This is a genomic window from Bradyrhizobium cosmicum, from assembly GCF_032290525.1.
Classification (GTDB): Bacteria; Pseudomonadota; Alphaproteobacteria; order Rhizobiales; family Xanthobacteraceae; genus Bradyrhizobium; species Bradyrhizobium cosmicum_A.
In genome coordinates this window covers 1-107,731 of record NZ_JASXTA010000024.1, presented here as the reverse complement: position 1 = coordinate 107,731, position 107,731 = coordinate 1, and the positions used below count along the sequence as shown (strand labels likewise).

At 59.2% G+C, this 107,731-nt stretch carries 85 protein-coding genes and 12 pseudogenes; 71 read left to right on the top strand and 26 right to left on the bottom strand.

The genetic code is table 11. The annotated features are described in order from the left end of the window. Positions 1-232 precede the first annotated feature (232 nt). A pseudogene (gene glmS / locus QSV46_RS32560) lies at positions 233-1,966 on the bottom strand (glutamine--fructose-6-phosphate transaminase (isomerizing)). A 321-nt stretch (positions 1,967-2,287) separates the two neighbouring features. Between glmS and QSV46_RS32555 the strand changes: the two are divergent. The 7 genes and pseudogenes from QSV46_RS32555 to QSV46_RS32525 all read left to right on the top strand — a co-directional run bounded on the left by QSV46_RS32555 (position 2,288) and on the right by QSV46_RS32525 (position 12,292). Next, positions 2,288-2,767 (top strand): hypothetical protein, encoded by a 480-nt coding sequence (locus QSV46_RS32555; protein ID WP_314961095.1) that lies wholly within the window; start codon positions 2,288-2,290, stop codon positions 2,765-2,767. Positions 2,768-3,349: 582 nt separating this feature from the next. After that, positions 3,350-3,673 carry a hypothetical protein gene (locus tag QSV46_RS32550; RefSeq protein WP_314961093.1) on the top strand — a complete coding sequence of 108 codons (324 nt, stop codon included), beginning with the start codon at positions 3,350-3,352 and terminating at the stop codon, positions 3,671-3,673. A gap of 273 nt (positions 3,674-3,946) precedes the next feature. Further along, the gene (locus QSV46_RS32545) at positions 3,947-4,720 is read left to right on the top strand and encodes a class I SAM-dependent methyltransferase (protein WP_314961091.1); all 774 of its coding nucleotides are present in this window, start codon (positions 3,947-3,949) and stop codon (positions 4,718-4,720) included. 416 nt (positions 4,721-5,136) lie between these two features. Then, positions 5,137-5,880, top strand: coding sequence for a peptidogalycan biosysnthesis protein (locus tag QSV46_RS32540; protein WP_314961089.1), 744 nt, complete (start codon positions 5,137-5,139; stop codon positions 5,878-5,880). 743 nt (positions 5,881-6,623) lie between these two features. Next, a pseudogene (locus tag QSV46_RS32535) lies at positions 6,624-7,103 on the top strand (IS701 family transposase); the annotation flags it as partial. A gap of 1,308 nt (positions 7,104-8,411) precedes the next feature. Beyond that, positions 8,412-8,807 (top strand): hypothetical protein, encoded by a 396-nt coding sequence (locus tag QSV46_RS32530; RefSeq protein WP_314961087.1) that lies wholly within the window; start codon positions 8,412-8,414, stop codon positions 8,805-8,807. Between the two features lie 338 nt (positions 8,808-9,145). Continuing rightward, positions 9,146-12,292, top strand: coding sequence for a Ulp1 family isopeptidase (locus tag QSV46_RS32525; protein ID WP_314961085.1), 3,147 nt, complete (start codon positions 9,146-9,148; stop codon positions 12,290-12,292). Between the two features lie 545 nt (positions 12,293-12,837). Here QSV46_RS32525 and QSV46_RS41500 read toward each other — a convergent pair. Both QSV46_RS41500 and QSV46_RS32515 read right to left on the bottom strand, forming a co-directional pair. Then, the gene (locus QSV46_RS41500) at positions 12,838-13,089 is read right to left on the bottom strand and encodes a hypothetical protein (protein WP_409997235.1); all 252 of its coding nucleotides are present in this window, start codon (positions 13,087-13,089) and stop codon (positions 12,838-12,840) included. 674 nt (positions 13,090-13,763) lie between these two features. Next, positions 13,764-14,621, bottom strand: a complete 858-nt coding sequence (locus tag QSV46_RS32515; RefSeq protein ID WP_314961083.1) for a host specificity protein — start codon at positions 14,619-14,621, stop codon at positions 13,764-13,766. A gap of 998 nt (positions 14,622-15,619) precedes the next feature. Here QSV46_RS32515 and QSV46_RS32510 point away from each other — a divergent pair. Together QSV46_RS32510 and QSV46_RS32505 are read left to right on the top strand one after the other, a co-directional pair. Further along, complete coding sequence (locus QSV46_RS32510; RefSeq protein WP_314961081.1) at positions 15,620-15,994, top strand: autoinducer binding domain-containing protein; 375 nt, start codon at positions 15,620-15,622, stop codon at positions 15,992-15,994. Between the two features lie 332 nt (positions 15,995-16,326). Further along, a pseudogene (locus QSV46_RS32505) lies at positions 16,327-16,661 on the top strand (HU family DNA-binding protein). 38 nt (positions 16,662-16,699) lie between these two features. Here the strand turns inward: QSV46_RS32505 and QSV46_RS32500 are convergent. Continuing rightward, entirely contained in the window at positions 16,700-17,389 is a 690-nt protein-coding gene (locus QSV46_RS32500; protein ID WP_314961080.1) for a methyltransferase, read from the bottom strand. Between the two features lie 658 nt (positions 17,390-18,047). Here QSV46_RS32500 and QSV46_RS32495 point away from each other — a divergent pair. After that, positions 18,048-18,506 carry a hypothetical protein gene (locus QSV46_RS32495; RefSeq protein WP_314961078.1) on the top strand — a complete coding sequence of 153 codons (459 nt, stop codon included), beginning with the start codon at positions 18,048-18,050 and terminating at the stop codon, positions 18,504-18,506. Positions 18,507-19,100: 594 nt separating this feature from the next. Here the strand turns inward: QSV46_RS32495 and QSV46_RS32490 are convergent. The 3 genes from QSV46_RS32490 to QSV46_RS32480 all read right to left on the bottom strand — a co-directional run bounded on the left by QSV46_RS32490 (position 19,101) and on the right by QSV46_RS32480 (position 20,931). Then, a complete protein-coding gene (locus QSV46_RS32490; RefSeq protein WP_314961076.1) occupies positions 19,101-19,817 on the bottom strand; it encodes a hypothetical protein in 717 nt (238 codons plus the stop codon). 66 nt (positions 19,818-19,883) lie between these two features. After that, the gene (locus QSV46_RS32485; protein ID WP_314961075.1) at positions 19,884-20,342 is read right to left on the bottom strand and encodes a hypothetical protein; all 459 of its coding nucleotides are present in this window, start codon (positions 20,340-20,342) and stop codon (positions 19,884-19,886) included. A gap of 49 nt (positions 20,343-20,391) precedes the next feature. Then, complete coding sequence (locus QSV46_RS32480; RefSeq protein ID WP_314961073.1) at positions 20,392-20,931, bottom strand: hypothetical protein; 540 nt, start codon at positions 20,929-20,931, stop codon at positions 20,392-20,394. Between the two features lie 900 nt (positions 20,932-21,831). Between QSV46_RS32480 and QSV46_RS32475 the strand changes: the two genes are divergently transcribed. The 14 genes and pseudogenes from QSV46_RS32475 to QSV46_RS32405 all read left to right on the top strand — a co-directional run. Further along, positions 21,832-22,005 carry an MATE family efflux transporter gene (locus tag QSV46_RS32475; protein ID WP_314961072.1) on the top strand — a complete coding sequence of 58 codons (174 nt, stop codon included), beginning with the start codon at positions 21,832-21,834 and terminating at the stop codon, positions 22,003-22,005. Positions 22,006-23,128: 1,123 nt separating this feature from the next. Continuing rightward, a complete protein-coding gene (locus tag QSV46_RS32470; RefSeq protein ID WP_314961071.1) occupies positions 23,129-24,343 on the top strand; it encodes an EAL domain-containing response regulator in 1,215 nt (404 codons plus the stop codon). 601 nt (positions 24,344-24,944) lie between these two features. Continuing rightward, positions 24,945-25,148, top strand: coding sequence for a 4Fe-4S dicluster domain-containing protein (locus QSV46_RS32465; protein ID WP_283018080.1), 204 nt, complete (start codon positions 24,945-24,947; stop codon positions 25,146-25,148). Positions 25,149-26,011: 863 nt separating this feature from the next. Further along, on the top strand, positions 26,012-26,263 hold the full coding sequence (locus QSV46_RS41495) for a hypothetical protein (RefSeq protein ID WP_409997238.1): 252 nt from the start codon (positions 26,012-26,014) through the stop codon (positions 26,261-26,263). A 252-nt stretch (positions 26,264-26,515) separates the two neighbouring features. After that, on the top strand, positions 26,516-26,788 hold the full coding sequence (locus QSV46_RS32455; RefSeq protein ID WP_314961069.1) for a hypothetical protein: 273 nt from the start codon (positions 26,516-26,518) through the stop codon (positions 26,786-26,788). Positions 26,789-27,396: 608 nt separating this feature from the next. Then, positions 27,397-29,634, top strand: coding sequence for a hypothetical protein (locus QSV46_RS32445; protein WP_314961067.1), 2,238 nt, complete (start codon positions 27,397-27,399; stop codon positions 29,632-29,634). Positions 29,635-30,280: 646 nt separating this feature from the next. After that, positions 30,281-30,403 (top strand): annotated as a pseudogene (locus QSV46_RS32440) (IS6 family transposase); the annotation flags it as partial. Between the two features lie 86 nt (positions 30,404-30,489). Further along, positions 30,490-30,837 carry a hypothetical protein gene (locus QSV46_RS32435; RefSeq protein ID WP_314961066.1) on the top strand — a complete coding sequence of 116 codons (348 nt, stop codon included), beginning with the start codon at positions 30,490-30,492 and terminating at the stop codon, positions 30,835-30,837. A gap of 78 nt (positions 30,838-30,915) precedes the next feature. Then, positions 30,916-31,938 carry a tyrosine-type recombinase/integrase gene (locus tag QSV46_RS32430; protein ID WP_314961065.1) on the top strand — a complete coding sequence of 341 codons (1,023 nt, stop codon included), beginning with the start codon at positions 30,916-30,918 and terminating at the stop codon, positions 31,936-31,938. Continuing rightward, positions 31,935-32,180 carry a hypothetical protein gene (locus QSV46_RS32425; protein ID WP_314961064.1) on the top strand — a complete coding sequence of 82 codons (246 nt, stop codon included), beginning with the start codon at positions 31,935-31,937 and terminating at the stop codon, positions 32,178-32,180. The genes QSV46_RS32430 and QSV46_RS32425 overlap by 4 nt, the downstream gene beginning before the upstream one ends. Positions 32,181-32,355: 175 nt before the next feature. Then, positions 32,356-32,760, top strand: a complete 405-nt coding sequence (locus QSV46_RS32420) for a tyrosine-type recombinase/integrase (RefSeq protein ID WP_409997234.1) — start codon at positions 32,356-32,358, stop codon at positions 32,758-32,760. Positions 32,761-34,432: 1,672 nt separating this feature from the next. Then, a complete protein-coding gene (locus QSV46_RS32415) occupies positions 34,433-34,744 on the top strand; it encodes a hypothetical protein (RefSeq protein ID WP_314961061.1) in 312 nt (103 codons plus the stop codon). Positions 34,745-35,161: 417 nt separating this feature from the next. Then, positions 35,162-35,299 carry an XRE family transcriptional regulator gene (locus QSV46_RS32410; RefSeq protein WP_314961060.1) on the top strand — a complete coding sequence of 46 codons (138 nt, stop codon included), beginning with the start codon at positions 35,162-35,164 and terminating at the stop codon, positions 35,297-35,299. Between the two features lie 101 nt (positions 35,300-35,400). Beyond that, positions 35,401-36,619: pseudogene (locus QSV46_RS32405) on the top strand (IS701 family transposase); the annotation flags it as partial. A gap of 309 nt (positions 36,620-36,928) precedes the next feature. Here QSV46_RS32405 and QSV46_RS32400 read toward each other — a convergent pair. After that, positions 36,929-37,213: a hypothetical protein gene (locus QSV46_RS32400; RefSeq protein ID WP_314961059.1), complete on the bottom strand. Its 285-nt coding sequence runs from the start codon at positions 37,211-37,213 to the stop codon at positions 36,929-36,931. A gap of 1,120 nt (positions 37,214-38,333) precedes the next feature. After that, positions 38,334-38,541 (bottom strand): annotated as a pseudogene (locus tag QSV46_RS32395) (IS630 family transposase); the annotation flags it as partial. Positions 38,542-39,319: 778 nt separating this feature from the next. Between QSV46_RS32395 and QSV46_RS32390 the strand changes: the two are divergent. The 17 genes and pseudogenes from QSV46_RS32390 to QSV46_RS32310 all read left to right on the top strand — a co-directional run bounded on the left by QSV46_RS32390 (position 39,320) and on the right by QSV46_RS32310 (position 63,868). Next, entirely contained in the window at positions 39,320-40,864 is a 1,545-nt protein-coding gene (locus tag QSV46_RS32390; protein ID WP_314961058.1) for a S10 family serine carboxypeptidase-like protein, read from the top strand. A 680-nt stretch (positions 40,865-41,544) separates the two neighbouring features. Continuing rightward, entirely contained in the window at positions 41,545-42,204 is a 660-nt protein-coding gene (locus tag QSV46_RS32385) for a B12-binding domain-containing radical SAM protein (protein WP_314961057.1), read from the top strand. Positions 42,205-42,485: 281 nt separating this feature from the next. Continuing rightward, on the top strand, positions 42,486-42,863 hold the full coding sequence (locus QSV46_RS32380) for a hypothetical protein (protein WP_314961055.1): 378 nt from the start codon (positions 42,486-42,488) through the stop codon (positions 42,861-42,863). A gap of 74 nt (positions 42,864-42,937) precedes the next feature. Continuing rightward, the gene (locus QSV46_RS32375) at positions 42,938-43,552 is read left to right on the top strand and encodes a radical SAM protein (RefSeq protein ID WP_314961054.1); all 615 of its coding nucleotides are present in this window, start codon (positions 42,938-42,940) and stop codon (positions 43,550-43,552) included. 647 nt (positions 43,553-44,199) lie between these two features. Then, positions 44,200-44,978: pseudogene (locus tag QSV46_RS32370) on the top strand (IS5/IS1182 family transposase); the annotation flags it as partial. A 1,786-nt stretch (positions 44,979-46,764) separates the two neighbouring features. Continuing rightward, entirely contained in the window at positions 46,765-48,267 is a 1,503-nt protein-coding gene (gene nifD, locus QSV46_RS32365) for a nitrogenase molybdenum-iron protein alpha chain (RefSeq protein ID WP_314961109.1), read from the top strand. 79 nt (positions 48,268-48,346) lie between these two features. Continuing rightward, entirely contained in the window at positions 48,347-49,906 is a 1,560-nt protein-coding gene (gene nifK, locus QSV46_RS32360) for a nitrogenase molybdenum-iron protein subunit beta (RefSeq protein WP_314961107.1), read from the top strand. A 117-nt stretch (positions 49,907-50,023) separates the two neighbouring features. Continuing rightward, positions 50,024-51,667: a nitrogenase iron-molybdenum cofactor biosynthesis protein NifE gene (gene nifE / locus QSV46_RS32355; RefSeq protein ID WP_314961053.1), complete on the top strand. Its 1,644-nt coding sequence runs from the start codon at positions 50,024-50,026 to the stop codon at positions 51,665-51,667. Positions 51,668-51,676: 9 nt separating this feature from the next. Next, positions 51,677-53,083, top strand: coding sequence for a nitrogenase iron-molybdenum cofactor biosynthesis protein NifN (gene nifN / locus QSV46_RS32350; RefSeq protein WP_314961051.1), 1,407 nt, complete (start codon positions 51,677-51,679; stop codon positions 53,081-53,083). Continuing rightward, on the top strand, positions 53,080-53,475 hold the full coding sequence (gene nifX / locus QSV46_RS32345) for a nitrogen fixation protein NifX (protein WP_314961049.1): 396 nt from the start codon (positions 53,080-53,082) through the stop codon (positions 53,473-53,475). The genes nifN and nifX overlap by 4 nt, the downstream gene beginning before the upstream one ends. 10 nt (positions 53,476-53,485) lie before the next feature. Next, positions 53,486-53,956 (top strand): NifX-associated nitrogen fixation protein, encoded by a 471-nt coding sequence (locus QSV46_RS32340; RefSeq protein WP_314961048.1) that lies wholly within the window; start codon positions 53,486-53,488, stop codon positions 53,954-53,956. A gap of 7 nt (positions 53,957-53,963) precedes the next feature. Next, positions 53,964-54,164 carry a CCE_0567 family metalloprotein gene (locus tag QSV46_RS32335; RefSeq protein WP_314961047.1) on the top strand — a complete coding sequence of 67 codons (201 nt, stop codon included), beginning with the start codon at positions 53,964-53,966 and terminating at the stop codon, positions 54,162-54,164. Between the two features lie 13 nt (positions 54,165-54,177). After that, positions 54,178-54,462 carry a ferredoxin III, nif-specific gene (gene fdxB, locus QSV46_RS32330; RefSeq protein ID WP_314961046.1) on the top strand — a complete coding sequence of 95 codons (285 nt, stop codon included), beginning with the start codon at positions 54,178-54,180 and terminating at the stop codon, positions 54,460-54,462. A gap of 138 nt (positions 54,463-54,600) precedes the next feature. Continuing rightward, on the top strand, positions 54,601-56,715 hold the full coding sequence (locus QSV46_RS32325; protein ID WP_314961044.1) for a prolyl oligopeptidase family serine peptidase: 2,115 nt from the start codon (positions 54,601-54,603) through the stop codon (positions 56,713-56,715). 669 nt (positions 56,716-57,384) lie between these two features. Further along, the gene (locus QSV46_RS32320) at positions 57,385-58,503 is read left to right on the top strand and encodes a TlpA disulfide reductase family protein (protein ID WP_314961042.1); all 1,119 of its coding nucleotides are present in this window, start codon (positions 57,385-57,387) and stop codon (positions 58,501-58,503) included. A 132-nt stretch (positions 58,504-58,635) separates the two neighbouring features. Beyond that, positions 58,636-63,345 carry a glutamate synthase large subunit gene (gene gltB, locus QSV46_RS32315; RefSeq protein WP_314961040.1) on the top strand — a complete coding sequence of 1,570 codons (4,710 nt, stop codon included), beginning with the start codon at positions 58,636-58,638 and terminating at the stop codon, positions 63,343-63,345. A gap of 301 nt (positions 63,346-63,646) precedes the next feature. Continuing rightward, on the top strand, positions 63,647-63,868 hold the full coding sequence (locus QSV46_RS32310) for a hypothetical protein (RefSeq protein WP_314961039.1): 222 nt from the start codon (positions 63,647-63,649) through the stop codon (positions 63,866-63,868). A gap of 82 nt (positions 63,869-63,950) precedes the next feature. Here QSV46_RS32310 and QSV46_RS32305 read toward each other — a convergent pair whose 3' ends face one another. Further along, entirely contained in the window at positions 63,951-64,088 is a 138-nt protein-coding gene (locus QSV46_RS32305) for a hypothetical protein (protein ID WP_314961111.1), read from the bottom strand. Positions 64,089-64,481: 393 nt separating this feature from the next. Then, the gene (locus QSV46_RS32300; RefSeq protein WP_314961038.1) at positions 64,482-65,072 is read right to left on the bottom strand and encodes a hypothetical protein; all 591 of its coding nucleotides are present in this window, start codon (positions 65,070-65,072) and stop codon (positions 64,482-64,484) included. Positions 65,073-65,390: 318 nt separating this feature from the next. Here QSV46_RS32300 and QSV46_RS32295 point away from each other — a divergent pair, with 318 nt between their 5' ends. The 4 genes from QSV46_RS32295 to nifT are packed head-to-tail and all read left to right on the top strand — an operon-like array spanning position 65,391 to position 67,475. Then, a complete protein-coding gene (locus QSV46_RS32295) occupies positions 65,391-65,711 on the top strand; it encodes an iron-sulfur cluster assembly accessory protein (protein ID WP_314961036.1) in 321 nt (106 codons plus the stop codon). Between the two features lie 40 nt (positions 65,712-65,751). Next, positions 65,752-66,045 carry a NifU family protein gene (locus QSV46_RS32290; protein ID WP_314961034.1) on the top strand — a complete coding sequence of 98 codons (294 nt, stop codon included), beginning with the start codon at positions 65,752-65,754 and terminating at the stop codon, positions 66,043-66,045. 18 nt (positions 66,046-66,063) lie between these two features. Beyond that, positions 66,064-67,257, top strand: a complete 1,194-nt coding sequence (gene nifS / locus QSV46_RS32285) for a cysteine desulfurase NifS (RefSeq protein WP_314961032.1) — start codon at positions 66,064-66,066, stop codon at positions 67,255-67,257. Then, positions 67,254-67,475 (top strand): putative nitrogen fixation protein NifT, encoded by a 222-nt coding sequence (gene nifT / locus QSV46_RS32280; protein WP_314961030.1) that lies wholly within the window; start codon positions 67,254-67,256, stop codon positions 67,473-67,475. The genes nifS and nifT overlap by 4 nt, the downstream gene beginning before the upstream one ends. A 979-nt stretch (positions 67,476-68,454) precedes the next feature. On the opposite strand, the gene QSV46_RS32275 is transcribed toward nifT, so the two are convergent. Further along, positions 68,455-68,835 (bottom strand): hypothetical protein, encoded by a 381-nt coding sequence (locus tag QSV46_RS32275; protein ID WP_314961028.1) that lies wholly within the window; start codon positions 68,833-68,835, stop codon positions 68,455-68,457. A 60-nt stretch (positions 68,836-68,895) separates the two neighbouring features. On the opposite strand from QSV46_RS32275, the gene QSV46_RS32270 reads away from it, so the two are divergent. The 13 genes and pseudogenes from QSV46_RS32270 to QSV46_RS32210 all read left to right on the top strand — a co-directional run bounded on the left by QSV46_RS32270 (position 68,896) and on the right by QSV46_RS32210 (position 79,924). Next, a complete protein-coding gene (locus QSV46_RS32270) occupies positions 68,896-69,075 on the top strand; it encodes a hypothetical protein (protein ID WP_314961027.1) in 180 nt (59 codons plus the stop codon). Positions 69,076-69,479: 404 nt separating this feature from the next. Beyond that, the gene (locus QSV46_RS32265; RefSeq protein WP_314961106.1) at positions 69,480-69,800 is read left to right on the top strand and encodes a prolyl oligopeptidase family serine peptidase; all 321 of its coding nucleotides are present in this window, start codon (positions 69,480-69,482) and stop codon (positions 69,798-69,800) included. Positions 69,801-70,510: 710 nt separating this feature from the next. After that, positions 70,511-72,060, top strand: a pseudogene (gene nifB, locus QSV46_RS32260) (nitrogenase cofactor biosynthesis protein NifB). Positions 72,061-72,076: 16 nt separating this feature from the next. Continuing rightward, positions 72,077-72,301 carry a 4Fe-4S binding protein gene (locus QSV46_RS32255; RefSeq protein WP_314961025.1) on the top strand — a complete coding sequence of 75 codons (225 nt, stop codon included), beginning with the start codon at positions 72,077-72,079 and terminating at the stop codon, positions 72,299-72,301. A gap of 10 nt (positions 72,302-72,311) precedes the next feature. Continuing rightward, positions 72,312-73,040 carry a hypothetical protein gene (locus QSV46_RS32250; protein WP_314961023.1) on the top strand — a complete coding sequence of 243 codons (729 nt, stop codon included), beginning with the start codon at positions 72,312-72,314 and terminating at the stop codon, positions 73,038-73,040. A gap of 373 nt (positions 73,041-73,413) precedes the next feature. Next, on the top strand, positions 73,414-73,731 hold the full coding sequence (locus tag QSV46_RS32245; RefSeq protein WP_314961022.1) for a nitrogen fixation protein NifZ: 318 nt from the start codon (positions 73,414-73,416) through the stop codon (positions 73,729-73,731). After that, the gene (locus QSV46_RS32240; RefSeq protein ID WP_314961020.1) at positions 73,731-73,985 is read left to right on the top strand and encodes a nitrogen fixation protein NifZ; all 255 of its coding nucleotides are present in this window, start codon (positions 73,731-73,733) and stop codon (positions 73,983-73,985) included. Before QSV46_RS32245 ends, QSV46_RS32240 begins: the two co-directional genes overlap by 1 nt. Then, on the top strand, positions 73,982-74,341 hold the full coding sequence (locus QSV46_RS32235) for a hypothetical protein (protein ID WP_283018119.1): 360 nt from the start codon (positions 73,982-73,984) through the stop codon (positions 74,339-74,341). Before QSV46_RS32240 ends, QSV46_RS32235 begins: the two co-directional genes overlap by 4 nt. A gap of 11 nt (positions 74,342-74,352) precedes the next feature. After that, positions 74,353-74,622, top strand: coding sequence for a hypothetical protein (locus tag QSV46_RS32230; protein WP_314961018.1), 270 nt, complete (start codon positions 74,353-74,355; stop codon positions 74,620-74,622). Between the two features lie 947 nt (positions 74,623-75,569). Continuing rightward, positions 75,570-76,699, top strand: a protein-coding gene (locus tag QSV46_RS32225; RefSeq protein WP_409997237.1) for an IS3 family transposase whose coding sequence is annotated in 2 segments (ribosomal slippage) — positions 75,570-75,792 and positions 75,792-76,699 — 1,131 coding nt in all. Because the reading frame shifts where the segments join, the coding sequence is not laid out codon by codon here. Positions 76,700-76,775: 76 nt separating this feature from the next. Beyond that, a protein-coding gene (locus QSV46_RS32220) for an IS3 family transposase (RefSeq protein WP_314961017.1) occupies positions 76,776-77,875 on the top strand; the annotation gives its coding sequence in 2 pieces (ribosomal slippage) (positions 76,776-77,028 and positions 77,028-77,875; 1,101 coding nt in all). 587 nt (positions 77,876-78,462) lie between these two features. Continuing rightward, positions 78,463-79,194 carry an IS5 family transposase gene (locus QSV46_RS32215; protein ID WP_314961015.1) on the top strand — a complete coding sequence of 244 codons (732 nt, stop codon included), beginning with the start codon at positions 78,463-78,465 and terminating at the stop codon, positions 79,192-79,194. Between the two features lie 355 nt (positions 79,195-79,549). Then, on the top strand, positions 79,550-79,924 hold the full coding sequence (locus tag QSV46_RS32210; protein WP_314961014.1) for a DUF4189 domain-containing protein: 375 nt from the start codon (positions 79,550-79,552) through the stop codon (positions 79,922-79,924). A gap of 244 nt (positions 79,925-80,168) precedes the next feature. Here QSV46_RS32210 and QSV46_RS32205 read toward each other — a convergent pair. Then, positions 80,169-80,413 (bottom strand): annotated as a pseudogene (locus tag QSV46_RS32205) (transposase); the annotation flags it as partial. On the opposite strand from QSV46_RS32205, the pseudogene QSV46_RS41490 reads away from it, so the two are divergent. The 3 pseudogenes from QSV46_RS41490 to QSV46_RS32195 form a co-directional block, all read left to right on the top strand. Further along, positions 80,378-80,575 (top strand): annotated as a pseudogene (locus tag QSV46_RS41490) (hypothetical protein); the annotation flags it as partial. The pseudogenes QSV46_RS32205 and QSV46_RS41490 sit on opposite strands and share 36 nt — an antisense overlap. Next, positions 80,526-81,998 (top strand): annotated as a pseudogene (gene trbL, locus QSV46_RS32200) (P-type conjugative transfer protein TrbL). The pseudogenes QSV46_RS41490 and trbL, both read left to right, overlap by 50 nt. 3 nt (positions 81,999-82,001) lie before the next feature. Continuing rightward, positions 82,002-82,276: pseudogene (locus tag QSV46_RS32195) on the top strand (VirB8/TrbF family protein); the annotation flags it as partial. A gap of 134 nt (positions 82,277-82,410) precedes the next feature. On the opposite strand, the gene QSV46_RS32190 reads toward QSV46_RS32195, so the two are convergent. From QSV46_RS32190 to QSV46_RS32155, 8 genes are all read right to left on the bottom strand, one after another. Continuing rightward, positions 82,411-83,040 carry a DUF1045 domain-containing protein gene (locus QSV46_RS32190; protein ID WP_314961012.1) on the bottom strand — a complete coding sequence of 210 codons (630 nt, stop codon included), beginning with the start codon at positions 83,038-83,040 and terminating at the stop codon, positions 82,411-82,413. 106 nt (positions 83,041-83,146) lie between these two features. Next, positions 83,147-83,881, bottom strand: a complete 735-nt coding sequence (gene phnL / locus QSV46_RS32185; RefSeq protein WP_314961011.1) for a phosphonate C-P lyase system protein PhnL — start codon at positions 83,879-83,881, stop codon at positions 83,147-83,149. Positions 83,882-83,894: 13 nt separating this feature from the next. Continuing rightward, positions 83,895-84,662 carry a phosphonate C-P lyase system protein PhnK gene (gene phnK, locus QSV46_RS32180; protein ID WP_314961102.1) on the bottom strand — a complete coding sequence of 256 codons (768 nt, stop codon included), beginning with the start codon at positions 84,660-84,662 and terminating at the stop codon, positions 83,895-83,897. Between the two features lie 8 nt (positions 84,663-84,670). After that, a complete protein-coding gene (locus tag QSV46_RS32175) occupies positions 84,671-85,477 on the bottom strand; it encodes an alpha-D-ribose 1-methylphosphonate 5-phosphate C-P-lyase PhnJ (protein WP_314961101.1) in 807 nt (268 codons plus the stop codon). A 49-nt stretch (positions 85,478-85,526) separates the two neighbouring features. Further along, positions 85,527-86,720: a carbon-phosphorus lyase complex subunit PhnI gene (locus QSV46_RS32170; protein ID WP_314961010.1), complete on the bottom strand. Its 1,194-nt coding sequence runs from the start codon at positions 86,718-86,720 to the stop codon at positions 85,527-85,529. Continuing rightward, complete coding sequence (phnH, locus tag QSV46_RS32165) at positions 86,717-87,313, bottom strand: phosphonate C-P lyase system protein PhnH (RefSeq protein ID WP_314961008.1); 597 nt, start codon at positions 87,311-87,313, stop codon at positions 86,717-86,719. The genes QSV46_RS32170 and phnH overlap by 4 nt, the downstream gene beginning before the upstream one ends. Next, positions 87,303-87,776, bottom strand: coding sequence for a phosphonate C-P lyase system protein PhnG (gene phnG, locus QSV46_RS32160; protein ID WP_314961006.1), 474 nt, complete (start codon positions 87,774-87,776; stop codon positions 87,303-87,305). The genes phnH and phnG overlap by 11 nt, the downstream gene beginning before the upstream one ends. A 15-nt stretch (positions 87,777-87,791) precedes the next feature. Further along, the gene (locus tag QSV46_RS32155; RefSeq protein WP_314961004.1) at positions 87,792-88,961 is read right to left on the bottom strand and encodes an alpha-D-ribose 1-methylphosphonate 5-triphosphate diphosphatase; all 1,170 of its coding nucleotides are present in this window, start codon (positions 88,959-88,961) and stop codon (positions 87,792-87,794) included. Between the two features lie 356 nt (positions 88,962-89,317). On the opposite strand from QSV46_RS32155, the gene QSV46_RS32150 reads away from it, so the two are divergent. The 9 genes from QSV46_RS32150 to QSV46_RS32110 all read left to right on the top strand — a co-directional run bounded on the left by QSV46_RS32150 (position 89,318) and on the right by QSV46_RS32110 (position 101,195). Continuing rightward, positions 89,318-90,589 (top strand): extracellular solute-binding protein, encoded by a 1,272-nt coding sequence (locus QSV46_RS32150; RefSeq protein WP_314961002.1) that lies wholly within the window; start codon positions 89,318-89,320, stop codon positions 90,587-90,589. 461 nt (positions 90,590-91,050) lie between these two features. Further along, entirely contained in the window at positions 91,051-92,229 is a 1,179-nt protein-coding gene (locus QSV46_RS32145; protein WP_314961001.1) for an ABC transporter ATP-binding protein, read from the top strand. A 50-nt stretch (positions 92,230-92,279) separates the two neighbouring features. Then, on the top strand, positions 92,280-93,170 hold the full coding sequence (locus tag QSV46_RS32140; protein WP_409997236.1) for a carbohydrate ABC transporter permease: 891 nt from the start codon (positions 92,280-92,282) through the stop codon (positions 93,168-93,170). After that, positions 93,167-94,000 (top strand): carbohydrate ABC transporter permease, encoded by an 834-nt coding sequence (locus QSV46_RS32135; RefSeq protein WP_314961000.1) that lies wholly within the window; start codon positions 93,167-93,169, stop codon positions 93,998-94,000. The genes QSV46_RS32140 and QSV46_RS32135 overlap by 4 nt, the downstream gene beginning before the upstream one ends. 368 nt (positions 94,001-94,368) lie before the next feature. Next, positions 94,369-95,121, top strand: a complete 753-nt coding sequence (gene phnF, locus QSV46_RS32130; protein ID WP_314960998.1) for a phosphonate metabolism transcriptional regulator PhnF — start codon at positions 94,369-94,371, stop codon at positions 95,119-95,121. A gap of 1,231 nt (positions 95,122-96,352) precedes the next feature. After that, positions 96,353-97,849, top strand: coding sequence for a porin (locus tag QSV46_RS32125; RefSeq protein ID WP_314961097.1), 1,497 nt, complete (start codon positions 96,353-96,355; stop codon positions 97,847-97,849). Positions 97,850-97,922: 73 nt separating this feature from the next. After that, positions 97,923-98,555 (top strand): HIT family protein, encoded by a 633-nt coding sequence (locus QSV46_RS32120; RefSeq protein ID WP_314960996.1) that lies wholly within the window; start codon positions 97,923-97,925, stop codon positions 98,553-98,555. 259 nt (positions 98,556-98,814) lie between these two features. Then, a complete protein-coding gene (locus QSV46_RS32115; protein WP_314960993.1) occupies positions 98,815-99,816 on the top strand; it encodes a succinylglutamate desuccinylase/aspartoacylase family protein in 1,002 nt (333 codons plus the stop codon). A 107-nt stretch (positions 99,817-99,923) separates the two neighbouring features. Beyond that, a complete protein-coding gene (locus tag QSV46_RS32110; protein ID WP_314960991.1) occupies positions 99,924-101,195 on the top strand; it encodes an extracellular solute-binding protein in 1,272 nt (423 codons plus the stop codon). An 813-nt stretch (positions 101,196-102,008) separates the two neighbouring features. On the opposite strand, the gene QSV46_RS32105 is transcribed toward QSV46_RS32110, so the two are convergent. From QSV46_RS32105 to QSV46_RS32085, 5 genes are read right to left on the bottom strand one after another with little or no spacing between them, the layout of a single operon-like run. Continuing rightward, positions 102,009-102,830 (bottom strand): class I SAM-dependent methyltransferase, encoded by an 822-nt coding sequence (locus QSV46_RS32105; RefSeq protein ID WP_314960990.1) that lies wholly within the window; start codon positions 102,828-102,830, stop codon positions 102,009-102,011. A gap of 26 nt (positions 102,831-102,856) precedes the next feature. Beyond that, on the bottom strand, positions 102,857-103,987 hold the full coding sequence (locus QSV46_RS32100; protein ID WP_314960988.1) for a PLP-dependent aminotransferase family protein: 1,131 nt from the start codon (positions 103,985-103,987) through the stop codon (positions 102,857-102,859). A 42-nt stretch (positions 103,988-104,029) separates the two neighbouring features. Then, positions 104,030-104,650 carry a CDP-alcohol phosphatidyltransferase family protein gene (locus tag QSV46_RS32095; protein WP_314960986.1) on the bottom strand — a complete coding sequence of 207 codons (621 nt, stop codon included), beginning with the start codon at positions 104,648-104,650 and terminating at the stop codon, positions 104,030-104,032. Beyond that, the gene (locus tag QSV46_RS32090; RefSeq protein ID WP_314960985.1) at positions 104,647-105,462 is read right to left on the bottom strand and encodes a phosphocholine cytidylyltransferase family protein; all 816 of its coding nucleotides are present in this window, start codon (positions 105,460-105,462) and stop codon (positions 104,647-104,649) included. Before QSV46_RS32090 ends, QSV46_RS32095 begins: the two co-directional genes overlap by 4 nt. After that, entirely contained in the window at positions 105,438-106,694 is a 1,257-nt protein-coding gene (locus QSV46_RS32085) for a pyridoxal phosphate-dependent aminotransferase (protein WP_314960983.1), read from the bottom strand. The genes QSV46_RS32090 and QSV46_RS32085 overlap by 25 nt, the downstream gene beginning before the upstream one ends. 631 nt (positions 106,695-107,325) lie before the next feature. On the opposite strand from QSV46_RS32085, the gene QSV46_RS32080 reads away from it, so the two are divergent. Continuing rightward, positions 107,326-107,652 (top strand): hypothetical protein, encoded by a 327-nt coding sequence (locus tag QSV46_RS32080; protein WP_314960981.1) that lies wholly within the window; start codon positions 107,326-107,328, stop codon positions 107,650-107,652. Positions 107,653-107,731: the final 79 nt, after the last annotated feature.

Below are 107,731 nucleotides of genomic sequence, written 5' to 3'. Positions count from 1 at the left end.
CCGCGGAAAGAACCATGAACCCGGCAGCGGATCATTTTTGTCTATCGGGCTTGACACCGTGCCCGCGATTAAAGAACGGACGACTAAAACGGATGCCTCTTGGACATCAGAGCAGGTTGATCGCAGCTTCTCCGTCACCAAGCCGCAATGTAGAGTTGTTATCCAACCGCCCGGCGAAGAGCGCATCGATATTTTCGTGGTGAGCGTTGGACTCGCGGAATATCCAGGGCCCCTATTCGACAGTGACCGATTTAGTAAGATTACGTGGCTGGTCGGCGTCTGTGCCCATCATCAATCCGGTGTGATACGCCAAAAGCTGCATCGGAATGTCATAAACTATCGGAGTAAAGTTTGTCGCCATGTCAGGCAGTACGACGGTCGCGAGCAAGTCCACAGTGGCCGCCTCGGCCCCCTTTGCATCGGTCATTAGGATGATATTGCCGCCTCTTGCTGCAACTTCTTGCATGTTTGAGACCACCTTTTCGAACAATAGGTCGCGAGGGGCGATCACGACTACAGGCATGCCATGGACGACCAGCGCAAGCGGGCCATGCTTGAGCTCACCCGCAGCATAGCCTTCGGCGTGGACATAGGCGATTTCTTTCAGCTTCAGCGCGCCTTCCAGCGCCAGCGGAAAGGAGCTGCCGCGGCCGATACAGAGTGCGCCACGCGACTTGGCGATCTCGCGCGCGAGATTCTCGATTTGCGGCTCGGTCGCAAGCGCTGCTGCAATCAGCCGAGGAACTTCGACCAACTCCTGCACGAGTCTGGCCTCGTCGGCGCGGGACAATTCACCGCGCGATCTCCCGGCGGTGATCGCAAGAGCCGCGAGCACCGTCAGTTGGCACGAGAAGGCCCTGGTCGACGGGACGCCGATTGAAGGCCCGGCGAGGGTCTGGAGCACGGTCTCGCTCTCACGCGCAATCGTCGAGGTCGGCACGTTGACCACGGAGAGCGTGTGCAGTCCCTGCGACTTCGCGCAGCGCAGCGCAGCGAGTGTGTCGGCCGTCTCGCCGGACTGCGAAATGAGGATGGCGAGATCGCGCTCACGCAGAGGGGGGTCGCGGTAGCGGAATTCGGAGGCAACATCGACCTCAACTGGGACCCGGGCCAGCCGCTCGAACCAATATTTGGCGACGTGGCCGGCATAGCTTGCGGTGCCGCAACCAGTGATCAAGATTCGGCCAAGGTCATTGAAGTCAAATGGGAGCTTCTGAGGCAATGCGACGCGCTGGGCCGCCACCTCAACATAGCGCGCCAGCGTATGTCCGACGACTTCCGGCTGTTCGTGGATTTCCCTGACCATGAAATGGCGGTAATTCGCTTTGGGAATGAGCACCGAGGACGCGCTACATTTCGGTACCTCGCGATGGGTTACCATGCCTCGCATGCCATAGATTACGACGGATTTGCGGGTCAGAACGGTCCTGTTGCCGTCCTCTAGGTAATGGTCTCCGCGAAAGGCGCAAGTGCAATCTCATCCGACGCCAGATACATTTCGCCGTTGCCATGGCCGATCGTAAGTGGTGAGCCATTGTGGAAGCCTATCAATATTTGAAAGGAAAGATCAGCGCGAACGCGCCGCGCGCGAAGCCTTCACCGCGTCCTGAGGCGAACAGCCCTTCAAACGAATTAGGCACCCTGCTGTTGCAGCTCGGCGCGTAGCGCAAGAAAAGTTTCAACAATGCCATTATGGACGACCGTCACATTGTCAGTCGCATGCGGATGAGCGTTATTCTCGGTCGGCTTTCTGTGGGTGGCCCAGCGGGTATGCCCCATTTCCGGAATGCCCCCAGAGCGGCACTGCGCGCAATCGGCTCTCTATCCAACTTGCCCGCGGCGCGCCGCCGATGGAGATGAGGACGTTCCAGCGTTGCAACGCCTCCGGAGTCATAGCCACCGAAAGGACCAATTGCTTCGAGACCGGCCGGCGTCCCAAAATGCCGACAATTCCGCACTTGCAGATTAATATGCCCCGCAGCTACCATTGAATCATGATGTCTTTCCAATTGTGGGCGGCAAGCTAAAGGCGTTGCCAGCTCAATGAGGCCTCCCATTTATTTGCGTGACCCAAAGCAGCAATTTGCATGCGAATAGCGAGCGACTTTACAATGCTCCGCTTTCGAAAAGGAGCTCTTGGCTATGCGACGCGTATCCGGTGCCCGACACGCTCTTCGGCGGATCTCGCCACGCTAGTCGATCATTCCGCACCGAGCAGGAAAGAATTGAAACAGCGCTTGGCTCCCCGCCGATCGTCCGGTGCTTGCCGTGCACTGAGGAGGACGGTTTGGATCGCGAACGCGCCGAAATCCGCACTAAGCGCCACGTCACAGTAAAATCCCCAAAAGGCTGTCCCGTCATAAGCCTAAAACCTCTGCTGCCTTCGAGCCTCCAACGCGGTTTGCCCTTCCTCATCCCCGCCGACTGGACCCCAGAGCAGGCTCTTGCCGTCTTCGAGCTGCTCGACGATCTCTTCGCCGTCATTACAGGCGCCTCTCGACGTAGACGATCCTCATCTTCGTACGATGCGTTCAAGCGGTACGCCGGTTCGGTCTGGCCGCGTCTGGAGCGTTTCGCGAAGCGTTTTGCGCTTTCATCTCATACTGCGCTGCAAAATTCGAACTTCGAGGAGCCTATCAAGAACCATATCTTGCCCCCCGGATCTCAAGAGCTGCAGTCGCCGCCACGTGGCCACCGCGTTGTCATATTCAGCCCTGTCTGGATCACGACGTATAAGGTGCGAAATTCGACAAGTCGGCACAAGTAGTCCGCCCATGCGTCGCGAAGTAGTTGTTTTGTCCGCTTCCAAGCAAGCTCGCATAAGGCGTTTGTGGCACGCAGTTTGCTGACTTCCGGTGGAAAACCATTTCGAATATGGCGGTCTCGCAGACAGCCCAGCCCGGAGCTTCACATGGCGCTTGCTCGATTGATTCAAATAAATGATCGACAAGCACGGTTGAGTGAGATTTCGCCAATTGAAATCCGGTCGGGTGCGTCGAAGGGACTTCTATCATTCGTGCTGTGTAGGACTTGGTCCTCATCACCTCTAGGGAGCGGCAGCGACGCTCATGACATGCGCCGTGCTTCAAAGGCTGCAATCGATAATCGTCGAGCGTGTGCCCACTTGTCACTCACGATATCAGGGGCAAACCCATCAAGTTCTTCCCTTCGGAGGCGAGGCGTTCCGCACGTTTTGCGCGCCCGTTTTCGCGGGGTCGATGTCCATCGGCCCAGGTGACCAGCGCTAAAGGAGCGCGCTGGAAGCGCACTGAGGCGATCCGTCGCTTGTGGTCTTGCTTCAGAGCTGGCCGCTTGAATTTGCTTCGCCACGATACGAGAAGGATCCAAAATGGCTGTTGTCCGATTTGTATTTGCCGCATTGAAGCCGGGTGTCAGCGGAGCCGACTATGAGCGTTTTGAGCGCGAGGTCGACTATATCGTCGCGGGCAAATTGAAGACTATTGTCAGCTATTGCACGCACCGCATCACCGAAACCGGCTCTGGTATATCAGGCGGACCGTGGGATTATATCGAGCGTATTGAGGTGACCGATCGCGCTGCCTATCAAGCCGAGCTGGCTGTGGTCGGCAAGGAAATGCTTGAGGAACTCTACGAGAAGTATCTCGACAGATCCAAGACGGTGTCGGTCTGGTCGAAACGGATCGAGCCATGAGGCTCGATGGTCACGGCTCACAGCAAAAGTGGCGTTGGTCGGCGGTTCTTCCCCGAACGCCGGAGCAGAAATTCCACATAAGTTCACGCGAGCTAGAGTGCACGGCGCCCTTCGCTATTGGGGGCAGATTTCGAAGGCTGTGTGGCGATTTGCGGTCTGGCATTCACGTGCAGCAAGACCCTTCCGCTGATTAAGTCCCGAACTGCCCCGTCACCCCAACACGCTGGGTTCGCGGCGACATTGGATATTGCAAATGGAGGAACCGGCGCTCTCATGTCCGACAATGCTGCTCAATTCGATGAATTTGCAAGTCTGCACGAGAACATGGCTCAGTGGCCCCTTCGAAAATACATTGAAGTGCCGAGTGTACTAGAGGCGATCGGCGACGTTGATGGCCTATCAATCCTCGATTTCGGGTGCGGCACGGGGGCAATTTCGCGAATGCTTAAGCAACGCGGAGCGCGCTGCGTTGTAGGATATGATCCGGCGCCAGGCATGCTGAACTACGCGCGGCGTCGGGCAGAGAAAGAGGCGTCCGATCTCTCCTTCATCGCCCATCTCTCTGCCAGCATGACAGCCCAATTCGACGTCGTACTTGCATCCTATGTGCTTCCCTATGCTGCCAACAAGACTGAGCTAGACAGCATGTGCGGCGAAATGGCCGGACTGTTACGTCCCGGCGGGCGCTTGGTATCGCTATCGACTCATCCGTCTTACAACCCACACTCAAATCACTACGAAGCCTGTGGGTTCAGGCTCGTTGTCGACGATCCTGAGAACCCGTATTTAGAAGGTCGACGCATCAGGATCGAGTTCTGCAAAAACGGAGAACAGGGCGGCGTATTCGCATGGCATTGGCCCGCTCCTTCTTTGGAAAGGGCATTAGGACAAGCCGGGTTCCGGTCGTTGAAATGGAGGGAATTGGGTGCTCCAGCATACTCCCATATAGAACAGCTCCCCAAAGAGCTGCGTGCATATCTCCAAAGCCCGCACGCGATCATCATTGAAGGTGTACTCGCCCGTGGACATGCGGAGCAAAACCCATGACGTTTCTCCCATTCAGGACGGAGTTGTCAGGCGTTCCGCACGCTCTATGCGGCCTAAATGAGCATGACTGGGATGCGCTAGTCAGTGATAACAATTTCTACAACAGCTACCGATGGCTACGAGCTCTCGAAAATTCATTCGGTACAACAGACGTACTCGCGGTCCACGGGCCGGCCGGACTCGTGGCCGCGTGTACGCTTTGGGAGGGAAGCCAATCAGCTGGGATGTTCTTCTTACCAGATTGCATGGGGGGTATTCCTGGCCCTTGGCAACAAACCTTTCTCTGGCTTGGGGGACGGCGCAACACCCATAACGAGATTCCCTGCGTCCAGGGCAGGCGAAGGCGTGAGGCTTTGACAGCGTTAGGACGCAGCGCTCTATACTATGCTCAGGAACGGCGATACGCCGGCTTTGTAATGCCGTACATGCCCTATCAGGCAGCAGTGGAATTTGCTGGGGTCATAGGGGGGGCAGTCGTTTTGCATTCTGCCGAAGCGTCACTGGAAGTGCCGGACACAGGGCTCCCCGGGATGATCGCGCACTCGTCCGCGCATAATCGTAATCAAAGTAAGTCTGAAATCTCGGCGTTCCAGCGAACGGGAGGCAAGATCGAATGGCTACCAGCCGAAGAACTTGATGACTCAATAGCCGCAGATTTGATAACCCAGAACAGGTCTAGGTACGGCAATGCCGATGATCGCGACTGGATGCAACGGATCCTCGCCGGGCAGAGGAAGGCGGGTGTCTCGCATTTTGGTGCCGTAGCGATTTCCAAGCGAAACAATGAGATAACCGGTATGGCCGTTTTCTATCGCTTCGGAACGGCACTTCACTTGCGCTACTTCGGGGCAGACTACAATCTCGATCTCAACGATTACAGATACTTCGTATTGTGCTATTATGAGCCTCTCGACTATGCTGCGGCGCGCGGCCTCAAGACGTTGCGGCTTTCTACCTCTGCGCTGCGCGCGAAGGTGAACCGCGGGGCAAAGATCGAGCCGCAAGCGATCGTCGTCAAATGTATTGGTGAACAGCACATCAGCCGCTCTGAGATCGAGCGGCACAATCGGTGTACGCTCAGGCACTATCAGGATCAATTCCCCGGCCATCTGAGCCGCGATTGGGAATTCGTCGAGGCTCATCGAGATCCTCCGGATTAAGTAACTGCGAGATCGGGCCAAAACCCGCGGAGACCTTAGGTGCGATGCCCCTCGACGCGGTGGCGGGACTTGGAGTAGGGGATGCTGCGCTGGTTCTGTTGTCGCCGGCATTTTCTCATTGATCAGAAGCTGATCAGACCGTGCCCCTGGTCCACGGGCGTCTAAGGTCGGTTGGGATGTCCTATTCATTGAGATCGGCCGCAATCTCGCCCTCGCTGCGACCTTCATGGACGAAAGCCTGATGGATATTGCGGGCTAGAACGACTGCTTCTGCGGGGCCGGGGTCGGCGCCGACTTCTTGCTCAATCTGATCGCCTACAACCTGATCCGCATACCCAAACTACTTGCTACATAGCCAGCCCGCGCCGGGGTAGCCCGACGCGAGGCCGAACACGAAATCCAACCTCCAGCGCGCCGCTCCGATAGCGACCGAACAAGAACAAGAAAATTCTCAACTTCATAGTTTTTGAGCAGACTGCTAGTCTTACTGCGTCATAAATTCCGATAGCCACTTTGACTGGAGATTGGCCTGGTGCAACAAGGGCATCGAGATAGTGTGGCGACGAGAGCAGCGCTTAATCTTCTTCGGACGGTCGCGATCGAATTTGGAACGTGCCGTTCAGGCCGCAATGGCGGATCCCCTCGGTCGATAATTTTCGGGAATAGTAGCTTCCTTGAAGATTTTGGTGGCGGCTGTTGCTGAGGGGGAAATCGTTTCTCGCTAGGCCAGCGCAAATGATCAAGTGCAATTGCCGGCTTGGCATGCGGGACGAGCCAAACCGCTTCGCGATTACTGTACAGGGCTGATGATGCCGTGCGACCGCAAGAGTGTCGAGCCGATGGCGGCGATGACGGCTCCTGAGCGGACAGCAGCGCAACATCAGGCATTGTTGCATCTTGTCGGTCAAGGCGACTGGTCGGATCAGCAGGTGTTGGCCAAGGTCCGTGAGTTAGTGCTGCCGGGCATCGAACGCCATGGAGAGATCGAAGCTTGGATCATCGATGATACCGGCTTTCCTAAGAAGGGCCGGCATTCGGTCGGGGTTGCACGGCAATATTGCGGTCAGTTGGGCAAGCAAGACAATTGTCAGGTTGCCGTGACGCTTTCGCTCGCGAGCCATCATGCGAGCTTGCCGGTGGCCTATCGGCTCTATCTACCAAGGGAGTGGGTGACGGACCGTGCACGTCGGCGCAAAGCCGGTGTCCCCAAGGAAATCACCTTCAAGATGTCCGATCACGCTCGCAAGGCCCTCAATGTACGCCGAAAACCGCGACGCTACGTCCCCCGAACTTGTCAGACCCATCTCAGTCTCCCACGCTGAAAAGTGAGTCTTCTCAAATATATGATTCCTGTCGACAAGGGCCGCGACACTCTGACTCAGTAAGACTAGTTCGCAGCAGATGCGACGCTCGCCTGAAGCAAGGAACGACTACTTGCGCTCAAAACGAGATTCGGGCCGCTCTGGCTAATCGAAGGAAATATCGAGCCTTCTCGATAAGTGCTACTCGGAACAGCTCGGCGTTGAATCGAGCGCGGGTCCGCTCCACTTCCTTGTGTCAGATCATTCTGCAGCAGCGCAAGGACGTGGTCACCTATCGAGTGCCCCTATTCTTCTCGTCTATTTTTATGTTGCGATCATGTCGAAGCGAGATGCGCCAGTTCCCGACAAAGCGCTGCCATATCTACTCAGAGTGGGTCGCGCGCTAATTCATAAAATATTGCAGAAGTCGCAGTCATCACAATATGTCATGAAGTTCCGCAAGTGCGGACGCTCGCATTCGAGACCATTGAGGCGTTTCCATCGCAACCGCTGGCGGCTGGCGCTCGTCTTCATCAGCGTGCTTTCTCTAAGTGGCTCTCCCATCATGAACCGCGAGATCGCGCAAGCCGTCAAACTAGGATGCACTGCTGTCCAAGATCGCGGGCCACTGCATGAAATGACTTGCGCGCTGAATTCCTCCCGAGCCTAGGGCCCGCTTCGGCGGCGCCTTGTTTCGTTCTCGCTAGAGAATTGATCTTGGACGCGCCAACTCGACCACGGGTGCCGAATGTGAAATCGGGACCGCAATGGTTAAGGCTCCAGAAGGCCGCTTTTATCTGAACGAAGACCCAAGCGTCCGGCCAGGTGCGCTCGTGAAATCGTAACCCCCACACGATCACAAATGCGTTTACGTGCTTGCAGCACTACCAGAGCAGATTGAACGGATGGTGATTGTCGGTAAGGGCATCCGCAATCATTTAGAGGCTGAATACTGGTTTGCTTCGACAAAGGGACGGACGTCGCATGACGCCCTGTGCCCTCCGGAAACACCAGTCGGTCCCGTCAGGTTTTCGAAAGGTTGTCCGAATAAAAACCTGTTACCACGAGAATCAGTTATGAGCACGTTCCCTCCGACGAGCAGAGTCTGGCCCAGCAGCGCGATGCGCTGGCCGGCGCTGCTGGCGCGGATACGACCGCTTTTCGGGAGCTTTAGCAGCCTACCCACCAGCCTCTGTCGCTGTTGACAGGAGGCGGGGAGGGATAATCAACTTGTACAGCGCAATCAGCAATAGCGGCGGTGGTCAACGTGTCTCTTTGTTTTCTGATGCTGGTCAACGCGATGAGATCGGAATGATGATTGTGTTGCCGAGGCGCGACACTTTGCGAATTATCGACATAAAGAGTTGCGGCCGATCCAGGTACAAAGGGATACGGACGGCTCTGGTCGACATCGCCGATTGGATTAGAGAGTCAGTGGGCCTTTCCAGTCTATCCCTCATTTCTATAGACGACGGGGCCTCCGTCTTTTTCTATAAGAACGGATTCCGATTCGCTGGAGAAGGGCAGGACGAGAAGAACTTTGAAATGGGGAAACATATTTCCGATCTAGGATCTCCGTTTCCTGACGACGTCATGCTTTCGGGCGATATGGAGCGCAGGGCTTAGCGCATTCTTGGCGGCTGTACTGGCCAGCCTCTGAGTGCAACCAATATCAGTTGAGGCTGAGTGCAAGCCGCGACGTGAATCCAGGCCTTTTTATGAAGGGATCGTCGTTGGCGCGCGCGGCCATCTGCTGCCGAGGAGGCCAGCGGGTTCGTCTGCGGCAGCTAAGGCTGGCGCTGGTGTGAGTAATGCGCGAACTCGGAGCGGCGCGCGACGACGGTCCTCTTGTTTTGGTTGCCGGTCTCGGCAATCGGCTTTCTGGAGCTGGAGTCTTTGTGGTCAGTGCACCCGAGTTTGGCTCTGGGCAGCTATGAAGAGTCATCTCATCTAGGGAGAGTGGTATGGAAACGAGCTATAACGATCCGAACTATTGGACGCATTGGTACGCTGACCAGCAAGAGCTGCAGCGTGCGCGGCAAGAGTCGGATAATGAGCCTGCGGGTCAAGTTGGCTTTGAGCAGCAGTTGGGCGAGCTGCAACTCGGCTCCCCTGATGAGAGCTCGGCTGAGCTAAGTTCGCCCGACACCCGACCCGCAAAGGCGCATGACAGTATCCAGCGCACTGACGTTGGCGGTTCGATGCGGATGCCGCCGCAGTCCAATCTTCAGGGTAACTCGTTCAACAGCACGCGCTACAGCGTAGATCTGCCTCGCGCTCACCTTGTTGGCTCAGCTGCTGGGGCATCGCAGTCTGACGTGCGTGACAGGCTATTCAGCAGCACGCGCTATACAGCACCATCGGAACCGGAGCCCGTCGCGCGGACAAGGGATAAGAAGAGCGGAGGACTGTTTTCTCGCGTTCAATCAGGGCTCGGCAAAGTCTTCGGAGGAAGTCGCGGTGAAAAGTCGTTCGGCGGCCCAGCGTCAGTTGTGGTCTATTCAGAGCTTCGTATCGATTGCTACAAGCGCAGCCGCGCATCCGAAGAGGACGCGCCCCTCCTTTCCGAGTTCGCGCGATGGGCTGCAGGCAGTTATGCTCCCAATAGCATTGAGAAGATGATGCAATATCTGGGCCGGTTCTGCGAGTTTTTAAAGTCCAACAACTTGACACTGGCTAGCCTGCTTGAAAACCCTATTCAGTTGAAGGCCCATGCGAATGAATTTGTGAATGCGGGGGGCACAAAGCGAGTGCATCGCGCATTGGAAGCGCTTCGGAAGTCCCGCGCCGGCGGTTCTCCTCCTTCTCCGCCGCCCCTTACCGGAGACGCGCTACTCATTCGCCAGTACGCGGCAGCAGCCCGGGCACATAATGTTCCCGACAGAACCTTCGGAAGGCATACGGATGTTCTTACGCACTTTGCTGAGTGGCTCACAACCAAACAGAAGCCATCCCTGACTTCTCGGTTTCGAACCGACGAATTAGCCGAGGACATCATGGCCTACGGCGAGGAGAATGACCACAGGGGCCGCCTCTTCGTTGCCCTGAATCATCTCCGAAGGCTTCAGCCTGACGGGGGAGGGTTCGAAACACTCGGACCGGGGCCACGCGTCATGGGGCGCCGTATTTTGGGTGCTTATGAGAGCGACGCCAGCATCATCGACGGCGCCACTGACGTAGCCGTGGGCAGGCTTGGACCTGAATCGACTGCCACAGAGAGGGCGCTTATCCTCAACGTCGCCAGCGGTCAGCGCAGGCTTAGTGAGTGGCTGAAAAGAGAGGGCAAGGAGACTATAGCGAGCCGACTCAACGGCAGTGAGGAGCAGGAGAAACAATTGGAGAAAGATATCTCGGAGTTCAAGCGAGACATTGGCTATCCGAAAATCAACTTGGGGATCAACGACCTTCGGAAGTACCTACGCGGCGAGCTCCAGCACGGGCTTCATCCTCTTGATCCTCGCCGGCTTCATCCTTATGCCGTCGACGCCAGCATCATCGATGGCTTGGCCAAGGACCAGCTAAGCAAGCTCGGATCCGACCCGGCTTCCCAATCGAAAAAGATATATGTGCGGAATACTGCTTCGGCGCAACGTAGCTTCAGTGATTGGCTCAAAACCACGGGTAAAGAGAGCATAGTGAGTCGAATCAACGGCAATGATCAGCAGCAACGGTCGTTGAACGTAGATTACCGGGAATTCACTCAAGCCAAACGGAACATCCGCCTGAGTTTGGACAGGCTACTCAGCCAGCTTGGGCCGTACCTACGGCTCGTCGAAGCAAACAGAGCGCTGGGAGTGGCCTTCCCTGAGCGGCCGAGGCAGGAATCGCCGCTTGCGGGGTCGAGCTTATCGTGGCCGCGAGTGCCGTCCGACTTCGACCCGAGCGAGTGGCTGCCGCTCGCGCCAGCTTGGTCGCCGCGAGGGCCGTCCCCGTCCGAATTCAGCCTCGGTGATTTGCCGACGCCGCCTGACTTCGGTCCAAGTGAGTGGCTGCCGCTGTCGTCCGACTATGGGGCGAGCATCCGGCCAATTCCGGATGCCGCGCCAGCTCGGTCGTCGGAGATCTACCGCGGTCTTGATTCTCTGGTTGATCTGCCGTCCACACCGCAGAATCGGACGTCAGAGATCTACCGCGGTCTTGATTCCCTGGTTGATCTGCCGTCTACGCCGCAGGAGATGCGTGACGATGCTCAGTCTGCGCTGGCGCCTAGCTCCGGCGTCAGATCGCCGTTCTTCATCGGGCCATCAGGCGCACCTCAGGAACTAGAGGATATCGGACATCTCGTCGGTAGGGATTGGCAGCATGGTACCCAGCCCGTCCCGGATTTCCTCGTTGATGTGCTGGACAACAGAATGCTGTTGCCGAATTTGCGCATCGTTCCACAGCCGGTCTCTATCAACGGTGAGACCTACTCGATCATGTTGGGACCGCGAGGGCGCCTCGATTCTCAATTTATCCATCATCCTCGTCCATCCTCGGCTCCGGATGCTCAGATCGGCGCGTTGGCTACGGGGGCCTCTTCTTCCCGCGACCGCAGCGGACGGGTGCTCGACGCCGAGCAATGGCTGGGTGACGAGCATATCCAGCGGGATTACGAGCTCCTAGCGCAGGAGCTGGGGCGGAGTGATCCGAATCTCGCCACCCGGACGCGGTTCGTGGATCCCCTGATAGCCTTTCAGCTGAGCCATGGCGCCGATACCGACGCGCTACGCGCGCTCCATCGCCTTGTCGATGATCGGAATGGTAACGATATAGTCGATTTCCTGTTCTTGCCAGTTAGCGATGCCAGCCCTACGGACCGCGCTCGCCGCGGCGAACATTGGTCGCTGCTGCTGGTTGATCGCCGCGATCGGGAGAGGCCGGTTGCCTATCACTACGACTCCGCCCGGGGATTCAATGATCGGCCTGCACAACGGCTCGCAGAACGGCTGGGCGCCAACCTGCAAGCCGCCAGCATGCGCCAGCAGAATAACGGTTATGATTGCGGCGTCTTCCTAGTGGATGGCACCCGGGCGCTGGTTGGGCGATTGGCGGTAAGACGGCAGGTAGACCTGAACCTTGACAATCTCGTCGTCGATCGGCGGGCACTGCAAAACCGACTGAGGGGCTGATGCCGGCTTCGACTGATCGTGCGCGCCCAGCTGGTTGGAGCGGCTTCTCGCCGACCCGACCAGAATGCGAATCAGCGCCTCGCAGAGCATCATGGTGGCTCACAATGTGGAGCGGATGCCGGACTAAGGCTGTTTTCGTAGACCGCGAAGGAGCCCGACGGGCGATTTCGGAGCCAACGTCTTCCGATGTTCTCACAGCCGTCATCAAGCTGTCCGGTATCATCGTTCCCCAAATGGCCGCAGTTAGGCCTGAAGACGCGGCTGCGCGCCAGGCGCGTGGAGATCTCGCGCCTGGGGCCGGCAATTCGGTCAGTGCACTGTCAATCGGCCCTTTAATTGCGGGTTGTTGTCAAGCTACCATTCTTTCTCTCCAGTGACACGCCGCAGCGATTGCTCCGTCGGAGCTGGTCGGTGTCATTCAGGGCCAGGATGGCGTTGGTCGGCTCGCGGCGCAAATTGCCCTCATACTTGGAAGAGGGCCCGACGGCTGTTAGCAGCTTGGGATCGGTTGTCGTCGCCCCGATTGCGCTGCGGATCTAGCGCATCTATTTGCGGACGGCATCGAGGAAGGCCAGACTGGCATTCTCCATCAGATGCCAACGATCTGCGACCTGTACCGCGTGCGGCACGGCCTTCGCCGCGGCTTCGCCATATCCTCCGCCACGATCACGGGCGACGATCGCGATGGTGGGATGAGCAGCGAGCCAGGCTGGGGTGGTCGCGGGCTGACTACCCTGCACTTTTCCAGATTGCGGATGATGCTGGGTGTCGGTGATTGCGACGCCAAGCCCAATCATCAATGCCGATAACCCTGAGAGGTCAGCTGGCCGACGGCTACGGTGTCGGAACACGCGCGGGAGCGTATCCTCACTCACCGGCAGCATCCGCCGTTTTGGGGGGCCTGCCGCCGGTCGTCGGCCGAGCGCCAGACCAAAGTGATGGACGATCGCGTCCAGCCTCGCGGTCCTTCGCGCCGATGGAGCCAGTACCCATTCAGCAAAGCGCTCAGTGAAGACCTGGCGCCCACATAGGACGGCGTTGCAGCGGAAGCGGCAGACGTCGCGAGCGCGACCGCCACGACGACCGGTTCTCCCAGCATTACCGACGGATGCACGCCAGCTCTACTTCTGATTGTCTCCCGCAGACTACGAAAGGACGGGCAGGATTCTAAACTAAGCTCGGCCGCCGCCGGCCCGGTTGTTACCCCAGAAGCGCTATCAAGCTCTAATTTGTTGGAGGCCGTCGCGGACAGGATCAAACGGGACGCCACCAGCACGCGCCATTCATCCGGCCGCTATGCAGATACTTATCTCCGAACATCGGAGCAGATCATCAAAGCGCTTCCTTCCGGCATATACGAAAAGGCGCTTCGGCGGGGAGCGCGCTTTCAGTGCGCTCCCGCTTCTCTATGCCCTTCGCGCCCGGCAAGGCGAGACACGATTTTGCTTTCGTGGCCTTCCGATTGAGCTTCTCAGTCGTCGCGTCCTCCGCGAAAAGTGAGCGCCCGCTCTAAGTACCAAGAAGGGTCATCGCCGGACGAATCTGTCTCGACAAACTGTTCGCTTTCGTCGCTACTTCCTTCAAGGGGATCCTCGCTCTCAGCTTGGAGATACAGTTGAGGCCTGTCGGCCCGCTGCCATTCACCGTTGCCATTCAGGGTCCACTTATCGCGATGACATTTGGGATCAAGCACAAACTCGTTTCCACCCACGTCAACAAAGCCCATCTGCTCCAGACGGGGCTTCAGCTCATCGTTAGCAGGACGCGACATGATCAACGGCTTCTTGCCGTCGAGCCGAAGTTGATGTTCGAGCAGAACATCGCCGGCATTCTCAACGAGGGGATGTGTTACTCGCAGAGCCACAACCGATGAGATGTTTTTTCGCTCGGGAAAGTGTTCTTCCTGCCAGTCTCTCCCTTTGATGCGGAATCCTGGATCCATTCTTAGGAGCCCGACACTCTTGTCGCCCAACCGGTAGCTGAAGTACGGCGAACCCGGCCTGTCTTCTGCGCTCGCGCCGACTCTAGCGAGCATTGCGCTGCGCTCGGCTTTTGAGGACACGAAATCCGAGTACTCTTGGGGATTTTCGGCTATGTGCTTGACATCATCGCCGTAGAAATTTCTCAGTTCTTGCTCGTACGTACCCCTGTCCATCTCAACGATAGGAGGGTTAGAGGTAAGAGAATAGGGCCGTGTCGTCGACGACGAAGCAGGCGCCGCCTCTGCGACAGCTCCCGCGAACGTCGGGTCATCTGCTAGCTGTCCCGATTCATAGGCTTCGCTGGCAGTTGTAGATTCGTTGGATGATCCGGTGATTCTGCTATACATGCGATCCGCTCTCATATCGACATAGCTGCGCCATAACTAATTTGGGTCTCCTCGAGATCCGGTAGCAGCTTAAGCGGGTCAGTTGACAACAAGCTGACGTAGAGAAATGTGCAAGAGCGCAGCCCCGATCTCGATCTGATCCAGGCTGGGCACATGGAGCGGTTATTTGGCCAGCGCAGCCGTCGATCTGGACGATATGCCCGTGATACCAACGTCACGCGAGCGCACCGAGCCCTTGCGCTGCTGCTATGGCTCGAGAAGAGCACGCAGACGAAATCCGGATGCCGATTGCCAAGCGGTACGGGCGCGACGTTCATCTTCGGAACCGGGGCGAGACGTCGCTGACGTCAGTTAATCCGGCCGGCCTGAAAAGTCGGCGGCGCGCAAGTTCAGTTCGAGGTTCGGAAGTTGGAGCACAATCACGGGCTGCCAGCTGCAGCCGATCGCGCCTTCGCACGAGCGCGTGCGGCGGTTTCTCTCCGTGCTAGGGGATAATCATCCAGTGCAAACTTGGAAGACATTTGCTCTCGGACCGAGCGCTGCAACCTTGATCGAGCGGCAATGTCGCCCGGGGCGGGAGGCTGGCCAAAGTGCAATATGTTAGGTCCCGCAATTGCTGATGCAGAATATCATCCCTCGCAATGCAACAACTTCGTCGCACTCGCGACGAAGTCGCAATTTCGACAATGATCCTCGCGCTGGCGTTAGCTGTCCGATCTCTTAAGCGCTTGCCCTATGCGGAGCTGGTACGACATTTCCTGGACGCTTTAGTCCGTCCGCTCCGCGAGAAGTGCATGTACAATTTTCGCTCTATCAAGCAAGGATCCGATCCGACGCAAATCAACATGCAGCGCGTGACAAGCCACTGTGATTGTCGCGTTCGGCCAAGGACCTTGCAGGCGAGACGAGGCCTAAAGTGGCACTGGACTCCCTCCGAGATAGGTTCAGTCAAACCACGCAGCACCGGCCTGCCTAAGTCGGCGGCGTGAGGCGCGAAAATGGACTTCTTCAGCTTCATCGAATGTGCAAAGCAAACGCGATCTCTGAAGGCGTTGTTCGATCCGCCTGTGATCTGTTCAAGCGAAAAGGGCTTCAGTCAAGTCGCTGACGGGGCACTGACGTACGCGGAGCCGCCTCGGCTGCCAGAGTATCTGCCAGCCTCGGTGACCGTGAACTCTCCTTCCGATTGGTGCCAGCGCTATTCTGAATTCAGGTACAATGCCATCGATGCCGTGGTTCGGCGGACGACAATGCTATTGGCACCGTTTCCGTGGGCTCAACTTCGCCTACCAGTATCACTAGATCCGAGTCGAGCGATTCCGTACCCTGAGTCCGAAAAGTCGGCCACTTCAGGACATCTTGTTGGCCAATGAAAAATGCAGCCCGCTGCGCCACTTTCTGCTTGGGCTAGCGAATGGCTCCGCAAGCGCGAGCCCACGGTCGGCCGGCTCGTCGCCGAGCGCCCCGCTTCGTCGGAACGCTGGAGCAAATCGCGGACGAACGCCTGCGCTGGCGAGAGACGGGCATCGGCGGCATCAGTTTGATCAACTGGACGATCCTCGGCTCCTACAAGGAGTTAACGGAGTACCTCCTGCCGTCCTGCGGCAGCGCCCATTCGCGAAGGCTGCCGACCTAAGTCGAATATTTGATCATTCGCGCAAGCGACCAAGCCGCGTCTTGACGTGGCTGCGATGCGCGCTCCTCTATGCTGAGGGCGCCAAGGCGGCGCGCAGCCGATTGCAACCGACATCCCCGAGGAAGTCACACCAAGACCACCGCAGCTGAAATCGCCGACGAGATCGCCAAGGCGTACAATCTGCCAAAGGCGCAAGCAAGGCCATCGTGGGCGGTATCTTCAACGCCGATGCAGCGGGGAGCGATGCTGAAACCAATGTGCCGGGCTTCGGCAAGTTCAAGGTGAAACACACCCCGGAGCGCGAAGGCCGCAACCCGTCGACTGGCGCGACGATCAAGATCGCGGCGGCGAAGAAGCTGACATTCGCCCCGGCCAACGCCCTCAAGGATGCGCTGAACGGCTAAAGGGAGGGGCGCGAGGCCAGGGCTCTTGTTGGTAGGCTTCACCGAACCGTCAGCTCCCAGATGATCCGGATGTGCCCTCCATGAATCGATGGTCGGGAAATATGCATATTTCTAACGCGCAGCTTACTGTCATCAATCAAGTTCACAACGCGCCCAATATCTCCCTGATCAGAAAAGACGACGTACATTCGGCCATTCGCATTGAGCCAGACACGTGCTCCCCCTAGAGCCGAGGCCATGACTCTATGATCTTCGTCAAAGCAAGAGCGCTCCAGGTCGTCCTTTGCTTTTCGATTCCAATACGGGGCAGCAAAAAGAATAAGGTCGAATCTTTCGTTAGGCTGCAGCGCAGAATAGATGTCACTGTGGCGCGCTTCTGCGCGCTCGGAATAACCTAACTGATCGATGTTTAGCTTTGTGGTGAGAACGGCTTGCGGATTAATATCGAGAGCCACTAGGCGTTCTGCTCCAGCCCGGAGTGCTGCCAGCCCCAACACACCTGATCCGCATCCCAGATCTAGCACTGTTGCTCCAGCTTCGATGTGCCACTTCGATATCAAGACATCGGGAGCGTGACTTAGGCGTGGTGACAGCACGCCAGGGAGAATGTGCAAGAGCATACCGCACACTTCCACATCGTGCGGATGTTCGCATGACCGCAGATCAGCGATCATTGCGTCCACATCGGTCGTTTGGCGCCGCGCCGATATGGCTAGGGGGGTGGTCATTCAACTCTCCAATTTTGTAGCGGGCTCGGCAGCTGCCGCACGCTCGGTGCTCTATACAGGGCGTGAAGTCTATGGGAATGGGAGCATGGTATGTCTTTGCGTGTCTGAATGCCATCGTCCTTCATAAGCTATCGTTGCCTCTCAATAGCAATGTCCGTGCCATCAGCATTCAAACGCGCTCGGCTGCTGAGTTTCCTCAAAGAGCGGCTGCCGGCAAGCCCAGAGCTGTTCTGCCGCCCAGCGTGTCGGCACCTCTGTCAGAAACCGAACACGAATAAGCGGATTTGGTACACGGTCGCGACTATCCTCGCGGCAGTCGAGCAGAAAGCAGAAATTGCGAGCTGCACTGAAATTCACGTTGCTATGAAAGCTGGCCAGGAATACGCAAGCGTGCGCTCATTCGCGGTTCTGATGCCGCCGAAATGGCCATCTAATTGATTGAAGTAGCGAGCGATACGTCGCCCCCGTACCGACCTCCGACCAATCGAAAAGTCGCCGACTATACCGATCGTCGCGACCATAGCCAAGTGATCACCGCGACCGAGATCTGAAGGTCTACGATCGCGATCATCAGCGCAACAGCACATCAGGCATTGCAGTCCAACTCTTCAGTTGAAGACACTCTCTTGTTATCCGGCACCTTCTTTGGCGGCACGACTTGAAGGTGGAGCGGCTTGGAGAAGGCACCGGCCGGCCATCATTCATTCTCCGCTTCCGCTCGGTCACGTCAGGTTTTGGAAAGCTAACATTGAGTAACGAAGAGAATGAAGGAGTTATGCCAGCAGACTGGCCATGGACCGATTCAACACGATCAACCCAGCCGATAGGGCGGCCGCTGCGTCCGATCGACGAAGCGGCCGCGGTATCGACCCACGATCTCGCCGACAATTTCTACGCGCTGGGCGTTCTGCCGAACAAGGTCGACGTTCTATCGTTCCTGCTTGGAGCACAATTCGACGCAGCAAAGAAGGCCGTCGCCGCTCGGTGCATAAGCAGCGATGCTCCATTCCACGTATCTGCAACCGCTCTTCTTGGAAGACGACGCCGTCGTTGTCGTCTTGCGACATCGAACGCCGTTGAGGGCAGAAGTCTTCCGGCAGGTCACCGATTGCGCTAGAGCTGTCACCGGCACGGAATACTGCAAGAATGAGGCGATGGCCGTCGTCGCGCGCACGATGCGGCGTACAGGAAGCCGTCAGCAATTTTGTTCGCGGCTCGCCGGCCAGGTCTACGCTTCGCCGGGATTAGCCAGCTTCCGGATCCTGACTACTGCAGCCCCGAGGACCTTCGACCGAGCGGATACCTCGTCGAGATCCCGACGTGGAGTTGCCCGCTTCCAAGCAGGAGGTAGCCTTCTGGGAAGCCAGAGCGAATACCCTGATGCCGATGTCTGAGGCGACGAATGTGGTTCTTAGAGCCGCCCGCCGGCGTCGAACAGCATTCATCGGTTATTTGCTGGCCCATCCCAATGAGGATCGTCACCTCCGTCGGGCCTGCGAAAAAACGCAATATTTGACGGTTTGGCAGCTCGAACTCACCAAAAGTGGTTGGCAATATGATCTGGACCTGAGGCGGGCGGCGATCGAGCGCGTCGCTGAAGCAAACAGCCTGCCACAAGACGCGCGCATGTCTGCGGTCGCGGCGTTCCGCGAGTGGCTCTTACAGAAGCCGCGGCTCGAGGAGGCCAGGAGGCTCGGCGAATATCCCGTCTTCATTGTCGCGGCTCAAGGAGGAGGTATCTATGCTGCGAATAAATGCGGCGCGGTTTCTTGCGAGAATGCAGGATCTCTGTCCGGCATTTCAACAGCATCTGTTTGCGATAAGCGCTGTCTCCGGAGGCAGCGTCGGTTCCGCCATCTTCGCCGCCGCGCTCCACGCCGAGAATGCGTCCGTCAGTGGTCAGGACGGCTGTCGTCCCAGTCGCGGTTGAACCACCCGAGGCAGTATCCCGCGTTGCACGGTGCTGTCCCGGGGCCGGTGGATGATAGACTTGATCCGGCGGCCGACGGCCAACCGCATCCACGAGCCGTCGCCGACGATGCCTGCCGACGTGGCGGCCGGGCGTCTCGACGATGTGGACGTTTGGCAATGATCGCGTCGAGATCGATGTCGGACGGCGAGCCATCGCTCGATCCGAACGGCCGCCACTAGCCACGGCGTGCTGATGGAGGGCAAGAACATGAGTGGCATAGTCGATGTGAAGTGCACTCGGGCCGAGACCGGAGGCGAGACCCTTGCGGATCGAGGTGATCGTGACCAGCCGCGGCGAGGACCGTGCATCCCGAGCGCGTTCGCTACTCGCTGCTGAAATCCCGGCCTCAGTCAGCATGTCGCGCATCGTCAGCATGGTGCGCGGGTCGTTGCCGAACGTCGGGAGCTTCGCGCATCCGTGCCTGATGTTGCCCTTGGCCGTGATCATGGAGTACATGGCCCGCGCATCCTCCAGTACAAGAGGAACTTCGGTCCGGCTTGGTCCGAGACTTCCTCGGACTCACTAGAACCTCCTGGTTGACTTGCCGCGCTTCGTGTCGTGAATTCGCATCAGAGTCTCGTACTGCGGCTCGTTCAGGTAGCCCTTCGCTTCGTAGTACTCGGACAGCGACACGAGAAACATGACAGTGCTCAGGTCGTGTTTGCGCTTGATCAGTTCCTTGAGATAGGTTCCGATGTTGTCGTCGTATATCTTCTTGGGCTCGGTCTTCGGCCTCCGCGGATCGGCCCTGCCGGACTGCCTCGTCCCCCGCTTGCTCGGCGGAGTTCGGTAGTCGGTCGAGGCGGGAGAGCCGTAGGACTTGGGCGCCGGAGTCGCGAAGCCGGACACGACGTCCTCCCACGCCTTGCCTGCAGAGCGTATCAGCTTGTTCGCCATGCGCATGGCGGCGATGGCCTCGCCGTCGTGGTTGGATTCCGTGAGCCTCAGAAACTTGAGCAGGCGCTCGCGGTCTATTATCATCCCCTCGTCTCCTCTTCGATCGCAATCGCGAGCCACTTCTTGATCTGCGCTAGGTTCTTGTGACCGACACCCGGAAGAAGCGCATGTTCCGGTCGGACATCGCCGCTACCGTCTCAGAATTGGTTAGCTCGATCGTGAGATGGCGCATGATGGCGTGACCACCGCGCATCTGCCACAGCCTTATGAGCGCCGGACTGAAGAAGTACAGAAGCACTCCAGTCGGCGCGCCCACAATCGGAATCGACAATTGCAGAGGCCCGGAGCGGTCAGTGACCAGACGACAGGTGGCGCGAAATGCGCGCGGTGATCGGGGAGGCGCTGGCGTCAACGCACAGAAGATAGCGAGTATCTTCATCTGATGCCGGATGTTTGTGAGTTTGCAACTGAGTCTCCATTTCGAATGAGCCAGGCAGTACGCGTCGGCCTGCCGCATCTGGTCGACCTCGTTGCCGGCCGTCCATCGTTGAAGAGGGAAATCGCCGAAGCTCCCCTCCTCGAGCCGGTCCGGCAGGGCTCTGGCTACGGTCTCAAGTTTGAGTTCGCGTCCGCGAGTCATCGCCAGCGCGGCCTTGGATTTCGGCTGAGGCAAATCCAGTCGACGCCGGCCTGCACCGGCAGCCTGCCGTTCGTCTCGATCAAGGTGAGGAACCCGAACTTCTCAAGCGCTTGCACGAGATGGTTGCCGGCCCGCAACAATGGTTCTCCTCCCTTAGCACGCAAAGACCATAGCCTTTGCCGCCCGTCCATTCGGATGCGGTCGCGTCGGCGAGGCTCCCTTGTGCCGGCGTCTTTCGTTCCGTCGACGCCGATCAGCCCCCAGAGAATCGACGCCGATCCTGCTGGCGTCCGGACCAGCGATCGTAGCCGCCGCGCGTACAAATCCGAGAAATCACGAGCAAGAACGAGCCTCTGGGCTCGTTCATTGCGTGTGCCATGCAGACGATGGAGCGTCCACTACAAGATCCGGTAGATGCCAGAACCAACTTAGGCCTTGGGGTCCCGCCCTCCCCCGCCGATCATCACGGAGGAAACAGAAGCGGACGCAAACTGCGAGAAGCCAACAAGGGGCAGAGCGGCACAATATGACCGGCATAACCGAGATGGCCACGTCAGGTACAGCTCAATCGGGTCCTCACTATTCTGCTAAGGCACCTAGACGGTTACGATAACGGAGGCGTATTCCTACGGAAAATCTACCTGGCAAAAAAAAATCAGCTTGTGGAACGTCAACCGAGCAATCACGGCGATCGACCGGCGCAGACGAACTTACCCGCGGCCGTGCAAGATCGGATCCGGAGAGCGTCGCACTGAGTACGCGATTCAGCGAATTTGGAAACGCTCGCGACACGTTCATCCATGAATGACCCGGGTACGGAATTCGCCATCGACAACGAGCGCAATGTGATGCCCAAGAAAAAACAGCACGTCGAGTTATCAGACCCGAATCTTTCGGCGTTATCCTGCGGCTCGCTATTCCATCTGCTGTTGGATGCGCTACAGCAGCTCGTCAGCGCGACCTTTGTTGGCGCAACTTGGCTCGCAGGCGATCGCAGCTGTCAGCATGACCTTGCCGATCGTGGTCCTGTTCGCGGCAGCCGCACAGGGGATCGGGGTTGGATTACCGTCGTTCATATCTCGTCATCTGGGCGCTGTGAGTACTTAGAGGCGAGTCGAGGCGGAAGTACCGCGCTCGCGCTCACTGCCCCGATCGGTATCATAGCTACCGGCGCTCTGCTTCCAAATCTGCCAGGGATATTCGCAGCGCTCGCAGCAACTCCAACAACATACCCGTGGCGCTGACTACGCGGGAACGCTTTTGCTTGGGTACACCTCTCATGACGATGGACCAAAAAGGGGCGGCGCTTCCGCGCAGGCCTGCATCGGCTACGTCTTCGTCTTGGCGCCGAACGGCGGAACGATCGCCCGCGTCAAGTCCTGCGCAGGGGCGACCTTCAACGACGCATTGCTAATCACGGAATGCTCTACCGATCACTGTTGAGGGGTGCTCGATGACAAAAATGCAGTCCTTTCGGGATCCTGAATAAGGCGCCAAGCCGCCTGTTTCGCGCGTTCAAGGCTGAACTCTCGTCCGGGGCCACCTGATTCAGAAAGTAGCTTTTCAACCGCTTCTGCGATTGCGTCCTCATCTCCTGGCGCGCCTCTGCGCGAAGCCGTGCCCGTGGGCGGGCCTTGCGCTTCAGCGCCAACACGAACACCCGTCACGTCAATCCCTTTTTTGAGAAAATCCGTCGTCAAAGGGATACAGAGAACTCAACTGAGCGCAACTATCAAGCTCGGTAGCGAATAGGGCCTCCGCACCGAGGTGAGGCAAGTGCAAGATGCTGCCGTTCTCAGAATGGACCGCGGCTTGACCGGCTGCGAACTCATGATGGACCTTCTTCGATTCGAAAATGAATGAACCAGACGGCACATTCGCGCGTGCGCAAGTCGACCATGCCGATCAAACATTCGTAAGAGTGGTTGCCGATCGTCACTCACGAGCGACTTCATTCAGTAGACCGTGCACCATGATCATCGCCGCGCCATAGGGCGCATCAGCCCCTAGGGAGATTCCCGACGGTCACGTGCGTCACTCGACAAAGTTGCGCGAAGAGGTATCATGCGCGTGCGCCCGACACGTTTGTCAGAGCAACATCGCGAAATATTGTTCACGCTCATGCACTATCTTAAGCTTACCTCGAAGAAACGAAAGATAACGACAAGCGCAGCTTGTTTGGACCTTCGCTCCTCGTTTAAAGGGTCGTCACGGAACGGGAGTGGTTGCGATGGAGTATGGGCAGGCCGAATTGGTCGGAGGTAAACCTGTAACCTTCGGACGGCGTAAGGTGCGGCCGCGAGCGTGCGTGGCCGTCGGCAAGCGGCATCTGCGCGCATTTCTACGGGATGTGCTGGAGGATATGGGGTTTATTATCAGCGAATGCGGGACTGCCGACGAGCTGCCGCACGTACTCTGCACGGAGCTCCCTGATCTGATCCTGCTCGGCATTGGCTCGGATAGCAGCGAGCCTGGACGATTGCTCGAGATACTCGTACGCGAAAAATTTGCAGGCAGAGTGCTGGCATTCGGCGCCCGCGAATCGATTATCATGACGGCAGTGCAGCAGGTCGGGGACGAATATGGACTTGCTATGCTGCCGCCGCTGAGGACGCCGTTTGCAGCCGAGACGCTGCGCGATCGGGTCGCCATGCTCTTGCCCAGAGAGCCGGCGCCCCGTCCCGCGGTCCATGTCGGAGAAGCCTTACACGCTGGATGGCTTGAGCTCTGGTATGAGCCGAAGTTTGACGCGTGTACCCTCAGCCGCCGCGGCGCCGAGGCGCTTGTGCGAATGCGGCACCCGACCTGGGGCGTTGTTCCACCAGCTTATTTCATCCCAGAGCCTCACGATCCGCATTTTAGGGAGTTGTCGGAGTTCGTGATCGACCGCGCAATCAAGGATTGGCGGTATCTTCTGGAGCAGAGAACTTCAATCGATCTCTCCATCAATCTACCGGCAGCATTCCTGATGGACCCGCAGGCGGTACGCGATCTGTGTCAGCGCATGCCGTCGCACCCCGCTTTCGGCGGCTTGACGATTGAAATCGAGAGCGAGGAAGCCATCCGCAATCTAGATCTCCTGATCGAGGTCGCGCGTGAGGTTCGCTTTTACAACATTGGCCTTGCAATCGACAATGTCGGCGCCAATTGGCCGCAGCTGATGGGGGTGGAGAGATTCCCGTTCATGAAATTGAAAGTGGACCGGCAGTACGTCTCGGGTTGCGGAAATGGGCCCCTGAAGCGAACGGTGTGCCGCCAGATCGTCGATCTAGCCAAAGAATACAGTGCGCGCACCGTCGCCGAAGGTGTGGAGAGCCATGCCGACCTGATCGCAGTGACCGAACTCGGCTTCGACCTTGCGCAGGGCCATCTGTTCGGAAAGGCCATGCCGTTGAAGCAATTTGCGCAGTCATCTTTCAGCACTCCTCCACTTCTTCCAAACTAGATGCGTGAGGAGTGGCTGAGCACAGTCAAGCAAAGCGTAGCAGCGCGCGCCCCACACCGCATGCTTACTCGGCGCCAGGCATGAGGCTGAGTGTAATTATCGGTCAGTTTGCAAGGCCAGTGTCGCTCCTCCCGGGCGACTTCATTTCCCACCGAAGCTTATTGTAGCACAAATCCGATTTCGCAAAGCTCCAGCGAGTCAATCCGCGGAGTTAAAGTTGCAGCCATGAGCGAGGCTTGCACAAACCTTCAGTCAGGGCGTGTGACCGGAGGTTTGCCGAGATCCGGCCCAGACGTGCGTCGGCTCGCGGCTTTTAGTCGCGCCGGCCGGTTTCGGAATCATCGAGCGTCGCGTGGCCCGCGCTGCCGTGCCGTACGAACCGACGGAAGCGCGCGACGGTCGAGTCGCGACTTGCTCTCGGAGTACTGCCGAAGGCTCTCATAGCTTGAATTGAAGCGGCTTGTTGCTGTAGCAGATGCAACATGGTCTCAGCCCCCGGACAGCAAAATTGCGCAAATTGCCTGCCATTGAGCCTGTCTGTGTCTGGCACGGCATTTGAAGGGATCGCCAATAGCATCGCTCGCCTAAGGAGTCGCAAGGCATGGCTTACAAGATCGTCGCTTCGCAATGCACCGTTTGTGGTGCATGTGAGTTCGAGTGTCCCAACGCGGCAATCAGCCTCAAGCGCGACATTTACGTTATCGATGCCAAAAAGTGTACGGAGTGCGAGGGCCATTCCGACACGCCGCAATGCGCGGAAGTCTGTCCGGTGCCTGACACCTGTGTCCCGTCTAAGACAGCATAAGCAGCCCGCGTAAGGCTTCATCGATGTCGTGAACGAACTGGTCGAAGTCGAGCTCGAAGGGGCTCTGTCGGAGGACGCCTCAAATTTATCTCGAATAAGGACAAGGCCGCTTCGATGCTCCAGTGGCCGCGTTGGGGCTTGTCGTCCCTGACTGACGAGGCGAGGCGAGGTGGATGGGCGTTAATATCTCAAGATCGCTTGCAGAATGTCTAGAACTGCGTCACTTCGGAGCCGAAGACGCGACGAGATCGTTCCGGAGATCCTGAGAGGCACGAGAAGCTCGACCTACGCTTGCCCGTCGTCACAGTGCACGAGTGCATGGAGTGTAGGGTCATAGCCCGATCCCGCCGCCCGCGCTCTGGTTGCCTACTCCAGTTTCGTAACTCAGAATGCATCCTGAGGTCAGGAGCTGTTCCTGCATATCGCCCGCGTCCAGGCTCCACTTGCCAAGCGGCGGCGGACGCATCGAAGGCGCGCGCCAAAGTCGCTCAGCAAGTGAATACCTGCCGCAACGAGGAGATCATCTTGACCAACGGCACGGAGGCGATCGAGCTCATGGCTCGTCGCGGGGCCAGCCGAATACCAAGCTGTCCGACCTGATCATCCCTGCGATTCTAGAGTAATCCGGCATTGGCAATTCCTAAGGGGCCTCATGGCAGTGTGATCAAACGGACGCCGGCCGAGGATGATCGCAACTTCCTGACGGGCGGGTTCGAGAAGCTGCTGACGGAGAACCAGGCCCGTCGCGGTCACACAGATATCGAAAGCGGGCCGGGCTCGTTCCGGCCGCGGAGCTCATCCGGTTGCCCGAACGGGCTATCGAAGGCGAACGCATTCAGAGGCGGAGCCTCCAAGCAGCTTATGTGTTGGCGCCGCGGCGAGTTTCTGATCGGCAGCTCTGGATCAATCCCGACTGCGGGCTGAAAACTCGAAAGTGGCAGGATGTGTGTCTCGCGTTCGTCGATATAGTGGCCGCACGCGAGTTGCGGGCTGCGCCACGATGGTGCCGACCGTTTTGCCACGCTTTTGTGAATGAGATGTATCCGCTTTGGGGGCTTGCGATGTCCTTGCGAGCTTCCCAAAGGTCCAGAGACGGGAATGCCGGCCGGCGCTAGCCGAGGCGGTCGCATAACAGCCGGCGACAAGCTCGATTCTCGATCCGACGGCCGATGGCCTGCCGGCGATGCCGATCGAAGTCATTAACGGTCGATGCTAACCACAGCTCGTCTTTTCATTTATCCATCGCGTGGATGCGTCCGATCACAACAATCGATTTTACCTCCCTTACGCAATGTCATAGGAGATTGGCGCCTTGGCACGATATTCGGGAAGATAATCGAGCGTTGCTGGTGTTTTGGGGATGCCAAATGCTGCTGCGCGACCGCCAGCGGCCGCTTGAGTGTCAGGGCGGTGCCCAAGCCGCGTGCGCGAAGGATCCCAGTTCGATCAAGCATTGCCTTGCCAACCGGACGCGGGCGAGTGGTGGGCAAGTCCTGAAGTGTCCCACAGGAGCGGAAGACAAGCGGCTCCAGATTTTGTGCGGAGGCGATATCCGCTTCTCGTTGTTTAACGGCGAATGCCCTTGCCGTAAATCGATCGGCGGTAGTCCTCCTACCGACGAAAGCTGGTGCGATGCGTAAAGCAGCGTCGCTCCTGCGTGACCTTCGCCCGGCCTCCCGAGTAGGCCGGGCGCTTTTTTATAGGCGTGGCTATGAGTGACGGCACGGGATCATTCATTTTGACGTCATTGCGTGACCCCGGGTACGTGCGTGGCATCTGCTACACCAAGCATGAGGCCGGTGCTGTTAATCCTATCTGTCTATGGCAGGCTTTGGCCTCGTGTTCGTAGGCATGGGTAGACACTCGATCCAGGTACGCGCCCGGTCAGCGAATGCAGAAACGCAACGATCTCTTCCTTATCGCTAAGCTTGGCGCCGAGCTGGATTTCACTCATCAGGGCAACAGCTTGCTTCACGCTCCAAACTTGGCCCGAATGGAAGTAAGGGGCTCGCAACGCGACGTTCCGCAAGGGCGCCGCGCGGAAAACATATTCGTCACCGACTGCCTTGGCGGTTGGCGAAGTATGCACCGGATCCTCTGAAAGCGAGGCTACATCGAACGTACGATTTCGAGATGCCCGATCCACGGCGATCGGGTTTCCAAGCGGAAAACGCCCTTCGTCAGCTACTCGTCAGCCAGCCTGTCTATCCAGAAGGCCGCGCATTCTCGACTTGATTGGAGATGGAATATGACGGGCATTGGCCGACCTGGCAAATCGCACGTTGGGCCTGCAGACGCCGACAGCACATGGGCGTCGAGCAGGTCGAGGCCGGAGCCCGGTCCCGCCCCCGGACAAGGCAGGCAGTCTTTCGACTCCGTCGTGGAGCGGATGCGCTCCGGGCCTCAAGATAGAACGGCGTCGCTCATGGGCCTGCCACCAGGTTCGGCTGCGGCAGTCCCGATGTCCTCAAGTGGCGACCGAATCAAAGCAGCGAAACAAAAAATGCGCAGCCTGCTTGCGGACTTCGATGCTTCTCAAAATGCGGCCATGCAAGCCCGGAACCCGTCGGAGGCGCAAGACCTGATTGATCAAGTCGTAAAGGCGGGCTCGGAGGTTCTGGACTATTACGTGAGCCTGCCCCCGGACATGGCGCGCAGGGTTCTTTCCGACGATCAGGCTCGCCGAGTCCGCGACGAGACTATCGGTGCGGGGAACGAATGCGACGCCGTGGCCTTCCCGATTGGCAAGGACCTGGAGGAGGGCAGGGAGAGAGCAGCAGCACTGTTCGCGACGTTGCGGCCGGCCCAGCGGAGCCGATCGGTATCCACCGTGGCGGAGCGCTACCAGGCCTGTATGGATTGGTGGGGAAAGAAGGTATTGCGCGCGGAACGGATGCAGTCCGTTTGTGCGGCCACTGCCAACTTGCCAGGCACCACGCCCGAGATGCGGGAGGCCGAAGAGGCGGCACTACGCCTGCACACCGGCCGGGCACTTTATATGAAGTGCATGTATCTGAACTCGCGGATCGCTCTTGCGGAACTCTTGATCAAGTCGCAGGCGAGCACGTTCGAACCGGCCGTGAGTGATGCCCTCATGGGTGAGAACGGGCAGGTGCGTCTGCTCGGGACCTTTATCCGGGATGTTTTTCCGGCATTCATCTCGACGTCCCAGGCCGTTCTATCCAACAACGGAGCGGCGCTCGACGCACCGCACCGCACTGTTCTGGAAGGGGTCATGGAACGGCTTTCGGAATTTGCCTCAGGGATGCACGGCATCGTTGCCAGGCTACGGGATGCCGGAATGGGGCCCGACCTTCCATTCGAACTGTGGGGCCAGATTGTGGAAGGTGCATGGGACACCGCGCACGAAGTCACGCGACTATTGGCATTGCAGCCAAAGATACCAGCCACGATTGAACCGCCGGCCCGGGCTGGGACACCCGAAAATATCGGCGTAGTGGCTGACGGCCGGGCTGCGCGCAGGAAGGGGAAAGGCAAGCGCGCACCAGTCGCAGGCGAGGGGAGTTCAACGGCCCGCCTGCCCGAGTCGCAGCTCCCCAGACCGGACGCTGCCACGGCCCCGACAGGTAAGGTTATCGTACTCTCGGATCTTGGTACCAAGAAACTCGCGAGCGCGGAGGAGGAGGCACGCGCGAGGGCGTCATCATCGGCGACCGAGCACCTCGAGATGTGGCAGGCTCCGCCGTCCAGGAAAGCACTGACGGGATTGCTCAATCGATTGGATGAACTGCTGCGGTTCGATCTGCCGGCTCAGCAAAGCGCCGTCTCGCAAGCGCGCCAGATGAAGCCCGAGGACGCCGACCACATCGTGGATCTCGTCCTTAAGCGCCTGCAGACGCAGGCCGCCGAGATTGAGGCCTGTGTAGCCGCGCTGGAGGAGCCCCGCAGGCGGGGCCTACTCACGCCTGCGCAAGTGACCGAAGTGCACGGAAAAATACACTGGCTTAAGGCGATGTTGTCCCAGGTTCAGGGACAGGCAAACTCATTAAATGCGCGAAAGGCGACGATCACGATCGATTGCATGAAAACTTACGCGTTTCCATCGCAGAAGTACATTGAACAGTTGCGGGCGGCCGAGGAACTGGCGTCTGTGGATCCACCGCGCGCCTTGAAGGGCGAGCCAGGGACGCTGTTCGAGATCAAGCTGCAGCCCAACGCGCTGCGCAGTGGTGCGATGCCAAGCCCGATGTGGGTGCACATCCATACCAAGCGGCCGGTAAATGCCTGGCAGTTGGCAACGCTGGGCGACGCCGACTTCACCGCTTGCCACGTGAAGTCGAATGAACAGCGCGGCTACAATCGGCACTGGCAAAGCGCTCAAGCCGCGACCGGGCACGAGAACGTCGTGATCCACCGCGGCAAGCTCACGCCTGCGTTCTGTAAGTCGTTGTTGACCGTCGCCCCGTGGTACCCCCTTGTCGACGCGGAGCACGCGTCGATACAGTTCGCGCGCCTCGGGATGTAGTTACCTGAGTGTCTCGCGCCAGAGCGTTGCTGTGGTGACACCGTCAAGCAGGCCGCTATCACGGAGAGAAAATCCTCGATGAGCTCGAAGCCGGCGCGGGCTCACTCGAACAGATCGACAACGGGTCCGACTGAAATTCGGTCGGGAGCGTCGTGACCCCGACTTCCTTTGGCTTGAAAAACAGCATTGCGGCGCTTGTCGCCGCGCTAGCGATGGCCGGGTCCGATAGCCTAGGACCCCGCTATGCTTCAGATCGAATGAAGCAGTTTTGCGCATTTGTGTTCGAGATCCCATCGCCGATCGCTTCGGTAAGTGTCTGCGGCGCCTTGCTTAGCGCCCCACAACGATAGAGCTTCCCGGCCTGGAGCGCCAGAATGCGGTGTAAAGGCGAAACGCGTCCGGGCCAGCCGCACCGGCCTCTCGTGCTGGGGTGGACGGCCCTTTCCGCGACTCTGGGTGGCAAGATGGGTGTCGTCGCTGACCTCAAACGAAGGAGCTGGCGTGGAACAACTGTTCGCATCGGTTTGGATACGTCAAAGAGTGTATTCAGTGCATGGCGTTGACAGGACGGAGCAGCCGAGGTTGAGGATGCGGAAGGCACCGTCAAGTTAACGAATTGGAGCGGCCGAGGGGGTAGACGAGCGGCATGCCGACCGCCCGGGACCCTCTTTATCGCCCCTCATCGCTTCCCACCGGAAGTGATCCGCTATGCCGTTTGGTTGCATTTCCGGTTTCCTTAAGCTTGCGCGTGGTCGAAGAAATGCTGGCCGTATCCTTGCGACGCTTGACCACCAGGGGCATGCCAGGACGGCGCTGACCAACCACTTCAACAAGAGGAACGAAGCGTTCTGCGCGGTGAGCGTCACCTTCCGCAACCCGGCCGGTGCGCCGTGGGACATCCAGTTCCACACGGCCGAGACCTTCGAGCTGAAGGAGCGCTATCACGATGTTTACAAGCGCGCTCAAGACATACACCTGCACGGAGCATCGCTTGAGCTGCGACGCGAGGTCACGCGCGAGGCTTGGCTGGCCTTCCTCGCCATCTCGATACCGCCTGGATGTGACGAGATCGATGATTGGCAGGAGCACAGCTACGCACACGGCGCCGGACGATGGTTCCATGTTTCGGTGGCCAGCACAGCCTCCGCCTTGCGGGGATTTCTGCGCTACGCGGCAAGCGGAGAATTTGCACGGACCGCTTAGTCAGCCTCGATTTGCCGACCGCGGCTCTATTGTCAGGAGTCACTACCGTATGCCCCAGATTAGTGCGACGTGCAGCGCATGTTGGTCGACGCCGAGACTGACAACCCCCGGGACATCCGTGATCGTGCGATCCTGCTGTTGCTCGCGGTCTACGGGATGCGCAGCGGCGAAGTGGCGGCATTGCGCCTTGATCAGATTGACTGGGCCGCTAGGATGTTACGGCTTTTCCGCCTGAAGCGCCGCCAGCCGCAGATTTACCCGCTGGTCTCCTCTGCGGCTGAGGCGCTCGCCCGTTACATCGACACCGTGCGGCCGCCGTCATCGTGTCCGGAAGTGTTCCTGCGCATGCAAGCGCCCCGCCAGCCGTTGAAGGCAGGGAGCATTTATGACGTCGCTAACCGCAGATTTGTTGCGCTTGGAATCGAGGGTGCCCATTGCGGTGGCCATGCGTTGCGCCACGCCTGCGCTTCTCGACTTCTTGCCGAAGGTCTTGCGATAAAGGAGATCGGGGACCATTTGGGACATCGCAGCGCGGCGTCAACCAGCATCTACGCCAAGAACATGCAGGCGCTTCGCGAAGTTGGAGCGTTCGACGTGGGAGGCCTCCTGATGCTGACCCATGTTGTCGACGCCTATCTGGCCAAGCAGCGGTCTTGGGGGCGCGTTTCGAGTCCGCGGGAGGTTCTGCTCCGCAGGTTCTGCCGAGCGATGGGCAATCGAGAGATCGGCGAAGTCACCCCAGAGGCGGTAGCCGATCCAAGGCAAAGGATCGCTCAGTGCTACCTGAATGCTGCGATACAGGGTCTCGAGCGGCCTTTACAGATTCGCCGTCAGCCGCGGGTACGCAACGTTCTCTCCATTGCCGACAGCGCTGCCGAAGCTGCCGCCGCAACAAACGCCCTATGTTTATTCCACAGAAGAACTACACGTCCTGCTGGACGCGACCTCGATCCTGAAGGTTGGGCATCGCCCTCACGTGCCAGCCATGTACCGTACGCTCCTCTTGCTGCTGTATGGAAGCGGCATGCGCATTGGCGAGGCGCTTCGTTTGGTCACTGCCGTTTGCCAGCAAGCAGGGAAGCTGCGCCATTGATCGCATGACCGTGGAAGAGCTGACGCCGGAAGTCGTCCGCAAGTTCCTGGACCACCTGGAGCGCGATCGCCGGTGCAGCGAGGTGACCCCCAACCAGCGGCTGGCGACTATCCATTCACTGGCGCGCTTCATCGGCACGCGTTCGCCGCTCCATTTGGCCTGGTGTTCCGAGATACGGGCAGTGCCGTTCAAGAAGACGGCCAAGACCGCGATCGGATACCTCGAAAGGCCGAGATGGACGCGGTGCTAAACCAACCCGACAGACGCACGAGTCTCGGCGCGCGCGACCATGCCCTGCTGCTTTTCCTATACAACAGCGGCGCTCGCGCCGATGAGGCAGCAAAATTACGGTCGGCAATCTCCAACTGGGGGCGTCCCCGTCGGCGCGACTTCACGGCAAGGGAAACAAGGTCAGAATCTGTCCATTGTGGTCAACGACGGCAACCTCGTTGACTCGTCTTGCGGCCGGCCGGAACAAAAGTGAAGCGGTCTTTCTCGGGCGGACGAACCAGCCTTTGACGCGCTTCGGAATACACCGTCTCGTGACGCAATATGCCGCTATGACGGGCGAAACGGTGCCAACGTTGGCGACGAAGCGCGTGCGCCCACATACGGTTCGGCATACAACGGCCGTGCACCTGCTGCGCGCCGGCGTCGACATCAACACGATCCGTGCTTGGCTGGGCCACGTGTCATTAGACACCACGCACATCTATGCTGAAGTCGACCTGGAGATGAAAGCAGAGCCGTTAGCCAGGGTCGATATCAGCAGCCTGAGGCCTCGGCAGCCCTCTCTCCCATCATTGATGGCATTCCTAAAGGCCCTGTAGGCCGAAAGGTCACACTCTTATGTTGCGGAGCGAGCCGGGGAGGTTGGCGAAATCTTTGGCTCACTCCAGCAGCGGCAACATAAATCTGGCCGCAACATAACGGCTGTAGCCGTAACCGTCGGGATGATGGCCGCGGTATTCCTCCCACAGCCGGGCGAACAAACAACGTCGGATGTTTTGGCTTGATGAATACATGCAGTGTTACAGATGCGACAAGCGCCGGTCCCGGCTACGCATCATCGCACAGAGAGTTTTGTGATGAGATCGAATTGCCAGCTTGCGGGCCGAACGCGAGAACGGCGGTAATAAGGTCTACGCAGGTTTGGCGAGACACTGGGCCGAGGCGCCAGGCGCTGCGCATCGCTCGCGATTTCGCCGAGCCCTGCCGACTGAAGCCTCTCCGACTCATATCCGAGCCGCTCCGGGGGCGCCGCCGCCGCGGAATGCCCCTCCTTTGTAACGGACCAGCCCCAAGCCTGAACATGGCTTGCCTTCCACCTGAGGTTCGCTGGCATGACAATTGCCGTTCTCAAATCCGAAAGGCGCGGTTACCCAGAGCTTGACGGTGCGACGGTCCGATTAGTCGGATACTCCCATTCGACACCAGCTTAAGTCGCCGGCCTGACACCGGATCAGGCCGGGTGTTGGTTGGAATAAGATAAACCATTTCGGCCCACTGACGGGCGAGTGGCAGCTTTTAAGATCCTGCGCCCTGATGGCAAAAGCCGCTGAACTTCTGCAGAAGCAACCGTCACTTCGTGCCCTTGCGTTGAACGACTGCGATACAAGAGGACATGCTGGGAGGAGATTGTGACAGATGGCCAGGTCGTGACATGTCATCGGCGTCTTCCGCGGAACGAGGTGATTGACCAGCTGTCCATGGCTGGTTCAGGTTAAATATGGTAAGCGTGATGGCTTCGATTGACGATCGCTTGAATGAGATCAGATACGTGCGGAATGACATTTGGCGCTGTCGCAGAAGGCTTCAATGTGAGCTGAGTGATCTCGAGCGTAAGATCCTCGAAGAGCGTCTGCTTGAGCGGCAGTCTGCCTTCGAACGGCTCCTGGCGACCACGTTTCCTTTTACATTGACACTGTGAAGAAAATTTCGGGACCTGTGCCGCGGGGCATTGGCGCGGAAATGGCATCCGCCCGCAGAACGCCTTCGTCCGCGTCAGGAACGTAGCGCTCCGGCGCCGCGGGCCGTCGCGCCCCTCATGGCCGCCGCCGAGCTGAAAGGGGCGGTCCATAGCCTTGGTTCACCGACGTGCTGGCCCGCTGCGCGCCGTGAACGCGGATAATGGAATCGTTCGGGCACCCATCCAGGGGCCGTCGCCGGGGATTCCGATAGCCTCGTTTCTGCGACACCGCCTTCACCGTGAGTAGCTTTCATCCGACAGAGCGATCGAAGAAGCTTGAATCGGCCGTAGCGTCAGATTGTACAGAGCAGGCGAACGATATTCCAGACCAGGTGCAGCCGAATGATAAGACCCGTTCTCGCTTTTGTATTATGTTCCGCTCTCGAGTTGTTCGGGCCAAGCACGGGCGCGGTTGCGGACACAAGGCGGTACGCGTGCACGATCACTGCCGCCGATCGAAAGCCGGTCGGAGTTCGGAATGAGCGGGTCATTCTCTCAGCGTTCAATATGGCTGCCGGATCGCGGGTGGTCTCTTGAGCGACGCGGGCATCACAGCAGTGTCGATCAGCGAGTGGGCTGCTGACAAAGGGTCATACTTGGCTTCCCTGGAATTTCACCGCGCGCTGGAGGGAGTTGCAATTGGACAACTCTCCGAGGCGACCGGCTTCTCTATCATGGAAGGCGAGCAAGGCATTGCGGTTGCAACTTCCGGCACGACAGTATTCAAGTTCGCATCTGGCTCATTGGCAGCTCTTTCAGGGAAGACCCTTAAATTCACGACCAAACCCACTGGCCCACGTAGCTTCGAATTGGAGTTCACAGATTGGCCAGAATCTCTTCTATAGAAGTGGACTCGTGTCTTACGCTGATTTCCGCAGGCGCTCCGACGCACGAATTACCGTCCATACTCTTAGCCGCATACAATACGTGCTCCCCGGCCTGCGCTGTCCTCCAAGGCGAGCACACCCTCAACAAGTTAAGCTAAAACTCCGAAGGCACTCGAGCGCTGTAGAGCTTTCAAATAAACCCTCACCCGAGCCGATCAGCAGCTCTTTAAGGCGCTGATCAGCATCAGGGACGAACTGGTCTCGCAGAAGGGGAAGCTATCGACAAGGAAACAGACAGAGCCCGATGATGAGCACGAAGAAGAAGAAGCTGCCGGCCCACAGCCGGGGCTCCAGCAACATTTTGCCGATCTCGGCCTGGCGAACGCGCAGGAGCACTAACTCAAGGCAGCACTTGTCGTACAACTGAAGCGGTTGATGGCGGAGCGGGAGATCACTCAGACCGAAGCCGCGAGGCTGGTGGGCGTGAAGCAGCCCAACCTGCCCAGGATGCTTCGGGGGCAGTTCAGGCTGGTTTCTTTGGTAAAGCTGCTGCGTATGCTGACGGCGTTCTAGTCTTATTGAGTCAGAAAAGTGTCTGATTCAAAAGGTCGCGGGCGATGTCCTGTGAGAATCAGTTAGCGGTTGAGATTCAGGCATCGGCAACGGGGGCTGATATGGATCTCCGGACATCAGGCGGCAGTGAATCGCGATTTTCGGCTTTTGTCGAGGGACTTGTGAGCGTGATCGGACATGCGGACCGGGCCCGGCCGTTGTTTGATTATTGCATCGGCTTAATCATGCCGGGGAGCGTAAAAGCGTTGAGCCGATGGCAGCGGTTTGACAGCACCTGATCGGACGGCGGCGCAGCATCAGTCGCTGCTGCACTTCGTCGGCCAATCGCCTTGGTCTGACGAGGGTGTTTTGGCCGAAGTGGGCGAGATGGTACTGCCGGCGATGGAGCGCCATGGACCGATCGAAGCGTGGATCATCGATGACACCGGTTTTCCCAAGAAGGGAGCGCCTTCGGTCGGTGTGGCGCGTCAATATTGCGGGCAGCTCGGCAAGCAAGATAACTGCCAAGTCGCGGTGTCCCTGTCGCTTGCCAATCACCACGCCAGTCTGCCGGCGATGTATCGTCTCTATCTGCCGCAAGTTGGGCAGCAGATAAGAAACGTCGGCGCAAAGCGGGCGTGCCCAAGGAGATCAGCTTTAAGACCAAGAGATCGCACTTGAGCAGATCGAAGCGGCCTGCAGAGCCGGGCTTGTTCGCGGCGCGGTGCTGATGGATACCGGATATGGCTGAAACACGGACCCGCGCACCAGCATCAGCGCGTTGGGGTTGACCTATGTGGCCGGTATCTTGCCAAACAGCACGGTGTGGACATCCGACACGGCGCCGCTGCCGCCAAAAAAATGGTCGGGCAAAGGGCGACCACCAAAGCAAGCTGCTGCGCCGCGACCACAAGCATCAACGAATTTCGGTCAAGTAGCTTGCTCTTCGCCTTCCTAAGGGGGTCTGGCGCACGATCAAGTGGCGAGAGGGTGCGGCCGAGCGGCTATCGCCGCGCTTCGGGCGCGCGCGTTTGCGTCGCGCATCGAGATTACCAGCTCACCGGAAGCCGACCGGAAGAATGGCTTTTGATCGAATGGCCAGAAGGTGAGGACGAGCCGACCAAATACTGGCTTTCAACGTTTGCCGGAAAAGATCACTTTCGGAAAGCTAGTCGATCTAACCAAGCTGCGATGGCGCATCGAGCGCGATTATCAGGATCTCAAACAAGAGGCGGACATTTCGAAGGGCGAGGTTGGCGTGGCTTCCACCACCACGCTACGATGTGCATCGCGGCCTACGGATTCCTGGTCTCCGAGAGGGAGACGATTTCCCCCCTCGGGATCTCGTTCCGCTAGGCCGTTCAAGAAACTTGCGGTTTCCAACGGTTACCGCCCCTGAGGCTCCGCCACTGCGACCCGAACGTCACATCCCGAACTCGATTGCGACGATGCGGCGAAGAATGATCGTTGCCATCGCCCGGAACCTCTCACGCTGTCCCTGTTGCATTCGGCAATCGAAGCGTCTTCTTTTGTGACGCAGTAAGACTAGGTCCAGCGGGCTTTCATAGCGATCCTTCAAGAACCTGGCGGCGTGCTCATGGATTCCTAGTTTTGAGCCAACAGCGCCGCGTGGATTGTAGCTATCGACGCTCAAGCCAAGCTGAATACGCCGCAGAAGACTGGCAGCTCATATCGGGCGACAATATTGTTGAAGCGAACATGGGTATCTATCAGCTCTTCGAGATCGAACGAGAATGGAATGCCCATTTGTTTTACGACGAACGGTGTCAACACCGTCGGAGCAGGTGCTACGGCGATCTTCGCCAATTCTTCCAATCCATTAATCGTGTTCTCTGCAGCCTCAATTCCGACCAGAAGGCAGCTTCCGGCTCCGAACCGACCAAACACGTCGACTGCGTCTGTAAAGATCGCCATGTACTTTCAAAAGTGTATTCGCCCTTCAGGCCACGGATATACTTTCTTCTCATTCCGGCGTCGACGATATCGACCCCCGTGTTGAATCGCGAAACGCCAGCATCTCTTAGAGCTGAAAGGTAATTTCTTCGCTTATCCCTGTCGTTTCGGATGCTCGGTGGAACCACCTGGGATACGTAAATATTCTTTGTATACCCCGCCTCTCTGAGCCGACGAGAGATTGTCGAATGTCGGTCCAATTCGGTCTTCTCATCCCTGATGCTTCCAGTGCATAGCCAAACGATATCGTATTTGTCGTCAAACGTGTGGCCATTCCTGTCCGCATAATTCAAACAATCCTGAAAATTGGCCTTGTAATTAGTATCACCTCCCTGAATGGTCAGCGCCTCCCATTCATTTTCTTTAAAACAGAAATCGCACGAATAGCAGCAGTAAACATGGTAATCGAACACGAAACTCCGGGCGCCATTCGTGCGCATCATACCGAAATTGTACATACCCGTAGGCGAGCGTTCGGGGTCAATATGTCGTCGACAACGGACTTGTTTAATCTCGTCGTTTATTGATGCAAGGAGGACCTCTCCGTCAAACATAAATGGCGAGTTCGAATTGATCCGTACGGTGATCTTTTTGACGAACTGCGGGCCAAATATTTCGATTTCGAGTCTCGGTATGATTTGCCCAAGAATTGGAAATGATATATCGGTGGTGAGAAGTTGAATTCCGTCTCTCAGTGCCGCCATCAAGGCCGAGCAGGTGGATCAGCCGAGGCGCTGCGGCGAGATCAATCCGAGTATCCTGCAGTCCATCCTTGCTGGCCGATGCGCGCGCACGAGTTGTCATCACTTCCCAGTCTCTCAGTTGTGACGTTAAACGTGTGCCACGGTGGTCGCAACCTACTCCATGCGATTTCACGACGGCCGTGATCGCAACAGTTTGTTCGCCACTTATAGGCAATCGTCGTGCCACAAGAGATGCGTGCGAGCCGTTGACGAAAAGATGCGCTTTGCACTGCGCCAACGTAGAACCGAGTCTCGGTGTCGGGTCTCTGCCGTAAACGTATCAAACCGAACAGTGCTGAACGCGACAACACGGAGCGTTCATCGATATCGAAGCCTGGAGCATCGTTTCTTTTTAAGAACTTCAACAACTCGATGGCTCGATGACGCTTGAGGCGTTTGCCGATGACGGAAGCCCGAGGCGACATCGAGCGCTGCAGACAGCAGGCATCCACGGCGCACGTATCTGGGCCGCCCCGGTACCCCTGGCATCACCGCCAAGGCCGGTAGCTCGCGTTCGAGTGCCTGGATCTGGCTTTTCTCATCGATGCCGAAGGACAAGGACCCCGATCGGCGCTGGATAGGTAGCTAGAGTCTGACCGGCGAAGCCGGATGCGCCATGCACAACGGAAATGCATCGTTCTCTCCATTGCAAACAAGATTTGAAACAATCATGCCGCGTGTCATGATGAGGAATGACTGTACGATACGATATTCGATCCGAGATGAATGGCTGGACGGTTAACGACATCCGCACTGGTTTTGCTGCGCTAATCAATGACGTCGCCCAAAATGGCCTTCCCCTGGAAGACGCCGACGACCTGGCCGATCTGTTGAATCACCTACAATCAGAGCAAGCCTACGTCAGCAGTCACTAAGGGTTTTGCGGGCGCCGCGATTTTCGCTCTGGTCGCAGCCCTTTGGTGTGGCGGAGGATAAACGTGTATCGACGGGAGCTTCCACAGGTCTTCGAACTTCGCGACTTGGTCCAGTATTCATCATCGCGAGACGCGTATTTCCAGAACTTGAGAAATCGCTGTCGGAGATCCCTCAAAAACTGAAGCAGTTCCCGCGACATCGAGCAGGACTTCCGATGTCGACGAAGGCCTTGGCATGCCGTGAAGGCCGAGCGCGTTGAGCTGATCAGCGGTCAAGCCGCCAATCGGGGGCGATTGGCGATGGTGGGGGCATATAATCTGCACCCGCCGACGGTGACAACTACTGACTCTAGTAGGTTTGTTGTTTCCACGCATGAGCTAGTGACTAGGTCGTTTTGACAGACACGCCTTGCGCACCAACAGTGCAAGCCCTGCACAGGAGAACCTCTATGTCGTCGACCGCACTGCGCAGCACCTCTCTTGCGTTGATCCTTTTTGCCTGCGGGATCATGGGGAGCGTGCGGGCAGACAATCCGCCGCCGCCGCCCGCCAATGCCACAACGCCAGCCGGCCAGAACCCCGGCCCCGGCGAACGCGCCGGCCAAGCGCCGAGTACGCCGTCGGCGGCCGAGCAGCATCGCCTGCCGCCGGACTCCAGCACCAGGCAAACGCTTGATCTCCCTGGGCGGACGCTCTCTTTCACCGCGACGGCCGGCTCCATCCGCCTGTTCGACAAGAAGGGCGAGCCGGACGCCGACATCGTCTATACCTCCTATCAGCTTGACGGCACCGATCGCGGCACGCGCCCGGTAACGTTCTTCTTCAACGGAGGACCGGGCTCATCATCGGCTTGGCTGCAGTTCGGCAATGCCGGACCGTGGCGGCTGCCGATCAATGCAGACGAGGTCACGCCATCCACTTTTCCGGAGGTGAGGCCAAACGCGGAGACTTGGCTCGATTTCACCGATTTGGTGTTTATCGACCCCGTGGGCGCAGGCTATAGCCGTTTTGTGGGGACCGGCAATGATGTGCGCAAGCGGCTCTTTTCCGTTAACGGCGACGTCAACGCCCTCGCGCTGGTGGTCCGTCGCTGGCTCGAAAAGCATGACCGGCTGTTGTCGCCGAAATACATCGTGGGTGAAAGCTATGGGGGCATTCGTGGGCCAAAGGTTGTGCACCAGTTGCAGATGCAGCAGGGCATAGGCGTCAAGGGCCTGATAATGGTCTCGCCAATCTTCGACTACGCCCGCGCTGGCCTGCTGCAATACATCGCAACACTGCCGAGCTATGTCGCGACCCTGCGTGAAGCCGAGGGCCCGGTAAAGCGAGCCGATCTCGCCGACGTGGAAGCTTATGCACGCGGAGAGTTTCTGACCGACCTCATCAAAGGTCAGGCGGACAAGGAAGCGACCACGCGTCTGGCCGACAAGGTCGCGGCGCTGACCGGCATCGATCAGGCGGTGAGTCGCAGGCTCGCGGGCCGCTTCGACCCCGCCGCGTTTGGCCGTGAGTTCGATCGTAAGAACGGCAAGTTAATCGGCAGTTATGACGCCTCAGTGCGTGGCCTCGATCCGTATCCGGACTCGGATTTCCATCATTCCGACGATCCGTCGAGCGACACGCTGCTCGCACCTCTGACCAGCGCCACTGTCGATCTCCTTACGCGCAAGCTAAACTGGCGGCCGGACGGCTCCTATGAGCTAGTCAACGACGCGGTCGGGCAGGCTTGGGATTACGGCCGCAGGCCTCCGGAGTCGCTGTCGGAGCTGCGCCAGAGTCTCGCAGCGGACCCGAAGATGAAATTGCTAGTCGGGCACGGCCTGTTTGACCTCGTCACCCCTTATTTCGGATCACAGATCGTGCTGGACCAATTGCCGCCATTTGCCTCAGCACCGCGCGTCAAACTCGTAGTCTATCCAGGCGGCCACATGTTCTATTCACGAGATGGCTCGCGCCACGCGTTTCGTGCAGAGGCCGAAGCGATTATGAAGTAACCCGCACCGCGAGCTAGGTCACAAGCATGCTCGTGTCCGCACGAGCATAGTTATAGATGAAGCTGCTCATGGCGCCGGCTTCGACGTGTAAGTTCATGGTTCCCCGGGTTTTGGTTATGGATCAGGGGAGCCTACTCCTTGTCGCGTGTGCCGCATCATTGTTGCCGACTCGGGTGAGGTTTGCCTTTCCCGACTGCGGGCGCTTGAAAACGGCTTCTTGAGTGTTCCTATCTGCCCTTGCATTGCGTCAATCTTGTTGGCGTAAAACCATCAAATTTCTACTGTCGTGGTAAATCTCCTCAGAGAGCAGTTCTGCACAACTGGCATCTTAGGAGCGTCAATGGGAAGCACCTCTGAGTGTCGTTCACAGCTAGTCGTAACTGTACACGGAATACCGAGAGGTTCGCGTTGCGCGAGGCAGCCTTACCCTTACGCGGTATTCCGCCGATAGTTCTGGCTACGCCAGCGCCGATCACGCACCGTACCGCCGAGGAAAATTTGGGGCTCGGTTACCTGGCGAGTATTCTCAGAAGCAAGGGGGCGAATGTCCAAATCATCGACGGTTGGCTGCGCGGTCTGACGAGTGACGAGATCGTAGATTCGATAGCCCGGCTGCCGGTTCCGCTGTGGAGTCGGATTTTCCTGCTACCGATCCAATATGGCTCGGGCAATCGAAGTATATGCAGCTGCTTCGTCAGCGTGGTCTACAAACCCCGACGATCGCCGGCGGCTACGGGCCGACCTTTCACCCGGATGAGTTCCTGAACACTGGGTTCGACGTCGTGGTCCTCGGCGAGGCCGAAGAAACTGTCTGCGAGTTGAGCGAGCACTTCGCATTCGGCAAACTCGACCTCTCCGACATTTCAGGTATCAGCTACAAACACGACGGCAAGATCGTTCGTAGCGGGCGCAGGCCAGCGGTCGCGAACCTTGACGCCATACCTTTTCCCAGCCGCGACACGATCCGCGCCTCACTTGAGCGGCGGAGCGCTGTGCACGTGCTTTCGTCACGCGGCTGCGCGGCCCACTGCACGTTCTGCTCGATCGTTGCCTTTGCGAAGGTATCGGATGGTTCGCATTGGAGGCAGCGTTCGATCGAAAACTTCGTCGACGAGCTAGAGCAGGTTAGCCGCCTCGGGCCGACGTGTTTCAAAGTCATCGACGACAGCCTTATTGAGCCGCCTCGAGACGCGCTGTGGTGCCGTGAACTTGCCGACGATATTCAATCGCGAGGCCTGCGCGTGCGCTTGCGAGGTTCGATCAGAGCGGATCGCGTGACCGACGAGGCAATTAGGCAGCTCAAGCGAGCGGGCTTCTTCGCGTTTTCGTGCGGTATTTGAGAATTATTCGGAATCCGCATTGAAGAGGATGGCGAAGAGTGCAAGCGTTGATCAAAACCTGCAAGCCCTTGATGTCTGCAAGAAACACGGCATCTACGTGCAAGCCGGGCACATTCTCTTTGATCACGGCACGACGATGGAAGAGTTGCGGGAAAATCGCCGTCGCATGTCGGACTACGTTTGGACGATCAGCAAGGGAATTTTCTCCGAGATGTATGCGGCCGAAGGAACGCCGTTCACGAGGCTGCTGCGAAAACGAAATCTGATCGACGCCGACGACGATGGGACTGGCAACCGAAACTATCGATCTGGCCTACGAAGACGTGGTTCAGGCCTATACGGGCCTAAAGCGCTGGCACAAGAGCCATCTTCGTCTTTATGACAAAGCGATCGACGCCATCAGCGCGCCAAAGGCACTCGATGATGAGGAACTGGTCGAATTCCACGCGCTTGCGACCGAACTGCGGCGGCACGACCTCGCCTTCATGGAACTCCTCCTGGACGCCGTTGAGTCGGGTGAGCATGACGTCGATGGCCTTGTTGACGCTCAGGTCGCAGGGAACAAGATCAAATACCAGGCGCTGGCGACACGGGTTGACCACGCCTACGCGTCGGCCGGGCTGGTGTATGACGCCGACGCCAATCCTTTCTTCGGATGAGAAGGCTCAAAATGTCAAAGCCATTCGCGATCAGCTTCGACCGGCTCGAACACTATAAGCTCAACGTGGGCCCGGTGCAGGAGTTCGGCGACCTGCCCGAGTGCGAGGTTGCGATCAAGAATATCGGCTGGACGTTGGGGAACGATTGTCCATATCGCTGTACGCACTGCTACAGCATGAATGCTAGGGAGAAGGGGAGCGACCTTACCGTCGAGATGATCGATCGGATCGTCGATCAATTGAAGAAGCACGGCGTTGAAACGGTCAATCTCGGCGGAAATGAACCGCTCTTCACCAACCGGTTGAACCCCAAGGCGACCTTGCTGCCCTACATCATCAGGAGGCTCGCGGACGAGGACATCCTGATGGGCCTCACGACCAGCGGCATATCGTTGGTGCGGTTGTACAACGATCACTATCGGGAATTTCGCCTGTTGAACGATTGCGACGTCTCGTTCGACTCGCCGTTCGAAGACGAACACAATGAAAATCGGGGAGCTAGCATCTTTCGGCAAGCTGTGCAGGCGCTCGATATCTGCCGCCGCGAGGGGATCTCGCGGACTTGCATCATGGCGGCGATGAACTGGAACTTCTCCATCGGGCACATTGAAGCACTCGCCAAGTTGGCGAAATCGCACAACGCCAACGTCCGGATCAACCCGATCAAGCCGACCGAGCCGCGCATATGAGGATCGCGCTTCCGCCGAGCATGTACTATGCCGGTTTCGCCCGGCTGATGGAGTTGTGCGATCCCGTGGACCTGGGCGAACCTCCCATCGCGGCGGTGACCAACACCTCGGAGGCTCGGCGATGTCCTTGCGGGCGGACGTCATTCAGAATCCACTCGATCTCGCCAGACGGCAAGGTCCATGTGAGTCCTTGCGTCTATCTACATGACTACAAATCGGAATTGATCTGCTGACGAATGAGCTGTCGGAGATCATTTCCAGCCCGCAATTTCGGGTGTTCAGGCAGCGCAACGCAAATCCCGGTATAGTCGAGGGATGCAGCGGCTGCTCGTTGCTCGCCAAATGCGGCGGGGGATGCGTGGCCAGGTCATATCTGTATCGTCGGCACATGACGGGCGGCACGACCATGCTTGCGCGCGATCCCTATTGCCCGGCGGAGCAAAGGCCACAGCAAGCCTTTCCACAATCGCCAGCTCTGAAGAGAGAGGAGCGATTGGTTCACATGGACTATCTTTGTACCTGGATCGGCCAGCCACACTAGCATCTTCTTGACGACATCAAGGGCGGGTTGCTGTCTGAGAAACTTAGCAACCAAAGGAGCTGACTATACAAGGTGAGCGCGGCAAACCGCACCCCGTCTCGACGTGCTGCGGCAATCCTATGCTCGCATCGCCAACGCCGCCGCGATGATGGCCGGCCGCTACGCCCATGCCAAACAGTTCAGGCGGCATCAGCGGCAGTTGCGTATCCTGCGTAGCCGGCTGGGCCGGATCATCCGCGACATCCGCCGCAAAATCGAAGGCCAGCCAGCACTGGAGCAGGCGTTCGCCCTCCCGCTCGGCCGGGCCACGCAGATCCGCTCGCAGCAGCAGCGCCAGCGCGGCTGGAAGCTCTATTCCTTCTATGCCCCGGAGGTGGAGTGCATCGGCAAGGGCAAGGCCAGGGAAGGCCTCCATCGTCACCAACAACCGCCGGGCTCCCGGTGGCCTGTTCGTGCTGCACGCCAGCGCACTGCCCGACAATCCCTACGACGGTCACACCTTGCGGGACGTCATTGACCGCACCGAGACACTCACCGGCTGTCCGATCGAGCGGGCCTATGTCGACAAGGGATACCGCGGCCACGACGCACAAAATCCCCGTCGCGTCATCATCTCCGGCCAGAAGCGCGGCGTTTTCGGTGTCATCAAGCGCGAGCTGCGCCGCCGCCGCCATCGAGCCCATCATCGGACACCTGAAGGCCGAAGGCCACCTCGGGCGCTGCTACCTCAAAGGCCGCGCCGGCGATGCCGCCAACGTCGTCCTCTCAGCCGTCGGACACAACTTCCGCCGCATCCTCGCCTGGCTGAGATATCTCTTGTGCCTGTTCCTGGCCCAGCTATGGCGCACGCTCGCCCGGCCAGCCTCGATCAATCCGGCTTCTTAAGGGACGACTGAATAAAGCAAGAATATTTTTGGAAGCCTTAAGCTCTCGATACGAAGAGCCCAACGCCTGTGCGTCGTGCAACATGCGCGAGGCATGACACTGCTGATCCAGCTGTGACTTCAAATACGCTGATACCTCTGATGCAAGCACCAACCCGCGCTCCAAGCCCGCTGTGTTACCTGCGTCACCCCTGAAGCGAGGCAAGGCGAAACCAGATACCTACTCAAGTCGAAAGTTTTGCAAGAGTCGCTGGCTTTCTGGCGGTCAGTCGAGTCGAAAGCTACCTGCAACCATTTCCTCCACCACACTAACCCGTCCTTCTCTTCCGGCCAATCAGTCTAGCAGGAGGTCGAGATAACGGTAAAGCCACATCGGAAGCGTGGCAGAGCGGCCCGGATCACGTTATTCCGGCCTAGGAGCTGCCGAAAAGGGGCACGACATCCAACGCGACGGCGCCCAAAACCACTCATGAAACCACCCAGTCGTGCCCGAACTGCAATCATTACATTCGGCTGACTGTATCCCTCGCCGCCCCTCTCCTCGCGGAGACCACCTGCGCTTCCAAGAACAACTGGGCGAGCAAGGACGCGGAGCTCGGCCGAGAGACCGAAGCGCTCCAGCAGGAGCGCGAGAAGCTCCAAAGGGGTCGTGAGCAGGTCGTGAACCGACTGGCGGCTGAGTGCAGCCACTCGTCGTTACAGAAGCGAGGAACGCGCGCGAGGCAGCTCGATGGATTCGGCTGTCTCCACCGGACTCCCTCTTTCTCTCGAAGGAGAAGATCTCGGTTTGCAAGACGGGCATCTTCCATCCGGAGCGCAGATCGCAATCGGATATCTTTAGAGCGCTCCCGGCAGGAATCTTCGCCAGGCCGAGTGCCGAATGCTGTTACATGGCGCCCAATGCGGATTTCCCAAGACCAATCAGCGCCCACACGAACAACCCAAGCCAACCGCGCACGGTGAAGCCACAGACGACGTTCAGGATGGCCAACCGAGGGGTAGTCATGCCGATCCTCGAAGGCGGTGATGGTTGACAGAAGGTACGCCGCCGCCAGCAGGATCATTTCAACCAGTCCGACGGACATGCTCATCAAAGTGGAAAGCGCGACGATGGCAGCGATGAGTCGGATTCCGAAATGCCGGTGCTCGGTGATGTTCAGGGTGAGCGATGTCTTCTTGCTGATATCTTTCTTCGGCCCTAACTCGACCTTCAATGCGGCGAATAACCGATCTTTGGCGGCGTCGATTTCCCGGAGAGCGCAACTGATTGTTTTGTTTCAGACAGGCCGTTAGCGGGTACGCCTGTCGGTGCCAGACAGGGTCAGGTTTCTAACAATTCGCACCCTGCCAACTATCTAGCTCTGTAGACGTGGGTTTTTGCATCCAACCGGCGCTGGCACACTCATTGCAAGCCCCTGCGCAAGAGGCGGCTGTTATCCCTTTGCAACAACATGCAGAAGGACACGCTCCTGATGGCAGGCAGTGAGAAAGAAGCCGATATACCACCCGCTGGAGAGTAGGCATGACTTCACTGAGACGCGTCTTGGTCAGCGATCCTGTCGACAAATCAACAGCGTCACACACACCGCGCTCGCAAGCGCTCAGCGGAGATGAACTACAAGATCGTGAACGACCGCTGCTGCATGATCCAGAAGGCCGCGAAGTTGCGATCGGTCGGACCGGTCACGGGGATTGCACGCTTTACACCTGAATGCCGGGTAGAAATCCGTCAGTCTACCGGAAAAGCGTCGCTTCATGATCTGAGGCGACAATCAAAGGAAATTTGTATGAGCCGAGAAACTACCCAGAGTGTCGCTGAGATCAAGGCGCGCAACAAGCAGCTAATCGATGAGGTGTTGAAGGTCTACCCAGAGAAGACCGCCAAAAGGCGCGCCAAGCATCTCAGTGTTCACGAGGCGGGGAGGTCGGATTGCGGCGTCAAGTCGAATATCAAGTCCATTCCGGGCGTGATGACCATCCGTGGCTGCGCCTACGCAGGCTCCAAGGGCGTGGTCTGGGGGCCGATCAAGGACATGATCCACATTAGCCACGGTCCGGTCGGCTGTGGTCAGTACTCATGGGGCTCGCGGCGCAACTACTACGTCGGCACGACCGGCATCGACACCTTCGTGACACTGCAGTTCACCTCCGATTTCCAGGAAAAGGATATCGTGTTCGGCGGCGATAAAAAGGTCACGAAACTCATCGATGAGCTCCAGGAGCTATTTCCTCTCAATAGGGGCATTACCATTCAGTCCGAATGTCCGATCGGCTTGATCGGCGACGATATCGAGGCGGTCTCCAGAGAAAAGTCAAAGGAATATGGCGGCAAGACCATCGTGCCTGTGCGGTGCGAGGGCTTTCGTGGCGTGTCACAATCGCTCGGCCATCACATCGCGAACGACGCAGTTCGAGATTGGATCTTCGACAAGAGCGCCCCAGAGGCCAGCTCCAAATTTGAGCCGACGCCATATGACGTTGCGATTATCGGCGACTACAACATCGGCGGCGATGCCTGGTCGTCACGGATCCTGCTCGAAGAAATGGGCCTGCGCGTCATCGCCCAATGGTCCGGGGATGGATCTCTTGCTGAATTGGAGGCGACGCCGAAGGCGAAGCTCAACATATTGCATTGCTATCGCTCGATGAACTACATCTCACGGCACATGGAGGAAAAATTCGGGATTCCATGGTGCGAGTACAACTTCTTCGGCCCGTCCAAAATCGCGGAGTCGCTGCGCAAGATTGCAAGCTTCTTCGATGATAAGATCAAAGAAGGCGCCGAGCTCGTCATCGCGAAATATCAGCCGCTTGTCGACGCGGTGACCGCGAAATACCTGCCACGGCTCGAAGGCAAAACCGTAATGCTGTTCGTCGGCGGCTTACGTCCTCGCCATGTCATCGGCGCCTACGAGGACCTCGGCATGGATGTTGTCGGCACAGGCTATGAGTTCGGGCATAACGATGACTACCAACGCACCGCCCAGCACTACGTCAAAGATGGCACGCTGATCTACGACGACGTCACCGGCTACGAATTCGAGCGCTTTGTCGAAAAGATCCGGCCAGACCTCGTAGGCTCCGGTATCAAGGAAAAATACGTCTTCCAGAAAATGGGCGTGCCGTTCCGTCAAATGCATTCCTGGGACTACTCGGGTCCTTACCACGGCTACGACGGCTTCGCGATCTTCGCCCGCGACATGGACATGGCGATCAATTCCCCGATCTGGGGGAAGACCACGGCACCTTGGAAGGACGCCCCGCGGCCGAGCCTCATGGCGGCGGAATAGGAACGCCGACGTCCGGCCCCTTCTTCCGCAGAGGAGGGGAGGGGCAGGAGAACGAACACAAGAAACTAAGGGTGCCATGATGACACAGAACGCCGAACACATACTCGACCACTCTGAGCTTTTCCGGGGAGACGAATACCAGCAGATGCTGGCCAATAAGAAAGCGCTATTTGAGAATCCGCATGATCCCGCTGAAGTCGACCGTATCAGAGAATGGTCCAAGACGCCCGAATACCGCGAGAAGAACTTTGCCCGCGAGGCGCTAACGGTTAATCCGGCGAAGGCTTGCCAACCGCTAGGTGCGGTGTTCGCCGCGCTCGGGTTCGAGCGCACACTGCCGTTCGTCCACGGCTCACAGGGCTGCGTCGCGTATTATCGCAGCCATCTGTCACGGCACTTCAAGGAGCCGACCTCGTGCGTCTCCTCGTCCATGACGGAAGACGCGGCCGTGTTCGGGGGGCTCAACAATCTTACCGACGGGCTTGCCAACAGCTACAACATGTACAAGCCGAAGATGATCGCGGTCGCAACGACCTGCATGGCGGAAGTCATCGGCGACGACCTCAACGCCTTCATCAAAACATCCAAGGAAAAAGGTTCAGTCCCCGCGGACTACGATGTACCATTCGCTCACACTCCTGCATTCGTCGGCAGCCACGTTACCGGCTACGACAACACGCTCAAGGGCATCCTCGAGCATTTCTGGGACGGCAAAGCCGGCACGGCACCAAAACTCCAGCGCAAGGCGAACGACACGATCAACTTCATCGGCGGCTTCGACGGCTACACTGTAGGCAACATGCGTGAGATAAAGCGCATATTCGAGCTGATGGGGATCGGCTACACCATCCTCGCGGACAACAGTGACGTGTTCGACACCCCCACCGACGGCGAGTTCCGCATGTATGATGGCGGCACCACGTTGAAGGATGCCGCGAACGCAGTCCACGCGAGGGCAACCATTTCCATGCAGCAATATTGTACGGAGAAGACGTTGGCCTTCATCAAGGGGCACGACCAAGAGGTCGTCGCCTTCAATCACCCCCTGGGCGTCAGCGCCACGGACGATTTTCTGATGACGCTGTCGCGTATCACCAACAAGGCAATTCCAAATGCGCTGGAGCGGGAGCGCGGGCGTCTGGTAGACGCAATGGCTGACTCTAGCGCGCATGTTCACGGCAAGAAGTTCGCGATCTACGGCGATCCTGACCTCTGCTATGGTGTGGCCGCATTCTTGTTAGAGCTCGGCGCTGAGCCCACCCACGTGCTCTCGACGAACGGGGGTAAGGCTTGGCAGCAGAAAATGCAGGCGCTGTTCGCGAGCTCGCCGTTCGGTAAAAACTGCCGCGCCTTCCCGGGCAAGGATCTCTGGCACATGCGTTCGCTCCTGTTCACAGAACCGGTCGATTTCCTGATCGGTAACACCTACGGCAAATATCTCGAGCGTGACACTGGAACACCGCTAATCCGCATCGGGTTTCCCATCTTCGATCGCCATCATCACCATCGTTACCCAGTGTGGGGCTATCAGGGTAGCATGAATGTGCTCGTCAAGATTCTCGACAAGATCTTTGATGAGATCGATAGAAAAACCAGCTCGGTTGGCAAGACAGATTACAGCTTCGACATCATACGCTAAGGCGAGCGCCCCGCCTCATCGTCCGCAGGAACAGCGGCGCTGTGGCGGGGATCACAGGTTATCCGCCGGCCATCCTCTTGGTCTGTGCGGCGTCTTGACATCCCCGAAAGAGACAGCATGACTTCGCTTCCCACGACCATACTGGACGTCTTTAACGAACCGGACTGCGCCAGGAACGCGAGCAAGTCGAACGTCGAGCGCAAGAATGGATGCACTAAGCAGCTGAAGCCGGGCGGCGCCGCCGGCGGGTGTGCCTTCGATGGCGCCAAAATCGCACTGCAGCCCTTCACCGATGTCGCCCATCTTGTGCATGGTCCAATCGCCTGTGAGGGCAATTCCTGGGACAATCGCGGTTCCGCCTCCTCCGGCTCCGATCTGTGGCGCAGAAGCTTCACCACTGACATGAGCGAGACCGACGTCGTGTTCGGCGGCGAGAAACGGCTGTACAGGGCAGTCAAGGAGATCACAGAGAAATACGACCCACAGGCCATCTTCGTCTACCAGACGTGCGTGCCCGCGATGATCGGTGACGACATCGAAATGGTGTGCAAGGCGGCCTCCGCCAAATTCGGCAAACCGGTCATTCCCATCAATGCACCGGGATTTGTGGGGTCGAAGAACCTTGGTAACAAGCTCGCAGGCGAAGCACTGCTGGAGCACGTCATCGGTACCGGAGAGCCCGATTACACCACTCCGTATGACATCAACATCATCGGCGAATATAACCTGTCCGGCGAGCTCTGGCAGGTCAAGCCGCTGCTCGATGAGCTCGGAATTCGGATCCTGTCGTGCATCTCGGGGGACGGCAAGTACCGCGAGGTCGCTTATTCGCACCGAGCCAAAGCCGCGATGGTGGTCTGCTCAAAAGCAATGATCAACGTTGCACGCAAGATGAGGCAGCGCTACGGCATCCCGTTTTTTGAAGGCTCGTTCTACGGTGTTGAGGACTCCAGCGATTCACTGCGCCAGATCGCGCGCATGCTAATCGAACGTGGCGCGCCGGCTGAGCTGATGGAACGAACGCAAACCCTGATCGTACGCGAAGAGACCAAAGCCTGGACTGCGATCGAACGTTTCAAGCCGCGCTTTGCCGGCAAGAGGGTCGTTCTCATCACCGGTGGCGTGAAATCCTGGTCGATGGTGGCCGCTTTGCAGGAGGCCGGGCTCGAAATCGTCGGCACGTCCGTCAAGAAATCGACCGAGAAGGACAGGGAGCGTATCAAGGAATTAATGGGCGAGCACGCCCACATGATCGAGGACATGTCACCGCCCGATATCTACAAAATGCTCAAGGACGCAAAAGCCGACATCATGCTTTCGGGCGGCAAGTCGCAATTCGTCGCACTAAAGGCGGCGACGCCATGGCTCGATATCAACCAGGAGCGCTGCCACGCCTATATGGGCTATATCGGGATTGTCAAGCTCATGGAAGAGATCGAGAAAGCGCTCTACAATCCGATATGGGACCAGCTCCGCCAAGGCGCGCCCTGGGATGAGTTCGATCGGGAGCTTCAAGCAAAGACGGTTGCGCAGATGGATGCGCAAGCCGTTGATCCAGTTCGGAGCGCGAACACGAACGGCGTCAAGACGATAAGAGTCTCCAACGAAGGTGAGATCAGCGATGGTGAGAGCGCGATTGCGGCGCATGGCCCGAATCTCGTCGAGCCCGGCAAGCCGTGCACCAATTCCACCGCAAGGGGCCTTGCTTGTAAGGACACTCTTTCCGATCTCCAGCCCCCGGCGCTGCAGGCGGCGGAGTAGGAGAACGACATGGCGATCGTCATTGCCTCGAAGAAAGCTTGTTCGGTCAATCCGCTCAAGATGAGCCAGCCGATCGGCGGCTCATTTGCCTTCATGGGCCTGCGCGGCGCGATGCCGCTCTTGCACGGTCCGCAAGGTTGCGCCTCTTTCGGGTTGACGCTGTTCGTGCGCCATTTCAACGAAGCCGTGCCGATGCAGACGACCGCCATGAACGAGATTGCCACCGTGCTCGGCGGTCTCGAGAATCTCGAACAGGCGATTCTTAACATCTACAATCGCGTCGGACCCGAGATCATTGGTATCAATTCGACTGGCGTCACCGAGACCAACGGCGATGACGTCGAGGCCTTCATCCGGTTGATCCGGCAGAAGCATCCGCAGCTCGAAAACCTTCCCCTTGTCTACGTCTCGACGCCGGATTTCAAGGATGCCTTTCAGGATGGCTGGGGCAAAACAGTGGCGCGGATGATCGAGGTGCTCGTGGCTCCCGTCGACGCAGCGAGACCGCGCGACGGTTCCCGCGTCAACGTGCTACCTGGCTGCCACCTCACGCCCGGCGATCTCGACGAGCTTCGCACGATCTTCGAGGATTTTGGGCTCAAGCCCTCCTTCCTGCCGGACGTTGCCGGTTCGCTGGACGGCCACATCCCCGACGAATTCGCGCCGACTACGATCGGCGGCATTGGATTGGACGAGATTGCGACCATGGGGCAGGCGGCCTGGACGATCGCGATCGGCGCGCAAATGCACCGTGCGGCCGAGATCATGCAGGCGCGGACAGGCACGCCGTTCCGTCTGTTCGAGCGGCTCTGCGGCCTTATTCCAAGTGACGAATTCATCGCGTTTCTGAGCGAGATCAGCGGCCGGTCGGTGCCCTCGAAATATCGCCGGCAGCGTGGACAGCTGGCAGACGCCATGCTGGATGCCCATTTCCATATCGGCGGCCGCAAGCTCGCGATCGGCGCCGAGCCGGACTTGTTATTCGATCTCTCCAGCTTCCTTCACGAGATGGGGGCGCAGGTAACGGCTGCGGTGACGACGACGAACTCACCGGTGCTCCAGCGTGTCAGGACCGAGGACGTCCTGATCGGCGATCTGGAGGATCTTGAAGAGCTTGCCAGGTCACGTGACTGCGACCTCTTGATGTCGCATTCACACGGCCGCCAGGCCGCTTCGCGACTCAATGTTCCGTTCCTCCGGGTGGGCTTTCCGATGTTCGATCGCCTTGGCGCTGCGCACCTCACGACCGTTGGCTATCGCGGCACGCGTGATCTGATCTTTGATATCGCCAATCTGATCATCACCGACCGGGAAACCAACCATGGGCCGACGCCCGACACCTGGCCATCACCTGCGGTGACCTGCAGGTCCGTCCGCGCCAGTTGCATTGAGCAGGAAGAGAAAGAGCACGGATGAAAGTTGCATTCGCCACTCAGGACTTGAAGCACGTCGATGCGCACTTCGGCTGGGCCAAGAACATCGTGATCTACGAGGTCGACCCGGACGGGCATGGGTTTATTGAGGCGGTTCAGTTCGGCGGTGACCTCACGGAAGACGGCAATGAGGATAAGCTGGCGCCGAAGATCCGGGCGATCAGAGACTGCGCAATCCTCTATGTTGCGGCGATCGGCGGGTCGGCTGCTGCGCGAGTCGTCGCGAGCAACATCCATCCGATGAAGGTGCTGCAACCAGAGCCCATCGACGACCTTTGCGTCAAACTCGAGACCGTGCTGAAGGGGTCGCCGCCGCCCTGGCTGCGGAAGCTGCTCACCAAAAACTCGGAAGGTACGGCGGATTTCGAAGCCTGAAGGAAAGAGGATGCCCGACCGGTCTGAAATCACTCCAGCCGCCCCCGCGGCAGAGCGGCCATTTCTCAAAGAGCTCATCAAGATCTGGCGGGCCCAGGACACCCACGGCTCCTGGGAGGGCAAGAAGGACTTCGACCTGCTAGACCCCTACATTCTGGACAAACGCAAGCGCCGTGCGCTGCCGATCGTTGGCAATCCGGACCCCGACACGATATGGCGACTGCAGTTGTTCTTTGACGCCATTGCGCTCTCGATCGAGAAGGCAACGGGTGTGATGATCTCGCCAATGCTGAAGATGCATCATGAAGGGTTCGGTCGGATCGTGCTGATCGGGGGCCGGCTCGTTGTCGTGAGCAAGCAGCTACGGGACGTGCATCGCTTTGGTTTCAACGATTTGTGTCATCTTGCCGACCAAGGCGACGAAATCGTCAACAGTGGTGTTGAGATGATCCGCGAGTTCCCGGTAGTGGCGAATTACTGAGGCAAGTATGAGCGATGTTGAAAGCCTGAAAGCGGAAATAAAGAAGCTGTCGGCCAAAGCGACCCAAGCGAAGATGGACCTCCACGACCTCTCCGAGGAACTGCCCGTCAACTGGACCACGATCCTAAGCGTGGCGCAGAAGGCCCACGACGCCTTCAGCGAGCTCGAAAGAAAGCGCCAAAATCTCCAGGCGCTCCACAAAGCATAACGGACCTCAAGCCATGTCATTCAGGACCCGCGACGGCCGCGATTGGAGGCCGGACTACCTGGTTTGGATCGATCCAAACAAGTGCATCGGCTGCGGCCGCTGCTACAAGGTCTGCGGCCGCGAGGTCATGACGCTGAAGGGCCTGAGCGAGGACGGCGAGATGATCGATCTCGATGAGGACGACGATGAAGTCGAAAAGAAAGTCATGGTGATGAAGGAAGAGGGCGCCTGCATCGGCTGCAGCGCCTGCGCACGGGTTTGCCCGACAAACTGTCAGACCCACGCGCCAGCTGCTTGAACCTCCTCTTCTCTCGCTATGAACAGGGGTGGTTTGTCAGAGACAAAGGCAGCTCGGGAGATCCCGCATCGCGCCGACGACATGTATGGCGCGAAGCCTTGTCGAAAGTGTGCCTCAATGCGAAGCTTGGAGTGAATCATGGTCAAAAAAGGTGTGCCGTTGAGGTCGCCGATTGAAAGGCCAACGGCCTCGAAGCCAGATGATGATCCTTATCTATGGTTGGAAAAGATCGAAGGCGGACGGGCGCTGAACTTCGTCGAGCGGCAAAATAGCAGAACGCTGCGGGTGTTCAACGAACCGGCCGCGGGACGAGATCGCGATGCGCTGACCGCGATTTACGATCGGCCTGACAGGATCCCCTATGTCAGGCGCCGCGGCAGCCATCTTCACAATCTCTGGAAGGATGCCACCAACCGGCGCGGGCTGTGGCGGCGGACAACAATGGCGGAGTTTCGAAGACCCAATCCGGCGTGGGAGATCGTGCTGGATATCGACCAGCTTGCGGCAAGCGAGCGCGAAGACTGGCTACTGAGCTCGACAAGCTCACTGCCGGGAAGCCCGCGATACATCTTAAGCCTGTCGCGCGGCGGCAGCGATGCGGTCACCTTGAGGGAATTCGACGCCGACACGAGGAGCTTCGTCGCGGACGGCTTTGCGATGCCGGAAGCCAAGGGCAGCGTCGACTGGCTCGACACGGACACGCTGCTGCTGTCCAGCGCCCATGGCGAGGGCATGGTCACGAGCTCCGGATATTCGAGGACCGTTCGCCTGTGGTGTCGTGGCGAACCTGTGGATCGAGCAGACGTGATCTTCGAGACCGCGGCTAATCACATGCGTGTCTATGGCCTCGCGGACCATACCGGCGCGGTCCCGCGTACCTGGATCATCGACCGGATCGACTTCTTCAACCAGCGCATCTGGCTGCGTGATCACGCCGGCACCACGAAGCTCGAGCTCCCGTCCGGCATCTGGATGCAGGCGTATGGCGACTGGTTTGCGATGAAGCTGCGCCAGCCCTGGTCGACCGGAGGTCGAACCTATGCCACCGATGTCGTCCTCGGCATCTCGCTTTCGGCTTTCCTTGCAGGCAGCCGCGACTTTTCGGTCCTGTTCGAGCCCGGACCGCGGCGCGCATTGCAGGACTTGTTCTGGACTGCCGGCAGCTTGGTGCTCTCGATCCTCGACGAACTTAAGCCGCAATTCCAGATCTGCACGCCATTCACCACGGGCTGGAGCCGCGCGATACTTGGCGGGCTTCCCGAAATCAGCGTGGTCGACGTCTGGCCGCTCGATTGTCATCCGTCTGAGAGCAACGGCGACCTGCTCGCCGAAGTGCAGGACCCGCTCACGCCGCCCTCGCTGCTGTTGATCGAGCGTGGCGTCGAAAGTCCTGTCGTGTTGAAGCAGGCATCGAAGACCTTCACCGCCGACGGCCTGGTGGTGACGCAGCATGAGGCGATCTCGATCGATGGCGAGCATATCCCGTATGTGCAGACCGGCCCCGCAGGCGAAACCGGCGATGCGCCGGTCTATATGACCGCCTATGGCGGCTTCGGTCGCTCGGTGAAACCATATTACAGTTCGACGCTCGGCAAGCTGTGGCTGGAGCGCGGCGGCACCGTTGTGCAGGCGAATTTGCGCGGCGGCGGCGAGTTCGGCACGCGATGGCACGAGGCTGGCCGGCTCGCCGGCAAGAAGCTGTCGCATGACGATTTCGCGGCCGTTGCCGCCGATCTCATCCGCCGCGGTGTCACGAAACCGAAACGGATCGCAGCCAAGGGCGGATCGAACGGCGGCATTCTCATAACCAACATGCTGACGCGATACCCGGAGCGTTTCGGCGCGCTCTTCTGCACCGTCCCGCTGACCGACATGCGCCGCTACACCAAGCTGCTTGCCGGCGCGAGCTGGATCGCGGAGTATGGCGACCCCGACAAGCGTGAGGACTGGGAATGGTTGAAGACCTATTCCGCCTATCACAACGCAAAAGCCGGCCAGCCCTATCCGCCAATCTTGATCGCCACGAGGCGGCGGGACGACCGTGTCCATCCCGGACATGCGCGCAAAATGGCCGCAAAGCTCCAGGCGATGGGCTATGAGGCTTATTTCTACGAGGCGGCAGGCGGGCACGGCCACGGCAAGGACAACAAGGAGCGCGCCGGCCTCGAAGCGCTGGGCTTTGAATTTCTGAAGAGCAAGATTGGCTGGCAGGAGGGAGAGGCGTCAGCGCCAGCTAACGCAATTGCCAGATGACATTCGTACGATATCGACCAGAGCGAGGGCGATCTGACCGACGTCCAGAACTCCCGCACGAACGCATCGAGACCCTGCGTGCTTGAACCAACGCATGGTGGAGTTAATGTCTCGCCGGGACTTTGATAATGACCGGTTCTCTTCACCAACTCTATGCCATCACTTGCGTGCTGTATCTCAGCCCGGTGCTGCGCGTGATCGTCCAGGACCGTGACTGGACTGCGTTTTGTCTGCCCTTTAAAATGTATCCTCACAAAAGCTCGCAATTTAAAGTTCGAAATGCCTTTTGTACCTTCCGCAGGCGCTCAATTCGGCGACAGGATTATCTTCCAGCAGCGGCGGCCGCGCCAGGAGCGATCGTCATGATGGGCGAGGCACAAACCCCGCGGCCGAAGCGCACGACTCGCGTCCGATGTCTGACATCGAACGAGACCGTTAGCTACAAACGCACGTCGTGTTGAGCCGCCGAGGCAATCTTAGGCCGAATCAGGTGCGTGATGTTCGTTGCTGGCGTTGGCACGGCCATTGCTGCTGAGATAGAGCACGGTGTCAGGCGGAGTGCATGCAGACGCGCTCTGCCGTTCATTGAACTCGGGCCGCGTTTCTTAGAGACAGACGAGCTTGCGCAAACATTCGCGTGAAGGTTTGGCAATAGCTTTGGAGAACAACATGATTCTTCGTATGGAGTCGCCAGCTCCTCCGATCAGGGTGGAAAGCTGGGTACGTGGCGAGCCCCTCACCAACTTTAAGCTGGGTACGCTGTATATTGTCGAGTTTTGGGCGACTTGGTGCGGCGGATGTGTGGCGGAGATTTCCCGTCTCGCGCAGATGCAAGAGAAATTCGCCGATAGCGCAGTTGAGGTCATTGCAGTTGCAGCTTCCGAGCGAGGCTCAACGGCCGAGGAGGCGCGAACAAACTTGGACGCATGGTTGACCAAGAAAGGCTCGGAGCTGAACTTTCGGATCGCGTTCGATTACGCGGGAAAAATGAAGAAGTGTTGGATGGCGCCCAGTGTTTCTAGCACTATCCCCACCTCGTTCGTCATCGACCGTGACGGTCACGTCGCCTTTATCGGTCGCCCGATGCAACTGTATGACGTGTTTCCAAAAATCGCAAATGGCACCTGGCGCACCAGCGATGAAGCCAAAGCAGCGGATGCTGAGCGACTCGCTGAAGCAGAATCTGAAATGCGCGAGAAAGCCCTGATGCAAGCATTCTGGGGCAATTTTGGACCGGCGCTGAAGGCGCAGGATTCGTCGACGGCGTTTTCGGCCGCTAAAGAGGGCGTCGCAGTGATGCCGGACGACATCAACGTTCACCTAGTTCATGAGGATCTAGCCCAGCACACAATCCCTGACAAGCAGACGGGATTACCCGTTATGCGTGAATTGGCTCGCGATGCGATCGAAGAGCAATCCGAGTTGTGGAAGGTGCGAGCGATCCGCCAACTCTCTAATCCAGCGCAGAAGAACTCTGATGTCCCGCATGCTGATCGTTTTGCGATTGGCAAGAACTTGGCCGAACACATCCTCGCGCTGAACTCTCCAGAAGACCTGCCGGGCCGCAAGTTTCTTTCCTATGTGGCGGTCGCTCAGTATTGTTTCGAAAGCGGCGACAACGATCGTGCGGTCGATTTAGTTGAGTCGGCGGTGAAGTCGCTGGACGGCCCGAGGCCAATGGCGGCTGAACAGAAGGCGCACTACCTGCGGCTGTTGCTTAAGGCCTTGGCCAAGTACGAGGATGAGGAGGCAAAGCCGTTCTCGTGGACGAAAAGCGCCTTGGTCTGAATTCTTGGCCTGAATTTAAGAAAATGCGGCTCGCGAGCGGACGAGCGGTGACCCAGAAGCGGGTGCCGCGGGACGCCCAAGGTGCGCCGAAGATGGCGGTGAGGCAGCTTGCCGCATGAAGAGGACGAGAACATGAACGGGTCGCAAGTCGAGCGCGGAAACATCGTGGCAGAGCAACTGTCGGCGACGGTCGCCTCGAAAACGACCGATCCGATTCAGGAACACAATTCACGGCCGCCGGCCGTAGGCCTGTACGATCCGAGCCTGGAAAAAGATTCCTGCGGCGTCGGCTTCATCGCCAACATCAAGGGCCAGAAGTCGCACGAGATCGTCGCGGACGCGCTCAGCATCCTCTGCAACCTCGAGCACCGCGGCGCTGTCGGCGCCGACCCGCGCGCCGGTGACGGAGCCGGCATTCTGGTGCAGATCCCGCATGCTTTCTTCAGCCGCAAGGCCAAAGAGCTCGGTTTCGCACTGCCCAATCCGGGCGAATACGCCATCGGCGCGTTGTTCATGCCGCGCGACGCCGCCTGGCGCAACGTCATCAAGAGCATCATCGCCGACCAGATCAAGGAAGAGGGCCTGACACTGCTCGGCTGGCGCGACGTGCCGACCGACAATTCCTCGCTCGGCGTCACCGTGAAGCCGACCGAGCCCGCCTGCATGCAGGTTTTCATCGGCCGCAACGGCACCGCCAAGACCGAGGACGATTTCGAGCGCCGGCTCTACATCCTGCGCAAGTCGATCTCGCAAGCGATCTATCAGCGTCGCGACCGCAGACGTGCCGGCTATTATCCGTGCTCTATGTCCTGCCGCACCGTGATCTACAAGGGCATGTTCCTGGCCGACCAGCTCGGCAAGTATTATCCCGATCTGCACGAGGCGGACTTCGAGAGCGCGCTGGCGCTCGTGCACCAGCGTTTCTCGACCAACACCTTCCCGGCGTGGTCGCTGGCGCATCCCTACCGCATGATCGCGCATAACGGCGAGATCAATACGCTGCGCGGCAACGTCAACTGGATGGCGGTACGCCAAGCCTCGGTGAGCTCCGAGCTGTACGGCAAGGACATCAACCGGCTCTGGCCGATCTCCTACGAAGGCCAGTCGGACACCGCCTGCTTCGACAATGCACTCGAATTCCTGGTGCAGGGCGGCTACTCGCTGCCGCACGCCGTCATGATGATGATTCCGGAGGCGTGGGCCGGCAATCCCTTGATGGATGAGAAGCGCCGCGCCTTCTACGAGTATCACGCAGCCCTGATGGAGCCGTGGGACGGCCCCGCCGCGATCGCCTTCACCGACGGCCGCCAGATCGGTGCCACGCTGGACCGCAATGGCCTTCGTCCCGCGCGCTATCTCGTCACCAAGGACGATCGCATCGTGATGGCGTCCGAGATGGGCGTGCTGACGATTCCCGAGGACCAGATCATCACCAAGTGGCGCTTGCAGCCCGGCAAGATGCTGCTGGTCGACCTCGAGCAGGGCCGCCTCATCCCCGACGACGAGATCAAGGCCGAGCTCGCCAGGAGCCATCCCTACACGGAGTGGCTGGAGCGGACCCAGATCGTGCTGGAAGAGCTGCCGAAGGTGCCGACCACCGGCGTGCGCTCCAACCTGTCGCTGCTCGATCGCCAGCAGGCGTTCGGCTACAGCCAGGAAGACATCACCATCCTGATGACGCCGATGGCCTCCACCGGCGAGGAAGCCGCAGGCTCGATGGGCAACGATACGCCGATCTCGGCGCTCTCGGCCAAGGCCAAGCCGCTGTTCACCTACTTCAAGCAGAACTTTGCGCAGGTCACCAATCCGCCGATCGATCCGATCCGCGAGGAGCTGGTGATGAGCCTCGTCTCCATCATCGGACCGCGGCCGAACCTGTTCGACCTGCAAGGCCTAGCCACTACCAAGCGCCTCGAAGCGCGCCAGCCGATCCTGACCGACGCGGACCTCGAAAAGATCCGCTCAATCTCCGAGGTCGCCGAGTCGCACTTCAAGTCGCGCACGCTGGACACCACCTTCCACGCCGGCCTCGGCGCGGCCGGCATGGACCAGGTGCTGGACGAGCTCTGCGCGCGCGCCGAGAGCGCGGTGCGCGAGGGCGTCAACATCATCATCCTGTCCGACCGCATGGTCGGCACCGACCGGGTTCCGATCCCGTCGCTGCTGGCCTGCGCCGCCGTGCATCATCATCTGATCCGCACCGGATTGCGCACTTCGGTCGGCCTCGTCGTCGAATCCGGCGAGCCGCGCGAAGTGCATCACTTCGCCTGTCTCGCCGGCTACGGCGCGGAAGCGATCAATCCGTATCTGGCGTTCGAGACCATCATCGCGATGAAGGACCGCCTGCCCGGCTCGCTCGACGACTACGAGATCGTCAAGCGCTACATCAAGTCGATCGGCAAGGGCCTGCTCAAGGTGATGTCCAAGATGGGCATCTCGACCTACCAGTCCTATTGCGGCGCGCAGATCTTCGACGCCATCGGCCTCAAGGCGGAATTCGTCGGAAAATTCTTCGCCGGCACGCACACCCGCGTTGAGGGCGTCGGTCTTGGCGAGATCGCCGAAGAGGCGGTGCGCCGTCATGCCGACGCGTTCGGCGACGCGCTCGTGTACAAGACCTCGCTCGATGTCGGCGGCGAATATGCCTATCGCAGCCGCGGCGAGGACCATGCATGGACCGCCGAGTCGGTGGGGCTGCTCCAGCACGCCGCGCGCGGCAATTCGCTGGAACGCTACCGCGCCTTCGCCAAGATCCTCAACGAGCAGTCGGAGCGTCTCCTGACGCTGCGCGGCCTGTTCCGGATCAAGAATGCGGACGAAGAGAAGCGCAAGCCGGTACCGCTCGACCAGGTCGAGCCGGCCAAGGACATCGTCAAGCGTTTCGCCACCGGCGCGATGAGCTTCGGCTCGATCTCGCGCGAGGCGCACACCACGCTCGCGATCGCCATGAACCGGATCGGCGGCAAGTCGAACACCGGCGAAGGCGGCGAGGAAGCCGACCGCTTCAAGCCGATGCCGAACGGTGACAGCATGCGCTCGGCAATCAAGCAGGTCGCCTCGGGCCGCTTCGGCGTCACCACGGAGTATCTCGTCAACTCCGACATGATGCAGATCAAGATGGCGCAGGGTGCAAAACCCGGCGAAGGCGGCCAGTTGCCCGGCCACAAGGTCGATGCCACCATCGCAAAGGTCCGGCATTCGACGCCGGGCGTCGGCCTGATCTCGCCGCCACCGCACCACGACATCTACTCGATCGAGGATCTGGCGCAGCTCATCTACGACCTCAAGAACGTCAACCCGGACGGCGCGGTCTCGGTCAAGCTCGTCTCGGAGATCGGCGTCGGCACCGTAGCCGCGGGCGTCGCCAAGGCGCGCGCCGACCATGTCACCATCGCGGGCTTCGAGGGCGGCACCGGCGCTTCGCCGCTGACCTCGATCAAGCACGCCGGCTCGCCGTGGGAGATCGGCCTCGCCGAAACCCACCGGACGCTGGTGCGCGAGCGGCTGCGCAGCCGCATCGTGGTCCAGGTCGACGGCGGCTTCCGCACCGGCCGTGACGTCGTGATCGGCGCGCTACTGGGCGCTGACGAGTTCGGCTTCGCCACCGCGCCCTTGATCGCGGCCGGCTGCATCATGATGCGCAAGTGCCATCTCAACACCTGCCCGGTCGGCGTCGCGACCCAGGACCCCGTCCTGCGCAAGCGCTTCACCGGCCAGCCCGAGCATGTGATCAACTACTTCTTCTTCGTCGCCGAGGAGGTCCGCGAGATCATGGCCTCGCTCGGCTTCCGCAGCTTCAACGAGATGATCGGCCAGGTGCAGCTGCTCGACCAGACCAAGCTGGTCGCGCACTGGAAGGCCAAGGGCCTCGACTTCTCGAAGCTCTTCGTCAAGCAGAAGGAAGAGAAGGGCCAGAAGATCTATCACTCCGAGCGCCAGAACCATCATCTGGAAGCGGTGCTCGACCGCACGCTGATCGAGCAGGCGACGCCTGCGCTCGACCGCGGCGCGCCGGTGAAGATCGAGGCCAAGATCAACAGCACCAACCGCTCCGCGGGCGCGATGCTGTCGGGTGCGGTCGCCAAGATCTACGGCCATGCCGGCCTGCCGCATGAGACCATCCATGTCAGCCTCAAGGGCACTGCCGGCCAGGCTTTCGGCGCGTGGCTGGCGCAAGGCGTCACCTTCGAGCTCGAAGGCGAAGCCAACGACTATGTCGGCAAGGGCCTCTCGGGCGGCAAGATCATCGTCAAGCCGCCGGCCAACAGCGGCATCGTGCCGGAAGAGAGCATCATCGTCGGCAACACCGTGATGTACGGCGCCATTCAAGGCGAGTGCTACTTCCGCGGCATCGCCGGCGAGCGTTTTGCCGTGCGCAATTCCGGCGCGGTGGCGGTGGTCGAGGGCGCGGGCGACCATTGCTGCGAATACATGACCGGCGGCATCGTGGTCGTGCTCGGCAAGACCGGACGAAACTTCGCGGCCGGCATGTCCGGCGGTATCGCGTATGTGCTGGACGAGACCGGCGACTTCGACAGGCTGTGCAACATGGCGATGGTTGAGCTCGAGCCGGTGCTGTCGGAGGAGCTGATCAACGCCGGCACCTATCACCACTCCGGTGACCTCGAGGCGCACGGCCGGGTCGACGTGTTCAAGGACCTGCTCACCTCAGACGTCGAGCGCCTCCACGTCCTGATCACGCGCCATGCCAAAGCGACCGGCTCCAGGCGCGCCGCCGACATCCTGGCCAACTGGAAGGACTGGCTGCCCAAATTCCGCAAGGTGATGCCGGTCGAATACCGGCGCGCGCTGCGCGAGATGGCCGCCAACGCGGACGCCTAGCCGAATCGCGATTGAGCTCCGGAAGCTGAGACAGTACCACCGACATGCCGAACACCGCACGCGCCCGACGATGATAATGCGCTAACACCGTTCCCACACGCGTCCGGCCAGCGCAACCCGAAGCAGATCCTCTCGAGAGGGCCGGCTGAGACGTTCCTGCCTCGTGATCACGCGAGATCGTTTTGACGTCCCCACGCGTCGTTCTGAGGAACGTACTGGATCGGGCCCCTGGAGCGCAATGACAGTGAGGGTTGCACGACAGCAGGTGTGGGCTACTATAAGCTCGCCGTCGCCTGGTCCGTTGAAGTCCATCGAAGATCACCAAAAGCCGCATGATTTCATCGTCAGCGCTGCTGATTGCATCAATCAAGATCAATTATCCCTTACTGTAGGCGATCCCGACGAAGGCGCTTGGAATGCCGCGCGCCGCTTAGCCAGCAAGGCGCACACCAGAGTCACACTCTGCGCCGGTGCTCCGTACATGCCACGAGCATCGCAATTGGCGACCCCGCAGTTGAAGTGAGAGCGCCGTGTGGCGGAAATGGGAGATGCATGGCTGAGATTCCAGGTAACGCCGACATGATGGCGAGAATGCGTAATGACTATCATGCTTCCAACCGCGGGTCGGCGCGGTCCTGCGTCCACCTGTGCTCCTCGCACTCGCGGATGGCGCCGGCGTTCCGCAGCACGGAGATCGCCCAGCCGGCGAGCGTGCCGATCGCCGGCGGTCTTTCCTTGAACATCAGCACAGCGATCGCTTCTCGCGCGGCATCCCTGTTCCGCTCAGGCCAGCAAAGGCCTGGAGCACAACGCCAAAGCTGATCCATACACCGCCGATCAGCCCTATGGAATATGACTGCGAATAGGAGCCGATCATCATTGGAATGTTCGGATCCTGAATGGACGCAGTCAGCCGGACCCTCGCGGCCAGCCTTCCCTCGCGTAATTGACGACAATACTCATGGCCAACACACGACTAGCAGAGCGGCGGTGTGATCTCCCAAACGTAGGTCGACAAGTCCATCACGAGGGTCTCAGAGCCAGTCCTAGGCGCGGCGGTACAGAGCTCACTCTGGGTGCAGTGACTCTCTCTGCGGCAGACTCGTCGAGCTGGCGAGGGGGTCTGAGGCGATGCCTCAGACCGGGCGGTTTTCGCCTCTGTTCTTCACCGGCTCCATTTTGGCCAAGCCGTCCTCGTATGAGATCTCGCTGTATAATCCACCGATGTCCTTGGCCGCGTCGAGCAAGTAGTCGAGTCTACCGGCCGTACCGAATTTCTTGATGTCATTCTTGTCGACGCCGGCGAGGTCCATCATCTCCTTCCACACAGTCGATTCGTCGCAAGGCAGAATGCGGAAGGTGATGTCGCCTATCTTGACACGGTACTTCGCGAGCAGATCGATGTTGTTGCAGAAGATGAAATAGCTGCCTTTGGGGTTCAGCCTGCCATCCAGCACCTCTGCGACCTCGGGTAGATACGCGAAGGAATGCAGATATCCGGCAAGGACTGGGATGGTCGGCTCGCCTTCCTGCGCGATCGCAAGAACTTGTTCGATGGAATAGTCCGGCGGTCGTTTTTCGTCGGCCAGCTGAGCTTGGAACTTCAGCGCGATGTCGCCTCGGAATCCAAATCGCCCCGCCTTGGTTGTTTCACTCTTAAGCACCGCGTTCAATAGCCGCCCCTCCTTGTCTAACGGGCCAAGAGCAGTGTTGTCAATCGACGTCATGGAAAGGCTCCTCATCAATGCGTGGTCTGCACGCGTCGCGCAAAGCGACGTGTCCGCTACGCTTATGCAAGTTGTTTGCCGTCACGCTATCTCCGCGGCGTAAGCGGCAGCTTGGCGCTATATGCATGGATACGTGCTGGCACCGTGGCGAGGTCTTGGCCGGATGACGCGGCGGCCGGCAAGCCTGGTGTCGAAAACCCGACACACAGGTCGCGAATCGAATAGTGGCCGCCTGCAAACCCTTCATTTCAGCTGCATCTCGACTGGCATGGAATTTGCGAATCGTGCCTTGCAACAAGACCCGAGAGCTAGTCAGAAATGATCAACCTAACGGAAAACGCCATCAAAGCATTGAGGGCCGCAATCTCCAAGACAGTGCAGCCGGCGAGCGGTTTGCGGATCATGATCGATGGCGGCGGCTGCGAAGGGTTCACATACAAGATGGATCTCGCCTATGGGCCGAGCTCCGATGATGCCGTGATCGAGCAGGGCGGCATCAAAGTCTTCGTCGATAGCGCGAGCCAGGTGCATCTTAACGGCACCACGATCGACTTCGTGGTGTCGCCCGAAGGATCAGGGTTCCGATTCGACAATCCAAATGCCAAGTCGAGCTGCTCCTGCGACAAATCGTGCAGGTGAGCCTGTCTTCGGACCATCAGCAATAGAAGGTCTTTGCAACATGGGCATCAAGACTGAACCAACGAAGCAGCCTCCGATTTCTGAGCCTTCCGATCGTGAGCGGATTGTCCGTGCCGTGCCCGATGAGAATCGGGCGAGTCTCAGGCGTGATCGTGGAGATTGTGAGCTCGTCAAAATCGACGGCAAAACGATCATGGTCAGGCTCACCGGCGCTTCCATGTTATGCAAGCTTGCGGGCACGACGCTCGCGGCCATTGCGGCGCGTCTGATCGAGCGGCTCGGCGAGTTCGTCCGCCTGATTCCGCTCCCCGGAGCTGCCAGAGTGGGACACTAAGTGCAGAGCGGACAGTCCGTGCAGCCGATCTACCTGGATAACAACGCGACGACCCGTGCACATTCTTTGGTCGTTGCTGCGATGCTGCCGTTCTTCTCTACACGATTCGGCAATGCGTCGTCCGCGCATGCATTCGGCAGCGAGGTTGCGCCCGCATTGAAACAGGCGCGCCGGAACCTGCAGTCCCTCATTGGCGCGGCATTCGATGATGAGATCGTCTTCACCTCGGGCGGGACTGAATCCGACAACACAGCGATCCTGTCTGCGCTCGCCGTGCAGGAGGGGCGCGACGAGATCGTCACAACCGCCGTTGAGCATCCGGCCGTGCTGTCCCTTGCCGAGGAGTTGGGCCGACGAGGAATCAAGACCCATGTCATTCCGGTCGATGCAAGCGGCCGACTGGACATCGAGACTTATCGCAACGCGTTGTCGAAGCGCACGTCAGTCGCCTCGGTCATGTGGGCCGATAATGAGACCGGTACGATCTTTCCGGTGAGGTCCCTCGCCAAGATGGCGCGCTCAGTCGGCGCGCTCTTTCACACCGACGCAGTCCAGGCGGTCGGGCGAATTCCGATTGACCTGAAGGCTACGGACATTGACATGCTGTCGCTCTCCGGCCACAAGCTTCATGGTCCAAAGGGGATCGGCGCGCTGTATGTGCGCAAGGACGTCAAGTTCCGGCCGCTGATATTCGGCGGCGTACAAGAGCGGCGTCGCCGCGCTGGCACCCAAAACGTTCCGGGTATTGTTGGGCTCGGCAAGGCGGCGGAACTCGCTGCGGCACACCTCATACAAGACCAGATGCAGATTGGCGCCCTTCGCGACCGGCTCGAGCAAGGCATTCTCGCTCACGGCTGTTGCATCGTGCTTGGTCATGTCGAGAACCGCTTGCCAAATACGTCTAACATTGCCTTCGAGCATCTCGAGGCAGAGGCCATCGTCCACCACCTGAACCGCAACGGAATTGCCGTCTCACTCGGTTCAGCCTGCGCGTCCGGCTCGATGGAGCCATCCCATGTGCTGCGCGCGATGGGAGTACCACCGGCCTTTTTGCGTGGTGCGGTTCGCTTCTCGCTGTCGCGCGAGACGACGCCCGATGAGATCGACCGTGTCCTGCAAGTCATGCCGGACATCACTGCCAAACAGAGAGCCTTGTGGCGTGCGTGTCAGGAGCGCGCGGGCGAGAGCTCACAACGTGCGGAGCTCCCATGAAGGTTATGATTCGCCGTTCGCCCGAGACGGGCCTTTCGATTTATGTGCCCAAGAAGGATCTCGAGGAGCCGATCGTCGAATGGGAGCACGAGACGCTGTGGGGCGGTTGGATCAGAATCGCGAACGGCTGGGTGCTCGACCTACCCGCGATGGCGAGTGACACCACCCTACCGATCACTATCAACGCCAAGAAGCGCGGCGGCGAAACAACCGAATGATGAATGCTGCGGTTCCACAGAACCTCTCCAACCGGCGGATGCGGAAGCTATTCTTGGCGGGGCGGTCCGGCACCTGGGAGGAACGCGACACCGTTCCCCTGGTTTGGGCCTGGCCTGACCGAGCGTGCCGATCACTCCGGAAGCGCTCGTAGCTTTCTTCGCAAGCAAGATCGCGGCGCGGTGCCAAAGGCAATCTGGGCGTGGGCGCAGCACTTAGGCGTCGGGCCAGCGATGGCGGTGATGGGGGAGGCTTCGACGCCCCTGCGCCCACATCGCCAGCCCGCTCGTTGTATTCCGCGCGTCTTCACGGCCGTCAGGCCAACCGGCTGTAAGTCCGCAACATCTAGTTTCGAGAGGGTTGAATCTCGCGCCGGGTCAGGTCGCAAGCTTAAAAATCGTGATGCGACGTCCGACATGGAAATCCTTGAACCATCTCGAAGCTGCGCGTCAATACCAACGTTGTAATGAAGCATGGTCAAACAAAGAGCCTCGACGAACTCGCGCGAACTGGAAGGCCAACGCCGCGCCTGATGATGATCCCTATCCATGGTTGGAACAGAGCGAAGGCGCGCCGGCGCTGAACATTGCGAACCGGCAGAATAGCAGAACGCTGGAAGTGTTTGGCGGATCGGCAGACGAACGAGACAGAGATGCGCTGACCGCGATTTACGACCGGCTCTACGCGGCCTCTGGCGGCGCACCACATTGGAAGAGTATGCATGCCGAGCCCATCATGGGAGATCCTGCTCGACCTCGATCAACTCGCCGTCAGCGAAGGCGAGGACAGGCTTCTGAATGCCACGGGCGCACCGCCAGGAACTCATTCGCGGTGGGTCTTGAGTCTATCGCGCGGCGGAAGCGAAGCTGTTACTTTGCGGAATTCGACACTGACACGAAGCTCTTCACGATGGCTTTATCTTGCGCGAAGCCAAGGGTAGCTGCGTAGGCAGTGATCTTTGAGACCAAGGTCGCTCATGTTTCAGTGGGTTGCAGTATTAACGACACGGTCGTGCCGCCGGACCTGGTTCATCGAGGCGACAGACGTCTCCAATTGCGTGCTCTGGGTCGGCGATGAAACGGGCGCCAAGACGAGGCGCGATCTGCCAAGTAGCATCTGGATGCAGTCGTATCGCAACTGGCTTGCCTGAAGCCGCGCGAACCCTCGTCTGTGGTAGGGCGGACCTATGCCGCGGATATCATAATCGTCATCTCGCTGCCGGCGTTTCTGGCGGGCAGTTGCCGGTTCGAAGTTCTCTTCGAACCGGGCGCGCGCCGGCCGCTGCAGAGCTTCTTTTGGAGTGCGGGCAAGCTCGTGCTTTGTATTATCGACGAACTCCGGCCAGATCTTCGAGATCTGCACGCCATCCGATAATGGCACCGCGAGCGATTAGGCGGGCTTCCTGATCTTGGAATCGTCGACATGTGGTCTCTCGATCGCGATCCGTCCAAGAGCAATGGCGACTTGCTGGCCCACGTCGAGGATCCGCTCACCCCGCCGTCCTTCATCCTGATGGAGCGAGGCGTTGCCAGTCCCGCCGTGCTGAAGCGGGCGCCGAAGACATTTGCCGCCCGCGGAGCATTGCGCGGTCGCCCGGCATGAGGCCATCGTCGATCGACGGTGAGCGAGTTCCTATTCACAGACCGGCCCGGTCAGACAGACCGGCAACGCGCCGGTCCATATGAGCGGATATGGCGGGTTTGGGATCTCCGCGAAACCGTACTACAATTCCGCGCTTCTCGACTGCGACGGCGCCACGGTTCAGGCAGTTTTGCGCGGCGGCGGCGAGTTCGGCACGCGCTGCACGACGCCGGCCGGCTCGCCGGCAAGAGATTGTCGCATGATGATTCGCGGCCGTCCCCGGCGATCTTGTAAAGCGCGGCGTGACACAGGCCAAGCGGATCGCGGCCGAGAGTGGATCGAACGGCGGCATCCTCAACACCAACATATGAACGCAATATCCCGAGCGCTTCGGCGCATTGTTCTGTACCATCCCGCTGATCGACATGCGCCGCTGCATCAAACTGCTCGTGGGGGCGAGCTGGCTCGCCGAATATGGCGATCCCGACAACGCTGAGGATTCGAAGTGGCTGAAGACCTATTCTGCCTATCATGGCGCAAGACCCGGGCAGTCCTATCCACCGATCCTGATGGCCACCAGGCGGCGTGACGATCGCGTCCATCCCGGACATGCGCGCAAAATGGCAGCGAAGCTGCACGCGTGGGCTATGAGGCTTGTCTCTATGAGGATGCGCTGGCGGCCACGGCTGTTGCAAGGACAACAGCGAGCACGCCGGCTTACTTGGTGCTTAGCGTGCGTTTGCTGAAGAGCAGGATCGGCCGGCTGGCTGCCGAGACGTCGACGATGTAGTGTAGTTCTTGGGCGGCAGTTCGTGCGATGTCGACCGAGGCGGCTGCCGCTTGTAGATTTGAAGGCATCCACACCCGCACGACCTATTTGAGGTGCCAACCCACGTTTGGACGAACGTCAAATTCGCGGCCGTCGGAACCCTGGCCACGAGGCGGTTCTCTTCACCTGCCTGACAACGCCGTCCCGAATATCACGTAGGAGCCGGCGTGATCTTCCCCGGCATAGGTCGGTAACTGGACTGCTTCTCCTCTGCATCTACGAAGGCTCGCCGCATCAAGTTGTCCGTCAAAGCGTCCGGAAAGTCTTATGCGGATTGTGCTTTGCGCAGGCGTCACGTTTTCAACGACAAGATCAACTTTCAGCGACGCCACCCGCCCTGCTTTTTGCCAGGGCATAGGTGAAGCAGTGAAGCAGTGAAGCAGTGAAGCAGTGAAGCAGCCTCCCCGTCGTCAACACAACGCTGCCAGCGCTCTTGTGATCGCAATGTCTGTCAGCTTTCGAACATGAGTTGTAAAACTCACATTCGAGCGGGCGTTACCTAACTACTTGACGCAAACCGCAAAAGTCATTTGTGGCACGCATGGCACGCCAGTTGCTCTTAACGTTTCTGAAACCACTCTGAGGATGCTTGCTGGAATGGTTCGGCTTGCGAATAGAATTGGAAAAATGAGTACTTCAGCGCAACACCAGGTATCCTGCGGCGGCGAGGTCAGCGAGACCATGCAAGCGGTCACTGAGCACAAGGGCTGCGGTACCATCGGCGGCAGCGGGAAGGCGAGCTGCGGATCTCAGACCGGCATCGGCAATCTGCCAAATGAGATCTGGGAAAAGGTGAAGAACCATCCCTGCTACAGCGAGGAGGCGCACCACCATTATGCCCGTATGCATGTCGCGGTCGCACCCGCCTGCAATATCCAGTGCAATTACTGCAATCGAAAATACGATTGCGCCAACGAATCGCGCCCCGGCATTGTCAGCGAGAAGTTGACGCCGGAGCAGGCCGCCAAGAAGGTGCTGGCGGTCGCTTCCGCGATCCCTCAAATGAGCGTGGTCGGCGTTGCCGGCCCTGGTGACCCACTAGCGAATCCGGACAAGACATTCAAGACGTTCGAACTTGTGAACAAGCTCGCGCCAGGTATCAAGCTGTGCCTCTCGACGAACGGTCTTGCGCTAGCCGATCATGTCGATACGATCGCAAAACTCAAGGTCGATCACGTGACGATCACGATCAACATGATCGATCCCGAAATTGGTGCGAAGATCTATCCTTGGATCTTTTACCGCCATAAGCGCTACACCGGCGTTGAAGCTGCAAACATCCTTAGCAATCGGCAGCTCCAGGGCGTGGAGATGCTCACGGCGCGGGGCATCCTTTGTAAAGTCAACTCGGTGATGATTCCCGGGATTAACGATCAGCATCTGGTTGAGGTGAACAAGGCTGTGAAGTCGCGCGGGGCCTTCCTGCATAACGTGATGCCGCTGATATCGTCGCCCGAGCACGGAACCGTGTTCGGTCTCAGGGGGCAACGCGGCCCGACCGCACAGGAAGTGGCAGCGTTGCAAAATAGCTGCGAAAGCAAGATGAACATGATGCGTCATTGTCGCCAGTGCCGCGCCGACGCCGTTGGACTGCTCGGAGAGGACCGAGGCTCGGAGTTCACCATGGAAAAGATCATGGCGATGGACATCAAATACGACGAGCAGCCCCGAAAGGCGTATCAGGCCGAAGTCGAGAAAGCGCGCATCACAAAGCTTGCGGCTAAGCAGGAGGAGCTCGCGGAGCTCGCCAGCGTTTCCAGCGAAATCAAAGTGCTGGTGGCGGTTGCAACCAAGGGCTCGGGATTGATCAACCAGCACTTCGGTCACGCCAAGGAGTTCCAGATCTACGAGCTCTCAACTTCAGGCGCGAAATTCGTTGGTCATCGTCCTATCCATCCCTATTGCCAGGGCGGCCATGGCGAGGACAGCAAGCTCGAAATCGCCATCGGCGCCATCAAGGATTGCCACGCCGTATTCGTGTCAAAGATCGGCGGTTGCCCGAAGGCCGAATTGATCAAGGCCGGCATCGAGCCCGTCGATCAGTACGCCTGCGAGTTCATCGATGCCTCGGCGATCGCCTGGTTCAAACTCTATCTAGATAAAGTCAATGAGGGAAGATCAAGCAGGTTGAGCGGGTCGATCCGGCCCACCACAATGCGCTGATTTCCGCTGCCTGAAGGATGGGTTCAGACAATGCCGTTCAAGATCATCGCCTCGCAATGCACAGGCTGTTCAGCGTGCGAAACGCAATGCCCAAATCTTGCTATTTCCGAAGTAGCCGGCGCTTTCCAGATCGATTCGGAGCAATGCACCGAGTGCGACGGCTACTTTGACGAACCGCAATGCGTGGCGGTTTGTCCGGTTGACAACACATGCGTGCTCGACCCAGCACTGCCACGCCATCGGGCGCCCTCTTGAGGACCACAACATGGATGTCACCACGTCACGAACGGTTCAGAAACTCGGGCGGATGATGCGTCGCATTGACGAGGCGTTGACCGCCGCTGTCGCCGTCCCATACCGGGTGGACGGCTTGCCCTGGTCGCAGACTTTTTCGCCAGTTGGCGAGCCATATTCTGGCGACGCGAACGTCGAGGGCAACGCGTTAAGCTATTCCCGCCGGCCCGAAGGCTGCGGTCTTGAGCGTCGAGGATCGATTTCGCCGATGGGGCCACCAAGAGCGGACCGGTCTTCCGCGATATCAATCCAGTCACCTGCGGCCATCCTTGAACAGGCGACATTCATGCGAGAGGCCTTCTTCAGTCGGTCATCCGAGCGAAACGAGCGCGCCCTCACCGAGCTCTGTGTTGGTCGCACGCTGTCGGGCCGGCCGAGCATCATTGCAGGGCGGCAGGGTTATCCTATCACCTCGATGATGACGCAGAAAATCAAACTGCGCCCAGTCAAGGCGTTCGTGATGGAATATGAGTTTGCTGCCGACCGGCGCGGTCGTGCCACCAGCCCGAATTCGGCTGCTATGAGCGCACCTCGCGTGGGTCTTGCTATTCTCGCTCAAGGCTTGTTGGCCACTTGGAGATGCGTCTTCGGCAGTCCAGGCAGGACGGCGGTTGTCGAGAGACTGCTGGGGCGCAGTCCCGTGCTCAAGATTGGCGCCAAGGTTTGTGAGGCACGCTCGATCGGATGGGCGGGACCATGATTGATGTCATCCACGATGCCCTCAGTTGCCGGGGCAATCAGGTCGATTGTGCCGGCTGCGCGTGTCGCGCTGAACCGCACTTCTTGCTGCCGGCTCAAGCTCGTTGTGTGTCAACCACGGGCTCGCGTGCAGCATCGGCGGCTTCCTCAACATCCATCGTGGGCTCTCGGATCGCTATCTCAAGCATCCGTTTTGGGGTGCCGGGCGTTGATGTTGACGCATCGTCATCTCCGTCAGCTCATCCAATACGTGGTCGCAAGCCGCGCCTCGGTGCGGGAATCGACGGGTTGATCGAGGATCATGATAGGGCGGTCCGTAACGCCGGGCGCTCGCGAAGCGCGGCACAGTTGAAGCATGGAACGGGAACGGCAGCATGAGTAACATCGCCCGTGATAGTGACATCGTCGAGTTGACGGACGTGCCCTTCTTTGATTATGGCGACAAGGTGCGGGCCAACCGCACCATCCGCAACGACGGCACCTATGTGGGCAAGGAGATCGGTGAGGTTCTGGTCAAGAAAGGCGAGCTTGGCTATGTCGTCTCGATCGGTACGTTCCTTCAACAATTTTATATTTATGGGGTCGAATTCCTCGAATCCGGCTATCGCGTCGGCATGAAACGCAAAGAGCTTGATCTCGTCACGCGAAGCCACAGAGGCGAGGAGCCTTGCGTGTCAGGATGGGCACCCTGATGATCGAACCAAGGTTGCCAAAATACCGCTCAGGCCAACGTGTCGAGGCGGCAATCGATCTGCTCAACGACGGTTCCTTTCCCGACGCCTCGGCGGAAGAGTGTCTGGTCAGCGTCGGACACATTGGTGAGATCGTCCAGGTCGGTCACCACACGGAAGCGAACCTACCCATCTATATGGTCGAGTTCGGCGAGCAGTTGGTGGTTGGCTGCCTGGAGGCAGAGATCTCCGCAGTCCAAGACATCGCGCAATGAACGCCGCCATCATCAGACAACATCATTCCGGATTGCCTGCGCATCCCAACGAGCTCGACCGGTGGCGGATCGTGCGCGCGCTGACGAGGCGCGAGCGCTACCGATATGTCTCGCCAAAGGTGACACCGGTTGCTGGCGGCTATCTTGTCGAGAGCCGGTGCTGCTCAGGCAATATCGATGCGAAGGGAGGCATCGTCGATGTCGCGCTGTTGCACCACGATAAGACTGGGGCGGCATGGCAGCTGTTCCGCAAAGATCACGGCAAGGGCGTCTGGGAGTGGCATTCGACCCATCAACGGCTTGGCTTGGCGACAGCGGTTCTGAACGCCGATCCTGAACGTTTGTTCTGGCAATAAGGATTTTGGAGATGGTGCTCGCCGCAGGCGAATTGACGAACATCGAGCAGACGCTCGCCGCTATTGATACAGCGTCTGAGCCCTGCCTCACGCTCCGGCAGAAATTTCCACATCTCGCCTGGATTTGGTGCGAGGCCTCTGACATGACGCAGAGTCCGTTCCGCCGCGTTGGACAGTTCGACCTGCATCTGCTCGACAGTGGCGGCCAGTGTGCACAGATTACGAATGATCCGCAGCGTGCCACCGGCATTGTGCTGGCCAAGCGGTCTGGCAACTCATGATCAAGTAAGCGCCTGCCGGTGCCAAGCTCACCCAGGACGGCTAGGCCCGCGGGTCGTTTACCATGCGGTGTGACCAGCCCGGGGCGTATCACGACGCTCGTTCGTCGGCTCCATGAGACGGGGGCAGGCGATCGTTCCTCGCAGCGGATTTGCCTGGGTATCTCAACGTTGCTAATTAGGTCACGAATACTGCGGCAGAACAATTAGGACGGGCGAGCCGTGCGCTCGATGCACCGACGAGGATCTGGTATCGCAAGATTGGCTTTGTGAGAACTTTCACATAAAGCCGCTTTCCTTCGGAAATAGGACAAGACGTTTGTTCTTTGCGCGGTAACGCCGTGCACTCGCCGTGAAGGCCGGTTGATGATGCGCGCGCAAGTGAGGCAGTGCGAGTGTCCCGGCCGATCCAGTGCTACTCCATCAATACGGGCGCCTGGTATCATTCTACGAAATGTCCTAGTGAGCTGAGGTCGGAGCATTCAAGCAAGAAGCGCTTTTGAGTTGTCTTTCGAAGACGCATCGAGCGTCCCGTCTCCGTGGCTTGCTTCCAGGTTGAAGCTGGATGACGTGCATGTCGAAAATCGGGTTTGTCGCGCAGATAAAAATGGAGGGAGGACAAATTCGCGTGTAGTTCCAGTTCTTATCTCGAAGAGAACCCGCTTAATAGTTGTCGATCACCATTGGTATGGTAATGAGATGCAGTTGCGTCTACGCCAAAAACAAGGCGCTACAGGCAAATGTGCAAAGCGAAATCGGAGAACATCACGTGGCAAAAACCACCAAGCGCAAAGAGTATAGTAAGGATGACGTCAAGCTGCTCAAAGGGCACTCAAAGGCCCGCACCCCTGTAGCTAGTGACCTGCCCCTGCAAATTTCCTCCACGGGGAGTTAGAGTCCGGCCTTCTCAAGGACGGACAGATGAAGCGAGCCAGTTTACTGAGGAACAGATTATCGGCGTGCTGCGGGAACATGAGGCTGGTGCGAAGACCGCCGATCTCGCGCGCAAGCACGGCGTCTCGGAAGCCACGCTGTATAATTGGAAGGCCAAATATGGCGGCATGGACGTTTCCGAGGCCAAGCGGCTGAAGCAGCTTGAGGAGGAGAATGCCAAGCTGAAGAAGCTCCTGGCCGAACAGATGCTGGATGCTGCAGCACTTCGCGAGTTGCTTTCAAAAAAATGGTAGGGCCCGCCGCCCAGCGCGAGGCTGTCGCGCATCTGCAGGCCGAACTCGGCGTGTCGGAACGGCGGGCCTGCTCGATCATCAGCGCCGACCGCAAGATGATCCGATACCGCTCGTGTCGGCGGCCGGATACCGAACTGCGCATCGAGTTGCGTGAGCTCGCGCATGCGCGCAGGCGGTTCGGCTACCGGCGGCTGTTCGTGCTGCTGCGGCAGCGCGGCGAGCCGTCCGGGATCAACCGGATCTACCGGCTGTATCGCGAGGAGGGCCTGACCGTACGCAAGCGGCGCGCCCGCCGCCGCGCTGTGGGCGTACGGGCTCCAATCCTGGTCGAGGCCAGGCCGAATGCCCGCTGGTCGCTGGACTTTGTCCATGACCAGTTCGCGTGCGGTCGGCGTTTCCGGATCCTGAACGTCGTCGACGACGTCACCCGGGAATGCCTGGCGGCGATCCCCGATAGCTCGATCTCGGGACGCCGAGTGGCGCGCGAACTGACCGCGCTGATCGAACAGCGCGGCAAGCCCGGCATGATTGGTTCCGACAATGGCACCGAGTTTACCTCGAACGCCATGTTGGCGTGGGCCGAGCAGCACATCATCGATTGGCACTTCATTGCGCCGGGCAAGCCGATGCAGAACGGGTTCTGCGAAAGCTTTAATGGCCGAATGCGCGACGAGCTTCTCAATGAAACCCTGTTTCTCAGCCTTGATCACGCCCGCAGCCGCATTGCCGAATGGGCCGACGATTATAACCGCCAGCGCCCACATTCGGCGCTGGGCTATCTCACCCCGGCGGCCTACGCCGCCTCCCTCACCGCAACATGCGATCGGCTGCGCAACCCCGACCAGCTCCGCCGATCGCATGTTGCTCCACCCGCGCCTCGTGGCGTAAACTGACCTGCCCCCGCCAAATTAGGCCAGTTTGAACTGGAATTTTCCACTTATGATCCCCTGAGGGGGAGAGGAGAATTCCATGAAGGCATCGAAGTTTTCAGAGGCGCAGATTGCATTCGTGCTGAAGCAGGCTGAAGACGGCTCGGCGGTGGCCGAGGTCTGCCGCAAGGCCGGGATCAGCGAGGCAACCTTCTACAACTGGCGGAAGAAGTATGCAGGCTTGATGCCCTCGGAGATGAAGCGGCTGCGTCAGCTTGAGGAAGAGAACGGGAAGCTGAAGCGGATTGTCGCCGACCTGTCGTTGGACAAGGCCATGCTTCAGGATGTGCTCTCAAAAAAGCTCTGAGGCCTGGCCGCAAGCGCGAGCTTGTCGACAAGGTGCGAAGTGACTGGAAGGTGTCAGTCAGGCGGGCCTGCTCCACGCTTCGAGTTGATCGCGCTCTTTACGTCTACAAGTCGAAGCGCGGCGACCAGGCCGCTCTCAAACACCGGATCAAGGACATCTGCGCGACGCGGGTGAGATACGGCTATCGGCGCATTCATGTGCTGCTGCAACGGGAGGGCTGGGCCGTTAACGTCAAACGGGTCTATCGCCTGTACCGGGAATTGAGCCTGCAATTACGCAACAAAACGCCCAAGCGCCGCGTCAAGGCCAAGCTGCGAGAAGATCGAACCGATGCCAAACAGATCAACGAGACCTGGGCCATGGACTTCGTTCACGACCAACTGGCCACCGGCCGCAAACTCCGCGTGCTGACGATTGTCGACATCTTCAGCCGCTTCTCGCCGGCGGTCGATCCGCGGTTCAGCTATCCAGGCGAGGACGTTGTGCTGACTCTGGAGCGCATCTGCAAAACCGTCGGTTACCCGAAGAGCATTCGCGTGGATCAGGGATCGGAGTTCATCTCCCGCGATCTCGACATCTGGGCTTATCAAAGAGGCGTTGTGCTCGACTTCTCACGTCCCGGCAAGCCGACGGACAATAGCTTCATCGAATCCTTCAACGGCAAGTTCAGAACCGAATGCCTGAACATGCACTGGTTCCTGAGCCTTGACGACGCCCGGCAGAAAATGGAGGATTGGCGTAGAGACTACAACGAAGTCCGGCCCCATAGCGCGATCGGCAACAAGGCGCCGATATCGCTGTTGAATGGCTCATCGGCGCCCCCGCCGGCATGAGCTAAACCCCGGAAAATTCCAGCATCAGCTGGCCTAGTTTTGGGGAGCACTTCAAAACAAGCCGAGACTCTAATTGCCGCTGGATGAAAGTTCGGGGGCAGGTCACTAGGGTTTCAAAGCTGATGAAGCGATCCGAGGGGTCTCTACGACAGAAAGCGCGTACCTTGGGGATTGGCTTGGGTCACCAGCGCTGAGATATGATTCAATTTTCGGAAATTGACCGGCGTGATCGTGCCGGCCAGGCGGCTTACGACCGCCGGGCCAGCTGATCGTTCCAGGTCCTTCCGTCCGAGGGTTAGCTCGCGCGATGAACGAGCTGACTGGTCTGCCGATAGACCGGCCCACTTGGCCTAGACCTCATCGGTTGTCATGGTTTCAATCAGCGACTGATAAAGGCGCGTCTGTGGATATAGATCTACCACCCGGAAATGCGGTCCGCGAGCGTGCCTGCGGATCATCAGCTCGGCCGGCAGACGTCATTCGGCGCTAAGCTGTCTCTCGCCGCTAGGGTCTGAACCTAAATAGCGCCACGTGATTCTCTTGCCTCCGTGTTCGGGGGCGAGAGAATGCGCGCGGGGGCGTTTTGGTTGAATGACAGGCAATGGGCTCGTATCGAACCTCATCTGCCGACGGGACTGACGGGGCCGGATCGGGACGACGATCGGCGCATCATCAGCGGTATTGTTTACATGCTGCAATCGGGTGCGCGATGGCGTGATTGTCCGCGCGAATACGGTCCTTACAGGATGATCTACGATCGCTTCAATCGCTGGGCCAAGCGCGAACGATGGTGCGCAATCTTTCAAGCACTGCTCAAACCAGGAAGATGCCGTCGTGCTGTCGCTCGACTCGACTTCGATCAAAGCTCATCGGTGTGGCTCCGGCGGAAAAGGGGGGAGCACAATCAGGCAATCGGCCGCTCGCGGGGAGGCCGTACGACAAAAATCCATGCGCTGAGCGATCCGCTCTGCCGACCGGTCGTCCTGCATCTGACCCCAGGTCAGGATGCCGACATCGCTGCCGCGCCCGATGTTCTGGCGCTCGCACCGCCCATGAGCGCGCTTCTCGCTGATAAAGGGTACGACGGGGAAAACCTTCGGCCAAAATCGCTGGTCGCGGCGCCAAGCCCGTCATTCCCAATAAATCCAACCGTGTCGTCATTCATCGTTTCAACAGACGCGCCTACGGAGGCCGAAATGTCATCGAACGCTACTTTTGGCGGCTCAAGGACTTCCGCCGCATCGCCACATGATACGACAAGCTCGCCCGGAATTTCTTGGCCGCTGTTCAGCTCGCCGCTCTTTGAGTCTGTACCCTAGTTTGCTGTAAGCGCGGCGTGGACCGTGAAATCCTCTTGCAGCTGTTGGCGGTAGCCCACCGCAAGTCTCCGGGGCGCCGCGCGCATTGCCAAAAAGGAATTGCCTTCAACCCGGATCAAGTCCGTGGGGCAAGGTCCGGATGCGTCAGCCCCTCGATCCTTGTCCGCTTTCTGACAGCGGTGCACAAAGCTGTGAGATTCGAAACACCGTTCGCCGTTTGCGTATCGCGAACTGTTTCAAAGCACAATCAGGCGCTTAGTGCGCGCGAGGAGCGCTGGCACGGCCCTTGCTGTATCTCGCGTAGGGCAATAGGCGCCAATCGGTGCGATGCTCAAATCCAAATGGAGAAAAGTGAATGCGTAAACTAACAATCGGCGTCCTCGCGCTGTTCATTTCAAACACTACCGCGTTCGCCGGCTCCGGGGCCATCGCGTACTCCAAACCAGATGACGTGGTCGGTGTCTCGCACGGGTGTAGATCACAAAGGGGCGCTAAACGATGGGCCCTGCTCGACTGTCGCCGCAACGGCGGCTCGGATTGCCAAATCGAAGCTTACGAAAACAACGCTTGCGCCGCCGTTGCCATAGGCAATGGACGCGCGCTGGGACGTGCGTGGTGGTCCCACCCATTTGGTGAATTTGAAGAGGAGCTATCGCAGCAAGGCGCGGTGGCCAGATGCAATGAGACCGGCGACGAGGACTGCAAAGTGCGGGCCTGGGTTTGCCACTAAGGCCCCTCAGTAAGCCAAGGCCCTAAGGAAGGAGGTCAGGCGAACCCAAATTCGCAGCAGACATATCCAGCCGAACCCCGCGACTGAAGAGAGTTCTGTGCGTCAAGTTCAGCAAAATCGATCATGGGATTCGGCCGAGCCATCCCCTCGGAGCCGCCGTCGCTCGCCTCACCCAGAAGCGCAGCGGGCGAGCGACGGCGGCGGAGAGGGGTGGCGTCCATCCCTTTGGTGGGCCCGAGCATCGTCAGGCCGCCTGGCGTATCGCCTCCTTCTTGTGGTCCTTCAACAGATCCATGTTCAGATGGCGACGGTCCTCGAGCCAAGGCTCATGGCCTTCGACGGTCAACGCACGGACGAGCCGTAGACAGCTCTCGCCATTGGGGAAGATACGCACAAATAGGTGCGTCGCCTGATCTCCTCGTTGAGCCGCTCCAGCATATCTGTCGACTTCATGTGCTTGCGGTGTGCCAGCGGCAGGCGGAAGTGGGTGTCCGCCATCCATCGCCGTCCCGCGCCACAGCCCAGATCCGACGCTCCTGCTGTCTCCACGCCCGACGATCTCTCGGCCTAGCTGCACCGCTGCCGCGCGCTTGGCCCCAGGATGCCGAAGATCCGCATTGCCAGGCGGTCTGGGAGGAGAACCGCGCGCGCTTCTTCGGCAGGCCGGCCCGGCCCGTGCCGCAACAGGCCGCGCCGGCCACACCGTCGACGACGAACGCTGTGGAGGGAGATAACGACGAACAACGTCGGCGTCATCGACACCTTCCTCAACACCTTCACCACCTATATCGATTCAGGCTTCGGTCTGATCCAAGGCGAGATCACTTCTCTCGCCTCGACGCTGATCGTCATCGACATCACCTTGGTCGGCCTGTTCTGGCCGTAGGGCGCCGACGAAGGCATCCTCCAGCAGCTGGTGAAGAAGACGCTCTACATCGGATTATTCGCCTTCAACACTTTCTCGGGCGTCATCTTCAATAGCTTCGCCGGGCTTGGCCTGAAGGCCGGCGGCTCCTCCATCTCGACAGCCGATTTCCTGCGGCCCGGCCGGCTCGCGCAGGTCGGCCTCGACGCGGGGCACCCACTGCTGGACGCCGCAAGCCAGATGATGGGCTTCACCAGCTTCTTTGCGAACTTCGTCCAGGTTGCGGTGGCGATGGTCTCCTGGCTCCTGGTCCTGATCGCCTTCTGCATTCTGGCGGTGCAGCTATTCGTCACGCTGATCGAGTTCAAGCTGACAACGCTCGCCGGCTTCATCCTCATTCCGTTTGCCGTCTCCAACAAGACTGCCTTTCTCGCCGAGAAGGTGCTGGGCAATGTCGTCGCCTCCGGCGTGAGGGTGATGGTGCTCGCTGTCATCGTCGGCATCGGCACCGGACTGTCTCGCAGTTCACCACCACCCATGGCGGCGGCCAGCCGACGATCGAGCAGGCGCTTTCTGTCGTGCTCGCCGCACTCGCCATGCTGGCCCCTGCGCCCGGGATGGCTAACGGTCTGTTCTCCGGCGCGCCGCAGCTTGACGCGGGCGCTGCTGTCGGAACCAGCCGTCGCCGTCGCCGTCGCCGTCGCCGGCACGGCGATGGCGGGCGGCGCTTCGCTCGCTCTCGAAGGGCGAGCGATGGCGGCGGCCTCGGGTGCGGCGGCCGCCGCGCGTGGTGGTGCTTCGATGGCGGGAGGCGTGTCCTCCCCCTACAGCCTCGCCTCGGCCGGTCGGTCCAGCGCGGGCCGCGTTGCGTCCGGCTTTAGCGGCCCGGGCCGTGCGGCGGCCAGCGCTGTCGCCGCACCCGTCAGGCGGCCGCCGAGCAAGCAACCGGGGCAATGCAGGAGAGCTTCGCCTCAGGCGCCCGCGCCAGTTTCGCCAACACGGGTGGCTCCTCGACTATGGGAGTCGTTGAGGGTGGCGAGGCCGCAAGAGGGAGCCGCTTCCCAAGGAGCGAGCGAGGTTTGCCCGCCTGGGTCCAGCGCATGAAACGCAATGAGGCGGTTGTTCACGGCGCGCAGTCCGCCGCGCAAGCCCTCAAATCCGGCGATAGCCAGCGGCGGCCACTCCGTCGACCTCTCGGGAGGAGAATAACGAATGTCAGTCTTTCGGCGATCGTCGGTCCGCTACGGCCGCACGCCCGAACCCGCAACTCCGTACCAGCGCGCGGCGCAGGTTTGGAATGAGCGCATCGGCTCGGCCCGCGTGCAAGCCAAGAACTGGCGGCTGATGGCCTTCGGTTCGCTGATCGTGGCTTGCGGCCTCGTCGGCGGGCTCGTCTGGCAGTCCACGCACGGCACTGTCGTTCCCTAGGTGTAGAGGTTGACAAGCTCGGCGAGGCGCAAGCCATGGCGCCGGCTGCGGCCGACTGGTGATGAACCGGCGGACGGACTGAAAGCACGGATCGAATTCCAAACGCGTGCGGGCGTAGTCGATGAGGGTATCCTTGCCCGCCCCACTGGGACCAGCGACGAGAACCATGTGCCCGCGAGCGGAGGTCATGATCTCATACCGCCTCCTTGAGGAGGCTGCGGCTCCTCAAGGTAAATTGCGACCGGACGACAAAGTCGGCGCCGGAATGTATCTGAACAAAGAGGGAAAGAGCATCGATGCTGTATTCTTTGGAGAGCAAGGTCCCGAAGACCGTATCCAACTCCCGCCGCACTTCAGGCTGGCTCTCGGCGGGAACGAAATCGGTCAGGGTCATGTGGAAGCGGAAGTGATCGAAAACGTACGGGTAGCCCCATCGCACAAGATGGGTCGTCTCGATCTCGTTGAGCGGACTGCATAAACGCCGTTGAAACTCGCCCTGGCTCAGCGGCGCTCGAAAACGGTCGAACTCTTCGACGATACACACGAGGCAAGGCCCTGCAAAGTGAGAGTCGGATTCACAGGAACCAGCGCAAAAGAAGCCCCCCAGTAGATCGATTTTCAGGGGACCGATCGGGCATGAAGGCCAAGCTGTCACGAACGCGCGGAGCGCTCGCTCCAATTCCTCGACGGAATACCCCCCTTCAGCCGGAACGGCGCCTTGAGCGTCGCGTGGAAGCCGGAGCGGCGGGGCGCAGTGGTAAGAGCACCGCGAATTTGGTTCGTAGTAGCGGCGTCGAGTCCAGCCGACGCCACGGGCGAGCATCCCGCAAAGGCGTCGCGCCCTAGCCACGTTCTCGCGGCTACCGTCAGCGGGTGTTCCGGAGCCGGCGTGTAGTAGATCGCGTAGCGGGGCGCGGACGGTTCGGGCATTATGCGACAGGTTCCGCTGCCGTCATATTGCGCTGAGACTTACGAACGGACGACTGGCCCACTTTGAACAGGCGGTCGGCCACAGCCTCGCGCACTTCCTCATCATGGAAAATGCCGACAATGGCCGCCCCACGGGCCTTAGCCTCGTTGATCAGGTCGACCACGCTCTGGCGGTTGACGGCATCGAGCGAGGCTGTCGGCTCATCGAGAAGCAGGACCGGGTAGTTGACCATGAAGCCTCGTGCGATGTTGACGCGCTGCTGTTCGCCCCCCGAGAAGGTGGCGGGCGCCAGCGACCAGAGTCGCTTGGTGATGTTGAGGCGGGCAAGTAGCGCCTTCGCCTTGGCCTGTGATTCATCTGCCGGAATACCAATGGCGATCGCTGGCTCGGTGACGATGTCGATGGTGGCGACGCGAGGGATGACGCGCAGGAATTGGCTGACATAGCCGATCGTGCGACGCCGCACCTCGACCACTTCCCATGGCTCGGCGCTGACGAGGTCGATAGATTCGTCTCCGTGTTGCACGACGACATGCCCGGCGTCCGGCTTGTAATTGGCATACAGCGAGCGCAGCAACGTCGACTTGCCCGCCCCGGAGGGGCCGTGTAGGCAAACGCACTCTCCAGCGCGTACCTCGAGTGAGATGTCGTCGAAGACGGCGATCTCTGCGCCGCCCTGAGTATGAAGCGTGAAGGTCTTGGAGAGGCCGCTGACGCTGATGAGGATGGTCATGAGTGGCCTTTCCTTAGACCTGCAGGATGGAGGAGACGAGCAGTTGCGTATATGGGTGGTGAGGATCATCGAGGACTTGGTCGGTGAGTCCCTGCTCGATCACACGACCGCACTGCATCACCATCAATCGATCGGCGAGAAGACGCGCAACGCCGATATCGTGGGTGACGACAACGACGGCAATGCCAAGTTCGCGGACAAGGCTGCGCAGCAGGTCAAGCAGCTTTGCCTGAACGGAAACGTCGAGGCCACCGGTCGGCTCGTCCATCAGCACGAGGCGAGGGTGGGTAGCGAGCCCCCGGGCGATCTGCAGCCGCTGCTGCATGCCGCCGGAGAAGATTTCGGGCAGGTCGTCGATGCGCCGACCCTCGATATCGACCTTCTCCAGCCATTCCAGTGCCGTCGCGCGCAAGGAGCCGTAGTGGCGGCCGCCTGCGGCCATTAGAGGCTCGGCGATATTCCCTCCGGCGCTGATATCGAGGCGCAATCCGTCGCGCGGGTTCTGGTGAATGAGTGAAATCGTCGTCGGCAGGAATTGCTCGCGCGAGGCTTCGTCCATCGCCCAGAGATCGACGACGTGGTCGTCAGAGGCGATCAGCACTTTGCCATCATCCGGCTCGATGCGGCCCGCAAGGCAGCGCAGCAGCGTCGACTTGCCCGAGCCGCTCTCTCCGACAATGCCGAGAACCTCGCCCTGACGCAGCGAGAACGATACCGCGCTGCAAGCCGGAACCCGCCCAAAAGTTTTGGACAGATCCTTCACCCCAAGAATTTCCCCCATCCTCGGTTTCATGATGCGGTCCTTTCGTCGCGCCGCTCGGCGCAATAGGCGGTGTCCGAGCAAACAAAGGCCCGGGTGCCGCGATCATCGAGGAGGATCTCGTCGAGATAGCTGTCCTGCGCGCCGCAAATTGAGCAGCATGCCTCGAAGTGCTGCACCGTGAAAGGATGGTCAACGAAATCGAGACTTTTGACCTCGGTGAAAGGTGGGATGGCATGGATACGCCGCTCCCGGCCCGCGCCGAAGAGGGCGAGCGCGCGGCTGCGGTGAAGCTTCGGATTGTCGAATTTCGGGATCGGCGACGGTGAGGCGAGATAGCGTCCATTCACGATAACCGGATAATCAGCCGACATCGCAACGTGGCCAAGCCGAGAAATATCTTCATACAGCCGAACATACATAATGCCGTAGCGGCCGAAAGCGTGGATTTTCCGCGCAACCGCCTCATTCGGAATGAATCGCCGCAACGCTTCGGGCTGCGGTACCTGGAAGATGATGATCTGGTCCTCAGTCAGCGCCCGCTCAGGAACGCGATGACGCGTCTGAATCACCGTTGCTTCCCCCGTACGCTCGGTCGTTGCAACATCGGCGACATGGGCGAAGAAGCGGCGAATCGAGACGGCGTTGGTGGTGTCGTCCGCGCCTTGATCGATTACCTTTAGCACATCGTCCCGGCCAAGGATGCTCGCGGTAACCTGGAGTCCGCCAGTGCCCCACCCCGGGGGAAGCGGCATTTCACGGCTGCCGAACGGCACTTGGTAGCCCGGCACGGCCACCGCCTTCAGGATCGCACGCCGAATCATTCGCTTCGTCATCTCGTCGAGATAGGCAAAACTGTAGACACCGCTGTCGTCGAATGTGAAGTCAGTCTCCACTGAGAGCCTCCGTCATCGTATCTGGCCCGGGAGTGCGTTTTAGGCTGGGGTTTGCATGTCGTTCTGCATAGTCCGCGCACATCTGGCCGAGCAGCTGCATCTCGGCTTGGAAATCGACGTAGTGGGGCAGCTTTAGGTGCTGCACCAACCCGGATGCCGCCACGCTATCGCAGTGCGACAGGACAAATTCGTCGTCTTGTCCCGGGTAAGTAGCCGTCTCGCCCAGTTCGGCGGACCGCAGCGACCTGTCGAGGATGGCCATCGAGAGCGCCTTGCGTTCACTATGGCCAAAGACGAGGCCGTAACCGCGCGTGTAACGAGGCGGCAGCGCACCGTCGCTGGTCGTCAGATGCACGGTTTGACATTCGGTAAGGCAGATCGACCCGATGCCAACAGCTATGTTGAGCTCAGGGATGGTCAGGACAACCGCAACGTCACCGCAGCGTAGTTCCGCAACAAACGGATGGTTACGCCCGTAGCCGCGCATCGTCGAATAGCAGAGGCCCATCAGGAAGCCCTCATCACCGCGGGCCAAGCTCTGCAGCCGCTGGTCTCGTGTGGAGGGAAACTCCACTGGATCGCGGGTGATGTCGGCAACCTCCGACTGCCCGTCAGGCCGGGCGTCCTCGACGATATCGGCCAGCGCGAGGACGCCGCAATCTTTTGTCAAAGCATGAGCCGCTGAATCGGACCCCGGCTCTGCAGCGTCGTCTTCGGCTCCCTTTTCATAACTACTTTCGCCGTCTCCGGCGAGATCCGTAAGATCGTCGCTGCTTGCTCGCAAAAGAGCGATATCAAGGATCCGGTGGGTATAGTCATAAGTCGGCCCGAGCAGTTGGCCGCCCGGCACGTCCTTGTGAGTTGTCGCGATGCGTCGGCGTACCACCATCGCCGCGGGGTCGACCGGTTCGGCGTAGCCGAACCGGGTGAGCGTGGTCCGGAAAGCGCGCAACAGGTAGATCGCCTCGGTGAGGTCGCCCTCGGACTGCTTGATCGCCAGCGCCGCCAAGTCCGGGTCGTAGAGCGAGCCCTCGCTCATCACTCGGTCGACGGCGAGTGACAATTGCTCGCGGATCTGGTCGACGCCGAGGTCGGCAATCGCCGGATTGCCACGGCGGCGCTTGGCGAGGAGACGGTGCGAAGCAGCGATGGCGGCTTCGCCACCCTTGATCGAGGTGATCATGGTTCCTCGGCTTTGGTGGAGCGCGGGAGGCCGACAACGGCGAGGTCGTCGGTGAGAAAGATGTCGACGCCGAGCGGATAGCGAGCGGCATTCTCGCGCCAGGACGGCCAAAACCAGTCCGGCAGGCCACGAGGCGCGAAGCTGGTCGTCGTCTCGATTCCGGGCCCGGAAAGACGCACGACAGGCCCGCCGGCGAGCGAAGGCACTTGGAGCAGAAGCGTCGTCGACCGGTCAGGATAGGTGGCCACACCCGGATGGAAGCTGCCGAATCCCGGCATCCGGCCAACATCACCGACCAGCGCGCAGGTCGCGGTTCTCGGATCACTGACTTGCGGCGCGTTTGTATGGAAATGGAGATAGCGCCGGACCGAATCCCTCGAGAGCGCCGGGTCGAGCCAGATCGAACAATCGGGGTCGATGAGCGTCAACGCGATAGCGGCGAGCGGCCCGCTCATCGGCTGAGGCGGCTCGGCGGGGCCGGGAAACGAAACCGGTGTGCCGGGCCGCGACAGCGCTTTCAGCAGTCGGCGGAAAGCTGAGTGCGCATCGTGAACGGGATCGCGGAATGCAGGCGGGATCAGATCAGCCGTCATTTGCCATTTCTCCTTGGCCCAGCATGAAGAAATCGACCTTGCTCCGTTGGGCCTCGCGTCGGATCGCCCGCTCTGCTTGGCGCACGCAGCGATCAATCGCGGCGATGATCGGGCCGATCGCACCCGCCCCGGTCGCCTGGTCGCGCTGCATCAATCCGTCGAACACGGCGGCGAGTGCCGCGTGGCGCTTGTTGCGGCCGAGCACGTAGGCAATGCCAAGCTCGCCAGTCTCGATCTGGAGCGTACAGCGCGTCACAGTCGCCTCGCCGAGATTGAACACAGTGCCGGTGCGCCCGACGGCCCCCCGCAGCATCGCTGCGCCATATTCGGGACGCCGTATCCACTGGAATTTTGGCCGAGCGATCGCTGCCCAGTGCCGGTCCAGTTCTGCAACCGGTGCTTTGGCAAGCAAGGTCATCCAGTTTTGCCGGCTATATTGGTTTTGCGTCACTGAGATTTTCATGTGTCTCTGACCAGCTCACAGTACCTGACGTCCGGCCGTCCAAACCTCTCGGACGACAGGACCGGCACGGTCGGCTACGCGGATGAGGTCGGCGCGCTTGCCCACAGCGATCTCGCCGCGATCGGGTAGGCCGAAGGTTTCCGCTGGCCGCTGGCTTCCGAGTGCAACGGCCTCAGGAAGCGTTAGCCCCCCGGATTGGCTCGCTAAGTACCAAATGCCGCACAGTATGCTGGCAGGGATGTAATCTGAGCAGATGATGTCAATGAGGCCGTTCTGCGCGAGCTCCCGCACCGAGACGTTCCCAATATGTGAGCGCCCGGCGACGAGATTCGGTCCCCCAACGATGATCGTCATGCCCGCGGTGCGGGCGGCTTTCGCCGCCTCCAGAGTGATTGGAAATTCGGAGATGGCGAGACCGTATCCGACCGCTTGCGTGATATGGGCAACAGTGGTGTCATCGTGGCTAGCGAAAGGTACACCGCGCGCGCGACAGTGTGCGACGAGGCGGCGCCGATTTTCTTCCGTGCAGTCCTCTGTGGTCCCGACGGCGGCAATCGCGGCCTCGATCTCCGCCGCAGGCGTATTTTTGCGACGTTCTAGATGGCGGAAGCGCTTCGGGTCCCGCCGCGGCCCGTCATCCATGATGGTCACGAATCGAAGTTCGGGCTGGTCGGCATATTCAAGGAAAAGTTCAATGAGATCGTGCTCGCGGGCGTCGCAGCGCAGGTGAAGCAGGTGATCAGCCCTAAGCAGGCCGTGACGGCGCGCCTCCCCAAGCCCCTTGAGCATCAGAGGCAGCAGGCGCCGTCGCTCCGGGTTGCCCACCGCCCCAACGATCAGGGAATCGAACACCGTCGTGGTCCCAGCCGCGCAGATCTGAACGTCATGAGCAATCGCAGCACCCAAGGGATCCCAAGTCATGCCGGCGCGCGGGAGGATCTGCTTTTCGAGGTGGTCGGTATGGACGTCAATCAAACCGGGCAGCAGATGATCGCCTTCAAAGTCGAGAGCGCCCCTCGCCTTGCTATTGTCTGTCGAGATATCAGCTATCGCGCCGTCAACGATCTGGACCGTTCCTTTGAAACAGGTCGACCGAGTCACGATCTTGGCGTTGGTCAGGACAAGTTCGCGGGATTGAAGAATGGCTTGTGGAACTTGACTTCGCGTACCGGTCGATTGATCCATCAGAGGAACGCCTCTTTCTTGCTTTTAAACCCGCTTGAGTTCTATCAGCAGTCAAAGGGGCAGTGAGAGACAGCGCGATGACAAATCGTGTGACTTTGATGGACTTGTACAATGTCCTCAATCGAGAGGCGCTGTCCCAATCAACGTTCGACCAGGCCGCTTCAGTTTCGTCGCCAACGTAAATGAGCAGTAAGGCCACGGATGGTTCTTTCCGAAGGTACAAGTGGCGATGTGATTCCAATTCTGTCAATTCAGCTTCATCTGGCCCGCTTAGTCGTAGCATGTCGAGCACAATGCCGGTCCGGGCACCTAATTCGGCGCCGGCCGATCCGCCATCGCTTCAAGGCAAGGTTGTCATGATGAAAATGATGTCTTGGGTAATATCGGCCATCGCTGGCGCGCTCATCGGGGTGACCGCAGCCCATGCCGATCCGGTCACACTGCGGGTCGGCTACGCCTTTCCGGCGCGCGACGGCCTCTTCCGCCAGCCGATTGTCGAGCGGTTCATGCAACAGAACCCCGGGATACGAATCGTCACGGAAGCCAACGCCGCCGACTGTCCGGCCCTGTTGCAGCAACTCCTGAGGGCGGCGGTCACCGGCGATCTGCCAGACGTCGTTGCCTCGCTTTGCTATCCGGATATGCCGGTCCTCGCCGAGCGAGGGCTGCTCGTACCACTCGACAGCTTTCTTGCCGCTGACCCGCTATGGGCCGTGGTCGGTGTGAGGCCAGAGGCGCTCGCCGCGACGCAATGGAAAGGCAAGACGATCGCCCTTCCGGAATCCGTATCGACGAGCATCATTTACTACAACATGGACGTCATTCGTAAGGTGCGTCCGAATCTCTCAAACTTGGATCTTTCTTGGGACGATATCCTGTCGCTCGCCGACAACATCCACACATCAATCCCTGCACTTGTTCCGATTTTCTTTGAATATTATCCCGACAGTTACAATTGGTCGTTCCACGCGCTGTTATATAGCCATGGGGGCGACGTGTTCACACCCGATGGAAAGATCGCCTTCGACGGCGCTGCCGGGCAGGCCGCCTTGCAGTTGATGCGCCGCTTCGGCGAGACTGGCATGGTCGACATGACCACCGAACAGGCACGCCAAGCCTTTGCCTCGGGCAAAATCGGCATTTATGTCGCCTCCAGTTCGCGCCTGGAACAATTGACCGCCAATGCTGGATCTACGCGCGACATCCGCACCGGTCCCTTCCCGCAATCGGCTGCCAACGGCAGGATGCCCTCGGGCGGCAGCGGACTGGCGATCATGACTCGTGATCCAGCGAAACAGCGAGCGGCGTGGGAATACCTGAAATTCGCTCTCGGCGCAGATCCGCAGACGCTGATGGTATCGAAGACCGGATTGACGCCGGTCAACACGATTGCGGTCAATGACCCGAAATACCTTGGCGACTATTACAAATCGAAGCCGAACGCCCTCGCTGGCCTTGCTGGGCTCGCCCGGATAAAGAGCGTGAACGTCTATCCCGGCGACAACGGGCCCCGCATCACCGCCGTGATTCGAGATCACCTGCAAAGTGTCGTTACGCTGAAACAGACGCCGGATGGAGCGCTCGTCGACATGGTCCGCGATGTCCAAAAGCTCTTGCCGAAGCGTTGAATTATCTGTTTGCTTCGGCGCCATTACGGGTGCGAAGGGCGATCAATCATTCTCGGAAGCTCGTCGCTGTTCCCAAAATCTTCCTCAGAGCAAATTCTCCTGCGTTCGACGCTGACGAGAGGAATTCATTCTCGCGAGCTGCCGACCAGCAATCTGACTGTCATTTAGGGTTGACCAAGATTTCCAGTCGGCTGTCTCGATTGCAAGGTGCTATCACGGAGGTGGGTGCGGAATCGTGCACCTTTGTCATCTTGGTATCGCATTGCCCCAAGTGGGGTTGAATACGGCGTGGCGGCCCGTTGAATAAGCCCGGATGTGCTAAGCGACCCCAAGGATAGGTATGAATGGCGCGGTCGTACCTATTCTGTCAGTGCAGTTTCATCAAGACCGGGTAGCGATCGCCAGAATGCCTCAGCAAGGTGCCCGGCACGATGAGGGCCGGTCTGGACAGAAAGTGGCCCATGAGTGACATCCACCTTCATCACATTACCAAATCCTTTGGCCCAACGCCGGTCCTTCGGGGTATTTCGCTTGCGATCGACCATGGAGAGTTCCTGACGCTGTTGGGGCCCTCGGGGTGCGGTAAGTCGACGCTCCTCAGGATTTTGGCGGGGCTGGAAGTGCAGGACAGCGGCTCCGTGAGGATCGGAGAGGGTCTAGTTGATGGCTTGCGGCCGAAGCTCCGTGACGTCGCCATGGTGTTCCAGTCCTACGCGCTTTATCCCCATATGACCGTGGCTGCCAACATGGCCCTGCCGCTCCGGATGCGGCGATTGAAGTTCTGGCAAAGGCTGCCGATCCTGGGACGGCTCGTGCCGGGCGCCCGGCAAGTCTCGGCCGAAATCGACGCAGAAGTCGCCCGCACCGCAAAGGCGCTGGGCATCGGCCATCTGCTTTCGCGAAAGCCCGCCCAGCTCTCCGGCGGACAACGCCAGCGAGTGGCCGTGGGCCGCGCGATGGTCCGCCATCCTGCCGTCTTTTTGATGGACGAGCCGCTCAGCAACCTGGATGCCAAGCTCCGGGTCCAGATGCGCGCCGAGATCAAGGACCTCCATCGTCGTCTGGGCGTCACCTTCGTCTACGTCACCCACGACCAGGCCGAGGCGATGACGCTATCTGATCGAGTCGCAGTGATGCTCGATGGCGAGTTGATCCAGGTCGCTCCACCCCAAGATATTTATGCCGACCCCGACGACCGCCGCGTGGCCGAATTCGTCGGAAGCCCCAAGATCAACCTTCTCGACGCGATTGTGCGCGAGCGGGGCTTGGTCGATGCCTTGGGCACCAGCTTCAATGTCCTCTCCGATGCGCCGCCTGGTACGGCACTCGCCCTTGGCATCCGTTCGGAAGCCTTCCACCTTTCCGAGCGCGCCGGCGTCAATACCCTGACCGGGGCGGTCCGGCTCATCGAGCACATGGGTTCCGACCTATTCGTCCATCTCGACCTCGCCGGCCTCGATCATCCGCTTATCGCCCGGCTCGCCGCCGAGCGGGCGCCCCAGATTGCGCTCGGCCAAACGCTGCATTTGTCGGTAAATCCCGACCGCATCCTGGTCTTTGGCCAGGACGGCAAGAGGCTTCGGTCCAGCGCGTCGGCGGAGACACCGAAGCTCATCCCGATCCGGCAGTTCGCCCTGTGAATGCGCTCGGTCCCACTCAATCGGTGGACGCGCCAGCGCGCGCCGCTCAGGTGCCTTTGCATCGGCAGCGCCTTGCCGAGGGGGTGGCTGCCTACACCCTCGCGGGGCCGGCGGTCCTGCTGCTTTTCGTGCTGTTCTTCGCACCTGTGATCGCGGTCTTCGTTATCGCACTAACCGACTGGCAGTTCGGCGCGCACACCTTCGCCTTCGTTGGAATCGCGAACTTTCGCGAGGTGTTCGCCGATGACGGATTTCGAGCCTCGCTCCTCAACACCGTCATCTATGTCCTCATTGTGGTCCCCGGCACCGTGATCCTCGGCCTTGCCATCGCAATGCTGATCGAGAGCGGACGGTCGCTGCGCGCTCTTTACCGCGCCATTCACTTCCTGCCATTCATGGCGACGCTGGCTGCCATGGCGATTGCATGGGAGGCGCTGCTCCATCCTACCATCGGCCTCGTCAACCAGACCTTCTCTGCGCTGGGGCTGCCCACAGCCAACTGGTTGCGCGACGAGGTGACCGCCTTGCCGGTGCTTGCAATCATCGGCATCTGGCAGAACCTCGGCTTTGCTATGGTTCTCTTTCTCGCCGGCCTCAAATCGATCCCCCGCGACCTCTACGATGCCGCCGAGATCGACGGTGCTGACCTCTGGCTGGATCGCGTCCGGACCGTCACCTTGCCAATGCTTGGTCCAGTATCGATGTTCGTCGTTATCGTTGTGGCGCTCCGCGCTTTCGAGGCCTTCGACACCGTCAAGGTGTTGACCAAGGGAGGGCCAGGCCACGCCTCTGATCTACTGCTCTACACGCTCTACCGCGAGAGCTTCGAATATTTGCGCACCGGCTACGGCGCAGCCGTCGCCGTCGTATTCCTCCTCATCGTTGTGGCACTAACGCTCATTCAAGCCCGCGTCATGGACAAGAGGGTGCACTACCAATGAACGCCCGCCTCTCTCCTCAGGCCGCCATATTGCGCCACGCCGTGTTGCTGATCACGGCAGCCCTCATCCTCATCCCCTTCGTCTGGATGATTAGCCTGTCCATGAAACCGCCGGGTGAGATATTTCGTGAACACTTCGCGCTTCTCCCCGAGCAATGGTACCTGGTGCAGAACTACAGAAAAGCGTTAACCTCCGCGCCGCTGCCGCGCTACATGGGCAATGGCGTACTGGTCTGCACCACAATCCTGACGCTCCAAATCCTAATCTGCGCCCCCTGCGCCTATGCTCTCGCCAAACTGCGGTTTCCCGGCCGTGATCTGATCCTTGGTCTTGTATTGATCGGGCTCCTTCTGCCGCACCAAGTGCTCTCGCTGCCACTTTTCGTGCTTTGCTATGAACTCGGTATCCTCAACACCTATGCAGCGCTTATCTTTCCCTTCGTGGTCTCGCCGTTTGGCATCTTCCTCTTCCGCCAGGTGTTCAAGACCATTCCCGACGACGTGGTCCACGCCGCGCGCCTCGATGGGCTCTCGGAACTGGGCATCGTTTGGAAGGTGATGGTGCCGATGGCGCTCCCGGCGGTGATTGCTTTCTCGATCTTCTCAGTCGTTGGCCGTTGGAACGATCTCTTCTGGCCGCTGATCGCGGTACGTTCGGAGAGCCTGATGCCGCCCCCACTCGGGATTATTGCGTTCGCGAACGAGGAGGCAGGGAACGACTACGGGCCCCTCATGGCCGCCGCCACCATCGTCATTCTTCCCCTGGTCATCGCCTTCCTCGCCGCTCAGAAGTGGTTTGTGGAAGGAATGACAGGGGGAGCAGTCAAATGATGAACCCTTCTTGAGAGGTGGGGTGATGAAATGGTCTGTATCGAATCGGCCCGCCCCCTCTGCCGGCCTGGGTTTGGCAACGCCCCCGAATGGGCACGTTTCAGACGGTTGGATACACGGAGCGCAAGAAGGCGACTGCCGAATAATATCACGCCTCACCTCGCCGGCGCGTTAGCCTCGGCTCCAGTGGAGCGAAGCGCCTATGCCGCACCAGGGTAATCCCGCCGATTTCCTGCGGCGCAGGGGAATTTCCGGCGGATTTCGACTGCCATCTGCCCCTTACGTTCATTGCCGCGCCGGTTTGATGTGGTAAGCGCAGGACGTTGGCGGGGGGCGCAGAACTTTCCGCCAAGCGCAGGCCCAGATCGATGACCGGACAGAATCAACCATCTTCCCTCTACGCCAGGCGTGGCGCGAGCTCGCTATGGCGGATCGTGGTCGAGGCCATCCGCAAGGATATCATCGGCGGCACGTATAAGCCGGGCGAACGCCTACCTACAGAAACTGAACTAGCGGCGATCTTCGGCGTTCACCGCAACACTGTGCGCCGGGCATTCGCGGTGCTCAAGGAGCGCGACTATGTGCGCATCGAGCAGGGACGGGGTACCTTCGTCAAGGAGCGCGTCGTCCACTCCCGATTGGGTGCGCGAACCCGTCTGAGCACGACCGTGCGCGACATGCATAGGATCAGCGAGCGCCGGTTCGTCGGCTCGGCGCGGGTTCGCATCGACAGGGACCTTGCGCGCGACCTCCGTCTGCCACAGACCCAGTTTGCACGCAGAGTCGATACGCTGACGCTGATCGATGGTATTGCCGCCTCGATCTCGTCGAGCTATTTCCCACTGCCTCGATTCGAGGGAATCGAGGCGTTGATCGAACAGACGGGCAGTCTCACGGAATCCTGGAAGCACTTTGACATCCTCGACTATCACCGATTCGAGACGCGGATTTCCGCGAGTTTATTGTCGCAGGCCGATTCCCTTCTGCTTGCGCTGCCGCGACGGCAACCGGTAATCCTAATGACCAACATCAATGTGGACCTTGGCGGCGTTCCGATCGCGGTCACAAGAGGGCGAATGGCACCGCAACACATGGAAGTTGTCATTCGATTCAGCGAGTGACCAAGTGACCCGTGTTTCGGCTGAGGAGATAGTTGCCACTTTCATCCGAAAACAGCCAGTGCCGCCATAAAGGCATTCCTCTCCGGAAAGCGGGACGAGCGAGATTTTCCTGCCTCATAAAACACAAGCGCCACGTAGCTAATGTAGCTGATCTGGAGTCCTCCAGCGGGCAGTCACAGGCAAGAAGCCGATTAGCGTTACTGTTGCATCTATCGCAGGCTCGAAGCCATGAGTAACAATGTGACAGCATCTATCATTGGTAGTGCGTGGCTTGCTGATGCTCTGGGTCACGTTACTGCGAAACACCGAGCAAACGCAGCCGCTCCTATCTGGCAATTAAGATCTTACCTGCCGCACCAGTATGTTGGCGCGCGACGATTTACGAGGCTTCGTTCTGTTGCAAGAAGCTCGTTCCCTCGATGATTAGAACTGCTCGATCACTGCCAAGCGTTTCGGTATTTCGGCGTCCCGTGGGTTGTCTCGGATAGGCATCGGGATCAGCGTGCGATAGACAATTTGGAGTCCTGGACACTATCGCCGGCTCGAGATGTATATTTCTGTCGACTAACTGTCGCACCGATTCTCTCCTGCTCGCATTGCCACGCCGATGACTGGATGATCCGGATGACCAACATCAATGCCGTCGTGGGTGGCGTGTCGATTAGTACGGGCCACCGTAATAGGCATGCGGGCCAGGCGCGTAATGGGCCGCCAGAATAGCCGTAAGCGGGGCCATAGCCTCGGAGGGGGCATTCGCTTCAGCGAGTGATTAGCAGAGCCCGGATCCTGTGTTTCGGCTCAAGGTATGTTTGGCGAATTCATCCAGAAACTGTCAGCGCTGTTTCAGCGAACCGACATCGGCACATTAGATGTTGGGCTCATCCTCCCAGGCAGAACGCTAGTCCAATCCGTCGAAATTTGACGTGAGACCACGCCTACCAGGGATCGGTCTTGCGGGCGCCATCTGCGCTCACCGAGCGCTTTGGCGTCCTAGTCTCGCTAGGAAACCGAAAACGTACAGTCAACGATTGCATCTTTTTGAATGGAGACTTTTGTGCTGAAGAAGGTAATCAAGTTAAACTCGAACGAGAGGGCCTGCCATCTAGCATCGCCCTCACGACGCTCATTGAATAGCGGCTGTATGGGGCACTCGGGCCCGGCTTCTAGATCCACCCAGATCGAGCTGTGCTCTGCCCTGAATGGACCGATCCACGGCGAGCGTGCGCTGTACATAAGGGCGATCAAGCAGGTTGTCTTGACTTCAGCGGCAGCTGTCATCGCGTTGAGTGGCGCACAAGCAGCTGACCTTCCCGTCAAAGCAAAAGCGATCGAGTACGTGAAGGCCTGCTCGCTGTATGGCGCCGGATTCTACTACATTCCGGGGACCGACACCTGCATCAGACTGGGCGGATACCTGCGTTTTGACACAACTCTCTTGCCGAACGGCGTAACTGGCGCGGCCGGAGCTAACAACCGCCTTAGTAACTACTACAGCATGCGGTCTCGTGAGGCCCTTGACATCGATACGCGTACCCCGACCGAGTACGGCGTCGTCCGGACCTTCTTCGAAGGCCTGCTCCAGTGGACCAGCGGTGGCTACGCCGGTGCTGGCGCGGGTCTCTCTGGCGGTGCGACCACGTACTCCGGTGACACGGCCGCAGGCGGTTACCTCCAGGTGTACCTCGCCTTCATCCAGTTCGCCGGCTTCACCTTCGGTCAAACGCAGTCGCAATTCAACACACCCTGGACCGAGTATCCTGCGAACATCTTCGAGCTGCCGGGCAGCGGCGGCGGAGACGCCGTCAATCAATTCACGTATACTGCCGATTTTGGTCAGGGCATCACCGCTTCCTTTTCGGCTCAGGATCAGGTCGCCAGATACACAACCAACATCTGGAACGTGAGCGCCGCGATGCCCGCAGGTCTCGCAACGGGTGCCTACGGTGCCAGCGACATCGGCGGATCGCGAGCTCCAGATCTCGTTGCTATGCTTCGCGTTGACCAGGCTTGGGGCCTCTTTCAGGCGTCGGTCGCAGCGCATGACAACCATGCCGCATATTATGGCGCCACCGAGACGACTGGTCATCCGGGTGACAAGTGGGGCTGGGCCGGGCAATTGGCCTTGTCGATCAAGAACCTCCCGACTGGGCCGGGTGACACCATCAATGTGAGCGGCATGTATGCCAATGGCGCAAGCCGCTATGGGTTCAACAGTTATATGTCGACGACTTACGCAAGATACGGCAGTACCGGAGCAGCCGGTGCCTACCAAACTCTCGGGATTGGCGGTGTGTCTGATTCCGTCTTTGTCGCCGGTGCCGGCCAGGAGCTGACCACGGTCTATGGTTTCAACGGTGGGTATACCCACAATTGGGATCCACATTGGGCCACCAGCCTCTATGGAGCGTGGGCTGCTGTCCGGTATGACAGCAGAGCGAAAGGTTACATCTGCGGCGCATTCGTCGCAGGTCTCGCGCTATCGAGCGGCGTTGCCGGTTGCAACCCCGACTTCAACTACGCGGTTGTTGGTGCACGCGCAATCTGGACCCCGGTCAAGAACCTGACCTTCACAGCCGAGCTTGCTTACAACATGCTCGATCAAAAGTACGCAGGCGGAAGCACTGTGACGCTGCCGGCCCAGTCAGGTATTGCCAAACCGGGTGCTGCGTATGAGCTGAAGGACCAGGGCGCCGCGAACATTCTTCTGCGCGCACAGCGGAATTGGTGAAATCCGTTCAACAAAATGCCTACCCCGACCCGAAGTCCAGGAGGATCACATCCGTCGTGACGACCTGCAAAATATGGTGCCCCTCAAGCAAGACCGCCAAAGCGCCGATGCCGGCAACGGTTCGCGACGTGACGAGACTACCAAAATCCTGATATCGACGATTGGCCGTCCTCGCGTCGGTGCGAGGACGGCCAAAAAAACCTCGGACAGAAAGACATATCCAATGGCTCATGAAAGCTATTCGCCGGCCGAAATCCTGCGGTTAGTCGACAATTCAGACGAGCGCCATTTCGTTGCCGAACTCGAGACAGGCATTGTTACGCTCAGCCGCAATCGCCAGTATTTCAAAGGCTACTGCTTCTTTTCCGCGAAGCGGAAGGCGCGCGAACTGCATGATCTTCCGATCGAGATTCGCGCGAAGCACCTTCTGGAAATGGCAATGGTCGCTGAGGCAGTTCAGTTGGCCTTCGGCGCAAAGAAAATGAATGTCGCATTCTTCGGAAATTCGTTTGCTCACGTGCATTGGAACATCGTTCCCCGTTACGGCACGGATCCTCTACCTGAAGATTCGATCTGGACGTTAGACCGCAAGTTGATCGAATCGCACTTCCTACCGGAACAAAAGTTTTCGGAGGTGAAAGCCACTTTGCGCGAGGTGCTTTCCAAGCTCTCCGAGCGCGACCGGATTCCGATCTGCGTCTCCTGATCAGGCGCACTATCGTCGTGCTCCCGTCATTGCCTTCCTTTAGAGTCTCCGATTGAGGGCGTTGCTGACTGCCGTCCAGGAACCTTACGATCTACGTAACTTCCTTGCTCCTGCGGATTGAGATTCGCCACTGAAGCTTCGCGACACACGTCCTTGAGCACGCGATATTGCGTCACGGAGTATCGCTTGTGGGAGAGAGCAGTCTCTGCTCCGCTTCACAGAGTCGAATTGTTTGTCAAACCGGGAGTTGTTTGAGCTCATGAACCAGTCGTTTAGATTGAGCATTGATCTAGATAAGGATGGCCGTCAGGACGGCTATCTCAACGTGAAGACGACAAGCGAGCTCTCGCCATTCGGATGTTCCATGGTTCCTGTCACATCCATACGCAACGGCGACGGCCCCTGCGTTGTGGTCATCGGTGGCTGCCACGGGGACGAGTATGAGGGGCAGCTAATCGCAAGGTCGCTGCTCGGCACCGTAGAAGTCGAGGACGTTCGCGGCCAGTTGATCGTACTTCCCGCCGCGAATGCCGAGGCCGTTCGAACCGGACGGCGCTTTTCCCCCTCCGACGACGGGAATCTGAACGCCGTTTTCCCCGGCAGGGAAAATGGCACGGCGACCGAGCTCATCGCGCACTTCCTCGAGACAGTCCTGATGCCGCGCGCAGAACTTGTCGTGGACATCCATACAGGCGGGAGACCCATCGATTATTTTCCGTCGGCAATGCTTTCTGGAGCCGTCGATGGCGACAGGCGACGCCGCGTCTTGGATCTCACCAAAGCACTCGGGCTTCCGGTCGCGTTTTTCGTCGATGAGGAAGATTACAGCCCTTCGAGCATTCTCGGAGCATGCGACCGCGCCGGGGTCCTCAACATTTCCGCCGAAATCGGCGGAGGAGGATCAGTCAACCCATCGACACTCGAGCCGGCGCGCACCGGCGTCATGCGTCTGCTGCATCGGGCCGGGGTCCTTTGTAATGGCCCCTCGAACCAAGCTCCCGAGGTCGCGTTCATGCGTCGACTCCCGATCAGCTCAGCCGTTCTCTCGCCAGCAAGCGGGCTGCTAGAGCCGCTCGTGCAACTAGGCGACTGGGTCACCAAAGACCAGTTGGCCGGCCTCCTGCATTCTATCGAAACACCGTGGTCCAGGCCGATCCCGGTTTACTTCGCCGAAACCGGGTTCGTACTCTGCCGTCGCCTGCAGGTTGCGACACAGATCGGCGATGGCCTCTTCAAGCTCGCGGTACCGACGGACGCGTAAGAAGCTCCCGCAGTTTTCTCTCATGACAGCAATCACTGCAAATAACGGCATCGGAGTTTAGAGCGACTGCTCACGCCGAAACGGATTGCCCCTTAACGGAACACCATATGATGATCACCCGCAGAACCCTCCTGGTGACCGGAGCCGTGTCGACCGCCGTATACGCCATGCCGGCCGTCGGCAGAGCCGCCCAGAAAACGACCGTCACGATTTCGCAGGCCAATCCGACCTACCGGGCCCTTCTGTCCGAGCTGACGACGCAATTCGAAACCGATAACCCCTCGAAGTCGATCAAATTCGTAGCTGACGGGGACAACTGGGACCCGTTATTGAACAGTACGATCCGTGGGTCTCTTGTGAATTCCTTGCCGGACGGCTCCTGGCAAGCCCTGACTTATGCGCGGATTCTCGCCAACAGAAAGATCGCGCAGCCTTTGAACAAGCTCTTCGGCGGCGACACTGGGTGTTTCGAAGTGCTTGGACTTTCGAAGACGATGATCGATGCGGCAAGCGTGAATGGCGAAGTCTTCAGCGTCCCGTTTGGGACGACCATTCCCGTCATCTACTGCAACATGGACCTTCTTCGTAAGGCGGGTTACTCGAATCCGAAACCTCCAACGTCCTGGGACGAAATTCATGAAGTCGGTCTCAAGGTCAAGGGTCTGAACGAGACGGTCAGCGGCGGTTTCATCGAATACGAGGCCAGCAACGCCTGGATGTTCCAGACCCTATTATCGTCCTACGGCGGCGAGATGATGAACCCGGTCCGGAACGCAATTGCCTTCGACGGCCCGGCAGGTCTCCAGGCGCTTACCACTCTTGCCCGCTTTGGTGAAATCGTCAGGACAGATATGTCCGCGGAGCAGGCTCGCCAGGCGTTCAAGTCGGGTAGCACTGCGATCCATATTCAGTCCGCAAGCGGCATGACTTCGACGGCGAACGCGGCGGCCGGGCATTTCGAATTGACTATCGCCCAGATTCCCGTCGAGCCTCAGGGTCGACTGGCGGGAGCCGGTCATGGTTTCTTCATGTTTACCAAAGATCAGGCTAAGCAAGAGGTCATGTTGGATTTCATGAAGTTCGCCGCGAGCAAAAAGGGCCAGATGATACTGGCGAAGAATAGCGGGTACATGCCCATCAATCTTGTGGCTCTCAAGGACTCCGTGTTCCTCGACGAGTATCTGAAGATTAACCCGCTGCATCGGGATATCGTAAAACGGCTTGCGGTGACGGGGGACCAATTCTCGTTTCCGAGCGACAACACGGCCAAGATCGTGAAGATGATGTCCGATCAGATGCGCGGTGTCCTCTTCCGGGGCAGCAAACCTGAAGAAGCGCTGCAGAACATGGCAGGCCAAACCAAGAAGCTCCTTGGATAATTGCAAAGCTGCAAGCCTACTCGGTCGGCCACTACGTTGATCGTGCCCCTCAAGATGGTGTAGGTGACAGCGGCGGTCACAGTGCCTCTTCGGCATTGGCCGGGAGCGAGTCAGCTTGCCGCAGCGAGCAAGTTGATGATGAGATCATCGCTATTTGAGTCTTGGTCTCGAGGTTACATATCGCGACCGCTCAATGGCCGCTCGTGGTTTGCCTCAAGCAGCAGTGCCGTCGGAGGCCGTTCGCGTAGGGTTTTCAAGATGGATGACTATTCGTAAAATCTCCTCCGCAGAGCGTCTATATTGACGGTTGGACCTCCGCCGAGTTCTACGGCCAGAACTGAAGTTCCAACACGTTCACAGACTTCCCGCATTGTGATCCTCCTTGTCCAAAGCGAATGTCATTGGCGTTCCAAAGATCTGAGCCCCGCTGTGTCGTCTCGGCCACGGGCGGAATCATCGCGCAACACGTATATTCAGCGCTACGTCCTCCCGAGTGCGTGCCACGGCGAGTGGCGCCCGGACGAGGCCGTTTCGATAAAATGGGCGTCGACTTGAGTAGGCATTCCAGTTGACAACACAGGGAAGGCGGCATCTAGAGTTCCCCAGCAAATGGCGAGACGCGCGATCCGGGGTAGACCGCAGGGGTCCGGGGCCATTCAAACTAGAGGCAATGATGACTTGACCGCTTATCGTCCGCCTCTTTAGCTCTTGGGCTAGCACGCGAAGCGCGATCTGACCTGCTATTCGTCACCGTGGCAGCCGCCAGGCAATTATGTGCAGGGGCCGGTTCCATTCCAGACGAGATAATCTCGATTATCGCTTTGTCGCTAATGTCACTTCGGTCACGTGAGGTTGACGCAGTAAACCGTCTTGAGAGTATCGCTCGAATAATTCGGCTAGCTTTTCGGCAACGGCTTGCTTGCCAATCGCCGAGGCAGATCGCTGCATGAGGCTGGACGAGAAACTCAGTGCAAGGAAGTGTGAAAGGTCCACATCGAAATCCCAATTCCAATGCCGAACGTTCACGTCTGCGAATCGGAGGTCAGCATCGAGCTCGCTGCAAAAGTCGATCGTCGAGTACGTTCCAGCCGAGGTTGTGAAAGTGCCCCTGCGATATTCTGGAATGCACTGTTCGACGAATTCGTGGTATTCGGCAAGCGCCGGGCTGTCCCAGTATCGGTGTCGATTGTGAACAAGCGCCAACATCCCATCTGGGAGCAATGTCCGCGCGACCTCAGTGTAGAACATCTGTCTATCAAACCGGTGGGCCGCTGTAGCTGCCGCGATGGCAGACACGGACTTGTCTGGAAATGGCAGCCGCTCAGCTGGTGCAATGCGGAACGTGATTTGCAGATCGTGGGGCGCTGACTTGCCAGCAATCTGAATCATGTCTGCGTTCGGCTCAACTCCCATCACGGAGAGCCTTCCCTGCGCTTCCGCGGCGAGCACCCTTGTGAAAATTCCTGTGCCGCTTCCCACGTCCACGATAGGGGCATCGAAGCGTTTGTTGGTGACGTGATCAATGATCACCCTCGCGACTTCAGCGGGATAGCTGGGTCTATAAAGGTCATAGCTTTCGCCCTCGCCAGTGAACTCGGACCAGGGGGTCTCAAAATTGGGAAAGTTGGTAGTCATCGTAACCTTTCAAAGATCTCCGAAAGCTATGCTCTGATAAGTTTGCCGATCATTGACAGGCCGTTGCGAAGTTGATCGTGATCGGTAGCGACCCCAAGTCCGATTCGGACTCTCGTGTTGCCTAGAGACGAACCAACGGCGAAGGAATCTCCAGCCCCGACGACAACACCTCGTTGCTTCGAAGCTTCGACAAAATCATTGAGGCTTAGGTGGTCGGGCAGTGTGATCCAGAGGTGGTAACTTGCCGGATCGATATCGAATGGCATGCCGAATACCTCTTCCGCGATATTCCGTCGGCTTTTCGTTTCGAGGCGCACCGAATTTATAATTTGAGATGCCAAGCCAGTCGTTAGCCAATGGGTCGCGATCTCCGCGATGAGAGGCGCAACCATCCAATTTGTCGTTCTAACCCCAGGCCAAAATACCCTCTGCGTCGTCGATAAACTTGGACCGGCAACGTAGGCGATCCGAAGCTGACAAGCCAAGGATTTGCTGAGACCCGAGATGTACCAGCTGCGCTCGGGCGCATACGCAGAAAGGGGGGGAGGAGCGCTCTGCGGAAGGACGCCATAGATGTCGTCCTCAAAGATCGAAAGATTATGACGGCGCGCGATCTTCGCGATTTCTTGTCGCCTCGTCTCGGTCATAATCGCTGATGTGGGATTGTGAAGAGTAGGCATGCAGTACAAGGCGCGCGCCTTCCCCTTGAATTTGTTGCACGCACGATCAAGGCTTTCAGGCTCAATCCCCTCCCCATCAATGGAGATGCCATACAACTTTACTCGAAATAGATGCGACAATGGTTTGATCGCGGGATAGGTAAGTGCCTCTGTAAGGAGAACGCCACCTGGTTTAACATAATACGCAAGCAACATAGCGAGGATGCTCTGCGTACCGTTAGCGAGCACTATTCGGTCTGGATCCAGCGTTTGTTCAAGTCGCCGTGCGAGCCAATTGGCACCGGCTTCACGATCCTGCGCTGTGCCGGTGAATCGAGGAAATCGAATAGTCTCTGCGACATTCGTCTTCGCAAGATAGGAAAATGATTCCTGGAGTGCAGTCCGGACTAGCGGACTCGGAGGTGGAAAATTGCGTCCGAAGTCGATGAGCCGTGCGGACGGCTGTGCAACTTCGCTAAGATTTGAAAGGTTGTCCATTTTCCACTCCCTGGCTTGAAACCAGAACGATTTTCAGTCGGATCAACGGGCAATACCCGCGACAGTTGCCAGCGCGATCGAGCCGGCGATTGCAAAGCCCGTCGCGATCGGCACAGCAATTCCACGAATGGCTGGGACGCGGATTGCAGTGGTCACGTGTAACAGCGCGAGTATGATGAATGTTGCCGCAACAGTCGTGGGAAAAACATCGTCCGATAACCACGGGCGAGCGAGCAGCAGGATAGTAAGGACTGGCGTACCGTATGAAACCGGAATGCCAACAAATCGCGCATCAGATGTGAGTCCGACATTTTCGAAATAGCTGAGCCTGATCGCGCCCGCCAACATCAGCGCCAAGCTCGCGACGAGCGACAGCATCGTGCCTTGGCCAACCAGGATAATGATCGTGGCCGGGAACACAACGCCATGAATGAGATCGGCAAATCCATCGAAGCTTTTCCCGAACTCCGCCACACCTGGACGGCGAAGATGCCGCATCTTCCGGGCAATATGCCCGTCCCAATGATCCAGAAACCAGGTCCAAAGCATTGCCGCTACGCCGAGCTCGATCTCGCCGTTAAGGGCCAGGAACAGCCCGATGACGGCAAATAGATAGGCGAGGGCGGTGATGGCATTTGCACCGTCGCGCAGATACCCGATCATCGCCTTGCTCCCGTCGGCGGGATGGAACTTGCGGCGGAAACTGCGCGGCTCATCGGCGGCGCGAACATCTTCTCCGCCAGGCGCAGATCATCTTCGCTGTCGATCTCGACCCAACGGGTATCGCTGCAATCCACGGCTGAAAGCTGCAGCTCTCGCTGCTCGACAAGCCGAGCGAGGATCTGCTCGACATAGGCCGTACGATGCCCGCTTTCCACAGCGCGGTGCAGTGCTGGCACCAGCTGTTCGCGCGAGGCGTTTGCGGAAAAGTGCGTCACGTTGATGGTCTTGAACAGACCCCTGGCCCGGGCCGAGACGGGCGTCTGGTTCATGACGAACGTGACGACAGAACCATCGTCAGCCAGCTTGACGGCGGAGCCACTCATTGCTGTGTTGAACGCCGCAACAGCCGCCACGCTCTGCTTGGTAGAAGAGACCGTTCGAAGTGTTCTTTCGAGGACTTCGCGCTCGAAGAACACGTCGCCTTCGAGAAAGACAGTGTCGCCGGCAAGCATTGCATTTCGCGCTAGCCACAGGGAATAGGCGCTGCCAGTCCGATCGAAGATGGGATTGTGGACATAATCGATGTCGACCTCCTCAAATCGATGGCCGCACGACTGTTCGATGGCTTCCTCGCGATAACCCACGACGATGGTTGCCTTGCGCGTCCCGAGCTCAGACAACTGGTGCAGCGCGTTGTGCAGCATCGGGGTTCGGTTCACCTCCACCAAGGGTTTCGGAACGAATTCCGTGTAGGGGCGCAGTCTGGAGCCCATTCCTGCGGCAAGGATCACCGCCCGTGTATCATTGAGCATTTCGAAATGTCCTCCTCGAAAGCTTCAGGCCGCTGCTTGCCTGGTCGCAGGTTGTTCAGGGTCTCGACGGCGCGTCTAAGTCCGGACTCCAGCAGGTCCGGTGGAGCGCCGAACGAGAGACGCAGCCCGTTCACGTCGCCAAAGGCACTACCGGCGACGGAGCCCACATCGGCTTCCTCCAGGAGCAATCGTGCAATGTCGTCGGTGGATCGAAGGTGGCCGCCGGCCGGCAAAGCTGAGACAAGCCTACTGAGATCGAGATAGAAGAAGAATGAGCCGTCGGCGCGCGGCGAGGTTACGTCCTGCAGACCAGAGAGGATACGAAGGCCTTTGTTGCGAGCGTCGGACAGACGCTCATGCAGCTTCCGTTCAAAACTGCCGTCGCCGACTTCAAGGTGATGCAGGATCGCGTGCTGTGCGATTACATTGGCATTCGAGGTTGTATGGCTCTGCAGCTTCTTGGCCGCCGAAACGATCTCCGGAGGAGCTGCGAAGTAACCCAGGCGCCAACCGGCGATTGCCAGCTCTTTTGAGAAGGCGTTGACCAGGATTGTCCTTGAACGGACGCCGGGATGCGCCATGACGATCGACTCATGGCGCGAACCGGTGAATACGAAGCTGGAGTAGCTTTCGTCGGAAACAATCCAGAGCTGATAGTTGATCGCGAGATCGCCGATAGCTTGTAGAGTCGTTCGATCATAGACGGCGCCGGTCGGATTATTCGGCGAGTTAATGATAATGGCTTTCGTGCGCGGGGTGACAGCGGCGCGAAGTGCGACGATATCAGGTGTATATGTCGGGGCGCGAACATCAACGAACACGGGCTTTGCGCCAGCGAGAAGGACCTGGGACGGGAATGTCGGCCAGCAGGGGCGAATGATGATGACCTCATCTCCGGGATTGAATACGGCCAAGGCAACGTCGAGCAGGCCCTGCTTTGCACCCGCAGTGATAGCGATGTTATCCGTATTCCAGCCGATGCCTGTTTCCGCAGACAGCTTTGCGGCGACAGCGCCGCGAAGCGGCGTCAGGCCGATGGAATCGGTATACCGGTTCGCCCCGGCATTGATGGCCGCAATCGCTCCGTCGCGCACGGATGATGGTGGATCGATGATGACTTCGCCGGCGGCCAGATCGATGATCTGACGGCCGGTCGCGGCAGCTCTCTTAGCCGCCTCACGGGCGGCGGCAGTGCCCGAACCTGAGAGCAAAGACATCCGTTGCGCCAACATGCGCGCTCCTCCTGCTTCGATTGCCGAGTTTGTTAAGGTGATCGCAACCGCTTCGTCGTTGGTACGCGATCTGCCCCTGCGGATATCACTCTTCCGTTCGACAGCCGCTTCGTAGCCAAATGGCGCTTAAGAGTTCATTGAGACCGGAGCCCCTTCATCGCGCCAAGGAGCCCTTATGCACTTACACGAGAAAGGAGGGCCGCGGTTGGAGCAGACTTGAGCACACAGTATTTTGGAACCGAGGAGCCAAGCATCGATCGCGGCCGTCGGCCAGAACAGAGTTTGAGTGAGTTTGCATGCTGAACTCCTTGCAGTTGATGCTTGCGTAGCCCGATGTTCATCCTTCTAATAGTTTGCTCCCATCAGTAGATCAAATTACTAGCGTTGGTAGTTGACCCGAGCGCAACGTAAGTCGTTAGAATTAGGACGAGAGTTGCGGCTCTACGGTTCTCAGAGTCGAGCACGTCTAGGCGTGCTCTTAGCGATGGCGTCTATCATTTGCAGGCATGTCGATGCACGAGGCGGTTTCAAACCTGCCGTAGTCCGATTCCGACAGTGCCGCCCGCGCCATCGACGAGGCCGATTGGCGCGCCGTGCGCGGGCTCTATGCCGTGCGCCGGATGCAGTCAACTTGGAGAACGGCCATTGGGACATCCTGAACGAGCCGGTGCAGCGTGAGTTCATCCGCCAACCGGACATCGTCAACTATCAGAATTACTATGTGCGGCAGCGCTCCGGGCCGGACTTCGAGACCATGCGCGCCGAGGTGGCGGAAGCCGTGGGCGTGGCACCCGAGAATCGCGCTCACGCCTGGCGCGACAGAGGCGCTGCAGCTCCTGATCGGCGGCTACAACAAGCTGAAGCCCGGCGATGCTGTGCTCGACGCCGTCTCGACTACGATTCGATGCAATATGCCATGAACGCGCTCAAGGCACGGCGCTGGGTCGAGGTCACCTAGTTCTAGGTCAGCGTTTTCTTGGTTCGAATCATATCAGGCGGCGTCGGCGAGTTTGTAGGACCAGGTATGGACGACGGGA

Bases quoted from the DNA above. Each gene is read 5' to 3' on its own strand.
- QSV46_RS32550 (WP_314961093.1), top strand. From the start codon at position 3,350: ATGGCTGTTGTCCGATTTGTATTTGCCGCATTGAAGCCGGGTGTCAGC.
- QSV46_RS32545 (WP_314961091.1), top strand. From the start codon at position 3,947: ATGTCCGACAATGCTGCTCAATTCGATGAATTTGCAAGTCTGCACGAG.
- QSV46_RS32540 (WP_314961089.1), top strand. From the start codon at position 5,137: ATGCCGTACATGCCCTATCAGGCAGCAGTGGAATTTGCTGGGGTCATA.
- QSV46_RS32525 (WP_314961085.1), top strand. From the start codon at position 9,146: ATGGAAACGAGCTATAACGATCCGAACTATTGGACGCATTGGTACGCT.
- QSV46_RS41500 (WP_409997235.1), bottom strand. From the start codon at position 13,089: ATGATTGGGCTTGGCGTCGCAATCACCGACACCCAGCATCATCCGCAA.
- QSV46_RS32515 (WP_314961083.1), bottom strand. From the start codon at position 14,621: ATGTATAGCAGAATCACCGGATCATCCAACGAATCTACAACTGCCAGC.
- QSV46_RS32510 (WP_314961081.1), top strand. From the start codon at position 15,620: ATGGACTTCTTCAGCTTCATCGAATGTGCAAAGCAAACGCGATCTCTG.
- QSV46_RS32500 (WP_314961080.1), bottom strand. From the start codon at position 17,389: ATGACCACCCCCCTAGCCATATCGGCGCGGCGCCAAACGACCGATGTG.
- QSV46_RS32490 (WP_314961076.1), bottom strand. From the start codon at position 19,817: ATGTACTCCATGATCACGGCCAAGGGCAACATCAGGCACGGATGCGCG.
- QSV46_RS32485 (WP_314961075.1), bottom strand. From the start codon at position 20,342: ATGATAATAGACCGCGAGCGCCTGCTCAAGTTTCTGAGGCTCACGGAA.
- QSV46_RS32475 (WP_314961072.1), top strand. From the start codon at position 21,832: ATGCGCTACAGCAGCTCGTCAGCGCGACCTTTGTTGGCGCAACTTGGC.
- QSV46_RS32470 (WP_314961071.1), top strand. From the start codon at position 23,129: ATGGAGTATGGGCAGGCCGAATTGGTCGGAGGTAAACCTGTAACCTTC.
- QSV46_RS32465 (WP_283018080.1), top strand. From the start codon at position 24,945: ATGGCTTACAAGATCGTCGCTTCGCAATGCACCGTTTGTGGTGCATGT.
- QSV46_RS32455 (WP_314961069.1), top strand. From the start codon at position 26,516: ATGCTGCTGCGCGACCGCCAGCGGCCGCTTGAGTGTCAGGGCGGTGCC.
- QSV46_RS32445 (WP_314961067.1), top strand. From the start codon at position 27,397: ATGACGGGCATTGGCCGACCTGGCAAATCGCACGTTGGGCCTGCAGAC.
- QSV46_RS32430 (WP_314961065.1), top strand. From the start codon at position 30,916: ATGTTGGTCGACGCCGAGACTGACAACCCCCGGGACATCCGTGATCGT.
- QSV46_RS32425 (WP_314961064.1), top strand. From the start codon at position 31,935: ATGACCGTGGAAGAGCTGACGCCGGAAGTCGTCCGCAAGTTCCTGGAC.
- QSV46_RS32410 (WP_314961060.1), top strand. From the start codon at position 35,162: ATGGCGGAGCGGGAGATCACTCAGACCGAAGCCGCGAGGCTGGTGGGC.
- QSV46_RS32400 (WP_314961059.1), bottom strand. From the start codon at position 37,213: ATGGCGATCTTTACAGACGCAGTCGACGTGTTTGGTCGGTTCGGAGCC.
- QSV46_RS32390 (WP_314961058.1), top strand. From the start codon at position 39,320: ATGTCGTCGACCGCACTGCGCAGCACCTCTCTTGCGTTGATCCTTTTT.
- QSV46_RS32385 (WP_314961057.1), top strand. From the start codon at position 41,545: ATGCAGCTGCTTCGTCAGCGTGGTCTACAAACCCCGACGATCGCCGGC.
- QSV46_RS32380 (WP_314961055.1), top strand. From the start codon at position 42,486: ATGGGACTGGCAACCGAAACTATCGATCTGGCCTACGAAGACGTGGTT.
- nifD (WP_314961109.1), top strand. From the start codon at position 46,765: ATGAGCCGAGAAACTACCCAGAGTGTCGCTGAGATCAAGGCGCGCAAC.
- nifK (WP_314961107.1), top strand. From the start codon at position 48,347: ATGACACAGAACGCCGAACACATACTCGACCACTCTGAGCTTTTCCGG.
- nifE (WP_314961053.1), top strand. From the start codon at position 50,024: ATGACTTCGCTTCCCACGACCATACTGGACGTCTTTAACGAACCGGAC.
- nifN (WP_314961051.1), top strand. From the start codon at position 51,677: ATGGCGATCGTCATTGCCTCGAAGAAAGCTTGTTCGGTCAATCCGCTC.
- nifX (WP_314961049.1), top strand. From the start codon at position 53,080: ATGAAAGTTGCATTCGCCACTCAGGACTTGAAGCACGTCGATGCGCAC.
- QSV46_RS32340 (WP_314961048.1), top strand. From the start codon at position 53,486: ATGCCCGACCGGTCTGAAATCACTCCAGCCGCCCCCGCGGCAGAGCGG.
- QSV46_RS32335 (WP_314961047.1), top strand. From the start codon at position 53,964: ATGAGCGATGTTGAAAGCCTGAAAGCGGAAATAAAGAAGCTGTCGGCC.
- fdxB (WP_314961046.1), top strand. From the start codon at position 54,178: ATGTCATTCAGGACCCGCGACGGCCGCGATTGGAGGCCGGACTACCTG.
- QSV46_RS32325 (WP_314961044.1), top strand. From the start codon at position 54,601: ATGGTCAAAAAAGGTGTGCCGTTGAGGTCGCCGATTGAAAGGCCAACG.
- QSV46_RS32320 (WP_314961042.1), top strand. From the start codon at position 57,385: ATGATTCTTCGTATGGAGTCGCCAGCTCCTCCGATCAGGGTGGAAAGC.
- gltB (WP_314961040.1), top strand. From the start codon at position 58,636: ATGAACGGGTCGCAAGTCGAGCGCGGAAACATCGTGGCAGAGCAACTG.
- QSV46_RS32305 (WP_314961111.1), bottom strand. From the start codon at position 64,088: ATGTTCAAGGAAAGACCGCCGGCGATCGGCACGCTCGCCGGCTGGGCG.
- QSV46_RS32300 (WP_314961038.1), bottom strand. From the start codon at position 65,072: ATGACGTCGATTGACAACACTGCTCTTGGCCCGTTAGACAAGGAGGGG.
- QSV46_RS32295 (WP_314961036.1), top strand. From the start codon at position 65,391: ATGATCAACCTAACGGAAAACGCCATCAAAGCATTGAGGGCCGCAATC.
- QSV46_RS32290 (WP_314961034.1), top strand. From the start codon at position 65,752: ATGGGCATCAAGACTGAACCAACGAAGCAGCCTCCGATTTCTGAGCCT.
- nifT (WP_314961030.1), top strand. From the start codon at position 67,254: ATGAAGGTTATGATTCGCCGTTCGCCCGAGACGGGCCTTTCGATTTAT.
- QSV46_RS32270 (WP_314961027.1), top strand. From the start codon at position 68,896: ATGTGGTCTCTCGATCGCGATCCGTCCAAGAGCAATGGCGACTTGCTG.
- QSV46_RS32265 (WP_314961106.1), top strand. From the start codon at position 69,480: ATGCGCCGCTGCATCAAACTGCTCGTGGGGGCGAGCTGGCTCGCCGAA.
- QSV46_RS32255 (WP_314961025.1), top strand. From the start codon at position 72,077: ATGCCGTTCAAGATCATCGCCTCGCAATGCACAGGCTGTTCAGCGTGC.
- QSV46_RS32250 (WP_314961023.1), top strand. From the start codon at position 72,312: ATGGATGTCACCACGTCACGAACGGTTCAGAAACTCGGGCGGATGATG.
- QSV46_RS32245 (WP_314961022.1), top strand. From the start codon at position 73,414: ATGAGTAACATCGCCCGTGATAGTGACATCGTCGAGTTGACGGACGTG.
- QSV46_RS32240 (WP_314961020.1), top strand. From the start codon at position 73,731: ATGATCGAACCAAGGTTGCCAAAATACCGCTCAGGCCAACGTGTCGAG.
- QSV46_RS32235 (WP_283018119.1), top strand. From the start codon at position 73,982: ATGAACGCCGCCATCATCAGACAACATCATTCCGGATTGCCTGCGCAT.
- QSV46_RS32230 (WP_314961018.1), top strand. From the start codon at position 74,353: ATGGTGCTCGCCGCAGGCGAATTGACGAACATCGAGCAGACGCTCGCC.
- QSV46_RS32210 (WP_314961014.1), top strand. From the start codon at position 79,550: ATGCGTAAACTAACAATCGGCGTCCTCGCGCTGTTCATTTCAAACACT.
- QSV46_RS32190 (WP_314961012.1), bottom strand. From the start codon at position 83,040: ATGCTCGCCCGTGGCGTCGGCTGGACTCGACGCCGCTACTACGAACCA.
- phnL (WP_314961011.1), bottom strand. From the start codon at position 83,881: ATGACCATCCTCATCAGCGTCAGCGGCCTCTCCAAGACCTTCACGCTT.
- phnK (WP_314961102.1), bottom strand. From the start codon at position 84,662: ATGGGGGAAATTCTTGGGGTGAAGGATCTGTCCAAAACTTTTGGGCGG.
- QSV46_RS32175 (WP_314961101.1), bottom strand. From the start codon at position 85,477: ATGACGAAGCGAATGATTCGGCGTGCGATCCTGAAGGCGGTGGCCGTG.
- QSV46_RS32170 (WP_314961010.1), bottom strand. From the start codon at position 86,720: ATGATCACCTCGATCAAGGGTGGCGAAGCCGCCATCGCTGCTTCGCAC.
- phnH (WP_314961008.1), bottom strand. From the start codon at position 87,313: ATGACGGCTGATCTGATCCCGCCTGCATTCCGCGATCCCGTTCACGAT.
- phnG (WP_314961006.1), bottom strand. From the start codon at position 87,776: ATGAAAATCTCAGTGACGCAAAACCAATATAGCCGGCAAAACTGGATG.
- QSV46_RS32155 (WP_314961004.1), bottom strand. From the start codon at position 88,961: ATGGATCAATCGACCGGTACGCGAAGTCAAGTTCCACAAGCCATTCTT.
- QSV46_RS32150 (WP_314961002.1), top strand. From the start codon at position 89,318: ATGATGAAAATGATGTCTTGGGTAATATCGGCCATCGCTGGCGCGCTC.
- QSV46_RS32145 (WP_314961001.1), top strand. From the start codon at position 91,051: ATGAGTGACATCCACCTTCATCACATTACCAAATCCTTTGGCCCAACG.
- QSV46_RS32135 (WP_314961000.1), top strand. From the start codon at position 93,167: ATGAACGCCCGCCTCTCTCCTCAGGCCGCCATATTGCGCCACGCCGTG.
- phnF (WP_314960998.1), top strand. From the start codon at position 94,369: ATGACCGGACAGAATCAACCATCTTCCCTCTACGCCAGGCGTGGCGCG.
- QSV46_RS32120 (WP_314960996.1), top strand. From the start codon at position 97,923: ATGGTGCCCCTCAAGCAAGACCGCCAAAGCGCCGATGCCGGCAACGGT.
- QSV46_RS32115 (WP_314960993.1), top strand. From the start codon at position 98,815: ATGAACCAGTCGTTTAGATTGAGCATTGATCTAGATAAGGATGGCCGT.
- QSV46_RS32110 (WP_314960991.1), top strand. From the start codon at position 99,924: ATGATGATCACCCGCAGAACCCTCCTGGTGACCGGAGCCGTGTCGACC.
- QSV46_RS32105 (WP_314960990.1), bottom strand. From the start codon at position 102,830: ATGACTACCAACTTTCCCAATTTTGAGACCCCCTGGTCCGAGTTCACT.
- QSV46_RS32100 (WP_314960988.1), bottom strand. From the start codon at position 103,987: ATGGACAACCTTTCAAATCTTAGCGAAGTTGCACAGCCGTCCGCACGG.
- QSV46_RS32095 (WP_314960986.1), bottom strand. From the start codon at position 104,650: ATGATCGGGTATCTGCGCGACGGTGCAAATGCCATCACCGCCCTCGCC.
- QSV46_RS32090 (WP_314960985.1), bottom strand. From the start codon at position 105,462: ATGCTCAATGATACACGGGCGGTGATCCTTGCCGCAGGAATGGGCTCC.
- QSV46_RS32085 (WP_314960983.1), bottom strand. From the start codon at position 106,694: ATGTTGGCGCAACGGATGTCTTTGCTCTCAGGTTCGGGCACTGCCGCC.